Below are 90,336 nucleotides of genomic sequence, written 5' to 3'. Positions count from 1 at the left end.
GGCCAGCCCGCCCGAGCGTGCATCGGTGAGCAGCACCACACGTTCGCCGCGCGCCAGCAGCTCCGCCGCCAGCGCCTCGGCGGGGAAGAAATGCCCGCCCGTGCCGCCAGCGGCGATCACCACTGGTTTTGGCGCCCCGGCCCTCATCCGCCCTCTCCGGCATGGCGCTTTCGCGTGAGCGCCAGCAAAAACCCCATCTGAATCGCCACCGCCATCGCCGAACTGCCGCCATAAGAGAGAAACGGCAGCGTCATGCCCTTGGTCGGGATCAGCGATAGCGACGACGCCATGTTGACGAAGGCCTGCAACCCAAACCCCACGATCAGCCCGCCCCCGGCCAGCACCACGAACAAATTGCTCTCCGCCAGCAGCCGGAATAGCGCGCGCACCACGATGGCGGCGAACACCAGGATGATGAAGGCGCAGAAAAACAGCCCGAACTCCTCCCCCGCCACGGCGAATACGAAATCGGCGCGGGCATCTGGCAGGAAGTGCTTCACCTGCCCCTCGCCCGGCCCCAGCCCCCACATGCCGCCATTGCCAAAGGCCATCAGCGCCGTCTGCGCCTGGCTGCCCTTGGGCGGGTCGATGAACATCATCACGCGCGTATGCACGTGGGTGATGAAGAAGAACGCATAGACCAGCGCCAGCACCACCAGCACGGCGGCAATGCCCAGCCATTTCATATCCATGCCATCGAGATAAAACTGTGCCAGCACGACCATGGTGAAAAGGAAGGTCATGCCGATATCAGGCTGCATCTTCAGCACCAGCGCGGTGAGCAGATACACCCCCGCCGCCGCCCGCTTGCCCGGAAACCCCGGCGTGCGCCGCGATTCCGCGATCAGCCAGCCGGTGATGATGATGAAGGCCGGGCGCAGAAATTCGCTAGGCTGCACGGTGAATCCGGGCAGATCCAGCCAACGGTTGGCGCCATCCACCTCGGTGCCATGCACCAGGGTGAAGCCAGTGAGCAGAAAGAACACGATGCCCATGCCCAGCGCCGCCAGCTTCACCTGGCGCAGCCCGAGCATCGACATCCCCAGCATCGTCAGGCCGCTCACCATCAGAAAGAAGATCTGCTTGATCATCGCGATCGTGTGCGGGTCGCTGAGATGGGCCGAGGCGTTGGGCATCGCCGCCAGCGCCAGCACGTAGCCGATGCCGAGAAGGATCGCGAGGCCAAGCAGAGTCAGCCGGTCCACGCTCCACCACCAGCGGCCCAGCAGCGAGGTATCGGCGCGCGAGATCGGGCCCATCATGCCACTTCCTCCCGCGCCAGCCTGGCGAACACATCGCCGCGCACCTCGAAATTGGGGAACTGGTCGAAGCTCGCCGCCGCGGGCGAAAACAGCACAACCCCCGCCCCTTGCCTGGCCGCGGCAAAAGCCCGTGGCACCGCCGCCTCCAGCGTGCCGACATACTCCGCCGCCACCCCCGCCTGGCGCAGCCGCGCGGCGAAAGCCTCGCCATCCTGGCCGATCAGATAGGCTGCCTCGATGCGTGAATACAGCGGCTCCAGATCCTCGATCCCGCCCGCCTTGGCCACGCCGCCCGCGATCCACACGAAGCGCTCATGGCAGGCCATGGCCCGGCTGGCGGCGTCGGCGTTGGTCGCCTTGCTGTCGTTGATGAAGCGCACGCCGTGGCCCGCCGCCACCTCCTGCGCCCGGTGCGCGAGGCCCGGGAAGCTGGCGATGCCCTCGGCGATCGCCGCCTCGCCCACGCCCAGCGCCCGTGCCAGCGCGGCGGCGGCCAACGCGTTTTGCGCGTTATGCTCGCCCGCGAGCGCCTTCGCACCCGTTTCCTGGCCCCGGCCCGAGATGCGCACCACCGTCGCGGGCTGCGTATCCAGCCACGCCGCCATGACGCGCGAGGGCTCGTCATCCACCCCGATCACCGCCGTGCAGCGCGCATCCTGACGCGCGAAAATCGTCCGCTTGGCGGCCGCGTAGCCTTCCATGTCGCCGTGGCGGTCCAGATGGTCGGGGGAGAGGTTCAACATCACCGCGGCATCAAACCGGAGTGTCACGATTCGTTCCAACATGTAGCTGGACATCTCCAGCACATACACGCCCGCATCGGGCAAAATCGGCAGCGATAGCGCCGCCGGGCCCAGATTCGCCCCGGCCGCGTTCGGCACCCCGGCGACATTGAGGATATGCGCCAGCAGCGCCGTGGTGGTGGATTTGCCATTGGTGCCGGTGATGCCCGCGAACCGCGCCTTGGAGCCGCTGCCCCGCACCGCGCGGTAGAGCAGCTCGGCATCGGTGAGCACCGGCACGCCATGCGCCAGCGCCCAGGCCGCCTCCGGGTGCGGCTTGGGCAGCCGGTGCGGAATGCCGGGCGAAAGCACCAGCCCGTCCAGCCGCCCCGGCACGCCGGAGGGCGGGCACACCGCAAACCCCGCAGCGGCTTCCCGCGAGGCGGCGTTATCATCCCACACGAACACCTCGGCACCGAGCTCGCGCAGGCGCTGCGCCGCCGGCAGCCCGGCCCGCCCCAGCCCCAGCACCGCGTAACGCTGCCCGGAAAACACGCTCATCGGATTTTCAGGGTCGCGAGCCCAACCAGCCCCAGGATCATCGAGATGATCCAGAAGCGGATCACGATGGTCGGCTCCGCCCAGCCTTTCTTTTCGAAATGATGATGCAGCGGCGCCATCAGGAACACGCGCCGCCCGGTCCGCTTGAACCAGAACACCTGCACGATGACCGAGATGGTCTCCACCACGAACAGCCCGCCGACGATGGCGAGCACGATCTCGTTCTTGGTCGCCACCGCCACGGCGCCCAGCGCCCCGCCCAGCGAGAGCGAGCCGGTATCGCCCATGAACACCGCCGCCGGTGGCGCGTTGAACCACAAAAACCCCATCCCCGCGCCGATCAGCGCCGAGAGGAACACGGTCAGCTCGCCCACGCCGGGGATGAAGTTGATCTCCAGATACCCGGCGAAAATATGGTTGCCCGCGAGATAGGCGATCAGCCCGAACACCGCGGCGGCGATCATCGTCGGCACCGTCGCCAGCCCGTCCAGCCCGTCGGTGAAGTTCACCGCGTTGGCCGCGCCCATCATCACGAACAACGCCACGAACGGGAACAGCAATCCAAACGGAATCAGCAGGTTCTTGAACACCGGAACAGCCAGCCCGGTGGCGATGGCGGGCGGCATCAGGTGAATCATCCAGGCCGCCACGGCCAACCCAATCACGCTCTCGCCCAGCAGCCGCACCCGGCCGGACACGCCCTTGGTGTTACGCTTGGTCAGCTTGAGGAAATCATCAGCGAAGCCGATCGCGCCATAGCCGAACGTGACCGCCAGCGTCGCCCACACATAGCCGTTGCGTAAATCCGCCCAGAGCAGGGTGGACAGCCCCATCGCCAGCAGGATCAGCACGCCGCCCATGGTCGGCGTGCCTTTTTTCTCGACGAGATGCCGCTCCGGCCCATCGGTGCGGATCGGCTGGCCGTGCCGCTGCATCGCCTTGAGCTGGCGGATGACCTTGGGGCCGAGCCAGAAGCTGATGACCAGCGCCGTCAGGCACGCCCCGCCCGCCCGGAACGTGATGTAGCGGAACAGGTTAAACACATGCACATGCCCCGCGAGCGGGAAGAGTAAAGCGTATAGCATCAGCCGGGGCTTTCCAGATGCGAGATGACGTCACGCATGCGGCTGCCATAACTTCCCTTAACCAATACGGTGTCCCCCGCCCGGAGCGCGGCTTTCACCAGCGGTGCCAGGCTGGCCGCGTCAGGCGCATGCGCGCCCTGTTTGGCCGGGGGAAGCGAGTCGAACAAGGCTCTGCTGTGCGTGCCGCAGGCAAAAACAAGATCCGCCCCGCGAGTCAATTCCGGCAGCAGCGCCAGATGCTCCTCCCGCGCATGCTTGCCGAGTTCCAGCATATCGCCCAGCACCGCCACATGCCGCCCCGGCTGCAAGGCCAATACCGCAAAGGCCGCGCGCATCGAGGCGCCGGAGGCGTTGTAGCTCTCATCCAGCAGCAGCGCGGTGCCGCCGCTGGTTAGGCGCAGTTCGCGCCGCGTGCCGCGCCCGGCGAAGGGGGTGAACCCGTCCAACGCCGCCGCCGCCTCCAGCCCCAGCGCCACCCCGGCCGCCAGCGCGGCGAGGGCATTTCGGGCCATGTGCAGCCCCGGCGCGGCGAGCCTTAGGCGCACCACGGTGCTACAAATATCGGCTTCAATTTCAGAGCTTTCCGGCCCGCTCTTCACGTCGAGCAACCGCGCCTCGGCGCCGCACACCAGCTGGCGGCACCCCGCCGGCACAGCCGCGCGCAACAAATCGAGGAACGGCGTGTCGCCCGGCAGCACCGCTGCCCCGCCCGGCTCCAGCCCGCTATAGATCGAGGCCTTCTCCCGCGCGATCGCCTCCTCCGAGCCCATCAGCCCGAGATGCGCCTTGTCCACGCAGGTGACGATGGCGACATGCGGGCGCACCAGCGCCACCAGCGGCGCGATCTCACCCGGGTGGTTCATGCCAATCTCAAACACGCCGAATTTCGCGCCGCGCGGCATCCGCGCCAGGGTCAGGGGCACGCCGATATGGTTGTTGAAGCTGGCCTCGGCCGCATGCACGGCACCAAATCCGCCCAGCATCCGGCGCAGCATCTCCTTGGTCGTGGTCTTGCCCACGCTGCCGGTTACCGCCACGATCTTCGCCGCCGAACGCGCCCGCGCCGCCGCGCCCAGCCGCTCCAGCGCCCGCAGCGTGTCCTCCACCAAAATGGTGTTGCCTTCCATCGGCCGCGAGACCAGCGCCGCCGCCGCCCCCCTGGAGAAGGCCGCGGCCACGAAATCATGCCCGTCCCGCTCGCCTTGCAGCGCCACGAAAAGATCGCCCGGCTGTAGCGTGCGCGTATCGATGCTAATGCCGCTCACCGCATAGCCGCGCGCCACGCCCAGCGCCGCGGCCAGTTCCTGCGCGTCCCACAGCGCGATCATGCCGCACCGCCCAGCTCACGGATCACCGCGGCGTCGTCGAACGGGATCACCTCGCCCTTTACGATCTGCCCCTGCTCATGCCCCTTCCCGGCCACCACCAGCACATCGCCCGCGCGCAACCCCTCCAGCGCCGCCGCGATGGCCGCGCGCCGATCGCCAATCTCACGCGCCCCCGGGCATGCGGCCATAATCGCGGCGCGGATCGTCGCCGGGTCCTCGGAGCGCGGATTATCATCGGTCACAAACATCACATCCGCCCCCGCGGCGGCGGCCTCGCCCATCAGCGGGCGCTTGCCCGCATCGCGGTCGCCCCCGGCGCCGAACACGATATGCAGCCGCCCCGCCGCATGCGGGCGCAGCGCGCTCAGCACCCGGGCGATGGCGTCCGGGGTATGGGCGTAATCGACATAGGCCGCCGCGCCATTGGGCAGCACCAAGGCGCGCTCCAGCCTTCCGCGCACCCCGCGCAGTTGCGGCACGAGCTCAAACGCCTCCGCCACCCCCACGGCCTCGGCCAAGCTCGCCGCCAGCATCGCGTTATCGGCCTGGAACCGGCCCGGCAAATGCAGCTCCACGCGCCGCCCGGCGCAGACCACTTCCTGCCCGTCCGGCCGCGGCCGCACCTGTTCCACCGCCACCGTTTCAAACTCCAGCCCCTTCTCGGCGGCGATGGCGCGCAGCCGCGCCAGCACACCGGGCTCAAGATCGGCCATCGCCCGCGCCGCCGCGCCGCGCTTGAGCAGCGTGGTGAACAGGCGCAGCTTGGCCTCGGCATAGGCCGCCATGGTGCCGTGATAATCCAGATGGTCGCGGGTGAGATTGGTGAATCCGGCGGCGCAGAAGCGCAGGCCATCCAGGCGGCTCTGCTCCAGCCCGTGGCTGGAGGCCTCCATCGCCACATCGGTCACGCCGTCGCGCGCCAGCTCGGCCAAGGTGTTGGCCAGTGTCACCGGGTCGGGCGTGGTGAGGCTCTCGCTCACCGGGCGGCCCGGCGCGATCACCCCCAGCGTGCCCAGCGACGCCGCCTTGCGCCCAGCCAGCGCGAAAATCTGCCGCAGGAAATCCACGGTGCTGGTCTTGCCGTTGGTGCCGGTCACCGCCACCAACCGCTCGGGCATTCTGCCCGCCAGCTCCACCGCCAGCTCGGCCAGCCTCGCGCGCGGCGCGGCGGCGGTGATCAGCCGGCGCGGCGGCACGCCGGGCGGCCATTGCGTGCCCTCGGGCGCCAGCACCGCGATCGCGCCCCGCGCCACCGCCTCGGCGATGAAGCGCCGGCCATCCGCCTTCGCCCCCGGCAGGGCGGCAAACACATAACCGGGCCGCACCGCCCGGCTATCGGCTGTAATGCCGGTCACCCCCTGCAACTCAGGCCTGCCCATCGTTCCCGCCATCCCGCGCCGTCATATGGCTGCCCATCATTGGTGAGACCGGCGCCATGATCCCGTCATGGCGCACATGCGTGCTGCGCGACGCCGAAGGCTCGGGCGCCAGATTGTCATTGGCCTGCGCGTGCGGCATCGCCGGCGGCTGCGGCGGCTTCTCGCCCAGCAGCTCATAGGCGAAGGCATTGGCCCCCGGCGGCAGTGGGTTGCCCGGCCCCAGCGCCCGCGCCCCCGGCGGCGCCGTGGGGTTGAGCGGCACGGTGAGCTGCTGCTGCAACTGCGCCAGTTGGTCGCCCGTGTCGGGTAGAATGCCCAGCATCGGCCCGATGCGCGCGATGATCCGCGACACCGCCGGCGCGGCGATATAGCCGCCAGTGGTGAAGCCGTAGGTTGTGGCGTCCGGCTTGGGTTGCAGCACCAGCACATAGACCACGTATTGCGGGTCCTCCATGGGGAAGGCCGCCATGAACGAGGCGTTATTGGTGTGCTTCAGATACCCGCCATTCGGCCCCACCACCTGGGCGGTGCCGGTCTTGCCGCCGACGATATAGCCCGGCACCTGCGCGTTCTTGCCGGTGCCGAACAGCACCACATTGGTCATCATCTTGCGCATCAGGTCCGAGGTGCTCTGCTGCATGACCCTTACGCCCTGCGGCGGGTTGTTCGGGTCAATCTTCAGCAGCGTCGCCGGATAGCGCACGCCTCCATTCACGATCGGCAGCGTCGCCGTCACCAGTTGCAGCGGGCTGATCGCAATGCCGGCGCCGAATGAAACGGTAAGTGTGGTCGCCAGCCCCCAATGGTTGAGCGGATGAAATTGCGGCATCGGCGGGCCGGGGAGCTGCACGTCGGAGGGGCGCAAGAGCCCCTGCTTGGCGTACCAAGCCTGCTCGATCTGCGGCCCCAATATGGCGGCGATACGTGAGGCGCCAATGTTGGAGGAGACATTCAGGATCTCCGGTATCGCCATCCAGGTTTTTGCCGGCTCGAAATCAGTGATGTAGAAATGCCCGATCCGCAGCGGGTGTGTGGTGTCGAAATAATCCCAGTAATGCACAGCCCCGGCATCCAGCGCCATCGCCACGGTTTGCAGCTTGAATACCGAGCCGGGCTCGTAGGTGCCGGTCACGCAGCGGTTGAACTGGCTGTCACGGCTGGCATTGCCATAACCGTTCACGTCGTAATCCGGCAGGCTGGACATCGCCAGGATCTCGCCGGTATGCGCGTTCATAACGATGGCGCAGCCGCCCGGCGACTGAAATTCCTTCACCGCCGCGGCCAGTTCGTCATGCACGATGCTCTGGATGCCCGCATCGATCGACAAGACCAGCGGCTGCGGGTTGGAGGTCAGGCGCTGGTTGAAATATTGCTCGACCCCGGCCAGCCCGGTGCCGTCCACCCTCACCCCGCCCAAAATATGCGAGGCCAGATCGCCATCGGGGTAGTGCCGCTCCTCTTTATTCTCGAAATACACACCCGGAATGCCGAGCGAGTTCACCGCCAGCTCCTCTTGCGGGGTAAGCTTGCGGTTGAGATAGACAAATTCCTTGCGCTTGCTCACCGGCACCCCGGCGCCCAGCTTCAGCGCCGTGTCGGCCACGTTGATACCCGGCATCGCATTGGCCAGAAGCTGCGCCGCGGCCTCGGGGTCGGGCACTTGCTGCGGGTCGGCATACAGCTCCGCCCCTGGCAGCGACACGGCGAGGATGGTGCCATTGCGGTCGGTGATGTCGGCGCGCGAGGGCGGCGGCGGGGTCATGTCGAGCTGCGGTTGCATCGCCGCGATCTGCGCGGCGCTGGGCAGCAGCGGATGCACCACCGTGGACCAAGTGAGTTTGGCCGCGAGCACGCCATATAGGCCGAGAAACAGCAGCGCCGCGATCACCATGCGCCCGCGCGCCTTGTCCAGCACCCGGCGCTGATCGAGGTCCGAGCCCGTGACGCGCACATTCTCCATCAGCGGCACGGCGCCGCCGCGTTCCGGCGCGCCCTTACGCCGCGCCGGCGGCGGCTCCCCCGGCCGGAGCGTTAATGTCAATTGCCGCCCCCTTGGGCCATGCCGAGCACGGAGCCGCCGTCATCGATCGGCATCGGCGCCGGGGCGGGCGCCGCACTCGCCACCGCGCGCACCGACATCACCTGCGCCCCGATCGGCTCGGTGCGTGGCATGGGCATGGGGGCTGGGGTGGCGGCGGCATAAAGAGCCGAGCCGGTCTGCTCATGCGGCACACGCACGTTGTGGCGCACCACGTGCCGTATCTCCGCCCCGGCGCTGGCCAGGCGCTCGGGCGCCGGGGCGCGCTTCACCGCCGGCTTGGGCGCGGCAGGCGCGGGCGCGGGCGCCGTGGCGGCGGCGAGTTGCACCGGCGCGGCGGGCTTGGCCGCCGGGGCGGCGGCTGCGGGTTGCGCCTGCGCCACCTGTGCGGGCGCCGGCGCGGCCGGTTGCGTGGCCGCCGGGGAGGGCGCGGCGGGCGCCGCCTGGGCAAGCTGCGGCATGGCGGGCACCGGATCAGCCGGATTAACCCCCGGCACCGGGCTGCCCGGCGCTGGTAGCGCGCCGCCCAGGCTGGCCAGCGTCGTCAGCTGCCCCGGCTTCATCGGCTGCAACCCGGTGAATTGCGCCGCCAGCGCTGCCAGCCGCGACGGGTCCGCCTCCAGCGCCCACTGCGCCTGCAGCACGCGGATGCTCTGCTCGTCCTGGCGCGTCGCCTCCGTCACCGCCGAAAGCTGGTCGTCCAGCATCTCGCTATGGTGTTTGACCATGAACAGATACGCGCCGGAAAACGCGAACATCATGCCGCTGATCAGGGTGAGAGGACGTACGATCATGCCGCGAGCCTTTCCATGACGCGCAGCTTGGCGCTGCGGGCGCGGGGGTTGGCGTTGAGTTCGGCCGCGCCGGGGGTGACGGGCGATTTCGTCACCAGCGTGAAGCGCGGCTTGGCCTGGGCCATCAGCCCGGCCGGGTCGTGGCGCGAGGCGCCGGGCAGCCGCCCCGCCTGCGCCGCGAAGAATTGTTTGACGATCCGGTCCTCCAGCGAATGGAAGCTGACCACCACCAGCCGTCCGCCGGGGTTGAGCAGCTCGGCCGCCTGCTCCAGCGCCGCCGCCACATCCCCAAGCTCATCGTTGACCGCGATGCGCAGCGCCTGAAAGCTTCTCGTCGCCGGGTCCAGCCCCGATTTATCCGGTCTCACGACACTCCGTATCACGCCGGCCAGATCGGCCGTCGTCGTAAATTTCTGCACTCTTCGCCGCTCGACGATCGCCTTCGCCACTCGCCGCGCGGCCTTCTCCTCTCCGAATTCGTAGAAGATATCCGCCAGTTCGGATTCGGGGCAAAAGTTCACCAGCGCCGCCGCGGTTTTTTCGCCATCGCCCATGCGCATGTCCAAAGGCCCGTCATGGCGGAACGAGAAACCGCGCGCCGGATCGTCAATCTGGTAGGAGGACACACCAAGATCGAACACCGCGCCATCGAGCGCCAAAACCCCGCGCGCCGCCAGCAGCTCCGCAATCTCGCTGATTCTGCCGTGGCAAATCTCGAAGCGGCCGGGATACGCCGCCATCATCTCGCGCCCGCGCGCCACCGCCGCCGGGTCGCGGTCGATGGCGATCAGCCGGCAATCCGCCACCTCCAAAATCGCGCGCGCATAGCCGCCGCCGCCAAAGGTGCCATCGAGGTAAACGCCGCCATCGCGCGGCCGCAACATGCTCACAGCCTCACCGCGTAAGACCGGAATATGTGAAAATTCTGTCATGGCGCTGGCGCTCCGAAGGCGATCTTTGGCGCCGCCGCGCAGGACGCCGCGAGGAAGGCGCGCCCCGCCTCCGGCGCCCAGATATGGAAATGATCGCCCCGGCCCAGGAAATACACCGCATCAACCAGCTGCGCCCGGGCCGCCAGATGCGCCGGGATCATGATCCGCCCCTGCGCGTCCAGCTCCACCTCCGCCGCTTGGCTGTAAACCACGCTAGCCAGGGCGTAATGCTCGGGGTCGGTCTCGGCCAGCGCGTCCACCTTCGCCTGAAACTTCGCGTAATCGGGCAGCGGCCAGGCCTCCACACAGCCATCCAGCAGCGAGGGGCGCAGCACCAGCGTCATCTCCGGCGTCGCCTTCCAGACATTGCGGAACGCCGCCGGGACGGAAACCCGCCCCTTCGCGTCCAGCTTGTTTTCATGCGCGCCAAAAAGTCGCTTCATCTCGCGTCCAACGTGGGGCCTTCCACCACTTTATGGGAAATCATGGGTTCCTTCCCCACTAGCATGCCGCAACCGCCCCCGTCAAAGAGATTTGCCGGAGTCCAGCCGCGAATCACCGCGAATCTCGCTGGCGGAATCAGCGGATTTCCCAATCCATGTTCTCTCTTTGTTCACAACCCGAGATGCGCCACTGCGGCAGATCAATTCCGCCTCCGGCACGACCACGCTGCCCAGAACAAAGCAGAAAAATCCAGACGGTCTGTAAGCCGGGTTCTGTCCACGCCCGAAGGCGCTGGACGGCCATTCATCTGGGACGGACGTTACCGCCCGCCTCGCGCAACCAACCCGGGCGGCGAACCGGAAACCGTTCCGCGCCCATGGTTGCCCACGGCGCCGGCCGCCCCTATTCGGTCTTGCTCCCGGTGGGGTTTACCCTGCCCTCTCTGTTACCAGCGAGGCGGTGCGCTCTTACCGCACCATTTCACCCTTACCCGGGGCAAGCCCGCGGGCGGTATGTTTCTGTGGCACTATCCCTGGGGTCGCCCCCGCCGGCCGTTAGCCGGCACCGTATTTCCGTGGAGCCCGGACTTTCCTCCCGTGGTTTCCCACCGGCGGCCGTCCAACCGTCTGGAAGGCCCGCTCTACCCTCACCGCTCAGTCGCGGTCAACCAGGGCGCGCAGCGCGGCGGCGCGGGCGGCGGTTTGGCCCGTCATCCCCTGGCCCAGCGCCTCGGGCAGAAAATGCCGCTGAAAGGCGCGGATCACGTCATCTTCCGGCAAGCTCAGATCGTAACCAATCGCCGCCAAATCCGCCCGCCAATCACCGGGCGGCGCGAAATCATCGGTCCACACGCCGATCCCCGCCCGCGCCAGCCCCTGCCAGTCAAACAGCTCGCCGGGGTCCTGCTTGCGGTTGGGGGCGATGTCGGAATGCGCGACGACATTGCGCGGCGGGATCGGGTGGCGCGCGAGAATACCCAGGCACAGCTCGCGCACCGCCGCCATCTGCGCCCCCGGAAACGGCCTGTAGCCCCATTCATGGCCGGGGTTGACGATCTCGATGCCGACCGATGCGCCATTGAGCAGGCGCTGCCCGCGCCAATACGAGATGCCCGCATGCCAGGCGCGCTTCTCCTCCGGCACCAGGCCATATACCGCGCCATCCTCATCCACCACGTAATGGCTGGAGACCTTGGAAGCGGGCGAGCATAGCAGCTCGATCGCCGATTGCGCCGTCGGCATGCCGGTATAGTGCAGCACCAGCACGCTCACCGTCTCGCCGCGCTCGTCGAAATTGGGGGAAGGACGCAGGATCATGCGGAAAGCCTCCGGGTCAGCAGCAGGTCGAGCCCTAGCGCCACCATCAGCCCGCCCGCCCCCTGGCGCACACGGGTGATCGCCGCCGCGCGCCCGGCCAGCGAGCCGCGCACCGCCCCCGCCGCCAGCGCCACGGCGAGGTCCGCGCTGGTGTTCAGCGCCACCGAGACCAGCCCCAGCGCCGCGAATTGCAGCGCCACATGCCCGCGCGTCAGATCGACGAATTGCGGCAGGAAGGCGAGGAAGAACGCCGCCGTCTTCGGGTTCAGCGCCTCCACCAATATGCCATCCACCACCGCCCGGCGCGGATCAGCCGGGCGCGGCGCCACCGCCTGCAATATCTGCCCGTCGCGCCGGGCGCCGCGGATCATGCCGATGCCCATCCACACCAGATACGCCGCCCCGGCCAGCTTGAGCAGCGCGAACAGCTTGGCGCTGGCCAGCACCAGCGCCGACACCCCGGCCGCCCCGGCCACCACATGCACCATGCCGCCAATGCCGGTGCCCGCGCCCGAGGCCAGCCCCTCCAGCCGCCCCGCCGCGAGGCTGCGCGTGCTCACATAGAAAATACTCGGCCCCGGCAGCACCGCCAGCACCAGCGCCGCCGCCAGAAACACTTCAAAATGCGGAAACATCGCTACAGCCGCCGCTCGCGCTTGATGGCGTCGTAGGCGGCGTTGATCCGCGCCACCTTCTCCGAGGCCAGCTTGATCCGGCTGGCCGAGGCGCCCTGCGAGGCCAGCACATCAGGGTGATGCTCACGCACCAACTGCTTCCAGCGGGCGCGGATCTCCTCGGCGCTGGCGTTGCGGCGCAGGCCGAGCACGGCATAGGCGTCCTCGGTGGGCTGCGCCGCCGCCGCCCCGCCCGCGGCCCGGCGTATCGCCGCCTCATCCAGCCGGAAGGCTTGGCCCACCCGCGCCAGAAACGCCGCCTCCGCCCCGTTCACCGCGTCATCGGCGCGGGCGACCTGATACAGCCCGGCCAGCACCTGCTCCAAAATCCCCCGGCTGTCGGAGAACGCCTGCCCCAATTGCAGGGCGTAGCGCTCAAACCCCTCGGCGCTGTCGCGCGCGCTGTCGAACAGCCTGCCCACCTCGGCGGCGTTTTCAGGCGGGATCGCGAAACTGGTCTTGAACCCAGCGATCTCGGCGCGGTTCACCGGGCCGTCGCATTTCGCCAGCTTGGCGGCGAGCACGGTCACGCTCACGGCGAAAACCTGGTCCCGCCCGCCGAGCATGGCGGTTGTCCGCGCATCGTCGAACGGCATCACCCGGTCGCCGAAAAACGAAAACGCCTGAAACTTCCCCTCATCCGCCGCGTGGCCCAGCGCCGCGCCAAACAGCGCCCCTACCGGCCCACCCATGGCGAACCCGGCCAGCCCGCCGATGAACTTGCCCCAATAACTCATGCGCGCAGTCTAGCACGCCCTTGAACCCGGCCCAACAATCGGACATCAACCAAGGCGGCATTGTTGGGCAAGGGCATGGGCTGGCAGTTCTGGATCGATCGCGGCGGCACGTTCACCGACATCGTGGCGCGCACCCCCGCGGGCACGCTGGAAACAAAGAAGCTGCTCTCAGAAAACCCCGGCCGGTACCGCGACGCCGCGGTGCAGGGCATCCGCGATTTCCTCGGCCTGCCTCCCGGCGCGCCGATCCCCGCGGGTGTCATCGACGGCGTGAAGATGGGCACCACCGTGGCCACCAACGCGCTGCTGGAGCGCAAGGGCGCGCGCACGCTGCTGCTCATCAACTGCGGCTTTGGCGATCTGCTGCGCATCGGCAACCAGGCCCGGCCGAAACTATTCGACCTCGATATCCGCCTGCCCTCGATGCTGTATGAGCGTGTCGCGGAAATCACCGGCCGCGTCTCGGTGCGGGGCGAGGAGATCGAGCCGCTCGACGAAGCGTCCGCCCTGGCCGCGCTACGTGCCGCCCGCGCGGCGGGGATCGAGGCGGTGGCCATCGCCCTCATCCACGCCTGGAAATACCCGGACATGGAGCAGCGCCTCGGCGCGCTGGCGGCGCAGGCGGGGTTCTCGCAAATCTCGCTCTCACACATCGCCAGCCCCCTGCTGCGCCTGGTTCCGCGCGCCGACACCACGGTGGCCGACGCTTATCTCTCCCCGGTGCTGCTGCGCTACATCGCCCAGGTTGCCGAAGGCTTAAACGGAGCGCGGCTCTATTTCATGCAATCGCATGGCGGGCTGGCGCGGGCCGACGCCTTCACCGGCAAGGACGCCATCCTCTCCGGCCCGGCGGGCGGCATTGTCGGCGCCGTGCGCACCGCCGCCGCGGCGGGCTTCAACGCCGTCATCGGCTTCGACATGGGCGGCACCAGCACCGATGTCGCGCTCTATGACGGCGCCTTCCAGCGCAGCCTGGAAACCGAGATCGCCGGAGTGCGGCTGCGCGCGCCCATGCTCGCCATCAACACCGTGGCGGCGGGTGGCGGCTCCATCCTGTCTTTCGACGGTGCGCGCCTGCGCGCCGGACCCGAGAGCGCCGGCGCCCATCCTGGCCCCGCCGCCTACCGCAAGGGCGGGCCGCTCACGGTTACCGACGCCAATGTGCTGCTCGGCAAGATCCTGCCCGCGCATTTCCCCGCCATTTTTGGCCCCGAGGGCAACCAGCCGCTCGACGCCCAAACCGTGCGCGACAAATTCACCGCCCTGGCGGCGCAGGTGGGCGGCTACACGCCCGAGCGGCTGGCCGCGGGCTTTATCCAGATCGCGGTGGCCAACATGGCCCAGGCGATCCGCCAGATTTCTGTGCAGAAGGGCCTCGACCCGGCCGATTTCACCCTGGTCTGCTTCGGCGGCGCGGGCGGGCAGCATGCTTGTCTGGTGGCCGATGAGCTGGGCATGGACCGCGTCTTCATCCACCCCTTCGCCGGAGTGCTCTCGGCCTATGGCATCGGCCTGTCCGATTTCGCGCTGCTGCGCGAGCAGGCGGTGGAACTACCCTTCACCCCCGAGGCCCTGCCCGCCTTGGCGGCAACCGCCGCGCGCTTGGCGGGCGAGGCCGAAGCCGCGCTCAGCGCCCAAAACCCCGGCGCCACGGTGGGCCATAGCGTGACCGTGCTGCTGCGCTACGCGGGCACCGACACCGCTTTGCCAATAAAATTCAATATCTTCAATGAGATGGAATCAGAATTTACCGCCGCGCATCAGCGCCTGTTTGGCTTCACCACGCCCGAAAAACCGCTGGTGGCGGAAACAATCCTGGTCGAGGCCAGCGCCCCGGGCGAGGCGTTGCATGAACCCGATCTTCCCCCCGCCCCGCTGCCCGCGCCGCTGGAAACCACCACCATCTTCACCGGCGGTGAAACCCGCCGCGCCCCGGTTTATGACCGTGCCGCGCTCGGCGCCGGCGCGCTCATCTCCGGCCCGGCGATCCTGCGCGAGGCCATCGCCACCACCATCGTCGAGCCGGGCTGGACCGCCGAGATCACGGCGCGCAACCACTGCATCCTGCGCCGCACCGCCCCGCGCGCGGGCGAAACCATCGCCGACGCCTCCCGCCCCGACCCAGTGCGGCTGGAGCTCTTCGTCAATCTGTTCATGTCCATCGCCGAGCAGGCGGGGGCCGTGCTGCGCAACACCGCGCAGAGCGTGAACATCAAGGAACGCCTCGACTTCTCCTGCGCGATCTTTGATTGTGAAGGAAATCTCGTCGCCAACGCGCCGCATGTGCCGGTGCATCTCGGGGCCATGGGGGCCTCGGTGCGCCATGTCATCGCCCGGCGCGGGGCCACGCTGCGCCCTGGCGACGCCGTGGCCCTCAACAACCCCTATGCCGGCGGCACGCATCTGCCGGACATCACGCTCATCACCCCGGTCTTCGACGAGGCGGGCGCGCAGATCCGCTTCTTCACCGCCTGCCGCGGCCATCATGCCGATATTGGCGGCCTCACCCCCGGCTCCACCCCGCCCTTCTCGACCACGCTGGAGGAAGAAGGCGTGGTCATCGACAATTTCCTGCTGCTCGCGGGCGGGGTATTCCAGGAAGCCGCGTTCCGCGTCCTGCTGGCCAGGGCCAAATACCCGGCCCGCAACCCGGACCAGAACGTGGCCGACATCAAGGCCCAAATCGCCGCCAACGCCACCGCCGCGGCGGCGCTGGCGCGGGTAATCGCGCGCTATGGCTGGCCCGTGGTGCGCGCCTATATGGGCCATGTCATGGACAATGCCGAGGCCGCCACCCGCGCCGCCATCCGCAAGCTCCAGAACGCCGATTTCACCTACAGCATGGATGACGGCACGCCCTTGCGCGTCGCCCTGCGCATCGACCGCGCCAACGCCGCCGCGACCATCGACTTCACCGGCACCGGCGCGGCGGGGGCGAATAATTTCAACGCCCCCGAGGCCGTAACCACGGCGGCGGTGCTCTATGCCTTCCGCTGCCTCACCGGCACCGAACTGCCGCTCAACGAGGGCTGCCTGAAGCCGCTCACCATCATCATCCCCGAGGGCAGCTTCCTCAGCCCGCCACCCGGTTCCGCCGTGGTCGCGGGCAATACCGAGGTCTCGCAGGCGGTGACGGTGGCGCTGCTGGGCGCGATGGGAGCTTGCGCCTCGGCCCAGGCGACCATGAACAACTTCCTGTTCGGCAATGCCCGCCACCAATATTACGAGACGATCTGCGGCGGCGCCGGGGCCGGGCCGGGGTTTAACGGCTGCTCGGCGGTGCATACGCACATGACCAACACCCGCATCACCGACCCCGAAGTGCTCGAACTGCGCTTCCCCGTGCGGGTGGAGGAATTTTCCATCCGCAAAAACTCCGGCGGCGGCGGAAAATTCACCGGCGGGGATGGCGTTACGCGCAAAATCCGGTTTTTAGAACCCATGACCGCCACCATCACCGCCTCGCGCCGCACCATCGCGCCCTTCGGCCTTAACGGCGGCGCGCCCGGCACTTGCGGCGCGCAATATGTCGAGCGCGCCGACGGCGCCGCCGAACCCCTGCCCGGCTGCGCGGCGGCGGAGCTGGCGGCGGGCGATGCCTTCGTCATCGAAACCCCCGGCGGTGGCGGGTACGGCGCGCCTTGAGCAAAAAAAACGCCCTCTGGCTGCTCCCGCTCGGGCTGCTTCTGGCCCTGCTCGGCGCGCTGCTGGCGCTGCCCGGCTTCGTCGGCTCGCAGGCGCACCGCCCGGCCATTGAGGCCTTCGCCTCCTCGCTGATCGGGCGGCAGGTGCATATTGGCGGGCGGCTCAAGCTCGCCCTGCTGCCCCGGCCCGAGATCGCCGCCACCAATGTCACCATCTCCGGGCCCGACAACGAGGTGATCACCGCCCAGGCCTTGGTCATGGACATCTCGTTGCCGGCCCTGCTGCGCGGACAACTCGCGGTGCAGACGCTCAATCTCGACCAGCCGAGCGCCGACTTCCCCTGGCCGCTGCCCGCCGGGCCGCAATCCGTCGCCCCGCCGCCCTGGCTGGCGGCGCTGCACGCACATATTAACAACGGTACCATACGCTTCGGCGGCATCGGCTTCACCGAGGTCAACGCCGATTTGTTCACCGGCCAAGGCGGCGCGGTCAGCGTCTCGGGCAATGGCGCGCTGTTCGGCCAGGGCGTCACGCTCAGCCTGGCGCTGGGGCCAGTGGCGCTCGACCAATCCGCGCCGCTCTCCATCCAGGCCGGGCTTCTCGGGGCGAGCCTCGATGTCTCTGGCACGCTGAACGGGGATAGCAGCCTCACCGGGCAGCTCACCGCCAAGCTGCCGCAGGGCATCGCCGCCAGCGCCACGCTGGCGGTGGATGGCAACGGCATCACCGCCAGCCAGCTCAGCCTCACCCAGGGCCAGGCCAGCCTCTCGGGCAATGCCGGCTTCAGCTTCGCCCACCCCGGCCTGAGCGCCACGCTCAGCGGCCAAAACCTCGACCTCGACGCCCTGCGCGCCGCCGCCGCCAACCTGCCGCCGGTGTGGACATCGCTGCCACCGCTCGCCCTCACCCTGCAAGCCAGCAACGTGACCCTGGCCGGGCAGAGCTTCCCGGCGCTGCAAACCAGCCTCGCCACCGGGCCGGGCGGGCTGGCGGTTAACAGCCTCGCCCTCACCCTGCCCGGCGGCGGCACGCTCGGCGCCAGCGGCAGCCTCAGCCCCGCCGGAGCTGCCAATTTCCAGACCAGCCTGAGCGTGCCCGACACCGCCGCCCTGGCCGCCGCCTATCACGCCACCGCCCCCGCCAACTGGCCGAGCGCGCATCTCACCGCCACCCTCACCGGCACCCTGGCCAGCCCGGCGCTGCAAAACCTCTCCGGCACGCTGGGCGCGGACCATGTCTCCGGCAATCTCGCGCTCACCGCCGGGCGGGCCGATGGCAGCCTGAGTTTCGACCATCTGGCGCTGGCACCGCTGATTACCTGGGTCGGGCAGACCCAGGGCAAGGGCGTGGTGTTCGATGGCGAGATCGCCGCCGCGCACGCCGATGCCGGGCCGGTGAAGCTGCAAAACCTCGCGGTGGACGCGGCGCTGGACGGCACGCTCAACATCCGCCGCGCCACCGCCAATCTTTATGGCGGGCTGGCCGCGGGCAGCTTCACGCTCGATGCCTCGGGCCGGGTCACCTCGGCGCACGGGTTTTTGCAGATCCCCTCCGCCGCGCCGCTCGCCGCGTTGCTGCCCGCGGCCTGGACGCCGCCCGCCGCACTCACCCAGCCGCGCCTCTCGCTGCTGGTCGCGGCGCGCGGCCCGGCCGATGCGCTCGCCACCAGCGCCGTCGCCACGCTGGGTGATTTCACGGTTACCGCCGCCCCGGTCATCGATCTCACCCACATGACCGCCACGGGCGCCTTCTCGCTGCGCCACCCGGATGCGATCGCCGCGCTGCAACTGCTGGGGCTGGAGCATGACGTGGCCTTCCCCGGCCCTGGCTCGATCTCGCTGCGCGCGCGCGTCAGCGCCTCGGCCGACACTTACGGGCTCAATGATTTCGTGCTCAGCCTCGGCGCGCTTTCCGCCACCGGGCAGGTGATGGTGCAAAAGGGCGCCATCTCCGGGCAGATCGACGCTGACACCCTGGCCCTGCCGCCGCTGCCCGCCAGCCTGCCCCTGCCGGGCAGCCTGCCCGTGCAGGGCAAGATCGGCCTTAGCGCCAACCGCGTGCTCTATGCCGGCACCCCGATTCTCGGCGCCGCCAGCGCCAGCCTCACCCTGGGGGCGAACAGCGCCAAGCTCGCCCTCACCCGCGCGCAGCTGGGCGGCGGCACCGTCTCCGGCAGCCTTGCCGCCACGCTCAGCCCCACCGCCGCGCCAGAGTTCAACCTCAATCTGCTGGCGCAAAACGTCAACGCGCCCGCCCTGGCGTTGCCGGTGCGCTTTCCCTACAGCCTGCCGAGCGGCACGGTGAACGCCACCGCCAGCCTCACCGCCAGCGGCTACAGCCCCAAGAACTGGCTGGCCACGCTGGGGGGCACCGCCACGCTCACCGCCACGCATGGGCGGCTCGGCGGCATCAGCCTTGGCAATTTCGCCGCCGCGCTGGGCAAGCCGGACGCCGCGCCCAAGCTGCGCGCCGCCCTCGCCGCCGGCAGCACGGCCTACACCACGCTCAGCCTCGCCGGCACGCTGGCGCAGGGCAATTGCACCCTCACTCAACTCAGCCTCACCGGGCCGCAAGGCAGCATCACCGGCGCCGATGGCAGCGGTATCGACCTGTTCGACCAATCCCTCGCCCTGCGCCTCAGCCTGCACCCGGCGGTGAAACCGCCGCTCAGCACCACGCTGCTTGTGCTCGGCCCCTGGCGCGCGCCGCGCCACAGCGCCCAGTTGAAAGCGGCGCTGGGCTGGCAAGCCCCGGCGCCAAAGCCATAAAAAAACCCGGCCTCTCGGCCGGGTTTCTTGTTAGCGCGCGGGCTGGTTACCGCTCGTCGTCATTGCCTTCTGGCTGCACGTCGATATCGGCGTCGATCACGCCGGTATCGTCGTCGAGGTCATCCGCATCCTCCAGAATGTCCTCGTCATCGCCGTCATCGGGCACTTCCACATCCACGTCGTCCCCGTCGAGCATCGGCTTCGCCACCTTCTTCTGCTCTTCGGGCTGCGGTGCGGCGCGTTTCAGCCGCGGCTGCTCAGCCGGCTGCTCGGTGCCGCATTTCGGGCACATCGCCGGTTCCTTGCCGAGGTCGAAAAACCGCGCGCCGCAAGACACGCAGGTATGTTTTTCTCCAAGCTCTGGTTTCGCCATGTCCAACCTCAGGTCAAATCTGCATCTCGTGGTCCAAGGGCGGCGCGATGCCATGCCCGGCGGCCTATGTCAAACCGGCTTAGCCGTGCTAATCGGCCCGGCATGAACTTGTCCACGCCCCGCCCGCACCGCTCCGCCCGTCCCGCAGCGCCGCTCTCCGGCCAGATCGCCGTGCCCGGCGACAAATCCATCAGCCACCGCGCCCTCATGTTCGGCGCGCTAGCGGTGGGGCAGACCCGCATCACCGGCCTGCTGGAGGGCGAGGACGTGCTGCGCACCGCCGCCGCCATGCGCGCCTTGGGGGCCGAGATCACCCGCGATGGCGCCGATTGGCTGGTCGCCGGGCGCGGCATTGGCGGCCTCACCGAACCGGCGGACGTGCTGGACATGGGCAATTCCGGCACCGCCGCGCGGCTGCTCGCGGGCATCCTGGCCAGCCACGACCTGTATGCGGTGATGACCGGCGACGCCAGCCTGCGCAAACGCCCGATGGCCCGTGTGATCGAGCCGCTGAAGGGCACGGGCGCGCAATTCTTCGCCCGCGCGGGCAACCGCCTGCCGCTCACCATCGTCGGCACGCGCGAGGCGATGCCGCTCACCTACCGTCTGCCCGTGGCCTCGGCGCAGGTGAAATCCGCCATCCTGCTCGCCGGGCTCAACGCGCGCGGCGTCACCGAGGTCGAGGAACCGGAGCCGACCCGCGACCATTCCGAGAACATGCTGCGCCATTTCGGCGCCGAGGTTTCCGTGGCTCGGGCGGGCAAGGGCCGCGTCATCCGCCTCACCGGCCAGCCGGAGCTGCGCGCCGCCGATGTGGTGGTGCCGGGCGACCCGTCCTCCGCCGCCTTCCCCATCGCCGCCGCGCTGCTGGTGCCCGGCTCGCGCGTGATCATCGCCAATGTCGGGCTCAACCCGCTGCGCACCGGCCTGTTCGAGACGCTGCGCGAGATGGGCGCGGACCTCGCCATCGAGAATGCCCGTGTCGAAGGCGGCGAGCCGGTGGGCGACATCGTGGCCGCGCATGCCGCACTGCGCGCCGTCGATGTTCCCGCCGAGCGCGCGCCGAGCATGATCGACGAATACCCGGTGCTCGCCGTGCTCTGCGCCGCCGCCAGCGGCACCTCGCGCTTGCGCGGGCTGTCCGAGCTGCGGGTGAAGGAATCCGACCGCCTCTCCGCCACCGCCGCGCTGCTGCGGGTGAACGGCGTGCGTGTCGAGATCGAAGGCGACGACCTGATCATCCACGGCACCGGCGCCATCCCCGGCGGCGGGCTGGTGGAGACGCATATGGACCACCGGCTCGCCATGTCCGCCCTGGTGCTGGGCCAGGCCAGCCGCGAGCCGGTGCGCATCGACGATGCGAGCTTCATCGACACCTCCTTCCCCGGCTTCCTGAAACTCATGCGCGGCCTCGGCGCCGACATGGCGGCGGCGTGATCATCGCGATCGACGGCCCCGCCGCCGCGGGCAAGGGCACGCTTGCCAAGCGCATCGCCGCCGCGCTCGGCCTGCCATATCTCGACACCGGCATCCTCTACCGCGCCACCGCCAAGCGCGTGCTGGAGGCCGGAGCCGACCCCGCCGACACCAAAGCCGCCCTGGCCGCCGCGCAAAGCCTGGGCAAGGCCGACCTCGCCCGCACCGATCTGCGCGACGCCGCCACCTCGCGCGCCGCCAGCCAGGTCGCCTCCATCCCCGAAGTGCGCCAAGCGCTGCTCGACTTCCAGCGCCATTTCGGCAATTCCCACGGCGCGGTGCTGGATGGGCGCGATATCGGCACCATCATCTTCCCGCATGCCGATGTGAAACTATTCGTCACCGCCAGCGTCGAGGCCCGGGCCGAGCGGCGCTATAAGGAATGCCTCGCCCGCGGCGAGCCGGTGGCGCTGGTCGAAGTGATCGCCGATGTGCAGGCGCGCGACGAGGCCGACCGCACCCGCGCCGCCGCGCCGCTGATGAAGGCGCCGGACGCGGAGCTGATCGACACCACGCATATGAATGCCGACGAGGCCTTCGCCTATGCGCTGGCCCGGATTCGCGCCCTCACCACGCACGCGGCGGGCTGAACGGGCCGCTTGTAAATCCGGTCCAACGGGCCATTATCGCTCCCAACCATAACGAACCGGGAGCGAACCATGCCGGCCCATGATTATCAGCTGCTGATCAAAAACCTGCTGAAGACGCCGCTCGCCCAGGCCAGCCGCAAGCAGATCGTCTATCGCGGCACGCAGCGCTTCACCTACCCGGAGCTGGCGGCGCGCATCCACCGCCTGGGTGGGGCGCTGGGCGCGCTGGGCGCGCTGCGCGGCACCCGCGTGGCGGTGATGGACTGGGACTCGCACCGTTATCTTGAAGCCTATTTCGCCGTGCCGATGCTCGGCTGCACGCTGATGATGGTGAATATCCGCCTCAGCCCGGAGCAGATCGCCTACACCATCGACCATGCCGAGGCGGAAATCCTGCTCATCAACAAGGATTTCTACCCGGTCTTCGCGCAGATCCGCGACAAGCTGCCACGGCTGCGCCATATCGTCTGCCTCAGCGATGATGGCACAGCCGAGCCCATCGGTGGCGCGCTTTACGCGGGGGAGTACGAGGCGCTGCTCGCCGCCGCCACGCCGGTCGCGGAATTCCCGGATTTCAGCGAATACACCATTGCCACCACCTTCTACACCACCGGCACCACCGGCCTGCCCAAGGGCGTGTACTTCACCCACCGCCAGCTCGTGCTGCACACGCTCACGCTGATGTCCACGGTGCTGATGGGCGGGATGAACGGGCGCGTCTCGCGCGAGGATGTGTATCTCCCCCTCACCCCGATGTTCCATGTGCATGCCTGGGGCTTCCCCTATGTGGCGACGCTGATGGGGATGCAGCAGGTCTATGCCGGGCGGTTCCTGCCCGCCACCGTGCTTCGGCTGCTGGCCAGCGAGGGCGTGACCATCTCGCATTGCGTGCCGACCATCCTGCACATGATCCTCACCGCCCCCGAGGCCAGGGAGATCGACCTCGATGGCTGGCGGGTAATCATCGGCGGCTCGGCCATGCCGCAGGCGCTCTGCCGCGCCGCTCTGGCGCGCGGGATCGACGTGTTCACCGGCTATGGCATGTCAGAGACCTGCCCGATCCTCTCCCTCGCCCAGCTCAAGCGTGATTCCGAGCCCGGCGCCCCCGGCGCGGAGAAGGATGTGGCGATCCGCTGCTCCACCGGCCTGCCCGCCGCGCTGGCCGAGATCGCCATCGTCGATGAGGACATGAACCCCCTGCCGCATGACGGCAAGAGCATGGGCGAGATCGTCGCCCGCGCCCCCAGCCTCACCGCCGGCTACACCAAAAACCCCGAAGCCTCCGAGGCGCTCTGGCGCGGCGGCTGGCTGCATACCGGCGATATCGGCACCATCGACGCGGAGGGCTATCTGCACATCGCCGACCGCAGCAAGGACGTGATCAAAACCGGCGGGGAATGGATCTCCTCGCTGGCGTTGGAGGACATCCTGCTGCGCCACCCGGCGGTGAATGAATGCGCGGTGATCGGCATCGAGAACGCCCGCTGGGGCGAACGTCCGGTCGCCATCGTCGTGCTCAAACCCGATGCCGAGACGACCGAGGAGGAGCTGAAGGACGAGGTGCGCAAGCGCGTCGATGCCGGGGAGCTGTCGCGCTACGCCATCCCCGACCATGTGGTGTTCGCCCTGGAGCTGGAGAAAACCTCCGTCGGCAAGCTCGACAAAAAGCGCATGCGCGCGATTTACGGCGTGCTCGCCAGCCAGCCGTGACAAAAAAGGCGGCATCCGCGCGGATGCCGCCTCGTTGCCTCAGCCGGGCGCGGCTTAGGCGCTCGCCTGGGTGACGAACTTGGTCACCAGATAGGGCTCTAGCCCTTCGGCGCCGCCCTCGGAGCCATAGCCTGAATCCTTGACGCCGCCGAACGGCGTCTCCGGCAGGGCCAGGCCGTGGTGGTTGATGCCGACCATGCCCGCCTCGATGCGCGCGCCCAGCGCCGTGGCGGTGGCGGTGTTGCGCGTGTAGGCGTAGGCGGCGAGGCCGTATTCCAGCCGGTTAGCCTCGGAGATGGCGTCATCCAGGGTCTTGAACGGCAGGAACAGCGCCAGCGGGCCAAACGGCTCCTCGTTCAGCACGCGGGAATCGGGGGCGAGATCCGTGAGCACGGTCGGCTCGAAGAAATAACCCTTATTGCCGATGCGCTTGCCACCGGTGCGCACCTTGCCGCCCTTCTGCACCGCATCCGCGATCAGCCCTTCCATGGCCGCCACGCGACGGTCATTGGCAAGCGGCCCCATGGTGGTGCCAGCCTCCAGCCCGTTGCCCACCTTGAGCGCCTCACACTTGGCCACGAACTTCTCCAGGAACGGCTCATACACGCCCTCCTGCACGATGAAGCGCGTCGGCGCCACGCAGACCTGCCCGGCATTGCGGAACTTGTTGGCGGCCAGGATGGTGGCGGCCTGGTCGAGATCGGCGTCGTTGAACACGATGCTCGGCGCGTGCCCTCCCAGTTCCATGGTCGCGCGCTTCATGTGCTTGCCCGCCAGCGCGGCGAGGTGCTTGCCCACCACGGTGGAGCCGGTGAAGGAGATCTTGCGGATCACCGGATGCGGGATCAGATACTCCGAAATCTCGGCCGGGACGCCGAACACCAGCTGCACCACGCCCTGCGGCACGCCGGCATCCACATAGGCGCGCACCAGCTCGGCGCAGGAGGCCGGGGTCTCCTCGGGCCCCTTCAGGATGAACGAGCAGCCCGCCGCCAGCGCCGCGGAGATCTTGCGCACCGCCTGCGACATCGGGAAGTTCCACGGGGTGAAGCCCGCGACCACGCCCACCGGCTCGCGCAGCGAAAGCTGGTACACGCCCGGCACACGGTTGGGGATGACGCGGCCATAGGCGCGGCGGCCTTCCTCGGCGAACCAGTCGATCACATCGGCCGAACCCATGATCTCGATCTTGGCCTCGCCCACCGGCTTGCCCTGCTCCATGGTCATCAGCCGGGCGATGGCGTCGGCGCGCTCGCGGATGAGATCCGCGGCCTTGCGCATGATCTTGGAGCGGTCATAGGCGGTCATCGCCTTCCAGGTGGCGAAGCCCTTGGCGGCATGGTCCAGCGCCTCGTCGAGATCATCGGTGCCCGCATGCGCGAGCTTGCCCAGCACCTCCTCGGTGGCCGGGTTGATCACGTCGAGGGTGCGGCCGCCGCGCGCCGCGCGCCACTCGCCGCCAATATGCAGCAATACGTCCTGGTACATTTCTCGATTCCTCTCAGCGTTCCTGAATCAGTTCACGGATAATATCGTTCATCTGTCCGATCTGTTCCACCTTGGCGGCGTTCACCTTTGGCACACTCCTTCAGATGCCCAGTAGTTTACAATTCTAAACAGGGTTGAACAGAGCCACTTTGCGCCAGAAGGCTGGTACGCCTGATCCCGCCCGCCGCTTGTTTAGGAAGTTTAACAACCTCCTGGCGCGGCCCAGACCCGCAAATTCCATTTGGCATTCGTAAAGATATAGCCGGTATATCTCTTTCCGATTAGTCAGGATGGTGACGCGCATGGATGGATTTTGTGACAACGCCGCCGTTCCACCGTGGAGCGGCGTAGGCGCAAGCCTATGACCGTCACGCACGGGCTGGCCACGCCGGAGGAAGCGGCGGCGCTGATCCGCGCCGGGCGGGTGCTGGTGCTGGCCGGAACGGCGGCTGATCTCGCCACCCTGCCGCACGGGCAATGGATCGGCGGCACCGCCGCCAGTTTCCTCACCCAAGCGGGCGGGCGCGAGGCGAATGGGCGGTTATTCTACTCCGACCTCAGCGCCGTCGCGCGGTTGGTGCGGCTGCGCCATCTCAGCCTGCCGGAACTGCGCCAGATCGGCCGCTTGCACCCCGCCAACGGCTTCACCCTGCTCATCGTACCCGGCTTCAGCCAGCTTCTCGCCGGGCTCTGCGCCGGGATCATGGATTATGAGGGCATCTATAACGCGCCGCTCTTTGGCTGGGTCAGCGCCGTCGCGCCCTATAATCTGAGCAAATATCGCCCGCAAAGCTTCGCCGGAGGGCCGGCAGGGGCCAGCGAGCTGGCGGCGGTGATGAGTGTCACCCTGCCCGACGAGTTGTTCGCCGAAATCCATATCGCCAATCTATTCAACCCAGGCGTGGGGCCGGAGATCCGCTTTCCCAAACCCGGCTTCGTGGCCGAGGGCGCCTGCCAGATCGGCGGCGAGACCGGGCATCTCGCGCAATACATGGAAGCCAAGGGCATCGACCAGCGCCTGCCGCTGGTCGCGGACCATGATGGCGCGCTCATCAACCTCTCCATTCTGGCCAGCGACCCGCATGGGGGCACCACCACCTTTCTCGCCCCGGTTGACCCAGGGCTGACCTACCGCTTCGCGGAGCCGGTGCTGGATTACCCCGAGGAACTCGACCGCGCCTTGGTGCAATTGCCGCGCGACGCCAGCGGCCTCTCCTCGGTCTGCCTGCAAAACTACCTGCACGGGCGGCTGCGCCAAGCCATCGGCCTGCCGTGCCAGGGGCCGGTGAGCTTCGGGCAGATCGCCTATAACGTGCTTAACCAGACCCTGGCCTGCCTGCGCATCGGCGCGGTGGCGGAAGACGAGACATAGCGCCCGCAAGCCGCTAAAACGCGCTCATGCCGCCCACCGACACCATCGCCTATAAAATCCTGACCGCTGAACAATTCGCCGCGCTGTGCGAAGACCGCTTCCCCGGCGCGCCGGTCGATATCGCGGATGGCTACATCCACCTCTCCACCACCGCGCAGCTCGACGAGACTTTGCGCAAGCATTTCGCCGGGCAGGCGGGGCTCGTCATCGCCGCGATCGATCTCACCGCCCTGGGCGGCGCGCTGCGCTGGGAAGTCTCGCGTGGCGGACAGCTCTTCCCGCATGTTTACGGGGCGCTGCGCTGGTCGCATGTGCGGGCGCACATGCCGTTGGCCTGGGAGAATGGCCGGGCCAGATTGCCAGTCTAGCCGCAGGCCTGCACCACCAGCGGGGCCATGGCGCGGTATTCGGCGCTGCGCGGGCTACCGGGGCGCCAGGCCATGGAGAGCGTGCGCCAGCCGCCCGCGCCCTCCAGGCGGCGCAGCTCGACCCCCGTGCCCGCGGCCAAGCCCGCCGTGAGCGCGAGTTGCGGCACCAGTGTCACGCCCAGCCCGCCCGCCACCATCTGGATGAGCGTATGCAGCGACGTCGCCGCGAATTTCTGCTCGCGCCCCATGCCGGCGCTGCACACCGCGAGCACCTGGTCGCGCAGGCAATGCCCATCCTCCAGCAGCAGAAAATTCTCGGCCCCCAGCGCGGTGATGGAAATGCTTTCGCGCACCGCCAGCGGATGGCCGGGCGGCAGCGCGGCCAGGAAATCGTCGCGCACCAGCGGAAAGGTCTCGGCCCCGCCGCAGGCGCAGGGCTCGGCCAGAATCAGCAGGTCGAGCATTCCGTCCTCAAGCTGCTCCAGCAGCCGCTCGGTCTGGTCCTCGCGCAGATACAGCTTTAGCGCCGGGAAGCCCTCGCGCAAGGCGGGCATCAGCCGGGGCAGCAGAAACGGCCCGATGGTCGGGATCACCCCCAGCCGCAACGGGCCGGACATCGGGGCGCGCGCGGCGTCGGCGGCCTCGGCCACGGCGGCGATGGCCGCCAGCGCCGACCGCGCCTTGCTCACCAGCTCCAGCCCCAGCGGGGTGAACACGGCGTGCTTGGGCGCGGCGCGGTCGAGGATCTGCGCATCCAACCCCCGCTCCAGCGCCAGAATCCCGGCCGAGAGCGTGGATTGCGACACCGCGCAGGCCGAGGCGGCGCGGCCGAAATGTCCGGTTTCGGCCAGCATCACCAGGTAGCGGAGCTGCTGCGGTGTCGGCAGGTAGGTCATGGCCGGTCAGGCCGCCGCGGCGGTCGCCGGGGCCAGACGGATCAGATAGTCGAAGGCGGAGAGCGCGGCCTTGGCCCCCTCGCCCGCGGCGATGATGATCTGCTTATACGGCACGGTGGTCGCATCCCCAGCCGCGAACAGCCCCGGCACCGAGGTCTCGCCACGGGCGTCGATCTCGATCTCCCCGCGCGGGCTCAGCGCCACGGCGCCCTTCAGCCACTCGGTATTCGGCACCAGCCCGATCTGCACGAAGATACCCTCCAGGTTCAGCCGGTGCAGCTCACCGGTGCTCCGGTCCTCGTAGGAGAGGCCAACCACCTTGTCGCCATCGCCATGCACCTCGGTGGTGCGGGCGGAGACGATGATCGTGGTGTTGGGCAGGCTCTTCAGCTTCTCCTGCAACACGGCGTCGGCGCGCAGCTTGGAATCGAACTCGATGAGCGTGACATGCGAGACGATGCCGGCAAGGTCGATCGCCGCCTCGACGCCGGAATTGCCGCCGCCGATCACCGCCACGCGCTTGCCCTTGAACAGCGGGCCGTCGCAATGCGGGCAATAGGCCACGCCCTTGTTGCGGTACTCCTGCTCACCCGGCACGTTCATGTTGCGCCAGCGCGCGCCGGTAGAGAGCACCACCGATTTCGCCGCCAGCTGCGCCCCGCCCGCCACATGCACGGCGAACAGCCCGCCCGGCTGGCCCGGCGGCACGATCTTCTCGACCGTGTGGCCCTTCATGATGTCCACGCCGTAATCGCGCGTATGGGCTTCCAGCGCCGCGCCCAGCTGCGGACCCTCGGTGTGCTGCACCGAGATGAAATTCTCGATCGCCATGGTGTCCATCACCTGGCCGCCGAAGCGCTCGGCCACGACGCCGGTATGAATCCCCTTGCGCGCGGCATAGATGGCCGCCGCCGCCCCGGCCGGGCCGCCGCCCACCACCAGCACGTCGAACACGCTCTTGGCCCGCAGCTTCTCGGCGTCACGCGCTGCGGCGTTCACATCCACCTTGGCCAGGATCTGTTGCAGGCTCATCGCCCCGGCGCCGAACTCGCCGCCATTGAGGAACACGGTGGGCACGGCCATCACCTTCTTCTCGGCCACCTCGGCCTGGAAGGCCGCGCCGTCGATCGCGGTGTGGCGGATATTCGGGTTCATGATCGCCATCAGGTTCAGCGCCTGCACCACATCCGGGCAGACCTGGCAGGATTGCGAAAAGAACGTCTCGAAATGATATTCGCCGGGCAGCGCCTTGATCTGTTCGATCACATCGGCCTCGACCTTGGGCGGGTGGCCGCCGGTTTGCAGCAGCGCCAGCACCAGCGAGGTGAATTCATGCCCCATCGGCAGCCCGGCGAAGCGCACGCCATGGTCGGCTCCGGCACGGCGAATCTCGAAGGAGGGCTTACGGGCATCGGCGCCGTCGAAGCGCACGGCGATCTTGTCGCTCAGGCCAGCAATGTCGGTGAGCAGCCCGCGCATTTCGGCGGCCAGCGCCGAGTCGTCGAGGCTCGCCACCAGCTCCAGCGGCGTGGAAACACGGGTGAGGTAGGCCTGCAACTGGCCCTTCAGGCTGTTGTCCAACATATCGGCTCCAGATTTTTTGAGACAGAAACGCGCGGCGAGGCCGACGCGAGGCGGCGTTGGCCGCTGGGGTCTCCCGCCGGTCGCCCGGCGGGAGGATGAGCGGAAAACGGCTTAGATCTTGCCGACCAGGTCGAGCGACGGGGCCAGGGTCTTGTCGCCCTCCTGCCAATGGGCCGGGCAAACCTCGCCGGGGTGCGCGGCCACATACTGGGCGGCCTTGATCTTGCGCAGCAGCTCCTTGGCGTCGCGGCCGACGCCGCCGGCGCTGACCTCAACGAGCTGGATCACGCCATGCGGGTCCACCACGAAGGTGCCGCGGTCAGCGAGGCCGGCGGCCTCGATCAGCACGTCGAAATTGCGGGAGATGGCGTGGGTGGGGTCGGCCACCATGAAGTAGGTGATCTTCTTCACAGCCTCGGAGGTGTCGTGCCAGGCCTTGTGGCAGAAATGCGTGTCGGTAGACACGGAGTAGATCTCGACACCCAGCTTCTGGAACTCGGCATAGTTCTCGGCCAGGTCTTCCAGCTCGGTCGGGCAGACGAAGGTGAAGTCAGCCGGGTAGAAGAACACCACCGACCACTTGCCCTTCAGGTCGGCCTCGGTGACGGTGACGAACTTGCCTTCCTTGTAGGCCTGGGCGGTGAATGGCTTAACTTCCGTGTTGATCAGCGACATAAAATAACTCCTCCGAGTTTGGTTGGGTCTCAACGAGGAGAGCTTCTAGCCGGTTTTACGCAATCCAGGAAATTGATTTTTTTTGTTCGTATGATCGATTAATCCGATTGCGAGCTGCCGCGCCAGCCAGCCGCGCGGGTCTTAACCACAAACTGGTTAATCCTGAAATTCTTACCTGAATCAGAAACTTAACAAAAAAAGCCCGGCAAGTGCCGGGCTTTTTCGGGGAGCAGAGTGAAACTCAGCCTTGGCGTTCGAGCATGAGCTGCTTGATCTTGCCGATCGCCTTGGCCGGGTTGAGGCCCTTGGGGCAGGTCTGGGTGCAGTTCATGATCGTGTGGCAGCGATACAGCTTGAACGGGTCCTCCAGCGCGTCGAGGCGCTTGCCGGTGGCCTCGTCGCGCGAATCCGCGATCCAGCGATAAGCCTGCAGCAGCACGGCCGGGCCGAGATAGCGGTCGCCATTCCACCAATAGCTCGGGCAGGAGGTGGAGCAGCAGAAGCACAGCACGCACTCCCACAGGCCATCGATCTCGGCGCGCTCCTCCTTCGACTGGCGGCGCTCGGCGTCGGGCGGCGGGGCGGTGTCGGCCTGCAGCCAGGGCTCGATGGAGCGCAGCTGCGCGTAAGGCTGGGACAGATCCGGCACCAGATCCTTCACCACCGGCATATGCGGCAGCGGCGTGATCTTCACATCGCCCTTCACATCGTCGATCGGCTTCAGGCAGGCCAGCGTGTTGGTCCCGTCGATGTTCATCGCGCAGGATCCGCACACACCCTCGCGGCAGGAACGCCGGAAGGTCAGCGTAGCGTCGATCTCGTTCTTGATCTTGATGATCGCGTCGAGCACCATCGGCCCGCATTTGTCGAGATCGATCTCGTAGGTGTCCATGACGGGATTCTTCCCGTCATCGGGGTTCCAGCGATAGACCTTGAACGCCTTGACGCGCTTGGCGCCGGGCTCGGCCTTGTAGGTCTTGCCCTCGCCGATCTTGGAGTTCGCGGGCAGGGTAAATTCAGCCATCTTTCTTCGCCCTTTCCTTAGTACACGCGCTTCTTCGGCGGGAACACAGACACTTCGTTGGTCAGCGTCTGCATCTTCACCGGGCGGTAGCTGAGCGCCACCTCGCCCTTCTCCGACACCTGAGCGACGGTATGCTTCATCCAGTTCGCATCGTCGCGCTCGGGGAAATCGTCATGCGCCTGGGCGCCGCGGCTCTCCTTGCGGGCTTCCGCGCCGACCATGGTGGCGATGGCGTTGCCCATCAGGTTCTGCAGCTCCAGCGCCTCGACGAGGTCGGAGTTCCAGATCAGCGAGCGGTCGGCGACCTTCATATCGCCCATGCCGCCCCAGAGCTTGTGCATCTTGTCTACGCCCTCGGTGAGCGACTTGGCGTTGCGGAACACCGCCGCATGGCCCTGCATGGTGCGCTGCAGGCTGTCGCGCAGCTCGGCCACCGAGGTGGAGCCTTTGGCGTGACGGGTGTTGTCCAGGCGGTCGAGCGAGGCCTCGCCAGCGCCCGCCGGCAGCGGGGCCTGGGTGGCGCCGGGCTTGAGGATCTCGGCGGCGCGGTGCGCGGCGGCACGGCCGAACACCACGAGGTCGAGCAGCGAGTTGGTGCCCAGGCGGTTGGCGCCATGCACCGAGACGCAAGCCGCCTCACCCACCGCCATCAGGCCCGGCACCACGGCGTCCGGGTTCTCCGGCGTCGGGCGCAGCACTTCGGCCTTATAGTTCGTCGGGATGCCGCCCATGTTGTAATGCACGGTCGGCAGCACGGGGATCGGCTCCTTGGTCACGTCCACGCCGGCGAAGACGCGGGCGGTCTCGGAAATGCCCGGCAGGCGCTCATGCAGGATGTCCGCGCCCAGATGCTCCAGATGCAGCAGGATATGATCCTTGTTCGGGCCGACGCCGCGGCCCTCGTTGATCTCGATGGTCATCGAGCGGGAGACCACGTCGCGCGAGGCGAGGTCCTTCGCCGTCGGCGCATAACGCTCCATGAAGCGCTCGCCCTCGGAGTTGGTGAGGTAGCCACCCTCGCCGCGGGCGCCCTCGGTGATCAGGCAGCCCGCCGGGAAGATGCCGGTCGGGTGGAACTGCACGAACTCCATGTCCTGCACCGGCAGGCCGGCGCGGATCACCATGCCGCCGCCGTCACCCGTGCAGGTATGGGCGGAGGTGCAGGAGAGCCAGGCGCGGCCATAGCCGCCGGTGGCGAGCACCACGGTCTGCGCGCGGAAGCGGTGGATGGAGCCATCCTCCAGGCACCAGGCCATCACGCCGCGGCAGGCGCCTTCCTCGTCCATGATCAGGTCGAGCGCGAAATACTCAACGAAGAACTCCACCTCATGCTTCAGGCTCTGCTGATAGAGCGTGTGCAGCATGGCGTGGCCGGTGCGGTCGGCGGCGGCGCAGGCGCGCATCGCCGGCTCCTTGCCGTAATCCTTCATGTGGCCGCCGAAGGGGCGCTGGTAGATCTTGCCATCCTCGGTGCGCGAGAAGGGCATGCCGAAATGCTCCAGCTCATAAATCGCCGGCACGGCCTCGCGGCACATATATTCGATGGCGTCCTGGTCGCCCAGCCAGTCCGACCCCTTCACGGTGTCGTACATGTGCCAGCGCCAATCATCCTCGCCCATGTTGCCGAGCGAGGCGGAGATGCCGCCCTGCGCCGCCACGGTGTGCGAGCGGGTGGGGAAGACCTTGGTAATACAGGCGGTTTTCAGCCCCGCCGCGCCCATGCCGAGCGTGGTGCGCAGGCCGGAGCCGCCGGCGCCGACGACCACCACGTCATAGGTGTGGTCGATCACGTTATAGGCGCTGTGGGAAGGCTTGGAGATCGCGTTCATGTTCGCAGGATTCCGTTACGAGAAAGCGAGTTTGAGGACGGAGACGGCAGCGGCCAGGGCCAGGACCCAGATCCCGCCTTTGACCACCAGCAGCGTCACGAGACGCTTGGCGTCATCACGTACATAGTCCTCGATGACGACCTGCAAACCCATCGACACATGGTAAAACATCGTGGCGATCAGCAGCAGGAACAGCACGGCGTTCCAGGGCTCGGCCATGTAGGCGGCCATGGCGGCGTGGTCGGCGCCCTTCAGCAGCAGCACGGAGACCACGAAATACAGCGACAGCGGCAGCAGCGCGACCGAGGTGGCGCGCTCGGCCCACCAATGCGCGGCACCGTGCTTGGCGGCGCCCAGGCCGCGCGCGCGGCCCAGCGGGCTGCGCATGATATGGACGGAGGGGTTGTTTTCCTTGCTCATGTGATCACCCGACAACGAAGGCGATGACCCAGAAGGCCACGGTGAGAATGATGGTGCCGGCGGCGACCAGCTTGGCGGAGCGGTGCATGTCCGGCAGTTCGAAGCCTTTGCCGGCGTCCCAGGCCAGATGGCGGATGCCGTTGCAGAAATGGTAAAACAGGGCGACCGTGAAGCCGAACAGGACTAGCAGCCCGATGCCCGAGGCCAGGAAGGCCTGGATCACGGAGAAGGCAGAGTCGCCCGACGCGGCGCAGACCAGCCACAGCACCAGCAAAATAGTTCCGGCGCTCAGGGCCACACCGGTAATGCGGTGGAAGATCGAGGTCGCGGAGGAAACTTGCGGCTTGTAGACTTGCAAATGCGGGGAGAGTGGCCGGCGGACCAGCTTGCCCTCCGAGTTGCGCCCCACCATCAGGGCTTCGCGGACATCTTTCATCGGAAACCTTTCAATCCGGTCGTTTGAGCAATTTTGTGCAGGTGCTTAGTCCTCGGCCGGGGCCGGGTCAACGCTTGTATACCGAGCGCCCGTTCAGCCTGGCGGCAGCCGGAAAAGCGTCACCTTCCGAGACACCGAGTCCTCCAGCTCCAGGCTGGTCGGCACCTCGATTTCGGCCAAAACCGCGCCGCGGGCCGCAGGGAGGTACTTCCGGCCCGGGTCCGCGATGATCACCGGCACCTGCCGGGCGCAGGCCGAGAGCCAGGGCAGGATGTGCTGGGTCATCGGCGCTTCATAGCAGATATCGCCACAGAGAATGACATCCCAGCGGCAAGGGGCGCCAACGATGTCCCCCAGGAACACCTCGATCGGCAGGGCGTTGGCGGCGGCATTGAGGCGGATGGCGGCGGCGGCGAGCGGATCGATCTCCGCCGCCTCAACCCAGGCCGCGCCGGCGCGCGCGCAGGCCAGCGCCGCCAAGCCGCAGCCGGAGGCGAAGTCCAGCACGCGCTTGCCGCGCACGAGATCGGGATGGCGGGTGATGTGAAGAGCCAGCGCCTCGGAGCCCGGCCAGGCAAAGGCCCAGAACGGCGGCGCCATGTCGTGCTGTTGCAGGAAGGATTCGGTGGCCTGCCAGAGCGGCGTCAGCTCGCTCGCGAGGTGCAGCCTGATCTCGGGCACCAGGGCGGAACGGGCGAGGCTGGTATGCGCCAGAATGAAGGACGCCGCGTCCTCAGCCGGACGCGGCGCAGTCCCGGAGACGGGTGAAATCAGGCGAGCTGGCCGACTTTGGCTGCGCCGGCATAGGCCGCGCCAGAAGCGTAAGCGCTCCCCACGCCATGCACATCGGAAAGCTCATCCAACAGCGCCTCGATGCCCTGACGTTCCTGCAACTGGAAGGCCCAGCGGCTAGCCACCGGCCACAAAACCAGCGTCGCCTGCATCAGCAGCGCAATAACGCCGGACGCGACGCGGCCATTCGCGAAGAACACCGCGCAAGGCAGAAACTTGGTCAAATTGAAGGACTTCATGAGAAACTCCTCAAGTACCCGGTGATCTTTGTCGGCAGTTCCACCTTTCGTCAAGGAATTTATCACCCGGAAATCTCGTGCAAACCCGCAGAAAACCTGGCGAAACGAGTTGAAAATTAACATTATTGTGAGCGCCGCCGGCAAGGTTGCCGCGGCCCGTTTCCGGGCCTGAAACTTATCAACATACCAATCGAAGAAGCTGATTTTACGGCAATGTATCGTGTTAATGAGCTGTTAGTAATTTTTCCCCTTGGGCATTATTTCTGTCGCGCCCTCTAAAATTTGACGCGAAATACGGGAATTCTTCTCGTTTTTTAAACGATCTATCAGGCGACCTTCTCGCCCTTAAGGTCCACGCTGGCCACAAAACGCTTTTCGCATGGCTGACCTGCGTAATTCACAGAGATCTCGTCCAGCAGCGCCTGCACGCGCGCCGCGCACGATAATTTGCGCGCACAGCACACAGCCACCGGCCACAGTACCAAGCTGAGCTGCATCATCACCATCGAGATGCCCAGGAAAATCCGGCCGGCTCGAAATGCACCTGCCCAGGGGCAGACGAAGACATTGCTCATCGGTAATTCCCCCTTTTGCACGGTCAGGTTGTCTGCCGCGCTCGGGGAACATCACGCGATTCCCCGGTCATCTCAAATCAAGTTCATGAGAAAAAGATTAACTAATGTTAACTTTTTAAGATTATCCAGATAATGCCGCGAGTCGTGCCTGCGCCGTTCAGCCGCGGATATCCTCGGGGGAATAACGCTCGGGCCGGCCCGACTCCAGCGCAGCCACGCGGTGCTCCAGCGCCTCGACCTCCGACTTCGCGCGGCGCGCGAGTTCGGCCATCGCCTCGAAATCCTCGCGCTTGACCAGATCGAGCCGGCGCACCGCCTCATCGACGCGCGCGCGCACCAGCGCCGTGAGCTCCTCGCGCAGCCCGGCCAGGGCGGAAATCGCACCACCGGCGACACCGGCCAGGTCGTCGAAAATTTTCGGGCGTTCAGTCATGAGGGAGGCCTTCTATGTTGTCTCGGTTCTCCATATAACCCCCCGCATGATATTGGTCACGGGTGGCGCAGGCTTTATCGGCTCCAATCTGCACGCGGCGCTGGCGGCGTCGGGGCAGGAGGTCATCATCTCCGACTGGCTCGGGCATGAGGGCAGCAAATGGCGGAATCTCTACCATCACCCGCCCGCCACCATGCTGCGGCCTGAGGAGCTGGATGCGTTTCTCGAACACGATATGCGCCTGACCACGATCGTGCATCTCGGCGCGATCTCGGAAACCACCGCGACGGATGCCGATCTTGTCTGGCACACCAATTTCACCCTCAGCCAGAAGCTGTGGAACTGGTGCGCGGCGCGGCGGGTGCGGTTCATCTACGCCTCCTCCGCCGCCACCTATGGCGATGGCTCGGCCGGGTTCGACGATGACCTCTCGCTCGATTATCTACGCAAGCTGCGCCCGCTCAACCTGTATGGCTGGAGCAAGCACGCCTTCGATCTCTGGGTGGCCCAGCAGAACCACGAGCACGCCCACATGCCGCCCAACTGGGCGGGGGTGAAGTTCTTCAACGTCTATGGCCCCAACGAGTATCACAAGGGCAAGATGATCTCGGTGGTGAAGGTCAAGCACGACGAAGTGCGCGCGGGCGGCCCGGCCAAGCTGTTCAAATCCGACCGGCCGGACATCGCCGATGGCGAGCAGAAGCGCGACTTCATTTATATCGACGACGTGGTGGCGTCGCTGCGCTTCCTCATCACCGTGCCGCAGCTGTCGGGGCTGTATAATCTCGGCACTGGCACCGCGCGCTCTTATGCCGATCTCGCCCGCGCGGTCTGCGCCGCCAACGGGGGGGAGGAGCGGATCGAGTTCATCGACATGCCGCAAAACCTGCGCGGGCAATACCAGTCCTTCACCGCGGCGAAGATGGACCGGCTGCGCGGCCTCGGCTTCAACCACGAATTCCACACGCTGGAGCAGGGCATCACGGCCTATATCCAGAACCATCTGCTACAGGCGGACCCATATAAATGATCGTCCTGAACTGGCCTGATTTCTCGCCCGTGCTGTTCAGCATCGGGCCGTTCGCCGTGCATTATTACGCGCTGGCCTACATCACCGGGCTGCTGCTCGGCTGGTGGCTGGCGCGTCGGCTGGTGGCGCTGCCCCCGGTGGCGGCAACCACGCTGCAAGTGGATGATTTCCTCACCTGGGCGGTGCTGGGCGTGATTTTGGGCGGGCGGCTCGGCTATGTGCTGTTCTACCAGATCCATCAAGAGAGCCTGTGGCACATGCTCACCCATCCCATCGACATCATCGCCGTCTGGCGCGGCGGGATGAGTTCGCATGGCGGGTTCATCGGCGTCTCCGTCGCCATTATCTGGTTCTGCCGTAAGCACGGGCTGAACATGTTCCGCTTCGCCGACCGCGTCTCGGTCGTCGTGCCGATCGGGCTGTTTCTCGGCCGCTGCGCCAATTTCATCAATGGCGAGTTGTGGGGCCGGGTGGCGGAAGGCCATTGGTTCCCGCTGCTCATGGTCTACCCGCAATCGGGCACGCTGGCGCCGCGTTACCCCTCGGAGCTGATCGAGGCCTCGACCGAGGGTGTGGCGCTGTTCATCATCATGATCCTGGCCGTGCGCTCGGAGCGGCTGCGCGCCAAAGCCGGGGCGCTGACCGGGCTATTTTTGATCGCCTACGCCATTGCGCGCATCGTCAGCGAGTGCTTCCGCGAGCCCGATGCCTTCCTGGGCTTCCTGCCCTTCGACACCACCATGGGCCAGGTGCTCTCGGTGCCGATGATCTTCATCGGCGCGGGTATCCTGATTTACGCGCTGCGCAAACGTGAGGCCTGAACGCTTCGACCATTTCATGGCCCGCGCCAACGCGGCGTATTACGCGCGCGGGGCCTTCACCGCCGATTTCGTCACCGCGCCGGAGCTGACGCAGGTTTTTGGCGAGCTGCTGGGCGCCTGGGCCAAGGTGGTGTGGCAAATGCTGGGCGCCCCCGCGGATGTGCGGCTGGTGGAGGCCGGGCCGGGACGCGGGGTATTGATGGCCGACGCGCTGCGGGTGTGGAACGCGCCGGACGTGCATTTCATCGAGGCCTCGCCCGCCCTGCGCGCCGAGCAGGCCAAGCGCGTGCCCCGCGCCACCTGGCATGACAGCCTGGAGAGCATCCCGCCCGGCCCGATGATCCTGCTGGCCAACGAGTTCCTCGACGCGCTGCCGGTGCGCCAGTTCATCCGCCGCGAGGCCGGGTGGATGGAGCGCTACGTGGCCGATGGCGCCTATGTGGAGCTGCCCGCCGAGTACCCCTTGCCCGATGACCCGGTGGGGAGCCTGCGCGAGGTGAACGAGGCGGCGCTGGCCTTCTGCCGCAAGCTGGCGGCGCGCGGCGCGGTCGGGCTGTTCATCGATTACGGGCCGATGCGCAGCGCGCCGGGCGAGAGCGTGCAAGCCATCCGCCACGGCGAATACGCCGACCCGCTGCAACATCCCGGCGAGGCGGACATCACCGCGCATGTCGATTTCGGGGCGATCAAGGCGGCGGTGCATGCGCAGGGGCCGGTGAAACAGAACGCCTTCCTCACCGCGCTGGGCCTGTATCAGCGCAGCGATGTGCTGGCCCGGCGCCACCCCGAGAAGGCCGAGGCGCTGCGGCTCTCGGTGCAGCGCCTCACCGCGCCCGAGGCCATGGGCAGCCTGTTCAAGGTGATTGCGGTTTGCCCTGAGGGCCTTCCCGGTCTACCGGGATTCGCATGACCGAGATCTTCACCGGCGCGCTGGCCGCGCAGCATGGCTTTTTCTCCCGCAATGGCGGCGTCTCCACCGGGCCGTATGCCAGCCTGAATTGCAGCTTCTCCTCGGACGACCCCGCCCATGTGCGCGAGAACCGCGCCCGCGTGGCCGCCGCCATGGGGGTGGAGCCGGGGCATCTGCTGGGGCTGAAGCAGGTGCATGGCGATGGTGTGATCAGCGTGCGCGCCCCCTGGGCCGAGGGCGCGGGCCCGGCGGCGGATGCGATGGTGACCGACAAGCCCGGATTGGCGCTGGGGATCATCACCGCCGATTGCGCGCCTGTGCTGTTCAGCGCCGAGGGCGTGGTGGGCGCGGCCCATGCGGGCTGGCGCGGCGCGCTGGCCGGGGTGCTGGAGGCGACGGTGATGGCGATGCGCGCGCTCGGGGCGCGAGAGATCCATGCCGTGATCGGCCCCTGCATCGCGCAGGCGAGCTACGAGGTGGGGGCGGATCTGCACGGCGCGGTGCTGGCCCGGCAGGCCAATGATGCGCGCTTCTTCACCCCTGCCCGCCCCGGACATTGGCGCTTCGACCTGCCCGGCTACTGCGCCGCGCGGCTGCGGGCCGCCGGGGTGAAGACCGAGGCGCTGGGGCTGGACACCTATGCGCAGGAGCAGGAATTCTTCTCCTACCGGCGCAAGACCCTGCGCGGCGAGGCGGCGACCGGGCATCAGATTTCGGTGATCCGGCTGTGATGAAACGCGCGCCCCTGCTGCTGCCGCTGCTGCTGGCGGCCTGCGGTACCTTGCCGGAGCCGTTTTATGGCAATCCCGGCCCCGAAGGGGCGCGGCTATCCATTCCCCCCGCCCCGGTGCTGATGGTGCCCGCGCCGAAAGCGGCGCTGCTCGACAGCAAGGCCGCCGCTGCCTTTGCCGGGGATCTCGCGGGCGCACTGGTGAATTACGACGTGCCGAGCGTGGCCGCGCCGGCGGGCAAGCGGGATTGGCGGCTGCAGATCACCGCCCAGCAGAGCGGCGGCAGCGTCACGCCCGCCTATGTCATCACCGGGCCGGACGGCAAGCGCTATGGCCAGCAGAGCGGCGCGCCCGAACCCGCCCAGAGCTGGACCAGCGGCAACGCCGCCACGCTCAGCGCCGCTGCGGCGGCCGATGCGCCAGCGCTCTCCAAGCTGCTGGCCAACATCAACGCGCAGGTGCAGCAGAGCAACCCGGACTCGCTGGAGAACCGGCCGCCGCGCATTTTTGTGGGCGCGGTGACGGGCGCCCCCGGCGATGGCGACACCGCCTTGCCGATGAACCTGAAACGCGCCCTGCCCGGCCCCGATGACATGCTGGCCGATGACGCCAAGGACGCCGATTTCACCGTGACCTGCGCGGTGAAGAGCAAGCCGGATACGGGCGGGCAGATGCAGGTGGAGCTGGATTGGGTGGTGCGCGACGGCAATAACCGCGTGGCCGGACAGGTGACGCAGATCCACGATCTCAACCCCGGCGACATCACGCCCTATTGGGGCGATGTTGCGGCGGCGGCGGCGCGGGAGGCGGCGGGCGGCATCCAGCAGGTGGTGAGCAACGCCGTGCTGAAGAAAGCCGCGAAACCAGCGTCTTAAAGAGCACTTTTGGGACGCTTTTTGAAAAAATCGCCCCAAACCCCGCAAAAACTTTGGTCCGTTTATCCCAGCAGGTTGCGGGCGGCGTCCCACCATCCGGTGGCGATCTCACCTGCCGGGCGGGCTGGCGCCAGCCGCGCCGCCTGCCCCGCCCAGGCCTGTAGGCGCGTGATGTCGTTGCCGCGCACCGCCGCCTCGCGCATCTTCTGCGTCAACCCGCGCTGCACCGGATGCGGCGCTGGTTCCGGCGCGCCCGGCGCGGCGGCGGCACGGACATAGTCATTCGCCAGCCCGCGCCCGGTCCGGCCCGAAAAGGCGCGGGTGAGCATGGTGTCCTCAGGCTGGGCCGAGGCCAGGGCATCGGCCCAGGCGGGTGCGATGCCGGACTCCACGGCGCGCAGAAACCCGGTGCCCACCTGCACCGCCGAGGCGCCCAGCAGCAGCGCCGCGGCGATGGTGCGGGCATCCGCGATGCCGCCCGCCGCGATCACCGGCAGGTCCACGGCGTCGCACAGCGCCGGCACCAGGGCGAACAGCCCCACCGCCGCGCGCTCGGCATCCTGCGCCGCGAAAGCGCCGCGATGCCCACCCGCCTCGGCCCCCTGGGCGATCAGCGCGTCAGCCCCGGCGGCGGCGGCGGCACGGCCCTCGGCCACGGTGGTCACCGTCGCCAGCCAGAGAATACCCGCCGCCTTCAGCCGGGCCATGTAATCGGGCGGGAACACGCCCATCATCGAGGAGACCGCGACCGGGCGGGCGGCGAGTACGGCCTCGCATTGCGCGGCGAAATCGGGCGGGGTGAAATCGCCCGCCTCGGGCGGCACCTCCGGCCCCCATTGGCCGAGAAAAGCGCGCATCCGCGCCTCGGCCTCGGCATCGCGCCGCGGCGGCGGGTCGGGCACCCAGAGATTGATCTGGAACCCGCCAGGGCTGGCCGCGCGGAACTGCGCCGCCCAATCGGCAATGGTCGGAGGCGGCATCTGCAACGCGCCGCACGCCCCCAGCCCGCCCGCATTGGCCACGGCGGCGGAGAGCGCGGGCGGACAGGCCCCGGCCATCGGCGCGAGCAGCACCGGCAGGCGCAGGCCGAGGCGCTCGCAGAACCGCTCCGCCCGGCGCAGCGCCGCGCTCACTCGCGCCTCAACAGCTTGGCGTTGATGAATTCGGCCACTTTACCCTCCTTGAACGCGTTGCGCAGCGCGGCCTCGTCGTAATCCTCCCGCACCCAGTCGAGAAACGGCTTCCTGCCCTCGCCCGTGCGGCGGTAGAGCTCGAAGAAGGCGTCGAGAATGCCGGTCTTGGATTGTTTGATGTGCCCGAAGCGCAGCGAGAGCTGCTTCATCGCCTGCGCCACCGTGCCGCCGTTGATGAGCACGAACAGCCCGGCGGCCAGCCCCGCGCGGTCGGCGCCAGATTTGCAGTGGATCAGCGCCGGGGCGCGCATCTGGCGCAGGATCTCGGCGTAACGCAGAATCCGCTCCTTATGCGGCGCGCCACGGGATTCGAAGGCCATGTCGTGGAATTCAAGCCCCAGGCGCCGGGCCATCTCGTGCGAGAGCGCATCCGACCCGCTATGCGTGCGCCCCCGCAGGTTGATGAGCGTTTTCAGCCCGAATTTGCGGGTGAAGGCGGCGAGGTTGCCGGGCGTGGGATGGTTGGAGCGGTACAGCACCCCCGGCTCCACGGCGGCGAAATTCGTCCAGATCAGACGGAAAATGGCGTGGTCGACGAACAAGGCGTCGATCCAAGCGTTTCGCCGGCCGCGCTTGGAGACGAGGTCCCCCTTATAAATGCTGTCCATGCCGCCGGCATAGCGCATTTCTCGGCGGCCCAAAACTGTGCTTAACCACGCGGGCATGACCGACCAAACCTCCACCGCCGCGCTACTGCACCGCCTGTGGCGCGAGCATATCCGCTTCTTCAAGGGCCGCATCGCGCTCATCGTCGTCACCACGCTGATCATGTCCGGCGCCACGGCGCTGTATCCGGCGCTGATCGACTGGGCCTTCACCATGTTCACACACAAGGACCCGCGCATCCTCTACCAGGTGCCGCTGCTGGTGCTGGCCGTGACCGGGGTGAAGGGGGCCTCCATGTATCTGCAAGCCGTGCTGACGCAGGACATGGTGCTGCTCGTCATCCGCCGCCTGCAGAACGGGATGTTCGCGCACCTCACCAACGCCGCGCTGGCGCGGGTGGAGCGCGAGACCCCGGCGCAGCTCGCCGCGCGCTTCACCGCCGACGCCACGATGATCAGCGAGGCGCTGACCCGGTCGGTCAACGCGGTGTCGGACGCGGCGACCGTGGTGGGGCTGATCGGCACGATGATCACCATCGACTGGAAGCTGAGCATCATCGCCGCTCTGCTCTATCCGCTGGCCGGGATACCGATCCAGAAGATCGGCAAGCGCATGCGCCGCGCCTCTGGCGGCATGCAGCAAATGGTCGGCGTGGCCGCCTCCATGCTCAATGAAAGCTTCGCCCAGGCCCGCACCGTGCGCGCCTATGGGCTGGAGGGGCATGAGATCAGCCGTGCCGAGAAAACATTCAACGATTTGTATACGGTACTGATCCGCATGACCCGCGTGCGCGCGCGGCTCGACCCGATGCTGGAGGTGCTGGGCGGGCTGGCGGTGGCGCTGGTCATCGGCTTCGAGGGCTGGCGCAACGCCGTGGGCGATAATGGCATCGGCAATTTCATGGGCTTCATCTCGGCACTGCTGATCGCCTCGCGCCCGCTGCGCGCGCTGGGCACGATGAACTCCGCCGTTCAGACCGGCATGGCCGGGCTGGTGCGGGTGTTCGCCGTGATCGACGAGCCGCCCGCCATCGCCGACGCGCCGGGGGCGCAGCCCCTGCCCGCCGGGCCGGGCGAGGTGGTGTTTGAGCATGTCGCCTTCACCTATCCCGACGGACGGCCGGGGCTGCGTGATCTCTCCTTCACCGCCGCGCCGGGCAAGATGCTGGCGCTGGTCGGCGCCTCGGGGGCGGGCAAATCCACCGCGCTGGCCCTGCTGCCGCGGCTATATACGCCAAGTGCCGGACGCATCCTGATCGATGGCGAGGACATCTCTCATGTCACCCTCGCCAGCCTGCGCGGGGCGATCGCCTATGTCGGGCAAGAGGCACTGCTGTTCGACGACACGATCGGCGCCAATATCCGGCTCGGACGGCCGGACGCGGCTCCGGACGAGGTGTGGGCCGCCGCCGAGGCCGCCGCCTGCGGCTTCGTGAAGGACATGCCGGAGAAGCTCGGCACCCGTGTGGGGGTGAACGGGCAGCGCCTCTCGGGCGGGCAGCGCCAGCGCGTGGCCATCGCCCGCGCCATTCTGCGCAACCCGCGCATCCTGCTGCTCGACGAAGCCACCAGCGCGCTGGACACCGAGAGCGAGGCGCTGGTGCAGGCGGCGCTGGCGCGGCTGCGCCAGGGGCGCACCACCATCGTGGTGGCGCACCGGCTCTCCACCGTGCGCGACGCCGATCTCATCGTGGTGATGGCTGACGGGCAAGTGGCCGAATTCGGCACGCATGAGGAGCTGATCGCGCTGGATGGGGCCTTCGCCCGGCTGGTGAAGGCCCAGGCCCTGGCAGCATAACCCCATGCCCTACCGTCTGCTGCTCGCCACCGCGTCTTCGTTTTTCTCGGCTGGCTCGTTCTGGATGTTCCTGCCGCTGCTCTCCGTGTCGCTGCGCGCCAAGGGGATCAGCGATGGCTGGGTCGGGCTGATCTCCGGCCTGCCCTGGGTGGGGCTGCTCGCGGTGTCGGGCTATGTGCCGCGGCTGATGCACCGGCTCGGGCTACAGCGCATGGTGCTGCTGGGCATGGGGCTGTCAGTGCTGGTGTTCCTGAGCTTCGCCGCCACCAGCGCGGTGGCCGTGTGGGGCGCGCTGTGCCTAATGCTGGGCGTGTCGCTCGGGCTCCGCTGGGCGGGCATGGATACCTGGATCAATGGCAGCGTGCCGGAGCATCTGCGCGGGCGGCTGATCGGGGCTTATGAGCTGGTGCTGAGCGGCTCAATGGCCGCCGGGCCGGGACTGCTGGCGCTGATCGGCCATGCCGGGCCCGAGCCGGTCTTGGCCGCCGCCGGGGTGGTGATGGTCTCAATGCTGCTGCTCGGCTTGGCCGGGCGGGAGCAAAGCGTGATGGATGAGCACCCGGGCAGCGTGAAAGCCGCCACGGTGCTGCGCGGCGAGGTGGCGGCGTTTGTTGGCATCGGGCTGGTGGGGCTGACGGAGGCGAGCAATCTCTCGCTGCTGCCGGTGATGGGGCTGGGGCTTGGCACCGGGCTGCACCGCGCGGCGCTGCTGGTGGTGGCGTGCCAAACCGGGGTGGCGCTGGGCGCGCTACTCTGCGGCGCGCTGGCCGACAAGCTGGACCGGCGTAAGCTGAAACTGGCCACTGCCGGGCTGATGGTGCTGCTGCCCCCGACCCTGCCATTGGCGCTGGCGCATGGGGCGGTGTGGCCGGTGCTGGCGCTGTGGGGGCTGGCGCAGGGCGGGCTGTTCACCGTGGGCATGGTGAAGCTGGGCACGCGCTATTCCGGCGCGGCGCTGGCCAGGGCGATGTCTCTGGCCATGGTGATCTATACGCTGGGTGGAATTTTCGCGCCGCCGGCCATGGGCGGGGTGATGGCGCTGCTGGGGCCGACCGGGCTGGTCTATGGGCTGGCGGTGATCGCGGTGGCGGGGGTGGCGGCGATCGCGGCGGCGTGAGGCCGTTTAGCGGGGTTTATTGATACCGCTGAGAAGCTGTTGCCATTTTCCGTCGTCACCGCTCCAAACGATGGGATCGGGATTGCCCATCCGCACCATCGTGATCTTGTCGTCGGCAAAATCGGGCACCGTGCAATCGAGTGGCTGGATGACCAGCAGATGCAGCGAAATCGCCGGATAGGCTTGCGCGATAACGCTCCATAGCCGCCGCGCGGCGTCGAGGCTGATCGGCGGTAAATGGTCGTAATCCTTCTGCCCACGGACGAACAGGATGGACGCCTGGTGGCGCATCAAATCCTGCCATCTGGCGACGCGGCGGCTGTATTTTTCCCGGATCTCCATGATTTCTCCAGAGAAATTCTCTAGATTTTTGAAGTCGTGCAGGTATTTGATGCCGGTCTCGCGGTCCAGAACATAGTTGTGTTCGTGGACCAAATTTTCAGGGGCAAGAAATCCGTCGAAGCCGGTCTGGATCAGAGTTTGCACGGCGTTCAGCGGCGTCAGCAGCCAGTCGAACGGATAACTCTCGGTCTGATGCAGGATGCGCCGGATCTGATGGGCGACATCACACGCGTAGCCGAGGCTGACGACCTTGTGGAACCGCCTGGGTTGCAGCTTGGCGTACAACCCGGCCGCAAATCTTTTCAGCTTCTGCTCACTCATGTTCTGCCTTTCCGGCGTCGCGGCGGCGCTCACAGCCCTTGCTACCGCCGCGTTAGAATTTATGAAAACCCTATAACGCCCTTCGCCCGATATCGCGGCGGCAGAAGCCGTCTTCCCAGTCGATCGCGTCCACCGCCGCATAGGCGCGGGTGAGCGCCTCGCGCAGGTCGGCGCCCACGGCGTTCACCGCCAATACGCGCCCGCCATTGGCGAGAACGCCCTCCTGCTCGGCCATGGTGCCGGCGTGGAAGATGTGCGCGCCGGGCAGTTTGGCGGCTTCGTCCAGCCCGTAGATTTCACTGCCCGTGGCATAGGCGCCGGGATAGCCCTTGGCGCACATTACCACCGTGGCGGAGCCGCCATGGTTGAACTCCACCTTCGCCTGTTTCAGCGTGCCATTGGTGGCGGCGAGCAGCGCGGGCAGCAGGTCGGATTTCAGCATCGGCAGCACGGTCTCGCATTCCGGGTCGCCGAAGCGGACGTTGAACTCGATCAGCTTCGGCCCATCATGCTCCACCATCAGCCCGGCGAACAGAAAGCCGCGGAAGGGCGTGCCGCGCCGCGCCATCTCTTTCAGCGCCGGGCGGATGATCTGGTTCATGCTGGCCTCGATCACCTCGGGCGTGGCCCAGGGCGGGGCGAAAATCGCGCCCATGCCGCCAGTGTTGGGGCCGGTATCGCCCTCGCCCACGCGCTTATGGTCGGCGGCAGTGCCGAAATACAGCGCGTCCTCGCCATCGCAGAGCGCGAAGACCGAAATCTCCTCACCGACCAGGCATTGCTCGATCACCACCAGCGCTCCGGCGGCGCCGTGCACCTTGTCCTCCATGATGGCGGTGATGGCGTCATGCGCTTCCTCGGGCGTGGCGGCGACGACGACCCCCTTGCCCGCGGCCAGGCCATCGGCCTTGATCACGATGGGCGCGCCCACGGCGTCAATATATTCATGCGCCTCCAGCGCGTGAGTGAAGCTGGCCCAGCGCGCGGTGGGGATGTTGGCGGCCTCGGCGACCTCCTTGGTGAATTTCTTACTGCCCTCAAGCTGCGCGGCAGCGGCCGAGGGGCCGCAGCAGGCGACGCCCGCCTTGGCCAGGGCGTCGGCGATGCCGGCCACCAGCGGGGCTTCGGGGCCAGGCACCACGAGGTCAATCTGGTTGGCCACGGCGAAGGCGACGATGCCCGCGATGTCGGTGGCGCGCAGAGGCACGTTTTCGCCAAGCTGGGCGGTGCCGGGGTTGCCGGGGGCGATGTAGAGCTTGTTCAGCATCGGGCTCTTGGCGATCGCCCAGGCCAAGGCGTGCTCGCGCCCGCCGGAACCAATAATCAAAACGCGCATGTGCCGCCCCCTTTGTTGTCCGGCCGGGCTGTATCATAGTCTGGCCGTATGAGTGAAATGGGACAGAATACGCCGGAATTTTCGGTCTCCGAACTGGCCGGGGCGGTGAAACGCACGCTGGAGGGCGCGTTTGGGCGCGTGCGGGTGCGCGGCGAGATCACGGAATTCAAGGCCTATGCCTCGGGGCATCAATATTTCGCGCTCAAGGATGAAGGGGCGAAGATCCGCGCCATCATCTGGAAGGGCGTGGCGGCGCGAGTCGGGCTGAAGCCGGAGAACGGGGTGGAGGTGATCGCCACCGGGCGGCTGACCTCCTACCCCGAGCGCTCGGAATACCAGCTCATCGTGGACAAGCTGGAATATGCCGGGGCCGGGGCGCTGCTGGCGCGGATCGAGGCGCTGCGGGTGAAATTGCAGGCGGAGGGGCTGTTTGAGCGCCGCCGCGCCCTGCCGTTGCTGCCACGCGTGGTGGGGGTGGTGACTTCGCCCCAGGGCGCGGTGTTGCAGGATATCAAGACGACCATCGCACGGCGCTTCCCGCGCCCGATCCTGCTCTGGCCGGTGCCGGTGCAGGGCGAGGGCGCGGCCGAGAAGATCGCCGCCGCCATCGCCGGGTTCAACGCCCTGCCGCCGGAGCTGCCGCAGCCTGACGTGCTGATCGTGGCGCGCGGCGGCGGCAGCCTGGAAGACCTGATGGCGTTCAACGACGAGGCGGTGGTGCGCGCCGCGGCGGCGAGCCGGATTCCGCTGATCTCGGCCGTCGGGCATGAGACGGATACGACGCTGATCGACTTCGCCGCCGACCGCCGCGCCCCCACCCCTACCGCCGCCGCCGAGATGGCCGTGCCCGCGCGGGCGGAATTGCTGGCGGACCTCGCGCAAAAGGCGGCGCGGCTGGAAGGGGCGATGGGACGCGGGCTGGACCTCGCCCGCGCGCGGGCCGAGCGCGCCGGGGCCAAGCTGCCCGATCTGCCCGCCATGCTGGGCACCGCCCGCCAGCGGCTGGACGACCGCGGCGACCGGCTGGCGATGGCGCTGCCGAACTTCCTGGCGGCCAAGCGGGCGCGGGTGGAGCGCATGCAACTGCGGCATCCGCGCGATGTGCTGCTGCGGCTGCGGGGCAATGTGCAATTGCTGGAGCGCCGCTTGCGCGACGGCCTGCCCAACCTGCTGCGGCTGGGCCAGAAGCGGCTGGATGCGGCGGGGTATCGCCTCACCCATCCGGGCGCCGAAATCGCGCTGCGGCGCGGCGGCCTGGGCCTGCTGGCGCAGCGGCTGGAGGCCCCCCTGCCCGGCCAGTTGCGCGAGGCGCGGCTGCGGCTGGAGAATGTCGCCGCGCGGCTGGAGGCGGTGAGCTATGAGCGCGTGCTGGCGCGCGGCTTCGCGCTGGTGACAACAGCCAAGGGCGCGGCGGTGACGAGCGCGACGGAAGTAGCGCCGGGAGCGGCGCTGAATCTGCGCTTCGCCGACGGCACTGCGAAGGTGCGCGCCGAGAAGCACAGCCCGCAACTGGATTTGGGATTGTAGGAGGAGTTACCCATGAAAACGCTGATCGTGCAGATCAAATGCCAGCTTGGCGAGGCGTATAACGTCGCCGCCTATATCATCGACAAGGTGATCCCCTGCCATATTTACTCGATCTCGGGGCATTACGATCTACTGGCGATCATCAATCTCGATGACGAGATCGACCCCGGCGTGTTTGTGAACACCCAGCTGCATAAGGTGCCGGGGATCGCGGAGACCAGCACGATGATCGCGTTCAACGCCTTCACGCCGGGAAGTTAACCCTCCAGCTCGGAATCCCAATACAGGAAGTCCCGCCAGCTTTCGTGCAGGTAATTGGGCGGGAAGTGGCGCCCCTTGTCCTGCAGCTCGTAGCTGGTCGGGCGGCGGGGCTCCTGGCGGGGGATCATGCCGCATTCGCGCGGCATCTTGCTGCCCTTGCGCAAATTGCACGGGCCGCAGGCGGTGACCACGTTTTCCCAGCTCGTGCGCCCGCCTTTGGCGCGCGGGATCACATGGTCGAAGGTCAGCTCCTGGGTCGCGCGCTTGCCGCTGCAATATTGGCAGGAGAAGGCATCGCGCAGAAACACGTTGAAGCGGGTGAAAGCCGGGGTGCGGGCCGAGGGGATGAAGTCGCGCAGGGCGATGACGCTGGGCAGGCGCATGGAGAAGGAGGGCGAGCGCACCTCCTGCTCATATTCCGAGAGCACGGATACGCGGTCGAGGAACACCGCTTTCACGGCATCCTGCCAGTTCCAGGTCGATAACGGAAAATACGACAGCGGACGGAAATCCGCATTGAGGACAAGGGCGGGGAAATGGAACCCGCCGTCAGGCATTACTGAACCTGTCCCAGAACGGGACCAAATTTTGGGGAGTAGCCACGAAACGCTCCCACATGTGGTAGTGCCTTCGAGTCATGCGCAATATATGACAAACCCGGCGCGGCGCCGCAAGGCGCGCGTGCGGTTGTAAGACATTTGTCATCTCCCCTGCCCCGCCTCGCCAAGCCCGCGGCGGCGCGTATAGATTAAGCCGGCATGAGCATCGTCAGCCGTTTCGCCCCCAGCCCCACCGGATATCTGCATCTCGGCCATGCCTATTCGGCCTGGATGGCGTGGCGGCGGGCGGATGTGTTCCGGTTGCGGCTGGAGGATATCGACACCACGCGCTGCCGCCCGGAATACGCCGCCGCGATCCTGGAGGATCTGCGCTGGCTGGGGCTGGACTGGGATGGCGAGGTACGGGTGCAGTCGGCACATTTCCCCGACTACGCGGCGGCGCTGGAGCGGCTGCGCGGGCTGCTCTATCCGTGTTTCTGCACCCGCGCCGAGATCGCGCGCGCGCAATCGGCCCCGCACGGGGTAGAGGGCGTGTATCCCGGCACTTGCCGCGCGCTGGCGCCCGAATTCCGCGCCGCGCGCATCGCCGCCGGCGCGCCCTATGCGCTGCGCCTAGATGTGGCGGCGGCGCGGCGATGCGTGGGCGCGTTGCGGTTTTGCGAGGAGGCCACCGGCTGGGTGGAGGCCGAGCCGGAACGCTTGGGCGATGTCGTGCTGGCGCGCAAAGATACGCCGACGAGCTATCATCTCTGCGTGGTGCATGACGACGCGCTGCAAGGCATCACCCATGTGATCCGCGGCGAGGATCTGCGCGAGGCCACGCATATCCATGTGCTGTTGCAGGCGCTGCTCGGCCTGCCCACGCCCATTTACGCGCATCACAAGCTACTCACCGACGCCAGCGGCAAGCGCCTGGCCAAGCGCGACAAGGCCGCGACATTGCGCGAGATGCGCGCTGCCGGTACGACTCCCGAAGCGATCCTGCACCAATTCGAGACCGCGACATGAAACGAGTTTTCGCCGCGCTGGGCTGGCTGATCCTGTTTATCGCGGCGGGGGCGGCGGGGGCTGATCTCGCCGCCACCCATGCCGTGGCGCATCATCCGCTGCCGGAAAAGGCGCTGGCGATGGTTGGCGGCCTGGGGGCGGAAGCCGCCGTAAACCTGTGGGGGCTGGCGCTGTGTTTCGGGCGGCTGCCGGGGGCGCGGGCAAAGGGCCGGGTGGCGCTCGGCTTGGCGCAGGGGCTGTGGGGCATGGCGGGGTTCGCCCTTACCCTGGCGATGGGCGGGGCGCTATTCGTCAATATCCGCGTCGCCGCCGCCTTCCGCATGTTGCTGCTGCATCCGGGCGCGCATCCGCATCTGGCCGACTCGCTGACGCTGACCGGCTCGGTCGTGAGCGGGGAGCTGATGGCCGCGCTGTTTCTCGCCCGGCTGCTGCGCCGCCTGGGCCGTGCCGCAACCGATGCCAGCCCGCAAGGCGTTGCCTGGCGTGCCGCCCCGACCGCGGCCTATGCGCAGGCGGTGTTGCTGGCGCTGGCGCTGGCGGGGGTGGTGGCGGGGCTGTTCCGGCTGGTGCCGCCCGATCTGCACGGACTGCAAGACCTGCCTGCGGCGCGGCTGTTCGAGGGGCCGCCCGCCAGCATGGCGCTGATGCTCGGCGTGGTGCTGCTGCTCGGCCCGGCGCTGGAGGAGATCGCCTTTCGCGGCATCGGCTTCGCCGGGGTGGCGGCGCGGCTGGGGCCGAGGGCGGCCACGATAATCACGACGCTGCTGTTTTTGGCCGCGCACGCGCCGGAAAAACTGCATTACCCGCCGGGGTTCATCGATGTCGGGCTGCTGGCGCTGGCGGCGTGTTACCTGCGCCTGCGCCATGGCTCGATCCGGCCGGGCATTCTGCTGCATGTGCTGTATAATGGCCTCGGCCTCGCCGCCGCGGCGGGGCTACATTAAGCAACAGAATGGGGATTTGGCATCCCCGGGCAATCCGCGTAAACAGAACCGAATTATCTGGGTGGAGAGAGCGACTATGGGTGGATTGAGCATCTGGCATTGGCTGATCGTGCTGGCCGTGGTGCTGCTGCTGTTCGGCACCGGCAAGGTGAGCAACCTGATGGGCGAATTCGGCAAGGGCATCAAATCCTTTAAGCAAAACATCGCGGAGGATGAGAATAAGCCGAAGGATGCCTCGATGGCCGATACCGGCGCGCTGAACGCGCCGCAGCCGGACGCGCAAAACAACAAGACGACCGTCAACCAGGGCTGAACCATGGTCCCGATGGCATTGGCGCAGGCGCTGGCCGAGGCCGGGCGGCGGATGGACTCACGCGGCTGGGTGCCCGGATCGGCCGGGAACCTCTCCGCGCGAATCGATGACGGGCGGATCGCGATCACCCGCAGCGGCGTGCACAAGGGGCGGCTCGACACCGCCGACATCATCGCTGTGGATTACGACGGCCAGGCGCTGGTGGACGGGCAGAAGCCGAGCGCGGAGACGCTGCTGCATTGCCAGCTCTACCGCCTGTTCCCGCCCGTGGGGGCGGTGCTGCACGGGCATTCGGTGGCGGCCACCGTGCTCTCCATGCGCGGTGCAATCAGCTTCGCCAATTACGAGATCCTGAAGGCTTTCGGCTACGCGACCCATGACGTGACGGTGGCGCTGCCGGTCTATGACAACGACCAGGACATTGCGCGGCTGGCGGCGGAGATCGAGCCGCGGCTCAAGGCCGAGCCGCCGATCGGCTATGTCATCGCGGGGCATGGCGTATATGCCTGGGGCACCAGCGTGGAGCATGCCTATTGGCGGCTGGAGGCGCTGGAATTCCTGCTGCAATGCGAGTTGGACCGGAGCAAGCTGAAATGAGCCGCCTGATCGTTTACAAAGACGACGCGCCGGGTGTGGCACTGTTCGACTCGCAAGACCCCGCCGCCGTGGCCACGGCGCTGAAGGAGATCGATGTCGGGTTCGAGCGGTGGGATTCGCCGGTGCATCTGGCCGCCGACGCCCCGGCCGAGGCGATCCTGGACGCCTACCGCCCCTATTTGGATGCGCTGATGGGCGCGACCGGGGCGGGCTCGGCGGATGTGGTAAAGCTCGCCCCCGAGCATCCGCAGGCGGCGGCGCTGCGCGAGAAATTCCTGGCCGAGCATACGCATAGCGAGCCGGAAATCCGCTTCTTTGTGGCTGGCTCCGGGCATTTCGTGCTGCACGCCCATGGCAAGGTGTACGACGCCTTCTGTGAGCAGGGCGACCTGATCCACGTCCCCGCCGGGATCAAGCATTGGTTTGATGCCGGGGTGCGCCCCGATTTCACCGCGCTGCGCGTGTTCACCGACACTTCGGGCTGGGTGGCGCATTTCACCGGCGACGATATTTCCAGCCGCTTCCCCACCGCATGAAACCCGCCGCGATTCTCACCGATATCGAGGGTACCACCACCCCGATCGCCTTTGTGCACAGGGTGCTGTTTCCGTATGCGCGGGCGCGTATGGCGGCATTCGTCGCCTCGGGCCATGCGGCACTGGCCGAAGTGCCGGAGCCGAAACTGGAGACGCTGCTCGGCTGGATGGACCGCGACGAGAAGATCACGGCGCTGAAGACCATCCAGGGCATCATCTGGGAAGAAGGCTACCGCACCGGCGAGATCACCGCCGAACTGTATGACGACGTGCCCCCCGCCCTGCGCCGCTGGGCGCGCGCTGGGCTGCGCCTGTTCGTGTATTCCTCAGGCTCGGTGCCGGCGCAGAAGCTGCTGTTCGGCCACACCAAGGCGGGCGACCTGACCGGGCTGTTCCAGGCTTATTTCGACACCCGCGTGGGGCCAAAGCGCGAGGCCGCCAGCTATGCCGCCATCGCGCGCGGGGTGAATGTGCCGCCGGAGGAACTGCTCTTCCTCTCCGACATGGAAGCCGAGCTGGACGCCGCCCGCGCCGCCGGGCTGCAAACCTGCCAGCTCGTACGCGCCGAGGACGGCACCGCCGCCAGCGCGCGCCATGCAACGGCGGCGGATTTTGATGAATTGGCAAGGAAGTTTGGATTGCCGCATGGCTAGAAAACCGCGTGAGATGATCCGGGCGCTGCACGCCCGGCTGCAAAGAGCCCCGCTGATGCGGGCTTTTTTATGGGGGCTGGCGGCGGCGCTGGCCCTGCCGCCGGTGTATTTCCTGCCCGCGCTGCTGCTCTCGCTGCCCGCCTTCTTGCGCCTGCTCGCGGCGGAGACGAGCCTCAAGCGCACGATCTATTTGGCTTGGTGCTACGGCTTCGGTATGGCCATCGCCGGGCTGTATTGGGTAACCGAGCCGATCCTGACCGAAGCGCAGACGTTCTGGTGGCTGGTGCCCTTTGCCGCCCCGGCGCTCTCGGCGGCGGTGGCGTGTTACACCATCATCCCCGCCCTGGCCGCACGCTGGGTCAGGCCCGGCTTCGGGCGGCTGCTGGTGTTCGCCGGGGCGTGGGAGCTGGCCAATATCGCGCAGCAATTCTGGTTCTCGGGCTTTCCCTGGAATTACTGGGGCACGGATTGGACGATTCCGGGCCGCCTCGGCGATGTCTTCCTGCAACCCGCCGCCTGGGTGAGCGTGCATGGCCTTACCCTGGCCACGGTGATCCTGGCCGGGCTGCCGCTGTTTGGGCGGCGCGGGCTGGCGGCGCTGGTTGTGGCGGTGGCGCTCTGGGCGGGGGCCGGATGGATGCGGCTGCAAACCCAGGTGGCGCCCACGGGGCTGAACATCGCCATGCTGCAACCCGGTTTTCCCGAGCCGCCGGATTATTCGCGCCCGGCCCTGGAGGCGAATTGGCGGCGCCTGCTGGCGATGAGCAATGCCGCGGTCCAGGCCGGTGCCAATGCCGTGATCTGGCCCGAGGCGGCCAGCCCCTGGCTGCTGGCCTCCGATGTGAACGCGCGCCAGCAGCTTGCCGACATCACGGGCACCACGCCAGTGCTGGCGGGCTCACTGCGGGTGGTGAGCAAGACAGATTTTCGCAACTCACTGGTCGCGCTGGCCGGGCCTGTGCCGCCGCTGGCGGTGTATGATAAATGGAAGCTGGTGCCGTTTGGCGAGTACATGCCGAAATGGATCCCGATCAAGATCATCCCCGACATGCTGGGCGGCGGCTTTACCCCCGGCCCCGGCCCGGAGACGATCAGCATCGACGGCCTGCCGCCCTTCGCCCCGCTGATCTGTTATGAAGACGTGTTCCCCGGCCAGATGATCGACGAGGCGCACCGGCCCGGTTGGATCGTGGTGATCACCGATGACGCCTGGTTCGGCGACTCGGCGGGTCCGCGCCAGCACTTCATCAACGCCCGGCTGCGCGCGGTGGAGGAAGGCCTGCCGCTCGCCCGTGCCGGCAATAACGGCATCAGCGCGATGTTCAACCCGTTCGGCCATCTGGTGGCCGAATTGCCGCTGGATGCGCAGGGCGTGCTCGTCGCGCCGCTACCAGGCGCGCTGCCGCCCACGCTTTTTGCTAGGCTTGGGCTGATTTTGCCTGCTATACTGGGAGTTGTGGTGATTATTGCTGGAATATTAATTTCCCGTAGGGTCTAATGTAATATTTTCGATATCCATGGAAGATTGTCTATTTAATAAGCCAATCTGTAATTTTTTGCGGTTTGATATTGCATTGTCCTACGGTAATTTGTCATACCTACAACAGATATGAGGTATAGTGCCTCATTGGGACGATGAGTTCTTCTGGTTGCAACTTCCAAGCCGCCGCGACCAGACGGGCAGGTTAACGTGGTGCCCCGGCACCGCCAGTTGGAGAAGACGAGTTTTATGGCCGAAGATACCGCCGAGCGCCCGGAACGTGAGAGCCGCCCGAGCCCGATCGACGTTCATGTGGGGTCGCGCATTCGTCTGCGCCGCACCCTGCTCGGGATGTCGCAGGAACGCCTGGGCGACGCGCTGGGCCTGACCTTCCAGCAGGTGCAGAAATACGAGCGCGGGGTGAACCGCGTCGGCGCCTCGCGCCTGTTCGACATCTCCCGCGTGCTGGATGTGCCGATCTCCTATTTCTTCGACGACATGCCGGAAGGCATGTCCGAGGGTCCGGTCTCCGGCCCGCGCGGGCGCATGTACGGCTTCGCCGAACAGCAGGAGCCGTTTAACGCCGGGGTAGATGACCAGCTCACCAAGCGCGAGACGCTGGAACTGGTGCGCGCCTATTACCGCATCCCCGACCCGGCGATGCGCAAGCGCATGTTCGACCTGATGAAGTCGCTGGCGCCGCCGGAAGCTGCCTTCGACGCGGGCTAAATCGAAACGGGCTGAGCCTTCGCGGTTCAGCCCGTTTTATTTTGCCGCCCTGGCGGGCGTCAGAACGCGGCTTCGGCCATGTCCATCAGCGGTGCCTTGCCGGCCTTGATGGTGAACAGCAGCGCCCCCGCCTGCGGCAGAATGCGCTCAACGTAAAACCGCGCGGTGTTGAGCTTGGCGGTGTAGAATTCCGCATCCGGGCCGCCCTGCGGCGCCTTCTCCGCCGCGATCAGCGCCATGCGCACCCACATGAAACCCATCGCCACCAGCCCGAACAGGCGCAGATAATCGGTGGCGGCGGCGCCGGCCTCCTCGGGGTCGGTCATGCCCTTTTCGGCGACAAAGCTGGTGGCAAGTTGCAGCGCCCCAAAAGCGCGGGCGAATCCCTGCACCAGCTTGCCGATGCGCGCATCGGCCTGATGCGCCTCGATGAATTCCGCCACCGGATGGAAGAACCGGCGCAGGCTGCGACCGAAATTGGCGGGCAGCTTGCGCCCGATCAGGTCCAGCGCCTGGATGCCGTTGGTGCCCTCATAGATCATGGCGATGCGGGCATCGCGCACGAACTGCTCCATGCCGTGATCGCGGATGTAACCGTGGCCGCCATAGCATTGCACGCCGAGATTTGTACTCTCGAAGCCGAGATCGGTGAACAGCGCCTTCACGATGGGCGTCATCAAAGCCACGAAATCGGCTGCTGCCTCGTCGCCGCGCTCAGCGGCATCGAGAGCCTGGGCGACCCACACGCCCATGGCGCGGCACCCCTCGTTATAGGCGCGCATGGTCAACAGCATGCGCCGCACATCGGGATGCACGATGATCGGGTCGGCGGGTTTATCCTGCGCCTTCGCCCCCGCCAGCGAGCGGCCCTGCACGCGCTCGCGCGCATAGGCCACGGCGCCCTGATAGGCGGCCTCGCCCAGGCCCAGCCCTTGCGTGCCCACCGACAGACGCTCGGAGTTCATCATCACGAACATCGCCTGCATGCCCTTATGCGGCGTGCCGACCAGCCAGCCCGTCGCGTCGTCGAAATTCATCTGGCAGGTGGCCGAGGCCTTGATGCCCATTTTATGCTCGATGGCGGCGCAAGAGACGCCGTTGCGCGCGCCGGGCTTGCCCTCAGCATCGGGCAGGAATTTGGGCACCAGGAACAGTGAGATGCCCTTGATGCCGGGCGGGGCGTCGGGCAGCCGGGCCAACACCAAATGCACGATGTTGTCGGTGAAATCATGCTCGCCGGCGGAGATGAAAATCTTGGAGCCAGTAAGCTTGTAGCTGCCGTCTTCCTGCGGCACCGCCTTGGTGCGCAACATGCCGAGATCGGTGCCGCAATGCGGCTCGGTCAGGCACATCGTGCCCGCCCATTCGCCGGAGACCAGCTTGGGCAGGTAGAAATCCTTCAGCGCCTCAGCGCCGTGGCTCTTCAGCGCCAGATAGGCGCCGTGCGACAGGCCTGGATAGAGGCCGAAGGAAAGATTGCAGGCGCAGATCATTTCCTCGACCAGCTTGGCCACCGATTCCGGCAGCCCCTGCCCGCCATATTGCGGATCGGCGTTGAGCGCGCCCCAGCCCGCCTCGCTGAAGGCTTTATAGGCGTCCTTAAACCCGGCCGGGGTGCGGACCACGCCATTTTCGAAATGGCAGCCTTCCTCGTCGCCGCTGGCGTTGAGCGGCAGCAGCACCTCGGTGCAGAATTTGGCCGCTTCCTCCAGAATGGAATCCAACAATTCGGGCGGGAATTCGGCATTGTCGGCGGTGGCGCCGTGCAGCTCGTGCAGCACGAAACGCATGTCGCGCAGGGGCGCGGTATAGGTTTGCATTGCCGTGTACTCCTAGTTGCGCAGGGGCTTGCCGGTGGCGAGCATGTGCTCGATCCGCGCCAGCGTGCCCTCGTTCTTGATCAGCCGCATGAAAGCGGCGCGTTCCAGGGTGAGGATGTCCTCCTCGGTGATCTCATCCACGAGATCAGCCGGGCCACCCGAGAGCACATTGGCCAGTTCGGCGGCGACCACCATGTCGTAATCGGTGGCCACGCCACGCTGGCGGAAGCTCTGCGCCGCCAGCTCCATCGCCGCGCGCGCGCCCTCGCCGCCGAGGCGGTAGGTGGGCGGCGTGGGCGGGGTGTAGCCCTCGGCCAGTTGCAGGGCGCGGGCTTTGGCGTCGGCCAGCAGGCGGTCGCGGTTCATGGTGATGCCGTCGGTCTCGCGCAGGAACAAAAGCTCCTTGGCATTGGCGGCGGATTTGCTGACCGTGGCGGTGCTGACCGTCTCGAACACCTTGGCGGCGGCGGGCATCGGGCCGCGCGGCATGCCGGGCCTCGCGGCCCAGCGGGCCAGCATCTCCGAGCAGCCGCCCCAGCCGGGCACCAGCCCCACGCCGCATTCGACGAGGCCGATATACGCCTCGGCATGGGCCTGCACGGCATCGGCATGCAGCAGGATCTCGCAGCCGCCGCCCAGCGCCATGCCGGAAGGCGCGGCCACCACCGGGAACGGCGCGTATTTCAGCGCCTTGTAAACCTTCTGCCCGGCGGCGATGAGTTTATCGATCTCGCCCCAGGCGGCGATGTTGGCGGCGAAGATGGCGAGGCCAAGATTGGCCCCGGCGGAGAAATGATGCCCCTCGTTATAGACGACCAGCGCCTTGGGCTTGCGCTCAATGGTCTTGCCCAGCAGCTCGATGGTGTTGGGGTCGAGCGCGTTGCTCTTCGAGGTGAACTCGAAGCACAGCACGCCATCGCCAATATCCCACACTGCGGCGGAGCCATTCTTCAGCACCGGCTTGGCGGCGAGCTTGAGATCGGCGAGCAGCTGCACGCCCGCGGGCCGGGTGAGCGGGTAATAGGCGCCATCCAGGCCGAGATACTCGCGCCGCCCCTCCACCACACGGTAGAAGCTGTTGTTTTTGGCGGTGGCGAGCAGGGCTGGCACGGCGGCGCCATCGGCGGCGAGCGCCTCGGCCAGCCAAGCGGCGCCGAGCTTGTCGATTAGCTCGAACGGCCCCCATTTCCAATTATAGCCCAGGCGCATCGCCTCATCGATGGCGGTGATATCCGCCGCGGCCTCGGGCACCAGCGTGGCGGCGTAGGCCAGGGTCTGCCCCAGCACGCGCCGCGCGTAGCGCGCCGCCGGGCTGGCGCCGGAGAGCAGCGCGCGCACATCACGCAGCTTGGCCTCGGGCAGCTCGGGTTTCTGCACCGGGCGGTAGGCGCCGGTAGCGAGGTCGATGGCCTCGCGCCCCGCTTGGCCCTTGCGGTAGAACCCGCCCTTGCCCTTGCGGCCGATATAGCCCTCCGCGATCATCTTCTTGATCAATGGCAGGTCGCGGTTGGTGGCGTGGAAGGCGTCGCCCGGCGGCAGGGTGGCCGCGAGCGAGGCGTTGATATGCGGCATCAGATCCAGCCCGACGAGATCGATCAGCCCGAACACGCCGGTCTTGGGGATGCCGAAGGGGCGGCCCATGATCGCATCCGCCGCCTCCACGGTGAGACCCGCGTCGATCGCCTCGATCACGCCGGTTTGCAGCCAGAACACGCCGAGGCGGTTGGCGATGAAACCGGGGCTGTCCTTGGCCGGCACCACGGTCTTGCCCAGCATGACATCGGCAAAGGCGCTGATGCGCGCGGCAAGGGCGGGGTCGGTGGCGGGGCCGGTGACGAGTTCCAGCAGGCGCATATAACGCGGCGGGTTGAAGAAATGCGTGATCAGGAAATCGCGCGCGAAGCTCTCGGGCAGCCCCTCGACCAGCCGCGCCAGCGGAATGGTGGAGGTGTTGGAGGACACCGCCGCGCCAGGGCGGCGCACCGCGTCGATCTTGCGGTAGAGCGCCTGCTTGATGTCCAGCCGCTCGATCACCGCCTCCACGATCCAGTCGCATTCAGCGAGCTTGGGCAGATCGTCCTCGATATTGCCTGGCGTGACGAGCTTGACAGCGGCGGCGGACATGAAGGGCGCCGGGTCGGTCCTGAGCATCTTGGCGATGGCGCCCTCGGCCAGCGCGTTGCGGCGGGGCGCGCCCTGGGGCACGATGTCGAGCAGCAGCACGGGCACGCCGGCATTGGCGAATTGCGCGGCGATCGCCGTCCCCATGGTGCCCGCGCCGATCACGGCGGCTTTGCGGATGCTCTGCATCACACGCGCTCCAGAATGGTGGCGATGCCCTGGCCGCCGCCAATGCATTGCGTGGCCAGCGCATAGCGCCCGCCAGTGCGGGCCAGCAGCGATGCCGCCTTGCCGGTGATGCGCGCACCGGTGGCGCCGAGCGGATGGCCGAGCGCGATGGCGCCGCCATCGAGATTCACTTTCTCGAGATCCAGCCCCAACTCGCGGATGCAGGCGAGGGATTGCGAGGCGAAGGCCTCGTTCAGCTCCACCAGATCCATGGCGGAAATATCCAGCCCGGCGCGGGCCAGGGCCTTGCGCGTGGCGGCCACCGGGCCGATGCCCATGATCTCGGGCGCGCAGCCGGAGACGGCGCTGGCCTTGATGCGCGCGAGCTTGGTCAGGCCGTGCTTGTCGGCGTAAGCCTCGGAACAAACCAGCACGGCGGCGGCGCCATCGGTGAGCGGCGAGGAGGTGCCGGCGGTGACGGTGCCATTGGCGTCGAAGGCCAGTTTCAGCCCAGCCAGGGCCTCGGCGGTGGTGTCGGGGCGCGGGCAGCCATCTGCCTCGACGACGCCGGATTTGGCCGTGATCGGCACGATCTCGTCCTTCAGGCGCCCTTCCTTGATCGCGGCGGCGGTACGGGCCTGGCTGCGGAGGGCGAATTCCTCCTGCGCGGCGCGGGAGATGTCCCATTTGCGCGCGACATTCTCGGCCGTCTCGCCCATGCCGATATAGGCGGCGGGCACTTTCTCGATCAGCGCCTTGTTCGGCAGGGTGTTATAGCCGCCCATCGGCACGCGGCTCATGCTCTCCACCCCGGCGGCGATGAACACCTCGCCCATGCCCGCCGCGATATGCCCGGCGGCGATGTGGATCGCCTGCATCGAGGAGCCGCAGAAATGATTCACCGTGTAGCCCGCCACGCTCTGCGGCAGCCCGGCGAAGAGCCCGACCAGCCGCGCCACGTTAAGCCCCTGCTCGCCCTCGGGAAAGGCGCACCCCATGATCAGGGCTTCGACATCCCCGGCGGTGACGCCGGTGCGCGCCACCAGCGCGGCCACGGTCTGCGCCGCGAGGTCGTCGGGGCGCACGCGGGCGAGCTTGCCCTTGGGCGCCGGGGTGAAGGGAGAGCGGGCATAACCCGCGATGACGGCTTGGTTCACGGTGATCTCCGTTATTCGCTTGCTTCAGGCTGGTTCAGTGGGTTTTGTCGGCGGCCGCTCGGCGGCCGGTTTGCCGTGGAGGGCTTGCAGCGCCTCCTCGGCTTGGCGCTGGATGTCGCGCAGCTCGGTCAGGGTCTGCTCCAGCGCGTGGCGTTGCTCCTCCAGCTTGTGGATGCGGCTCTGCACCGCTTTCAGCAGCGCCTTGGTCTGCTGCGCCTGGGTCGGATCGATATCGTAAAGCTCCAGGTAATCCTTGATCTCGCGGATCGAGAAGCCGAGCCGCTTGCCGCGCAGGATCAGGATCATGCGCGCCCGGTCGCGCTGGGTGTAAACACGCGTCGTCCCCGCGCGCTGCGGCGAGAGCAGCCCCTGAGCCTCGTAAAAATGCAGGGTGCGCACCGTGATCCCCAGCTCGGCGGCGAGCTGGGTCACGGTGTAAAGCGGGTTGTCGTGCGGCATTGATGTCCTCCTCGTCGTTGCCGGCGGGAACTCAATACGCCCGGCCTTCCGCCGCCATGTTACATGGTTTGGCAACAAGTCGTTAGAACCTAACGTTGACCCCAGCGGTCACGCTATTGTCAGAATCGGTATAATTGCCGGTGATCGTACCAGCCGTGGCGCCAGCCGAGTTGTTGATATGACCATGTGGGATGAACACGTGCAGATAAGCGAGTTCCAGCCGGACGTTCGGCAGCAACTGGTACTGCGCGCCAACGCCAAGATCATAATGGTCGCCATCCGGGACGCGGGTGGTGCGGTTGCTGTCGGTCACCGGCGATTGGTCGTATGCGACACCCCCCTGCAGCATCAGCTTGTCGGTGAGCTGATAATTGGCGCCGACGCCGACATACCAGGTGTTGCGCCAGTTCTCGCGGATGATGGTGGTGGCAGAGCCGTTTCGCGGCGTAATATTGAGCGTGTTGAACAGCGACCAATCCGTCCACTCGACACTGCCGAGCAGGGCCAGCTGCGGCGTGAGCTGCTTGTAAACGCCAATGCTCAGGCTGTCCGGCAGGGTGATGGTGGTGGTGGCGGCGGTGTACATCGTCGGCACGCCATAGGCCGCGGGGAAGCTCACGCGCTCGGCGCCGTAAATATCGTGCCGGATGCGCGAGCGGTAATCCGCGCCGAAGCGCAGCGTATCGTCAACCTGATAGAGAACGCCAAGATTATAGCCAACGCCAAGGCTGTTGCCGTGCACATCGCCGACCGGATCACCCGCCAGCGCGTTAACCCCGGTGAATTCCGCCTGGGTCAGCCGGGCGCTGAAATAATCGAAATTCGGACCGAAGCCGATGGCAAGGTGGTCATTGACCTTATAGGACAGGGCGATACCGAGATTAACATCGGTGATGTTCGACACCAGGCTTTGATAGCGACCAACGAAATCGGCGGGGTAGGCCACGCGCTCGCCAAACGGCGCGGTGACCGAGAAGCCCAGCCGCCAGGCCGGCGCCAGCGTGAACACGCCGAACGTGGCGCCCGTGGCGGCGGGGGCGATGCTGTTACCGCCATTCACACCGGGAACGGGCGCGGTGGTCGGGGCCGCCGCGGTGCCGGAGAAGCTTGTGTAAGGCCCGATATAGCTGACCGCCGCATCGAGCTCGTCATTGTCGAGCAGCGCCATGCCAGCCGGGTTGGACCATACGGTGCTAGCGTCATAAGCCTTGGCCGGGGCGCCGGCGAAGGCATTGCCCAGCCAGTCGGCCGAACCCTCGCGCAGGCCGAAGCCAGAGGCGAAAACCGGCCCCGCCGCGCCCAGCGCGCTCAGCAGCGCCAGCGCCGAAACCTGAGACAGCCGGTTGATGTGCAGTCGTGCAATACGCATGTCTGACTCCTCTCCTGGATCTTTCCGTTTTTGTTGTTCCCGCGGTCTTGTTGGCCGCCTATTGCTTACAACATTTACCTAACGTATTGTGTAGGTAAGATAAGTATAGGGGATGAAAATGCAAGTGGTATTTAACCCGCGCCGAAAAAAAATTACGTCTTTTCTTGCTTTTCTGCTGGCGGCCGCATGGTTTGGGGCGGCCGGGCCGGCGCGGGCGGATGGTCCGCAAGGCTGGTGGCTGGACCAGACCGGCCGCGCGGGTATCGAGATCGCACCTTGCGGGGCGGCGCTGTGCGGATGGATTGAATGGCTGCGCGTGCCGCTGGACAAGGCGGGCAAGCCGAAAACGGACATCCATAACCCCAATACCGCGCTGCGCAGCCGCCCCCTGTGCCGCCTGCAGATTCTCGGCGGTTTCACCCCCAACGGAAATGGCGGCTGGCGCGGCGGCTGGATCTATGATCCCTCGAGCGGCAACACTTATAAGTCGGTCATGCATGTCTCCGCCGATGGCCGGCTACATGTGCGTGGCTATATCGGCATCACGCTGATCGGGCGCTCGGCGGTATGGACCAAGCCCGCGGCGGCGCTGACGCCCTGCACCTGAACACGCCCCCTGCCCCTCGGCGCGGAATCGCTCTATGACCCGCGCCGGGGACGATGATGACTGATTTTGATGAAACCTGGCTGAGCGCGCTGAAGACCCTGGAGGATGCGGGCCGCAAACGCCGGCTGCGCGTGGCGGACCGCCTGCCCGATGGCCGCGTGCGCATGGATGGCGGCGCGGCGCTGCGCGATTTCTCGTCCAATGATTATCTCGGCCTGTCGCATCACCCAGAACTGATCCGCCGCGCCTGCGACTATGCCGCGCGCTGGGGCGCGGGGGCCGGAGCGTCGCGGCTGGTGGCGGGGAATCTGCCGCCCTTCCCCGTCATCGAGGCCAAGCTGGCCGCCGCCAAGGGCACCGAGGCGGCATTGCTGTTTGTCTCAGGCGTGCAGGCCAACCTCACCGTGCTGCCCGCCCTGCTCGATGCGCGCTATCTCGGCGCGGAACCGCTGGTTTATGCCGACCGCCTCAACCATGCCAGCCTGATCCAGGGCTGCGTGGCCGCCGGGGCGCGGCAGATCCGCTTCCGCCATAACGATCTCGGGCATCTGGAGGAGTTGCTGGCGCGCGACAAGGGGTCGTCGCGCCCCCGCTTCATCGTCACCGAGAGCGTGTTCAGCATGGATGGCGATTGCGCCGACGTGCCCGCCCTGCGCGCCTTGAGCGAGCGTTACGGGGCGTTTCTCTATCTCGACGAAGCCCACGCCACCGGGGTGCTGGGTGAAACAGGCTTCGGGCTCGCGCATGGGCTGCGCCAGGGGTTGGCGATGGGCACGTTCAGCAAGGGGCTTGGCGGGTTCGGGGCGTATGTCGCGGGCTCGGCGGCGCTGCGCGAGTATCTGGTGAATCGCTGCGGCGGGGTGATCTTCGCCACCGCGCTGCCGCCCGCCGTGCTGGGCGCGATGGAGGCGGCGGTGGATCTGGTGCCCGCGCTCGGCGCGGAGCGCGCGCATCTCGCCGCCATGGCGGCTCGGTTGCGCGGGACGCTCGACGCCGCAGGGCTGGATACGGGGCTGTCCACCACGCAGATCGTGCCGCTGATCCTGGGCGCGGAGGCGCGGGCGCTGGAGGTGGCGCGGGCGCTGGAGGCGGAGGGTTTCCTAGGTGTGGCGATCCGCCCGCCCACCGTGCCCGCGGGCAGCAGCCGCATCCGTTTCGCCGTCTCCGCCCGGCATGGCGAGGCCGATATCGACGCGCTGAGCGAGGCCGCCATCAGGTTGGCGCGGGGCGCATGACGCCGCTGCTGCTGTTGGTGCATGGCTGGGGGTTCGATGCCGGGTTTTGGGCGCCGCTGCGCACGCGCTTCGCACCCGAGGACACGCTGGCCTGGGATCTCGGCTTTTTCGGCGCGCCCGCGCGGCCCGCGCCGACGCCAGGGCGCGAGGTGGTGGCGGTGGGGCATTCCTTCGGCCTGCTCTGGCTGCTGCATGAGCGCCCCCTGCCCTGGCGCGGTCTCGTCGGCATTAACGGCTTCACCCGCTTCGCCCAGGGCGTCGATTTCCCCGCCGGCATCGCGCCGCGCGTGCTGGCGCGGATGCAGGCGCGGCTGGCGGCGGATCCGGCGGCGGTGGTGCGCGAGTTCCGCGCCCGGCTGGGCGATACCGCGCCGCCGCCCGGCATGCCCGATGCCGCCGCCCTGACCGCCGGGCTGGAAGCGCTGGCCGGGTGGGACGAGCGCGGCGCCCGCGTGGATGCCGCGCTATGCGGCGAGGCCGATGGGCTGGTTAACCCGGCAATGAGCGCGGCCTGCTTCACGGCGGCGGCAAGCCAGTGGCACGCGGGCGGGCATTTGCTGCCGCAAGAGGCCCCGGATTGGTGCGCCGCGCAGTTGCGGGATGTGGTGGAGCGCCTGCCATGATACCGGAGAAATCCCGCATCGCCGCCGCGTTTGAGCGGCAGGCGGCGGCGTATGACAGCGTGGCCGCCATCCAGCGCCAAGCGGCGCGGCATCTGGCGCGGCGGATCGTGGCGCGGCTGCCCGCCCCGCCCCGGCGCATCCTCGAAATCGGCTGCGGCACCGGGCTGCTCAGCGCGGAACTCGCCGCCGCCTACCCGCAAGCGACGTTGCTGCTCACGGACATCTCGCCCGCCATGCTGGACCAGGCCCGCGCCCGGCTGGGCGAGAAGGCCGAATACCGGCTTATGGACGGCGAGCACCCCGAGGGGCTGACGGGCGGGTTCGACCTGATCGCCAGCTCCCTGGCCATGCAATGGTTCTCCGATCTGCCCGGCGCGCTGGCGCGGCTGGGCCGGCTGTTGGCGCCGGGCGGCTGGTTGTGCTTCGCCACGCTGGGGGCGGGCAGTTTCGCCGAATGGCGGGCGGCGCATGAAGCGCTCGGTCTGCCTTGCGGACTGCATGACTATCCGCGCGCCGAAGCCTTCCCCTGGCCGCCGGAAATACCGGGGCGCATCGAGGCGGAAACCCTGGTGGAGCACCACGCTTCAGGGCGGGCCTTTGCGCGGGCGCTGAAAACCCTCGGCGCGGGCGCGCCCGCCTTTGGCCACCGGCCGCTGCCCGCCGGGGCGTTCAGGCGCGTGCTGGCGGCGCTGGAGGGGGAGTTCCATGCGACCTATCATGTGTTGTATGGCGAATCATGCCGGTGCGGGCCTATGTGAGCGGGGCCGTGCGGCTGGCGGCCAGGATCTCGATCGCCGCGTGAATCGTTAACTATGATTCACGATTAACCACCGCCCGACATTTTCGTGAACCGAGCAGAAAAAGATTATTCCTCAGGCGGGTTCTGTTTATTTGGACAAAGCCGCGCGGAATCACACACAAATCACTCAAATGTGAGTGGAATTCCACGGCCCGATGGCGTTTAAGCCGGGTTAACAGACTCTTGAATTTTGGATTTCTCGGTCTTTTTTTAGATCAAGCGTTGCTTTAAGTTAAGGATGTCGCTGTGTCAGGTTCTACCTTCGCCACAACTTACTTGCTGACCGCCGTCGATACCTACGGCGACACACTGACCGCAACCCTGACCACCACGAGCGGCCTGACCAGCAGCACGATCACCGGCGCCACGGGGGCGTTCAACGGAACGAGCATCACGGGTGTCACGCTGCCGTCTGTGGACGCAAACGCCGTGATCGAGGATAATATCCTCTACCCGACTGAGGCCGCCAAAAAGACGACGGTCGGCAAAAAGAGCTACGGCCCGTATCAATCTTACGTCGACCACTCCGGGCTTTTCGTTGATCTTTCCAACGGCTACGGCGTCAACCTCTACGCCACGGGCAGCGGCCAGTACTCGATGTTTACCGTGGATAGCTACGGGAATGTCGGGCCTGTCGCCACGGTCACCACCCTCAACCTCACCCCGGTCATCTCCGCCGGGCAGACGGCCTCCCTCACCGCGGCCGCCACATTCACGGGTGTGGATAATTTCGGCACGCTGGTGCTGAGCGCGCCGCTGACCGGCCCTGTCAACATGGAGGGCAATGGCGCCCAGAGCGTTGTTGATTTCACCAGCACCAGCGGCACGGCGACACTGACCAATTTCGGCGCGTCTGACGGTATTATCCTCGGCAGTGCGGTGCTGCCCACCCTGCCCGCGGGCGACAGCATCGCGCTGAACTACAGCGGCAGCGTGCTCACTGTGGGCGAGGTGAATGCCACCGGCACCACGGTCTCCAGCGCCAAGGTTACTGTCTCGGGTGTTGCGGGCACTTCGCTGTCTTCCGCCTCGTTCATCGCGTTGCAGGGCACAGCGGGGGAGAATATCGAATTGGTTTCCGGCCTCTCCGGCCAGACCTTCACCTTCACCGGAGCGCAGAACAACAGCTTCGAGAATCCGGCCAATTTCACGGGCGGCATCGCGCCGGGCGATAGCTTGGTCGCGGGCGAGACCGTGACCATCGCGACGGGCACAGCCTCGGTCAGCGGCAGTGGCCTGGTCGATAACGGCACCATCAATGTCGGCACCAGCTTCGTTGACACGGGCAGCGTGACCGGCAGCGGCACGCTGAACGTGAACAGCGGCGCCAACGCCACGCTCACCGGCAATACCACGCTGGGCAGCATCACCGATGCCGGCACGCTGGTGCTGGGCGGTAATGACGCCGCGTCCATCACCCTGGCCTCCGGCGCGCAAGCCACCATCGCCGCCAATTTCAGCGACAGCAAGGCGATCAGCGGGGCTGGAACGCTCACCGTGAACAGCGGCGTCACCGCCACGCTCGCGGGCGGCTCCAGCGTTGCCAGCATCCTGGATAACGGGACGCTCGATCTCGCGGGCAGCCTCGGCGGCACCATCAACATGAGCGGCAACAACGCGGGCAGCGTCGCCGATTTCACCGGCACCGATGTCACCAACCATGTGCTGAACACGACGATTACGAATTTCGGCACGGGCGACTCGATCATCGTCGGCCCTGCGAATTTCAGCCTGAGCGGCACCAACGACAAGCTGACCGAGAGCTACAGCAACGGCACGCTGGTGGTGACCGACGCCACCGACGGCGCCTCGGTGACCATCGACGTCAGCTTGGCCAGCGGCGATTCGGCCAACTGGCTGACGTTGAACGAATCCACAGGCACGCTTACCCTTACGCTCTGCTTCTACCCCGGCACCCGCCTCGCCACCGCTGACGGCGAGATTGAGGTGGAGGCACTGCGCGCAGGCGATGTGGTGATGACGGTAGATGGCGCGAAGCAGGTGCGCTGGATCGGCCAGAGCCATGTGCATACCCGCTTCGCCGACCCGCTGCGCTCTCTGCCCATTTGCATCAAGGCCGGAGCGCTGGGCGATGGCCTGCCGCGGCGCGACCTGCGGCTCTCGCCCGACCATGCCGTGTTCATCGACGGCATCCTGGTGCAGGCCGCGGCGCTGGTGAATGGTGAGAGCATCGTGCGTGATTACGACGTGCCCGAGCAGTTCACTTATTATCACGTTGAGCTGGCCAGCCATGAGCTGCTGCTGGCCGAGGGCGTCCCGGCGGAGAGCTTCGTGGATAATGTCGACCGCATGCACTTCCATAACTGGGAGGAGCGCGAGGCCCCGGCCGAGGCGATCGAGGAAATGGCGTATCCGCGCGCGAAATCGGCGCGCCAAGTGCCGATGGCGATCCGCCGCCGCCTGAGCGGGATTTCGGCCCAGGTGGCCTGAACCACCCAAACGGCGAGATGAGACACGGGGCGGGCCTTGGCCTGCCCCGTTCGCGTTTCAGAGGGGCAGCATTGTGGTGCGCTTCACCGTGCGCAGGGTCATGGTGGATTGCACGCGGCGGATGCCTGGCAGGCGGGTGAGCACCTCGGAATGCAGGCGCTCAAGGTCTTCTGAGTCGTTATAGACAACGCGCAGCAGATAATCGGCCTGCCCAGCCAGGAGATAACATTCCTGCACCTGCGGGATGAGCTGGATGCGCGCCTCGAAGGCGTCGAGCTGCTTGCGGTCCTGACCCTCCAGCGTGATGAACACATAGGCCGTGCCGGGGAAGCCCGCCTGTTTCTGGTCCAGCACCAGGTGCGTGCCCGCCACCAGATCAGTGCCCAGCAGCAGATGTAGCCGACGCAAGCAGGCCGAGGGCGAGAGATTCACCCGCTCGGCCAGCTCGGCATTGGTCAGCCGCCCGTCGGCCTGCAGGGCGTTGAGGATCTTGCGGTCGGTGAGGTCGAGATTCATGCCTTGCAATATAATTCGAATCAAACCAATGAAAAACAAATAATTTTACGGATGAATGGCTGAATCTGCCATTCTTTCGTGAAAAATATAGCACGATCTCTCTTAATCTTCGAATTATCGTTCAAGCAAGGGAGTGAGACATGCGTATCGGTGTACCCAAGGAGATCAAGGATCACGAGGACCGCGTGGGCATGGTGCCCGCCGCCGTGCATGAGCTGGTGGCGCATGGCCATGAGGTGCTGGTCGAGCATAATGCCGGCCATAATATCGGCTTCTCGGATGAGGATTACGCCGCCGCTGGCGCCAAGATCGCGGCGGACGCCGATGCCGTGTGGGGCAAGGCCGAGATGATCGTGAAGGTAAAGGAGCCGCTGGCGGTGGAGCGCAAGAAGCTGCGCGCCGACCAGCTGCTGTTCACCTATCTGCACCTCGCCCCGGACCCGGCCCAGGCGCAGGACCTGATCGCCTCCGGCGCCGCCTGCATCGCCTATGAGACCGTGACCAGCCCCGCGGGCACGCTGCCGCTGCTCACCCCGATGTCCGAGGTCGCGGGGCGCATGTCCGTGCAGGTGGGCGCGCATAATCTGGAGAACGCGCAAGGCGGGCCGGGCATGCTGCTCGGCGGCGTGGCCGGGGTGATGCCGGCGAATGTGGTGATTTTGGGCGGCGGTGTCTCGGGCACCAATGCCACGCTGATGGCGACCGGCATGGGCGCGGATGTGACCGTGGTGGACCGCTCGCCGGACGTGCTGCGCCGGCTGATCGCAACCTTCGGCACCCGCATCAAGACCGCCTATTCGACCAAGGACACCGTGGCCAAGCTGGTGGCGCAGGCCGATCTGGTGATCGGCACTGTGCTAATCCCCGGCGCGGCGGCGCCGAAGCTGGTGACGCGCGAGATGCTGAAGACCATGCGCAAGGGTTCGGTGATCGTGGACGTGGCGATCGACCAGGGCGGCTGCACCGAGACCTCGAAGGCGACCACCCATTCCGCCCCGACCTATGTGGTGGACGGCGTGACGCATTACTGCGTGGCCAACATGCCCGGCGGTGTGGCGCGCACCTCCACCTTCGCGCTCAACAACGCCACCCTGCCCTATATCGTGGCGCTGGCGAACAAGGGCTGGAGGCAGGCTCTGGCGGATGACAAATATCTGCGCGACGGGCTGAACGTGCAGGGCGGGGCCATTACCCATCCGGCCGTGGCCGCCGCCCTTGGGCTGGCGCTGCGCCCGATGGAGCAGGCGCTCGCCGCCTGAGGCTGACTAACACCGCGCGGCTCCACGCCGCGCGGTGTTACATGATGTTGAAGCGCGTCGGCACCTCTATGAGGATCTTGGCCGCCGGGGCATAGGGCCCGACGCCGATGCCAACCCCGACATTAATACTGGTGAGCGGAGTGAGGGCATAACCCAGCCCGAAATTGAACGTGCCAAAATCATAGCTCGAGCCCGGAATCGCATGGCCGTCACTGGACGAGCCGAACACATGTTCCTCTTGATAGCTGAAGGTCATCGAAGCTTTGTCGTTAAGCGCGAAGCCGATGCCAAATGTGCCCGCCACCGCGGGGCCGGGTTCCAGCTTGGTGTGAAGCGTAGGCCCGCCGCCCGTGGTGGGAATATTGAAGCTGCTGCCAAAATTCTGGATATATTGCAGATTGCCAAACAAAACGCCCGGCGCGGTCGCGTAAAATACGGTGACGCTGGGCTCCAGCGCGTAAAACCCGGTGCCGGTCGGCAGCCGTTTGGGCACCACGCCATAGCCCACCTGGCCGCTGGCGTCCTGCACGTTATAGACAGGCACTTCATAAGGGTTTTGCCCCGTGGCCGTCTTGAATTCCAAATTGCCCACAAAGACCGGCCAGCCATTCTCGCCGCTGTTGAACTGGTAGGATGCGCCGAATTGCAGATCACCGATATCGACATTGCTGGCGCTGGCGTTCAACGGCTTGGCGGTGCTTCCAGCCGCCTGTGCCGTGGTGGACCCAAACCCGCCGACGAAGGGGAGCTTCAGGTTGATCTCCAGCCGATCGGTAATGCCATAACGCGCCGTTAGCGCGGCGGTGATGAAGCGCTGGTCCATCCTCGAAATGAAGATATTGCCGAAGGTTATGCCGGGGATGATGGTGAACCCGTTCAGCTGAAGCTGGTTCTGCGTCCAGTAATCATATTCGAGCGAGGGGTCGATCAGCAATTGCCCTTTGGGCGTGAGCACCCCGCCCGTGCCGGAGAGCACGGTGGAGGATTGCAGGATCACCTTGGTCTGCTGGTCCTGATTTTCCTGCTGCGCCTGTTGCTGCTCGGCGCCCACGGGCTGCGTAGGCGCGGCGGGCTGCGGTGCTGGGGCGGAGGCGCTGGCATCTTGGGGCTGGGGGGTGCCGGTGGTGCCCGCGCCACGCAGAGTGGCCATCTCGCTATCAAGCAATTGCTGCTGCCGGCTAAGCTCAAGCGATTGCTGCTCAAGCTGCAGTTCTTCCTGCTGCAGCTTCGCCTGCTGCGCCTGAATGCGCGCCTCAAGCGCGGACACGTCACCCGACGTTGTCTGCGCCCGCGCCGCACCGGCATAAAGGAGCAAGAGAGCTGCTGAGAGGGGGAGGATGGCCAGGGCCGGTATGTCCGGCACTTGCATATCTGGGGCCGCGATGGCGAGCGCCGGACAGCGGCGTGACGAGGATCTTGGCGGCACTGGCATGGTCACCTCCAATTTTTTTCCATTATGAAACAACGGACCTCGGATTGTAAACATTCTTCTTCGAGGGCGAAGCCGTGGCAACTGTATATGTTTTACAGCTGTTACAGTATCAGGCGACAGATTTTACATTGTCACCGCTTCGCGAATGGCTTCAGAGGGACGCTAAGATCAACGTCGAACGCCCTGATATGCAGCATTTTTTGCGCCACACGCGGCGGAACCGCCAGTTTTGGCACGGCTGTTGCTCATTGCCTCATGCGCCGCCGTGATCGATTGCATCAGCACCCGGCACGCGAGGCCAAAGAGACTAATCACCAAAACTTCATGCGAGGAGGACTATCATGCGTAAACTTCTTCTGACGAGTTCGGCGCTGTTTCTACTGGCGGGCGGCGTGGCCATGGCTCACGGAGACGGCGGCTCGTATGTCCCCATCAAGAACGCAAGCGCCATGAATGGCAGCAATTCCGCCACGACCGGCGGCACGGCAGGCAGCCAAAATGGTAATTCATTGACCAATGTGGGCAATTCGTCCTCCACCTCAACGTCGAGTGAATCAGTGGCCCTGACGAAGACTTTGAGCAATGTGGGCAACGAGACCATGTCGAGTGTCACGACCAACACGAGCGTGAACATGACGCTTGGCACGGCGAGCAATAGCGGCGAAGTTGAGCATATCATGTATCTCTCCGGTGGCGGTGGCGGCCATGAAGGCGATTGGGGTGGCGGCAGCGGCGGCTTGAAGGTCCGGAGCGGCGACGCGAATATGAGCTACGCCAATAACGCGAGCATCGGCATCAGCAGCGTGCAGCAGAATACCGGCAACGCCTCGCTGCAACAGAGCTCCGTGGCGCTCGGCTCTTATGTCGGCGCTGGCGTGGGCGGCAATAACGGCTTCTAACGCGTTCCTGCGCGGATAATTTGTGGCTCCGCATGGCGCATGTCAAAGTGCCGTGCGGAGTCCCTGTGTTGACCAGCCGGCAACACCAAAATTTAATGCAGAGTTCAGGAGCGCTCCATGACGTATCTGTTCAAGGCGGTTCGTCCGCTATTAACGGTCGGCCTCTTGTGTTCCGCGATAAGCCCTGCCCTCGCCGCGGGGCCTGACAGTACAGCTTCGGTGCTGTCCGTGCTTGGCAACGCCCAAGTTCCGAGCGACCAGTTAGCGAAATTGCGGGGCGGAACGCTGGTGGCGCCGTCAATCAATATCGGCATTGACAGCGGAAACAGCGCCAATAATTCTACAACAGGATCGATCAGCAACAGCCAGTCGGTGAACAATAACACCGGACTGACGACGATATTACAAAATACGGGAAACAACGCCCTGCTGCAAAGTAGTATGAGTGTGAACATCACCGTCCACTAGGACGAAGATCGGGAGCGGCGGATATGTCGTTGCGCGCAACGTTTCTGGCCGGTGTCTTAGCCTTGGCGCTGCCAGGCGCGCATGCCGCGCGGGCCGGACAGATCAGCCTCAACGGAATGACGATTGGCGCGGGCAACGCTACCCTGGCGGTGCCAAGCTTCCAGGAGCGCAAATTCAGCACTACATTCAAGCAGCAATACGATTTTTCCTGCGGCTCGGCCGCGTTGGCGACGCTGCTGCTCTTCACCTATCATCAGCCAGCAACGGAAAGCTCTGTATTCATCAATATGTTCGTCAATGGCGATCAGCCGGTGATTGAGCAATCGGGCTTCTCGCTACTGGACATGAAAAACTACCTGACCCGCCACGGGATCCCCTCGGGCGGGTTCCGCGCGCCGCTGGCGAAGCTTGCTGAAATCCGGGTTCCCGCGATCGTTTTGATCAACGAAAACGGCTACAAGCATTTTGTCGTGCTACGCGGCGTCCAGGATGGCAACGTGCTGCTCGCCGACCCCGCGCTCGGCCTGCGGATGGAGAGCGTCTCCGCCTTTCAGAAGCAATGGTCTGGGATTTTCCTTATCATACTCTCCGACCTTAAAGACGCCAGAGCCGGTTTTAACGACAGCGAGGATTGGGACGCCGAACCGCTGGCCCCGGTCACGCTCAGCCGGTTCATGATCAATCTGGCAACGCTGCAACAGGTGTCGGTGCCCGACGCCTCACGGTTTTAGCGCTTGCATCACGGAGTATCGTGTAATGCCATATCACCGGTTACAGATCATCGCGCCACTCGTGGGATTCTTTGCCGGCATACCAATGGCCCAGGCCGCACCGCCCTCCGGGGGCGCGGCAACGATTGCGGCTCTTAATCTGACTGGCGCGGAGCTCAGCCCGGCGCAGCTTGCCCAATTACGTGGCGGCTTTGATATCAGCCCTGGCGTTTCGATTGATTTTTCCTTTCAGCAGATCGACAGCATCGCGGGAACAATCGTACAGAGCATTATCGTGCCAACCGTCACCCTCACCTCCACCTCCGGCCCCGCGCCGGTGGTTGTAAGCAACGGCAATGGTGACACCACGATCATCCCACCAGGCACGGCGAATGTTACCCTTGGCGCAAGCGGAAATCAGGGATTGACCAACATCGTCACCACGCTCGGCGCCAGCGGGATCGCCAATCTCGTCACCAACCAGGCCAACAACACCTCTGTCAGCGTGGCCACCACGATGAGTATTGGTATTAACGGCATGAGCCAGTGGATGACCGCGCAGCAGGTTACCAGCGGCATTCTGAATGGGCTGAATTATGGCAATGCGCTCAAATAAATACAGTGGATTTCGGTGGCTGGCGGCGCTCGCTATCGCGGCAGCGCCGGTCCCGGCGTTCGCACAAAGTGCGCCAGCCGCGAATTTGCTGCAACAAGTCGCTGATGTCACCTTGCTGGCGTTGCCAAATAGCGCGATTTCAACGGTGCGCGGAACCGGGCTTCAAGGACCGCAGGTAAGCCGCTCGACAGCGCCCCTCGGCACCATTACCTTATGGGACGAATTGAAACCCCTGGCGCAGCAACAGAACTTGGTCTCTGGCAGCCAGATCGTCACCATCAACGGTGTCGCACAATAAATCTTGTGAAATCTTATGCCTCGATACCGCGCATCGCCTCTTGCAGCGAACCCGGATTGCGCTTGGCCATCCGGTAGAATGTCACGCGCGAAACGCCCATCTCCGCCGCCGCCTTCGTGACATTGTTATGATTTCGTTGCAACGCGCGCAATATCGCCGTGCGCTCTTCTTCCGAACCAGGCCGAAAACGCCGGAACTCGCGGGGAGTGGCGTTTGCCTCGCGCGGCCCGCGCGGGCGGGATTGGATACCCAGATCTTCCGGCCGGATTTGCGGCTGCGTGCTCATCACCACCGCACGCCGGATCGCGGCGATCATTTCGCGCACGTTGCCGGGCCAGGGATGAGCCTCGATGGCCTGTTTGGCCTCAGGTGAAAACACCATAGGCCCGGCACCAATCTCTCCGGCGATGCGGCGAAGAAAATACGTCGCCAGCAACAACACGTCTCCATCGCGCTCGCGCAGCGAGGGCATGCGTAGCGGCAGCACGTTGAGGCGGTAGAATAAATCGTCACGGAACTGCCCAGCCGCCATCGCCGCTTCGAGATCGATATGGCTGGCTGAAATTACGCGGGCATTGACGCGGATCGGCGTGTGGCCACCCAGGCGCGTGATCGTGTGCTCCTGCAAAAAGCGCAGCATATGAGCCTGTAATTCCTGTGGCAGATCGCCAATCTCATCGAGAAACAGCGTGCCGTCATTCGCCTGTTCAATCAGCCCGAATTTGCGTGCTGTGGCGCCGGTGAATGCGCCTTTCTCATACCCAAATAATTCGGAGGCGATCAGCGTCGCCGGCAGCGCGGCGCAATTAATGGCGACGAACGGCCCCCTGCAACGATCGGAACGCTGATGAATGGCTTGCGCCGCCAACTCCTTGCCGGTTCCGGTCTCGCCGGAGATCAGCACTGGCGCGTCATATTTTGCGAAACGGCGGATGCGGTCAAAGACATTGCGCATCGCCGGGCAATCGCCGACGATGAACTCTTGCTGTTCCGCCCCCGTATCGGGAAGCGCCGGCACGTGATCCGGAAAACCCTCGTCGCGGACCGGCTGATGGACGACCATCGTTTCCCTTCCTCTCCGCATGTTCCAGGCGCAGTTTGACGGCTGCACCACTTATATTCTTGCCGCCCCGCATTGTAACTTTTACGCAAAATCTTAACGTAACAAGTATACACTAACGGGTGCCACGCACGGATTATTTTATTGTCATTAACATCGCCAAAGCTCTGCAACCGGCAGCATTTGGCGCTGATTTCATAGCCTGGCGCAGGGGGCGCCGGCAAGAATCGCGCACCTCACACTTTCGGCCAATAACCTAAACGGCGAGGCGGCACGGGGAACTTACGGGGTATTGCCAAGGTGCTGGGTACCCATCGTGCAACCAGACCTTGCAGCCAACCAATGCATGACATGACCGCGGCACCACCCGCACGCGGCGATGGCCGGGCGTGGGCTACCGGCTGGCGGAGGAGGCTCTACCCCGCCATGGCGGCATGGGCGCGGGTGGAGCCACGCACCACACAGCGCCCGCCCAGCACCACCTTGCGCACCGGGGCGTCCGGCGCATCCAGCCGCTCCAGCAGCAGGCGCATGGCGGTGCGGCCGATCTCGGTCACGGGCTGCTCGATCACTGTGAGCCCCGGCCCGGCGAGCTCGGTCCAGCTTTCATTATCGAACCCGGCGACGGCGAGATCCTCGGGGATGCGCTTGTGCAACGCGCGCAAGCCGCGCACCACGCCCATCAGCAGCAGGCCGTTGCTGGCGATCACCGCCTCGGGCGGCTGGCCCTGGCGGAACAGGCTCACCGTCTCGGCCTCGGCGGCCTCGATGCTCGGCGCCACGAAGCGCGATTCGGGGGCCAGCCCCAGGCGCTGCATGGCGGCGGCGAAACCGGCATGACGCTCAATGCCGGTGGTGCTGGCATTGCCGAACAGCGCGGTGATGCGCCGATAGCCTTGCGCGTAGAGATGCTCGACCAGCATGGCGGCGGCGGCGGCGTTGTCGAGCACCACCGCATCCTGTCCGCCGGCCATGTCGGCGCGGTCGATCAGCACAATGGGGAAATTCGGCTTGCGCCGGGCCATGCGGTCCACGGTGGCGCGGGTGGGGGCGAAGATCACGCCGGTCACCCGCTCCTCCTCCATCAACTGCAGATACATCGCCTCTTTTTGCGGGTTCTCGTCGGTATTGCAGAGGATCACCCGCAGCCCGGCCTTGTAGGCCTCATCCTCCACCGCGCGGGCGACGGCGGTGAAGAACGGGTTGGAGATATCCGCCACGATCAGCCCGATGGTTTGTGAATCCTGCGAGCGCAGCCGCCGCGCGGAGAGGTTGGGCCGGTAGCCGGTGCGGCGCACCGCATCCTCGACCTGGGCGCGCAGCTCGGGGCTGACCTTGCCGCCCCCCAAAGCCCGCGAGACCGTGGCCGGAGACACACCCGCCGCCCGCGCGACATCCTTGATGCTGACCGTCATGTTTGCGCCGCCATGTGTTCGCCGGTTTCCAGAAATCGTTCTCAGACAATTCAGCATATCAGACCCAGGTTTTGCAAGGGTTTGGCAGGATGATGCAGGAAAATTTCGCGGGTTTGCAGGATAGTTCTTGACATAAGATCGTGAAAACGTTTTCTTACGCACAAGAGGTCGAGGAAACTGCCAATGTCATCTACCGTGCAAGACGCGCTGCTCGGGCGCGAACTGGTCCGTCTCAATGCCGCCCCCGCCAGCAAGGAGGCCGCCATCGGCGAGGCCTGCCAGTTGCTGATCGCGGCTGGCTGCGTGCCGCCTGAATTCGCCGCCAGCATGTTGCGCCGCGAGGCGGTGGCGAACACCTATCTCGGCCATGGCGTGGCCATTCCGCACGGGATGGGCGAAGACAAGGATCTGGTCCGGCGCGACGGCATCGCCGTGTTGCAGGTGCCCGGCGGGATCGCCTGGAATCCGGGGCAGACGGCGAAGCTGATCGTCGCCATCGCCGCGCGGGGCGACCAGCACATCACCATCCTGCGCCGCCTCACCCGGCTGATCCAGGACGAGCCCCGGCTGCAGGCGCTCTGCGCCACGCAGGACGCCAACCAGATTATCGCCGCGCTGACGCTTGACGGCCCCGCCCCCGCTGCCGCCCCGGCCGCAGCAGATCTCGCGGAGTCTTTCGACTGGGTGGTGGATTACCCGGCCGGCCTGCATGCCCGCCCAGCCTCGGCCTGGGTGGAGACCGTGCGCGCCACCGGGCTGCGGGTGAAGGTGCGCCATGGCAACGAGGTTGCCGATGCCCGCAATCTGGTGGGGCTGCTGCAACTCGGGCTGCGCCAGGGCGACAAGATCACCGTCTCCGCCGAGGGCGAGGATGCCGCCGCCGGGCTGGCGCGGGTGCAAGCACGCATCACCGGGCTGAGCGCGCAAGAGCAGGCCGACGCCGCCAAGGCCGCCGCCCGCGCCGCCGCGCAGCCGCAGCGCGGCTGGCAGCCGCCGCGCAAGTTGCCGTTTCTGCAAGGCCTACCCGCCAGCCCCGGCCTCGCCATTGGTCGTCTGCATGTGCTCTCCACCCATGCGCCGGAGGTGGCGGATGCGCCGGCCTCGCTGATCGATGGCGGCAACGCGCTGAACGAGGCGCTGACCGCGACCCGCCAGCAGATGGTGGCGCTGATCGACGACACCGCGCGCCGCCTCGGCCCGCAGGATGCCGCCATCTTCAAGGCGCAGGCGGAGCTGCTGAATGATTCCGACCTCATCACCCTCACCTGCCAGCTGATGGTGGAGGGCCATGGCGTGGCCTGGGCTTGGGCCGAGGCGGTGAACCGCCTGGCCGCGCGGCTGAGCGCGCTGGGCAACCCGGTGCTGGCGGCGCGGGCGGCGGATCTGCGAGATGTCGGGCGGCGTGTGCTGGCGAAGCTGGACCCGGCGGCGGTCGGGGCCTCGCTCAGCGACCTGCCGGACGAGCCCTGCATCATCGCCGCCACCGAATTATCGCCCTCCGACACCGCGTCGCTGGACATGAACCGCGTGCTTGGTCTGGCCATGAGCCAGGGCGGACCGACCTCGCACACCGCGATTTTGGCGCGCACGCTGGGTCTGCCCGCCGTGGTCGCCGGGGGTGCCGCGCTGGAGGAGACGGCCAGCGGCACGATGGCGATCATCGACGGGCTGAACGGGCGGATTTACCTTGCCCCCGAGGCGGCGGATATCGCCTCGGCCCAGGCCTGGGCCGCGGATTTGCAGGCACAGCGCGAGGCCGAGGCCGCCAAGCGCGCCGAGCCCGCCACCACCACCGATGGCGCGCGCTATGAGATCGCCGCCAACATCAACCGCCCGGACCAGGTGAAGCTGGCGCTGGAGGAAGGCGCCGAGGGCGTCGGGCTAATGCGCACGGAATTCCTGTTCCTGGAAGCCAGCGCCAGCCCGACCGAGGATGAGCAATGCGCCACCTACCGCGCCATGGCCGAGGCGCTGGAGGGGCGCCCGCTGATCATCCGCGCGCTGGATATTGGCGGCGACAAGCAGGTGGCGCATCTGCATCTACCGCGCGAGGAAAACCCGTTTCTGGGCGTGCGCGGGGCGCGGCTGCTGCTGCGCCGGGCAGATCTGCTGTTGCCGCAGCTGCGCGCCATCTACCGCGCCGCCGCGCATGGCGGGGAGATCTCGATCATGTTCCCGATGGTGACCTCGGCCAGCGAGATCATCCGCCTGCGCGAAATCTGCGAGGAGATCCGCGCCCAGTTGAACGCGCCGCGCCTGCCCGTGGGCATCATGATCGAGGTGCCCGCCGCCGCCATCCAGGCCGATGCGCTGGCCGCGCATTGCGATTTCTTCTCGATCGGCACCAACGACCTGACTCAATACACGCTGGCGATGGACCGCCAGAACCCCGAGCTGGCGCCCGAGGCGGACAGCCTGCATCCGGCGGTGCTGCGGCTGATCGCGCAGACCGTGGCAGGGGCCGAGCGCCATGGCCGCTGGGTGGGCGTTTGCGGCGGGCTGGCCGGCGATCCGTTCGGCGCGGTGCTGCTGGCCGGGCTCGGGGTGAAGGAGTTGTCGATGACGCCGCGTGACATTCCGGCGGTGAAGGCGCGGCTGCGCGCCGCCGCGCTGGGCGAGCTGAAGAGCCTGGCCGCGCGCGCCCTGGGCTGCGCTAGCGCCGCCGAGGTCCGCGCCCTGGAGGGAGCCGCGCCATGATCGCCTCGGCTCTCACCGTCACGCTGAATCCGGCGATCGACGAAACCATCCTGCTCGACCGGCTGCGCCCCGGCCATGTGCACCGCGCGCAGGCGGTGCGCTTCAACCCCGGCGGCAAGGGCGTGAACGTGGCGAGCTGCCTGGCCGATTGGGGCGGCGGCGAGGTCATCGCCACCGGGTTACTCGGGCACAACAACACCTCGCATTTCGAGGCGCTGTTCACCACCAAGCGCATCATCGACGCCTTCATCCGCATCCCCGGCGACACGCGCACCAATATCAAGCTCAGCCATGACGGCGAGACCACGGATATCAACCTGCCCGGCCTGGTGCCCAGCGCCGCCGAGTTGCAGGCGCTGCTGGCGCGCAGCGCGGGGCTGGCCACCACCGGCACGCTGGCGCTGCTCGCGGGCAGCCTGCCCAGCGGCGTCGCCGACGACACTTATGCGACGCTGGCCGAAACCCTGATCAGGCGCGGCGCACGGGCGGTGCTGGACACATCCGGCACCGCACTGAAGGCGGCGCTGGCGGGTAAGGCGCAGCCCTTCTGCGTGAAGCCAAACCGCGCCGAGCTGGAATATTTCGCCGGGCACAGCCTGACCGGCGATGACGCGGTGATCGAGGCCGCGCGCGGGCTGACGGCGCGGGGTGTGCAACTCGTCGTCGTTTCGCTCGGCGCCGAAGGCGCGCTGTTCATCACCGAAAGCCAGATTCTGCGCGCCGCCCTGCCCGCCTTGCGCGTGACCAGCACGGTCGGCGCCGGCGATGCCATGGTTGCCGGCATCATGGCGGCGCTGCGCGAGGAGGCGGGGCTGGAACGTCTGGCCCGCCTCGCCACCGCCTTTGCCGCGGGCAAGCTCGGCCTCGCCGGCCCCAACCTGCCGCCACGGAGCCAGATCGAGGCGCTCGGCGGCGCCGTCACCATCCAAATCATCCAATAAAACACTTAGGGAGTTCAAAGAATGACAGACATCATCGCGTCGGTATCGGCAGGAGGCGCGACCGTGAACGCGGTGCTCGCGGCGGAGGCGCTGCGCAAGGCCGCCAGCGCCCAGGGCAAGAGCATCGAGGTTGAGGTGCGCACCGCCGAGGGCGTGCTAAACCGCCTGGGCGCGGCGCAGGCGCAGGGCGCGGCAACGGCTGTGCTGGTGGGTGACGGCGCGGCGCTGCCCGAGGGCGCGGCGCCGGGCCAGACCATCCGCACCACGCTGGACCAGGTGCTGGCCGATGCCAGTGCCGTGCTCCAGGGCAGCAAGCCGGCGGGCAAGCGCATCGTCGCCATCACCTCCTGCCCCACCGGCATCGCCCACACCTTCATGGCCGCTGAGGGGCTGCAACAGGCGGCCGCCGCGCTGGGGCACGAGATCCGCGTGGAGACGCAGGGCTCGGTCGGCGCGCAGACGCCGCTGACGGCGGAGGAAATCGCCGCCGCCGATCTCGTCATCATCGCCGCCGACAAACAAGTGGAACTCTCTCGTTTCGCGGGCAAGCCGGTTTACGAGACCGGCACCAAGGGCGCGATCAATGACGGGCAGAATCTTGTCCGCCGCGCCTTTGCCGAAGCCAAGGTGCAGGGCGGCGGCGCGGCCAGCGGCACCGTGATGAAAGCCGCGGGCAGTAAGGCCGGGCCGTATAAGCACCTGATGTCCGGCGTGTCGTTCATGATCCCCTTCGTCACCGCGGGCGGGTTGCTAATCGCGCTGGCCTTCGCCTTTGGCGGTATTTATGCCACCGAGCCCTCGGCCGCGCATACCTTCGCCGGGGCGCTGTTCCAGATCGGCGCGAAATCCGCCTTTACCCTGTTCGTGCCGATCCTGGGCGGATTCATCGCCTATTCCATCGCCGACCGCCCAGGCCTGGCGCCGGGCATGATTGGCGGGCTGCTCTCCTCGCTGCTGGGCGCGGGCTTCCTTGGGGCTATCGTCGCCGGGTTCCTGGCGGGGTATGTCACGCAATTCCTCAGCCAGGCGATCAAGCTGCCGCGCGCGATGCAGGGGCTGATGCCGGTGCTGATCCTGCCGTTGCTCGGCTCGCTCATCACCGGGCTGGCGATGATCTACGTGATCGGCACGCCGATCGCCGATGTGCTTGGCTTCCTCACCAACTTTCTGAAATCCATGCAGGGCTCCTCGGCCGTGGTGCTCGGGCTGCTGCTGGGCGCGATGATGGCCTTCGACATGGGCGGCCCGGTCAACAAGGCGGCTTATACCTTCGCGGTCGGGCTGCTCTCGGCCCAAGTGTATACGCCGATGGCCGCGGTAATGGCCGCGGGCATGACCCCGCCGATGGCGATCGCCCTGGCGACCTGGCTGTTCCCCAACCGCTTCACCGAGGAAGAGCGCGAGGCCGGTATCTCCGCGGGCGCGCTGGGCCTGTCCTTCATCACCGAGGGCGCCATTCCCTTCGCCGCCAAGGACCCGTTCCGCGTGATCCCCGCCAACATGATTGGCTCCGCCATCGCCGGCGCGATCTCGATGGTCTCAGGCGTGGAGCTGAAGGTTCCGCATGGCGGGGTGTTCGTGCTGCCGATCCCCGACGCGGTCACGCATCTTGGCCTCTATGTCGTCGCCATCCTGGCCGGCACCGCCGCCACCGCGCTCATCCTTGGCGCCGTCAAGCCCAAGCTCACCGTGCAAACCCTCACCGCCTAACCAAAACACACACAACAAAGGTCAACAGGAACATGTTCAAGTCTCTGCTTTGCGGCGCCAGCCTTCTGGCGCTCGCCACCGCCGCGCACGCCCAGACCGTGGCGCAGCCCGAAACCCTCGGCCAGAAGTTGTACAACGATGGCGTCTCGATCTCGCTGAACTACACTGGCGAGGCGGCGGGCAATCCCTCGGGCGGCATCCGCCAGGGCGCGCAATATGCCGGGCAGCTTTTCCTCGGCGGCGATTTTGATCTCGGCAAGATCGCCGGGCTGAACGGCACCATCGTGCATGTCGCCGTGACCCAGCGGCATGGCCGCAATCTGGCGGCGGATGATATCGGCAACAATACCTCGGTGCAGGAAATCTACGGCACGCAGAACCTGCATCTGGCTTATTTCAGCGTCGAGCAGAAGCTGTTCAACAACCGGCTCGACATCAATATCGGCCGGGTCGAGGCGAATATCGCCTTCCTCACCTCGCCGCTTTATTGCCAGTTCCAGACCAATTCGGCCTGCGGCAACCCGACCTTCATCTTCAAGGACTCCAACTTCACCTATTTCCCGGCCTCCAGCTGGGGTGGTGACGCGAAATTCCTGTTCACGCCGGATAGCTACATCCATGCCGGCGTGTATGAGGTGAGCCCGGTGGACAAGACCTTCCTCGACCATGGCTTCAACTGGTCCGGCAAGGGCGATACCGGCGTGGTGGTGCCCGCCGAGCTTGGCTACACCCCGCCAGGCGGGCTGTACGCGATTGGCGGCTGGTACGACACCGGCGCCTATTCCGACCCGCTGAACGACGCCACCGGCGCGCCGGCGCTGCTGAGCGGCAATCCTTACGCCCAGCATCACGACCGCTCCGGTCTGTTCCTGCGCTTCAACCAGCAGGTCACGGCGCAAGGGCTCTCGGTGTTCGGCGTGTTCATGACCAAGCTGAGCGGGCATGTGAACGAGAACCAGTATTACGAGCTGGGCGCCGTGCAGCAGGGCACGTATTGGAACCGCCCGCAGGATACGGTCGGCTTCGTCGTCAACGATCAGGAATTCTCCAGCGACTTCGTCAACAACATCACTGCGGGCCGGGAATCGGTGGGCGGCTCGGGCTGGGGGATTCCGCACCGCGAGATCATGATGGAGCTGGACTACAACGCCAAGATCGGCAACGCTTTCACCGTGATGCCGAACATCCAGTATGTCATCAATCCAGACCAGTCGGCGGAGCCGTTCCGAAAAACCAACATTCCCAACGCCTTTGTGCTGGGTGTGAAGTTCACGGTTAATCTGGCGGCGCTCGGCGGTTTCGCCGCGCCGCAATAGGCCGAAACCAGGGCGGAGCCGCCGACTCCGGCGCTCCGCCCGCCGAGTTGCAAGCATTGGGTATTATTAGCGCTTTACGCGGTCTCACGGATCGATTATTTTGAGTATCAAAATAATTTAGCGCGTTGTGGAGGAGTGCAGATGACCAGCCGTGTGATCCCTGTCGAGCCTTTTGTGCTGGTGGTGTTCGGCGCCACGGGCGACCTTGCCAAGCGCAAGCTGATCCCGGCGCTGTTCCAGCGTGATCTGGCTGGGCAGTTGCCCGAAGAGGCCAGCATCGTCGGCGCGGCGCGGGCGCATCTGCACGAGGATGAGTTCGCCGCCCTGGCGCGCGGCGCGATCGAGGAGCATGTGCCCGCAACCGAGCGCGACGAGGCGGCCATCAGGCGGTTTCTGGCCCGGCTGCGCTACGCGGCGGTGGACGCGACGGGCGAGGAAGGCTGGACCGATCTCGCCGCCATCCTGACCCCGATGCAGGGGCGGATCAGCGTGTTCTATCTCGCCACCGCGCCGGCGCTGTTCGGGCCGATCTGTGAGCGCCTGGGCCGCCTGGGCTTGGCCGGGGGCCAGGCACGGGTGGTGGTGGAGAAACCGGTGGGGCGCGACCTCGCCTCGGCTAAAGAGGTGAACGAGGCCGTCGGCAAGGTGTTCCCCGAGGAGCGGATCTACCGCATCGACCATTATCTGGGAAAGGAGACGGTGCAGAACCTGATGGCGCTGCGCTTCGCCAACGGGTTGTTCGAGCCGCTCTGGAACGCCGCACATATCGACCATGTGCAGATCACCGTAGCGGAATCGCTCGGCGTGGAAGGCCGCGCCGGGTATTACGACACTGCCGGCGCGCTGCGCGACATGGTGCAAAACCACATCCTGCAACTGCTCTGCCTCGTCGCCATGGAGCCCCCCGCGCAGCTCGACGCCGACGCCGTGCGCGACGAAAAGCTGAAGGTGCTGCGCGCGCTCAAGCCGCTCGCGCCGTCGGGCTGGGTGCGCGGCCAATACCGCGCCGGGGCCAGCCAGGGCGGGCCGGTGCCGGGTTATCTGGAGGAGCTGGGCCAGCCGGAGAGCCAGACCGAGACCTTCGTGGCGCTGCGCGCCGAGGTGGAGAATTGGCGCTGGGCCAGGGTGCCGTTTTACCTGCGCACCGGCAAGCGGCTGGCCGAGCGCGTCTCCGAGATCGTGATCGCCTTCCGCCCGATCCCGCATTCGGTGTTCGAGCCCTCGGCCGGGCCGATCATGGCCAACCGGCTGGTCATCCGGTTGCAGCCCGATGAAGGCGTACAGCTGCAGCTGATGATCAAGGACCCCGGCCCGGGCGGCATGCGTCTGCGCCAGGTGCCGCTGGATATGAGCTTCTCCACGGCTTTCGGCGTGCGCAACCCGGACGCCTATGAGCGCCTGGTGCTGGATGTGGTGCGCGGCAACCAGACGCTGTTCATGCGCCGCGACGAGGTGGAAGCCGCATGGCGCTGGATCGACCCGATCCTGGAGGCCTGGGCCGCCAGCGCGGAGCCGCCAAAGCCCTACACGGCGGGAACCTGGGGCCCGAGCGCCGCCATCGCGCTGATCGAGCGTGACGGCCGCACCTGGGCCGATGGCGGGTCGTGATGCGCGCCTTCCCCACCCCCGAGGCCCTGGCCGAAGCCCTGGCGGCGAGTGTGGCCGACACGCTGCGCGGCGAACTCACCCGGCGCGGCGCGGCCACCCTGGCGGTCTCGGGCGGGAGCACGCCGGTGCGGTTCCTCGAGGCACTCGCCCGCCAGCGCATGGACTGGGCGCATGTCACCATCACCCTGGTGGATGAGCGCTGGGTGGATGAAACCTCGCCACGCTCCAACGCCGCGCTGGTGCGCGCGCATCTGCTGCGCGATCAGGCGGCTGCCGCGCGCTTCCTGCCGCTCTACACCGGCGCCCCCGCGCCCGAGGACGCTGCCCCACCGCCCCTGCCCCTGCCGCTTACCGTGGCGGTGCTGGGCATGGGGGCGGACGGGCATACCGCCTCGTTCTTCCCCGGCGGCGACCATCTGGACGCCGCGCTCGACCCCGCCGGCACCACGACGCTGCTGCCGATGCGCGCCCCCGGTGCCGGCGAGCCGCGCATGACCCTCACTTTGCCCGTGCTGGCCGGAGCGGGACGGCTCATCCTGCATATCGAGGGAGCCGCCAAACGCGCGCTGCTGGAGCGCGCGCACGGCCTGCCGATCAACGCGGTACTCACCGCCCGGCCCGATATCGAGATCTTCTGGAGTCCAACGCCATGACCGATCCCCGCATCCTGCGCGTCACCGACCGCATCATCGAACGCAGCCGCCCCACCCGCGCCGCTTATCTGGCGCGTATCCGCGCCGCCGCCTCGCACACGCCCCGGCGCCGGGCGCTGGGCTGCGCCAACCAGGCGCATGGCTTCGCCGCCTGCGCGGCGAGCGACAAGGCCGCGCTGAGCGCCGGGGGCGGGCCGAGCCTCGCCATCGTCACCGCCTATAACGACATGCTCTCGGCGCATCAGCCCTATGAGCACTACCCGGAGCTGATCCGCGACGCGGCGCGCGAGGCGGGCGGTGTCGCCATGGTCGCGGGCGGCGTGCCCGCGATGTGCGATGGCATCACCCAGGGCGAGGCGGGCATGGAACTCTCGCTATTCTCGCGTGATGTCATCGCCCTCGCCACCGCCGTCGCGCTCTCACACAACACCTTCGACGCCGCCGTGTTCCTGGGCATCTGCGACAAGATCGTGCCGGGGCTGGTGATCGGAGCGCTCAGTTTCGGGCATCTGCCGGCGGTGTTCATCCCCGGCGGGCCGATGACCTCGGGCCTGCCCAATGCCGAGAAGGCGAAGATCCGCCAACTCTATGCCGAGGGCAAAGCCAGCCGCGCCGAGCTGCTGCAAGCCGAATCCCAGGCCTATCATGGCCCCGGCACCTGCACCTTCTACGGCACCGCCAACACCAACCAAATGCTGATGGAGATCATGGGCCTGCATCTGCCGGGCGCCGCCTTCGTCAACCCGGGCACGCCCCTGCGCGAGGCGCTCACCCGCGACGCCGTGCGCCGCGCCCTGGCGCTCACCGCGCTCGGCGGCGATTATACGCCGGTGGGCGAGATCCTCGACGAGCGCGCCTTCGTCAATGCCGTGGTTGGGCTGCACGCCACGGGCGGCTCCACCAACCACACGCTGCATCTGGTCGCCATGGCGGCGGCGGCGGGCATCGTGCTCACCTGGGACGATTTCGCCGAACTCGCCGCGGCGGTGCCGCTGCTCTGCCGCATCTACCCGAACGGCACGGCGGATGTGAACCATTTCGCCGCCGCCGGGGGCACCGGGTTCCTGATCCGTGAGCTGCTCGGCGCGGGGCTGCTGCATGCGGATGTGCGTACCATTCTCGGCCAGGGGCTCGCCGCCTACGCCGCCGAGGCGTGGCTGGATGAGGGGGCGCTGCGCTGGCGCGACCCCCCCGCCGTCAGCGCCGATACCGCCGTGCTGCGCGGGGTCGCCAACCCATTCCAGCCCACGGGTGGACTCACGCTGCTCACCGGCAATCTCGGCCGCGCCGTGATCAAGACCTCCGCCGTGCAGCCCGAGCGCCATGTCATCGAGGCCCCTTGCCGCATCTTCCGCGAGCAGGAGGAGGTACAGGCGGCCTTCCGGGCGGGCGAACTGAACCGCGACGTGGTGGTGGTGCTGCGCGGCCAGGGCCCGAAGGCCAACGGCATGCCCGAACTGCACAAGCTGATGCCGCCGCTCGGCGTGTTGCAGGACCGTGGCTTCCGCGTGGCGCTGGTCACCGATGGGCGGCTCTCCGGCGCCTCGGGCAAGGTGCCCGCGGCCATCCATGTCACCCCCGAGGCCGCTGAAGGCGGGCCGATCGCCCGGCTGCGCGATGGCGATGTGGTGCGCGTGGACGCCGTGCGCGGCGAACTGACTGCGCTCACCGACCTGACCGGGCGCGCCGCCGAGACGCCGGACCTCGCTGCCCACCATAGCGGCACGGGGCGTGAGCTGTTCGCCGGGTTCCGCCAGCTGGTCGGCACCGCCGATGCGGGCGCTTCGATTTTTCCCAATGGAGGCCTGTGATGCTGCAAGACGGTCTGGAAAACATCCTGCGCGCGGCGCCGGTGGTGCCGGTGGTGATCATCGATGACGCCGCCGACGCCGTGAAGCTCGCGCGCGCTTTGGTGGCCGGCGGCCTGCCCGCCATCGAGGTGACCCTGCGCACCGCCGCTGGGATCGAGGCGATCCGCGCCATCGCGCAGGAGGTCGAGGGCGCCATTCCCGGCGTTGGCACCGTGCTGGAACCGGCGCATTACCACGCCGCCGCCAAGGCCGGGGCATGCTTTGCCGTCTCACCCGGCGCTACGCCACGCCTGCTCGACGCCGCCGCCGAGTGCGGCATTCCCCCGCTGCCCGGCATCGCCACCGTCTCCGAAGCCATGGCCCTGATCGAGCGCGGCTACCGCTTCGCCAAATTCTTTCCCGCCGAAGCTTCCGGCGGCGCCGCCTTCCTCTCCGCCATCGCCTCGCCCGTGCCGCAACTGCAATTCTGCCCCACTGGCGGCATCACGCCTGAAAACGCGCCGCGCTACCTGAAGCTGCCAAATGTCATCTGCGTCGGCGGCTCCTGGATGGTCAGCCGCGCGGCGATCAAGGCGGGAGACTGGGCCGGAATCACCGAAGCCGCCCGCGCCGCCACCCGGCTTGCCGCCTGAGCCCCCAAAAGGAGAGCGAGATGTTTCCGAAGCTTGAGGATATTCCTGAGCATTTCCGCCTGCCCGCGCCCGTGCATCAGGATGTCACGCTGATCGGCGGCGAATATGCCGCCTTCGGCGGCACGGTTCCGGTCCACTCGCCGATTTGCGCTAGAGACGCCGCCGGCACGCTGGCGCCGCTCGCCATTGGCAGCCATCCCGCTGGCGGCGTGGACGAAGCCAATGCCGCGCTTGACGCCGCCGTGAAGGCCTATGACGACGGGCGGGGCGAATGGCCGACCATGTCTGTTGCCGCGCGGATCGCCTGCATGGAGCGCTTCACGCATGCCATGGTCGGCGCCCGTGCCGAAATCGTGCGCCTGCTGATGTGGGAAATCGGGAAAACCTATGGCGATTCCGAGAAGGAATTCGACCGCACGGTCACCTATATACGCGCCACCATCGCCGCGCTGAAGGACCTCGACAACGCGCATTCACGCTTCCAGATCGTGGACGGCGTGATCGGCCAGATCCGGCGCACACCGCTCGGCGTGGTGCTGTGCATGGGGCCATATAATTATCCGCTGAATGAAACCTTCGCGCTGCTGATTCCAGCCTTGCTGATGGGCAATACCGTGGTGTTCAAGCCGCCGCGGTTCGGCGTGCTGCTGTTCCAGCCGCTGCTGGAGGCCTTCCGCGCCGCCTTCCCGCCTGGGGTGATCAATTTCGTCTATGGCCGTGGTGAAATCGTGGTGCCGTTACTGCTCGAATCCGGGCGGGTGAATACGCTGGCTCTGATCGGTTCAAGCCGCGTGGCGGATCATTTGAAAAAACTGCACCCAAAGACCAACCGCCTGCGCGCCGTGCTGGGGCTGGATGCCAAAAACGCCGCCATCGTGCTGCCCGATGCCGATCTCGACCTCGCAGCGAGTGAGTGCGTATCTGGTGCATTGTCTTTCAACGGGCAGCGCTGCACGGCGCTGAAGATGCTGCTCGTGCATCGCAGCATCGCAACCGTGTTTCTTAAAAAGCTGATCACCAAGGTCGAGGCTCTCGAAGCTGGCATGCCCTGGGAAAAAGGAATTGGCATCACGCCACTGCCCGATCTCGCCAAGGTCCAGCAGATGCACGCTTATCTTGACGACGCCATCGCGCATGGCGGCGCCGTGCTTAATCGCGGCGGAGGCGTGAGTTCAGGCACGCTGTTTCATCCGGCCGTGGTTTACCCGGTAACGCCAGAGATGCGACTCTACCGCGACGAGCAGTTTGGGCCGATCGTACCTGTCGCGCCATTCGATGACCTCGCTGAGGCGCTCGATTACGTCCGCACCTCTGAACATGGGCAGCAGGTCAGCGTTTTCGGAAATGATGCCGCCACCATCGGGCATCTTGTCGATCCGCTGGTGAACCAGGTGTGCCGTGTGAATATCAACAGCCAGTGCCAGCGCGGGCCGGATGTGTTTCCGTTCACCGGACGGAAGGATTCGGCGGAGGGCACGCTGTCGGTCACAGATGCGCTGCGCGCTTTTTCGATCCGCTCGATGATCGCGACGAAGGAGACGGGCGCGAACAAGTTGCTGCTGGAAAATATCGTGGCGCAGCGCACCTCGAATTTCATCAACACCGGCTTCATCTTCTAGGTCTGACACTTCAAGATGACGCCAGAAAATAAATGAGTGAAAGCGGAATGTCCAAGCTTGATTACCTATGGGCGGAACTCGCGGCGCTCCCGCCTCCCCCGCCGATAACACAACTCTTCGCCTCTGACCCTGCTCGCTTTGGCAAATTCTCGGCGCGGTTTGGCGAGATGCTGCTGGATTTCTCCAAGACCAGCCTGACGGAGGCGTCGCTGGCG

The 90,336-nt window shown here is 66.9% G+C and carries 84 protein-coding genes and 1 other RNA gene; 44 read left to right on the top strand and 41 right to left on the bottom strand.

Features of this window, described 5'->3' with window-relative positions; translation table 11 throughout:
• The 14 genes from LI953_RS10195 to LI953_RS10130 form a co-directional block, all read right to left on the bottom strand.
• Window positions 1-147: glycosyltransferase (locus tag LI953_RS10195; protein WP_227075973.1), on the bottom strand; the 147-nt coding region annotated here is incomplete at its 3' end.
• Window positions 144-1,262, bottom strand: a complete 1,119-nt coding sequence (locus LI953_RS10190; protein ID WP_227075967.1) for an FtsW/RodA/SpoVE family cell cycle protein — start codon at window positions 1,260-1,262, stop codon at window positions 144-146. The genes LI953_RS10190 and LI953_RS10195, both read right to left, overlap by 4 nt.
• A complete protein-coding gene (gene murD / locus LI953_RS10185) occupies window positions 1,259-2,545 on the bottom strand; it encodes a UDP-N-acetylmuramoyl-L-alanine--D-glutamate ligase (protein ID WP_227075966.1) in 1,287 nt (428 codons plus the stop codon). The genes LI953_RS10190 and murD overlap by 4 nt, the downstream gene beginning before the upstream one ends.
• Window positions 2,542-3,630: a phospho-N-acetylmuramoyl-pentapeptide-transferase gene (mraY, locus tag LI953_RS10180; protein WP_227075965.1), complete on the bottom strand. Its 1,089-nt coding sequence runs from the start codon at window positions 3,628-3,630 to the stop codon at window positions 2,542-2,544. Before mraY ends, murD begins: the two co-directional genes overlap by 4 nt.
• Window positions 3,630-4,958 (bottom strand): UDP-N-acetylmuramoyl-tripeptide--D-alanyl-D-alanine ligase, encoded by a 1,329-nt coding sequence (gene murF, locus LI953_RS10175; protein ID WP_227075964.1) that lies wholly within the window; start codon window positions 4,956-4,958, stop codon window positions 3,630-3,632. Before murF ends, mraY begins: the two co-directional genes overlap by 1 nt.
• Entirely contained in the window at window positions 4,955-6,337 is a 1,383-nt protein-coding gene (locus LI953_RS10170; RefSeq protein WP_227075963.1) for a UDP-N-acetylmuramoyl-L-alanyl-D-glutamate--2,6-diaminopimelate ligase, read from the bottom strand. Before LI953_RS10170 ends, murF begins: the two co-directional genes overlap by 4 nt.
• Complete coding sequence (locus LI953_RS10165) at window positions 6,324-8,378, bottom strand: penicillin-binding protein 2 (RefSeq protein ID WP_227075962.1); 2,055 nt, start codon at window positions 8,376-8,378, stop codon at window positions 6,324-6,326. The genes LI953_RS10170 and LI953_RS10165 overlap by 14 nt, the downstream gene beginning before the upstream one ends.
• Window positions 8,375-9,169, bottom strand: coding sequence for a hypothetical protein (locus tag LI953_RS10160; RefSeq protein WP_227075961.1), 795 nt, complete (start codon window positions 9,167-9,169; stop codon window positions 8,375-8,377). Before LI953_RS10160 ends, LI953_RS10165 begins: the two co-directional genes overlap by 4 nt.
• Entirely contained in the window at window positions 9,166-10,101 is a 936-nt protein-coding gene (gene rsmH, locus LI953_RS10155; protein WP_227075960.1) for a 16S rRNA (cytosine(1402)-N(4))-methyltransferase RsmH, read from the bottom strand. Before rsmH ends, LI953_RS10160 begins: the two co-directional genes overlap by 4 nt.
• Complete coding sequence (locus tag LI953_RS10150) at window positions 10,098-10,544, bottom strand: division/cell wall cluster transcriptional repressor MraZ (protein ID WP_227075959.1); 447 nt, start codon at window positions 10,542-10,544, stop codon at window positions 10,098-10,100. Before LI953_RS10150 ends, rsmH begins: the two co-directional genes overlap by 4 nt.
• Before the next feature lie 246 nt (window positions 10,545-10,790).
• Window positions 10,791-11,175, bottom strand: an RNA gene (gene rnpB, locus LI953_RS10145) — RNase P RNA component class A.
• Between the two features lie 23 nt (window positions 11,176-11,198).
• Window positions 11,199-11,861, bottom strand: coding sequence for an N-acetylmuramoyl-L-alanine amidase (locus LI953_RS10140; RefSeq protein WP_227075958.1), 663 nt, complete (start codon window positions 11,859-11,861; stop codon window positions 11,199-11,201).
• On the bottom strand, window positions 11,858-12,496 hold the full coding sequence (locus tag LI953_RS10135; protein WP_227075957.1) for a LysE family translocator: 639 nt from the start codon (window positions 12,494-12,496) through the stop codon (window positions 11,858-11,860). Before LI953_RS10135 ends, LI953_RS10140 begins: the two co-directional genes overlap by 4 nt.
• A gap of 2 nt (window positions 12,497-12,498) precedes the next feature.
• Window positions 12,499-13,272, bottom strand: coding sequence for a TerB family tellurite resistance protein (locus tag LI953_RS10130; protein WP_227075956.1), 774 nt, complete (start codon window positions 13,270-13,272; stop codon window positions 12,499-12,501).
• A 75-nt stretch (window positions 13,273-13,347) separates the two neighbouring features.
• Between LI953_RS10130 and LI953_RS10125 the strand changes: the two genes are divergently transcribed.
• Both LI953_RS10125 and LI953_RS10120 read left to right on the top strand, forming a co-directional pair.
• A complete protein-coding gene (locus LI953_RS10125) occupies window positions 13,348-16,917 on the top strand; it encodes a hydantoinase B/oxoprolinase family protein (protein ID WP_227075972.1) in 3,570 nt (1,189 codons plus the stop codon).
• Window positions 16,914-19,685: an AsmA family protein gene (locus LI953_RS10120; RefSeq protein WP_227075955.1), complete on the top strand. Its 2,772-nt coding sequence runs from the start codon at window positions 16,914-16,916 to the stop codon at window positions 19,683-19,685. Before LI953_RS10125 ends, LI953_RS10120 begins: the two co-directional genes overlap by 4 nt.
• A gap of 46 nt (window positions 19,686-19,731) precedes the next feature.
• Here LI953_RS10120 and LI953_RS10115 read toward each other — a convergent pair whose 3' ends face one another.
• Entirely contained in the window at window positions 19,732-20,058 is a 327-nt protein-coding gene (locus tag LI953_RS10115) for an FYDLN acid domain-containing protein (RefSeq protein ID WP_227075954.1), read from the bottom strand.
• A 102-nt stretch (window positions 20,059-20,160) separates the two neighbouring features.
• Here LI953_RS10115 and aroA point away from each other — a divergent pair, with 102 nt between their 5' ends.
• The 3 genes from aroA to LI953_RS10100 all read left to right on the top strand — a co-directional run bounded on the left by aroA (window position 20,161) and on the right by LI953_RS10100 (window position 23,834).
• On the top strand, window positions 20,161-21,495 hold the full coding sequence (aroA, locus tag LI953_RS10110; RefSeq protein WP_227075953.1) for a 3-phosphoshikimate 1-carboxyvinyltransferase: 1,335 nt from the start codon (window positions 20,161-20,163) through the stop codon (window positions 21,493-21,495).
• On the top strand, window positions 21,492-22,124 hold the full coding sequence (gene cmk, locus LI953_RS10105) for a (d)CMP kinase (protein WP_227075952.1): 633 nt from the start codon (window positions 21,492-21,494) through the stop codon (window positions 22,122-22,124). Before aroA ends, cmk begins: the two co-directional genes overlap by 4 nt.
• Before the next feature lie 69 nt (window positions 22,125-22,193).
• On the top strand, window positions 22,194-23,834 hold the full coding sequence (locus LI953_RS10100; protein ID WP_227075951.1) for a fatty acid--CoA ligase: 1,641 nt from the start codon (window positions 22,194-22,196) through the stop codon (window positions 23,832-23,834).
• 54 nt (window positions 23,835-23,888) lie between these two features.
• On the opposite strand, the gene LI953_RS10095 is transcribed toward LI953_RS10100, so the two are convergent.
• Entirely contained in the window at window positions 23,889-25,322 is a 1,434-nt protein-coding gene (locus LI953_RS10095) for an NAD-dependent succinate-semialdehyde dehydrogenase (protein ID WP_227075950.1), read from the bottom strand.
• A gap of 361 nt (window positions 25,323-25,683) precedes the next feature.
• Here LI953_RS10095 and LI953_RS10090 point away from each other — a divergent pair, with 361 nt between their 5' ends.
• Window positions 25,684-26,694 carry a DUF6976 family protein gene (locus tag LI953_RS10090; RefSeq protein ID WP_227075949.1) on the top strand — a complete coding sequence of 337 codons (1,011 nt, stop codon included), beginning with the start codon at window positions 25,684-25,686 and terminating at the stop codon, window positions 26,692-26,694.
• A 26-nt stretch (window positions 26,695-26,720) separates the two neighbouring features.
• Complete coding sequence (locus LI953_RS10085) at window positions 26,721-27,062, top strand: DUF952 domain-containing protein (protein WP_227075948.1); 342 nt, start codon at window positions 26,721-26,723, stop codon at window positions 27,060-27,062.
• Here LI953_RS10085 and LI953_RS10080 read toward each other — a convergent pair.
• The 11 genes from LI953_RS10080 to LI953_RS10030 form a co-directional block, all read right to left on the bottom strand.
• Window positions 27,059-27,958, bottom strand: coding sequence for a hydrogen peroxide-inducible genes activator (locus LI953_RS10080; RefSeq protein WP_227075947.1), 900 nt, complete (start codon window positions 27,956-27,958; stop codon window positions 27,059-27,061). The genes LI953_RS10085 and LI953_RS10080 overlap by 4 nt on opposite strands.
• Before the next feature lie 6 nt (window positions 27,959-27,964).
• A complete protein-coding gene (gene ahpF, locus LI953_RS10075; RefSeq protein WP_227075946.1) occupies window positions 27,965-29,542 on the bottom strand; it encodes an alkyl hydroperoxide reductase subunit F in 1,578 nt (525 codons plus the stop codon).
• 111 nt (window positions 29,543-29,653) lie between these two features.
• On the bottom strand, window positions 29,654-30,217 hold the full coding sequence (gene ahpC, locus LI953_RS10070; RefSeq protein ID WP_227075945.1) for an alkyl hydroperoxide reductase subunit C: 564 nt from the start codon (window positions 30,215-30,217) through the stop codon (window positions 29,654-29,656).
• 241 nt (window positions 30,218-30,458) lie between these two features.
• Window positions 30,459-31,241: a succinate dehydrogenase iron-sulfur subunit gene (locus tag LI953_RS10065; RefSeq protein ID WP_227075944.1), complete on the bottom strand. Its 783-nt coding sequence runs from the start codon at window positions 31,239-31,241 to the stop codon at window positions 30,459-30,461.
• Between the two features lie 17 nt (window positions 31,242-31,258).
• On the bottom strand, window positions 31,259-33,070 hold the full coding sequence (sdhA, locus tag LI953_RS10060) for a succinate dehydrogenase flavoprotein subunit (protein WP_227075943.1): 1,812 nt from the start codon (window positions 33,068-33,070) through the stop codon (window positions 31,259-31,261).
• Between the two features lie 15 nt (window positions 33,071-33,085).
• Complete coding sequence (gene sdhD / locus LI953_RS10055; protein ID WP_227075942.1) at window positions 33,086-33,490, bottom strand: succinate dehydrogenase, hydrophobic membrane anchor protein; 405 nt, start codon at window positions 33,488-33,490, stop codon at window positions 33,086-33,088.
• 4 nt (window positions 33,491-33,494) lie between these two features.
• Complete coding sequence (sdhC, locus tag LI953_RS10050; protein ID WP_227075941.1) at window positions 33,495-33,926, bottom strand: succinate dehydrogenase, cytochrome b556 subunit; 432 nt, start codon at window positions 33,924-33,926, stop codon at window positions 33,495-33,497.
• Window positions 33,927-34,019: 93 nt separating this feature from the next.
• A complete protein-coding gene (locus tag LI953_RS10045; RefSeq protein WP_370635785.1) occupies window positions 34,020-34,607 on the bottom strand; it encodes a methyltransferase in 588 nt (195 codons plus the stop codon).
• A gap of 89 nt (window positions 34,608-34,696) precedes the next feature.
• Window positions 34,697-35,080, bottom strand: coding sequence for a hypothetical protein (locus LI953_RS10040; protein ID WP_227075940.1), 384 nt, complete (start codon window positions 35,078-35,080; stop codon window positions 34,697-34,699).
• A gap of 203 nt (window positions 35,081-35,283) precedes the next feature.
• Window positions 35,284-35,532 (bottom strand): hypothetical protein, encoded by a 249-nt coding sequence (locus LI953_RS10035; RefSeq protein WP_227075939.1) that lies wholly within the window; start codon window positions 35,530-35,532, stop codon window positions 35,284-35,286.
• 157 nt (window positions 35,533-35,689) lie between these two features.
• Window positions 35,690-35,965, bottom strand: a complete 276-nt coding sequence (locus LI953_RS10030; RefSeq protein WP_227075938.1) for an accessory factor UbiK family protein — start codon at window positions 35,963-35,965, stop codon at window positions 35,690-35,692.
• A 46-nt stretch (window positions 35,966-36,011) separates the two neighbouring features.
• On the opposite strand from LI953_RS10030, the gene rfaD reads away from it, so the two are divergent.
• The 5 genes from rfaD to LI953_RS10005 are packed head-to-tail and all read left to right on the top strand — an operon-like array spanning window position 36,012 to window position 40,332.
• The gene (gene rfaD, locus LI953_RS10025; protein WP_227075937.1) at window positions 36,012-36,995 is read left to right on the top strand and encodes an ADP-glyceromanno-heptose 6-epimerase; all 984 of its coding nucleotides are present in this window, start codon (window positions 36,012-36,014) and stop codon (window positions 36,993-36,995) included.
• Entirely contained in the window at window positions 36,992-37,816 is an 825-nt protein-coding gene (gene lgt, locus LI953_RS10020) for a prolipoprotein diacylglyceryl transferase (RefSeq protein WP_227075936.1), read from the top strand. Before rfaD ends, lgt begins: the two co-directional genes overlap by 4 nt.
• A 16-nt stretch (window positions 37,817-37,832) precedes the next feature.
• Window positions 37,833-38,726: a class I SAM-dependent methyltransferase gene (locus LI953_RS10015; protein ID WP_227075970.1), complete on the top strand. Its 894-nt coding sequence runs from the start codon at window positions 37,833-37,835 to the stop codon at window positions 38,724-38,726.
• Entirely contained in the window at window positions 38,723-39,457 is a 735-nt protein-coding gene (gene pgeF, locus LI953_RS10010) for a peptidoglycan editing factor PgeF (protein WP_227075935.1), read from the top strand. The genes LI953_RS10015 and pgeF overlap by 4 nt, the downstream gene beginning before the upstream one ends.
• Window positions 39,457-40,332: a hypothetical protein gene (locus LI953_RS10005; RefSeq protein WP_227075934.1), complete on the top strand. Its 876-nt coding sequence runs from the start codon at window positions 39,457-39,459 to the stop codon at window positions 40,330-40,332. The genes pgeF and LI953_RS10005 overlap by 1 nt, the downstream gene beginning before the upstream one ends.
• Window positions 40,333-40,394: 62 nt before the next feature.
• Here the strand turns inward: LI953_RS10005 and LI953_RS10000 are convergent, their stop codons facing one another.
• Entirely contained in the window at window positions 40,395-41,465 is a 1,071-nt protein-coding gene (locus LI953_RS10000; RefSeq protein ID WP_227075933.1) for a nitronate monooxygenase, read from the bottom strand.
• Window positions 41,462-42,124, bottom strand: a complete 663-nt coding sequence (locus LI953_RS09995) for a tyrosine-protein phosphatase (RefSeq protein WP_227075969.1) — start codon at window positions 42,122-42,124, stop codon at window positions 41,462-41,464. Before LI953_RS09995 ends, LI953_RS10000 begins: the two co-directional genes overlap by 4 nt.
• Before the next feature lie 64 nt (window positions 42,125-42,188).
• Between LI953_RS09995 and LI953_RS09990 the strand changes: the two genes are divergently transcribed.
• Window positions 42,189-43,928: an ABC transporter ATP-binding protein gene (locus LI953_RS09990; RefSeq protein ID WP_227075932.1), complete on the top strand. Its 1,740-nt coding sequence runs from the start codon at window positions 42,189-42,191 to the stop codon at window positions 43,926-43,928.
• 4 nt (window positions 43,929-43,932) lie between these two features.
• Entirely contained in the window at window positions 43,933-45,045 is a 1,113-nt protein-coding gene (locus tag LI953_RS09985; protein ID WP_227075931.1) for an MFS transporter, read from the top strand.
• A gap of 6 nt (window positions 45,046-45,051) precedes the next feature.
• On the opposite strand, the gene LI953_RS09980 is transcribed toward LI953_RS09985, so the two are convergent.
• Together LI953_RS09980 and purD are read right to left on the bottom strand one after the other, a co-directional pair.
• Entirely contained in the window at window positions 45,052-45,741 is a 690-nt protein-coding gene (locus LI953_RS09980; RefSeq protein ID WP_227075930.1) for a DUF1796 family putative cysteine peptidase, read from the bottom strand.
• Window positions 45,742-45,778: 37 nt separating this feature from the next.
• Entirely contained in the window at window positions 45,779-47,044 is a 1,266-nt protein-coding gene (gene purD / locus LI953_RS09975) for a phosphoribosylamine--glycine ligase (RefSeq protein ID WP_227075929.1), read from the bottom strand.
• A gap of 48 nt (window positions 47,045-47,092) precedes the next feature.
• On the opposite strand from purD, the gene xseA reads away from it, so the two are divergent.
• On the top strand, window positions 47,093-48,571 hold the full coding sequence (gene xseA, locus LI953_RS09970; RefSeq protein ID WP_370635784.1) for an exodeoxyribonuclease VII large subunit: 1,479 nt from the start codon (window positions 47,093-47,095) through the stop codon (window positions 48,569-48,571).
• A 12-nt stretch (window positions 48,572-48,583) separates the two neighbouring features.
• Entirely contained in the window at window positions 48,584-48,832 is a 249-nt protein-coding gene (locus LI953_RS09965; RefSeq protein ID WP_227075928.1) for an Lrp/AsnC ligand binding domain-containing protein, read from the top strand.
• Here LI953_RS09965 and LI953_RS09960 read toward each other — a convergent pair.
• Window positions 48,829-49,389 carry an HNH endonuclease gene (locus LI953_RS09960; RefSeq protein ID WP_227075927.1) on the bottom strand — a complete coding sequence of 187 codons (561 nt, stop codon included), beginning with the start codon at window positions 49,387-49,389 and terminating at the stop codon, window positions 48,829-48,831. The two genes, LI953_RS09965 and LI953_RS09960, sit on opposite strands and share 4 nt — an antisense overlap.
• Before the next feature lie 201 nt (window positions 49,390-49,590).
• Between LI953_RS09960 and gluQRS the strand changes: the two genes are divergently transcribed.
• From gluQRS to LI953_RS09920, 8 genes are all read left to right on the top strand, one after another.
• Window positions 49,591-50,400: a tRNA glutamyl-Q(34) synthetase GluQRS gene (gene gluQRS, locus LI953_RS09955; protein ID WP_227075926.1), complete on the top strand. Its 810-nt coding sequence runs from the start codon at window positions 49,591-49,593 to the stop codon at window positions 50,398-50,400.
• Complete coding sequence (locus tag LI953_RS09950; RefSeq protein ID WP_227075925.1) at window positions 50,397-51,344, top strand: CPBP family intramembrane glutamic endopeptidase; 948 nt, start codon at window positions 50,397-50,399, stop codon at window positions 51,342-51,344. The genes gluQRS and LI953_RS09950 overlap by 4 nt, the downstream gene beginning before the upstream one ends.
• Window positions 51,345-51,420: 76 nt before the next feature.
• Window positions 51,421-51,657, top strand: a complete 237-nt coding sequence (locus tag LI953_RS09945) for a twin-arginine translocase TatA/TatE family subunit (protein WP_227075924.1) — start codon at window positions 51,421-51,423, stop codon at window positions 51,655-51,657.
• A gap of 3 nt (window positions 51,658-51,660) precedes the next feature.
• Window positions 51,661-52,254 carry a methylthioribulose 1-phosphate dehydratase gene (locus LI953_RS09940; protein ID WP_227075923.1) on the top strand — a complete coding sequence of 198 codons (594 nt, stop codon included), beginning with the start codon at window positions 51,661-51,663 and terminating at the stop codon, window positions 52,252-52,254.
• On the top strand, window positions 52,251-52,790 hold the full coding sequence (locus tag LI953_RS09935; RefSeq protein ID WP_227075922.1) for an acireductone dioxygenase: 540 nt from the start codon (window positions 52,251-52,253) through the stop codon (window positions 52,788-52,790). Before LI953_RS09940 ends, LI953_RS09935 begins: the two co-directional genes overlap by 4 nt.
• Window positions 52,787-53,443 (top strand): acireductone synthase, encoded by a 657-nt coding sequence (mtnC, locus tag LI953_RS09930; protein ID WP_227075921.1) that lies wholly within the window; start codon window positions 52,787-52,789, stop codon window positions 53,441-53,443. Before LI953_RS09935 ends, mtnC begins: the two co-directional genes overlap by 4 nt.
• Window positions 53,436-54,941, top strand: coding sequence for an apolipoprotein N-acyltransferase (gene lnt / locus LI953_RS09925; RefSeq protein ID WP_227075920.1), 1,506 nt, complete (start codon window positions 53,436-53,438; stop codon window positions 54,939-54,941). The genes mtnC and lnt overlap by 8 nt, the downstream gene beginning before the upstream one ends.
• 231 nt (window positions 54,942-55,172) lie before the next feature.
• Window positions 55,173-55,652 (top strand): helix-turn-helix domain-containing protein, encoded by a 480-nt coding sequence (locus tag LI953_RS09920; protein ID WP_227075919.1) that lies wholly within the window; start codon window positions 55,173-55,175, stop codon window positions 55,650-55,652.
• A gap of 59 nt (window positions 55,653-55,711) precedes the next feature.
• On the opposite strand, the gene LI953_RS09915 is transcribed toward LI953_RS09920, so the two are convergent.
• The 5 genes from LI953_RS09915 to LI953_RS09895 form a co-directional block, all read right to left on the bottom strand.
• The gene (locus LI953_RS09915) at window positions 55,712-57,472 is read right to left on the bottom strand and encodes an acyl-CoA dehydrogenase C-terminal domain-containing protein (protein WP_227075918.1); all 1,761 of its coding nucleotides are present in this window, start codon (window positions 57,470-57,472) and stop codon (window positions 55,712-55,714) included.
• A 12-nt stretch (window positions 57,473-57,484) separates the two neighbouring features.
• Entirely contained in the window at window positions 57,485-59,782 is a 2,298-nt protein-coding gene (locus LI953_RS09910) for a 3-hydroxyacyl-CoA dehydrogenase/enoyl-CoA hydratase family protein (protein ID WP_227075917.1), read from the bottom strand.
• Window positions 59,782-60,918, bottom strand: coding sequence for a thiolase family protein (locus LI953_RS09905; protein WP_227075916.1), 1,137 nt, complete (start codon window positions 60,916-60,918; stop codon window positions 59,782-59,784). Before LI953_RS09905 ends, LI953_RS09910 begins: the two co-directional genes overlap by 1 nt.
• A 24-nt stretch (window positions 60,919-60,942) precedes the next feature.
• The gene (locus LI953_RS09900; protein WP_227075915.1) at window positions 60,943-61,377 is read right to left on the bottom strand and encodes a MerR family DNA-binding transcriptional regulator; all 435 of its coding nucleotides are present in this window, start codon (window positions 61,375-61,377) and stop codon (window positions 60,943-60,945) included.
• Window positions 61,378-61,459: 82 nt separating this feature from the next.
• A complete protein-coding gene (locus LI953_RS09895; protein WP_227075914.1) occupies window positions 61,460-62,746 on the bottom strand; it encodes an OmpP1/FadL family transporter in 1,287 nt (428 codons plus the stop codon).
• 118 nt (window positions 62,747-62,864) lie between these two features.
• On the opposite strand from LI953_RS09895, the gene LI953_RS09890 reads away from it, so the two are divergent.
• The 5 genes from LI953_RS09890 to LI953_RS15600 all read left to right on the top strand — a co-directional run bounded on the left by LI953_RS09890 (window position 62,865) and on the right by LI953_RS15600 (window position 68,461).
• Window positions 62,865-63,353: a DUF2147 domain-containing protein gene (locus tag LI953_RS09890; protein ID WP_227075913.1), complete on the top strand. Its 489-nt coding sequence runs from the start codon at window positions 62,865-62,867 to the stop codon at window positions 63,351-63,353.
• Between the two features lie 56 nt (window positions 63,354-63,409).
• The gene (locus LI953_RS09885) at window positions 63,410-64,588 is read left to right on the top strand and encodes an aminotransferase class I/II-fold pyridoxal phosphate-dependent enzyme (RefSeq protein WP_227075912.1); all 1,179 of its coding nucleotides are present in this window, start codon (window positions 63,410-63,412) and stop codon (window positions 64,586-64,588) included.
• Window positions 64,585-65,211, top strand: a complete 627-nt coding sequence (locus tag LI953_RS09880) for an alpha/beta hydrolase (RefSeq protein ID WP_227075911.1) — start codon at window positions 64,585-64,587, stop codon at window positions 65,209-65,211. The genes LI953_RS09885 and LI953_RS09880 overlap by 4 nt, the downstream gene beginning before the upstream one ends.
• Window positions 65,208-65,969 carry a methyltransferase gene (locus tag LI953_RS09875; RefSeq protein ID WP_227075910.1) on the top strand — a complete coding sequence of 254 codons (762 nt, stop codon included), beginning with the start codon at window positions 65,208-65,210 and terminating at the stop codon, window positions 65,967-65,969. Before LI953_RS09880 ends, LI953_RS09875 begins: the two co-directional genes overlap by 4 nt.
• Window positions 65,970-66,256: 287 nt before the next feature.
• Window positions 66,257-68,461, top strand: a complete 2,205-nt coding sequence (locus LI953_RS15600; RefSeq protein WP_227075909.1) for a Hint domain-containing protein — start codon at window positions 66,257-66,259, stop codon at window positions 68,459-68,461.
• A gap of 57 nt (window positions 68,462-68,518) precedes the next feature.
• On the opposite strand, the gene LI953_RS09865 is transcribed toward LI953_RS15600, so the two are convergent.
• Window positions 68,519-68,977, bottom strand: coding sequence for an Lrp/AsnC family transcriptional regulator (locus LI953_RS09865; protein ID WP_227075908.1), 459 nt, complete (start codon window positions 68,975-68,977; stop codon window positions 68,519-68,521).
• A 140-nt stretch (window positions 68,978-69,117) separates the two neighbouring features.
• Here LI953_RS09865 and ald point away from each other — a divergent pair, with 140 nt between their 5' ends.
• The gene (gene ald, locus LI953_RS09860) at window positions 69,118-70,236 is read left to right on the top strand and encodes an alanine dehydrogenase (protein ID WP_227075907.1); all 1,119 of its coding nucleotides are present in this window, start codon (window positions 69,118-69,120) and stop codon (window positions 70,234-70,236) included.
• A gap of 37 nt (window positions 70,237-70,273) precedes the next feature.
• On the opposite strand, the gene LI953_RS09855 is transcribed toward ald, so the two are convergent.
• Window positions 70,274-71,503, bottom strand: a complete 1,230-nt coding sequence (locus tag LI953_RS09855; RefSeq protein ID WP_227075906.1) for a transporter — start codon at window positions 71,501-71,503, stop codon at window positions 70,274-70,276.
• Between the two features lie 506 nt (window positions 71,504-72,009).
• Between LI953_RS09855 and LI953_RS09850 the strand changes: the two genes are divergently transcribed.
• The 5 genes from LI953_RS09850 (at window position 72,010) to LI953_RS09830 (ending at window position 74,659) form a co-directional block, all read left to right on the top strand.
• Window positions 72,010-72,567, top strand: a complete 558-nt coding sequence (locus LI953_RS09850; protein WP_227075905.1) for a hypothetical protein — start codon at window positions 72,010-72,012, stop codon at window positions 72,565-72,567.
• A 117-nt stretch (window positions 72,568-72,684) separates the two neighbouring features.
• Entirely contained in the window at window positions 72,685-73,035 is a 351-nt protein-coding gene (locus tag LI953_RS09845; protein WP_227075904.1) for a hypothetical protein, read from the top strand.
• A 23-nt stretch (window positions 73,036-73,058) separates the two neighbouring features.
• Window positions 73,059-73,766, top strand: coding sequence for a C39 family peptidase (locus LI953_RS09840; RefSeq protein WP_227075903.1), 708 nt, complete (start codon window positions 73,059-73,061; stop codon window positions 73,764-73,766).
• 25 nt (window positions 73,767-73,791) lie between these two features.
• Window positions 73,792-74,361, top strand: coding sequence for a hypothetical protein (locus LI953_RS09835; protein WP_227075902.1), 570 nt, complete (start codon window positions 73,792-73,794; stop codon window positions 74,359-74,361).
• Complete coding sequence (locus LI953_RS09830) at window positions 74,342-74,659, top strand: hypothetical protein (protein WP_227075901.1); 318 nt, start codon at window positions 74,342-74,344, stop codon at window positions 74,657-74,659. Before LI953_RS09835 ends, LI953_RS09830 begins: the two co-directional genes overlap by 20 nt.
• Before the next feature lie 13 nt (window positions 74,660-74,672).
• Here the strand turns inward: LI953_RS09830 and LI953_RS09825 are convergent, their stop codons facing one another.
• Together LI953_RS09825 and LI953_RS09820 are read right to left on the bottom strand one after the other, a co-directional pair.
• Entirely contained in the window at window positions 74,673-75,722 is a 1,050-nt protein-coding gene (locus tag LI953_RS09825; RefSeq protein WP_227075900.1) for a sigma-54-dependent Fis family transcriptional regulator, read from the bottom strand.
• Between the two features lie 413 nt (window positions 75,723-76,135).
• Entirely contained in the window at window positions 76,136-77,134 is a 999-nt protein-coding gene (locus LI953_RS09820) for a LacI family DNA-binding transcriptional regulator (RefSeq protein WP_227075899.1), read from the bottom strand.
• A 183-nt stretch (window positions 77,135-77,317) separates the two neighbouring features.
• Here LI953_RS09820 and ptsP point away from each other — a divergent pair, with 183 nt between their 5' ends.
• From ptsP to LI953_RS09775, 9 genes are all read left to right on the top strand, one after another.
• Window positions 77,318-79,831 (top strand): phosphoenolpyruvate--protein phosphotransferase, encoded by a 2,514-nt coding sequence (gene ptsP, locus LI953_RS09815; RefSeq protein WP_227075898.1) that lies wholly within the window; start codon window positions 77,318-77,320, stop codon window positions 79,829-79,831.
• Window positions 79,828-80,772 carry a 1-phosphofructokinase gene (pfkB, locus tag LI953_RS09810; protein WP_227075897.1) on the top strand — a complete coding sequence of 315 codons (945 nt, stop codon included), beginning with the start codon at window positions 79,828-79,830 and terminating at the stop codon, window positions 80,770-80,772. The genes ptsP and pfkB overlap by 4 nt, the downstream gene beginning before the upstream one ends.
• 21 nt (window positions 80,773-80,793) lie before the next feature.
• Complete coding sequence (locus LI953_RS09805) at window positions 80,794-82,482, top strand: PTS fructose transporter subunit IIC (RefSeq protein WP_227075896.1); 1,689 nt, start codon at window positions 80,794-80,796, stop codon at window positions 82,480-82,482.
• 32 nt (window positions 82,483-82,514) lie between these two features.
• Window positions 82,515-83,798, top strand: a complete 1,284-nt coding sequence (locus LI953_RS09800) for a carbohydrate porin (RefSeq protein ID WP_227075895.1) — start codon at window positions 82,515-82,517, stop codon at window positions 83,796-83,798.
• Window positions 83,799-83,939: 141 nt separating this feature from the next.
• Complete coding sequence (zwf, locus tag LI953_RS09795) at window positions 83,940-85,406, top strand: glucose-6-phosphate dehydrogenase (RefSeq protein WP_227075894.1); 1,467 nt, start codon at window positions 83,940-83,942, stop codon at window positions 85,404-85,406.
• Window positions 85,406-86,059, top strand: a complete 654-nt coding sequence (gene pgl, locus LI953_RS09790; RefSeq protein ID WP_227075893.1) for a 6-phosphogluconolactonase — start codon at window positions 85,406-85,408, stop codon at window positions 86,057-86,059. The genes zwf and pgl overlap by 1 nt, the downstream gene beginning before the upstream one ends.
• Window positions 86,056-87,870 (top strand): phosphogluconate dehydratase, encoded by a 1,815-nt coding sequence (gene edd / locus LI953_RS09785; RefSeq protein WP_227075892.1) that lies wholly within the window; start codon window positions 86,056-86,058, stop codon window positions 87,868-87,870. Before pgl ends, edd begins: the two co-directional genes overlap by 4 nt.
• Entirely contained in the window at window positions 87,870-88,502 is a 633-nt protein-coding gene (gene eda, locus LI953_RS09780) for a bifunctional 4-hydroxy-2-oxoglutarate aldolase/2-dehydro-3-deoxy-phosphogluconate aldolase (protein ID WP_227075891.1), read from the top strand. Before edd ends, eda begins: the two co-directional genes overlap by 1 nt.
• A 20-nt stretch (window positions 88,503-88,522) precedes the next feature.
• A complete protein-coding gene (locus LI953_RS09775; protein ID WP_227075890.1) occupies window positions 88,523-90,121 on the top strand; it encodes an NADP-dependent glyceraldehyde-3-phosphate dehydrogenase in 1,599 nt (532 codons plus the stop codon).
• Window positions 90,122-90,336 lie beyond the last annotated feature (215 nt).

The organism is Acidocella sp. KAb 2-4, from assembly GCF_020567705.1.
Taxonomy (GTDB): domain Bacteria; phylum Pseudomonadota; class Alphaproteobacteria; order Acetobacterales; family Acetobacteraceae; genus Acidocella.
Note: the sequence above shows the minus strand (reverse complement) of the source record. Positions and strands in the feature narration are given on the sequence as shown.

What these genes read in the sequence shown, in the direction of transcription:
- LI953_RS10190 (WP_227075967.1), bottom strand. Translation starts at nt 1,262, where the DNA reads ATGATGGGCCCGATCTCGCGCGCCGATACCTCGCTGCTGGGCCGCTGG.
- murD (WP_227075966.1), bottom strand. Translation starts at nt 2,545, where the DNA reads ATGAGCGTGTTTTCCGGGCAGCGTTACGCGGTGCTGGGGCTGGGGCGG.
- mraY (WP_227075965.1), bottom strand. Translation starts at nt 3,630, where the DNA reads ATGCTATACGCTTTACTCTTCCCGCTCGCGGGGCATGTGCATGTGTTT.
- murF (WP_227075964.1), bottom strand. Translation starts at nt 4,958, where the DNA reads ATGATCGCGCTGTGGGACGCGCAGGAACTGGCCGCGGCGCTGGGCGTG.
- LI953_RS10170 (WP_227075963.1), bottom strand. Translation starts at nt 6,337, where the DNA reads ATGGGCAGGCCTGAGTTGCAGGGGGTGACCGGCATTACAGCCGATAGC.
- LI953_RS10160 (WP_227075961.1), bottom strand. Translation starts at nt 9,169, where the DNA reads ATGATCGTACGTCCTCTCACCCTGATCAGCGGCATGATGTTCGCGTTT.
- rsmH (WP_227075960.1), bottom strand. Translation starts at nt 10,101, where the DNA reads ATGACAGAATTTTCACATATTCCGGTCTTACGCGGTGAGGCTGTGAGC.
- LI953_RS10150 (WP_227075959.1), bottom strand. Translation starts at nt 10,544, where the DNA reads ATGAAGCGACTTTTTGGCGCGCATGAAAACAAGCTGGACGCGAAGGGG.
- LI953_RS10140 (WP_227075958.1), bottom strand. Translation starts at nt 11,861, where the DNA reads ATGATCCTGCGTCCTTCCCCCAATTTCGACGAGCGCGGCGAGACGGTG.
- LI953_RS10135 (WP_227075957.1), bottom strand. Translation starts at nt 12,496, where the DNA reads ATGTTTCCGCATTTTGAAGTGTTTCTGGCGGCGGCGCTGGTGCTGGCG.
- LI953_RS10130 (WP_227075956.1), bottom strand. Translation starts at nt 13,272, where the DNA reads ATGAGTTATTGGGGCAAGTTCATCGGCGGGCTGGCCGGGTTCGCCATG.
- LI953_RS10125 (WP_227075972.1), top strand. Translation starts at nt 13,348, where the DNA reads ATGGGCTGGCAGTTCTGGATCGATCGCGGCGGCACGTTCACCGACATC.
- LI953_RS10115 (WP_227075954.1), bottom strand. Translation starts at nt 20,058, where the DNA reads ATGGCGAAACCAGAGCTTGGAGAAAAACATACCTGCGTGTCTTGCGGC.
- aroA (WP_227075953.1), top strand. Translation starts at nt 20,161, where the DNA reads ATGAACTTGTCCACGCCCCGCCCGCACCGCTCCGCCCGTCCCGCAGCG.
- LI953_RS10100 (WP_227075951.1), top strand. Translation starts at nt 22,194, where the DNA reads ATGCCGGCCCATGATTATCAGCTGCTGATCAAAAACCTGCTGAAGACG.
- LI953_RS10095 (WP_227075950.1), bottom strand. Translation starts at nt 25,322, where the DNA reads ATGTACCAGGACGTATTGCTGCATATTGGCGGCGAGTGGCGCGCGGCG.
- LI953_RS10090 (WP_227075949.1), top strand. Translation starts at nt 25,684, where the DNA reads ATGACCGTCACGCACGGGCTGGCCACGCCGGAGGAAGCGGCGGCGCTG.
- LI953_RS10085 (WP_227075948.1), top strand. Translation starts at nt 26,721, where the DNA reads ATGCCGCCCACCGACACCATCGCCTATAAAATCCTGACCGCTGAACAA.
- LI953_RS10080 (WP_227075947.1), bottom strand. Translation starts at nt 27,958, where the DNA reads ATGACCTACCTGCCGACACCGCAGCAGCTCCGCTACCTGGTGATGCTG.
- ahpF (WP_227075946.1), bottom strand. Translation starts at nt 29,542, where the DNA reads ATGTTGGACAACAGCCTGAAGGGCCAGTTGCAGGCCTACCTCACCCGT.
- ahpC (WP_227075945.1), bottom strand. Translation starts at nt 30,217, where the DNA reads ATGTCGCTGATCAACACGGAAGTTAAGCCATTCACCGCCCAGGCCTAC.
- LI953_RS10065 (WP_227075944.1), bottom strand. Translation starts at nt 31,241, where the DNA reads ATGGCTGAATTTACCCTGCCCGCGAACTCCAAGATCGGCGAGGGCAAG.
- sdhA (WP_227075943.1), bottom strand. Translation starts at nt 33,070, where the DNA reads ATGAACGCGATCTCCAAGCCTTCCCACAGCGCCTATAACGTGATCGAC.
- sdhD (WP_227075942.1), bottom strand. Translation starts at nt 33,490, where the DNA reads ATGAGCAAGGAAAACAACCCCTCCGTCCATATCATGCGCAGCCCGCTG.
- sdhC (WP_227075941.1), bottom strand. Translation starts at nt 33,926, where the DNA reads ATGAAAGATGTCCGCGAAGCCCTGATGGTGGGGCGCAACTCGGAGGGC.
- LI953_RS10040 (WP_227075940.1), bottom strand. Translation starts at nt 35,080, where the DNA reads ATGTTAATTTTCAACTCGTTTCGCCAGGTTTTCTGCGGGTTTGCACGA.
- LI953_RS10035 (WP_227075939.1), bottom strand. Translation starts at nt 35,532, where the DNA reads ATGAGCAATGTCTTCGTCTGCCCCTGGGCAGGTGCATTTCGAGCCGGC.
- LI953_RS10030 (WP_227075938.1), bottom strand. Translation starts at nt 35,965, where the DNA reads ATGACTGAACGCCCGAAAATTTTCGACGACCTGGCCGGTGTCGCCGGT.
- rfaD (WP_227075937.1), top strand. Translation starts at nt 36,012, where the DNA reads ATGATATTGGTCACGGGTGGCGCAGGCTTTATCGGCTCCAATCTGCAC.
- lgt (WP_227075936.1), top strand. Translation starts at nt 36,992, where the DNA reads ATGATCGTCCTGAACTGGCCTGATTTCTCGCCCGTGCTGTTCAGCATC.
- LI953_RS10015 (WP_227075970.1), top strand. Translation starts at nt 37,833, where the DNA reads ATGGCCCGCGCCAACGCGGCGTATTACGCGCGCGGGGCCTTCACCGCC.
- pgeF (WP_227075935.1), top strand. Translation starts at nt 38,723, where the DNA reads ATGACCGAGATCTTCACCGGCGCGCTGGCCGCGCAGCATGGCTTTTTC.
- LI953_RS10005 (WP_227075934.1), top strand. Translation starts at nt 39,457, where the DNA reads ATGAAACGCGCGCCCCTGCTGCTGCCGCTGCTGCTGGCGGCCTGCGGT.
- LI953_RS09990 (WP_227075932.1), top strand. Translation starts at nt 42,189, where the DNA reads ATGACCGACCAAACCTCCACCGCCGCGCTACTGCACCGCCTGTGGCGC.
- LI953_RS09985 (WP_227075931.1), top strand. Translation starts at nt 43,933, where the DNA reads ATGCCCTACCGTCTGCTGCTCGCCACCGCGTCTTCGTTTTTCTCGGCT.
- purD (WP_227075929.1), bottom strand. Translation starts at nt 47,044, where the DNA reads ATGCGCGTTTTGATTATTGGTTCCGGCGGGCGCGAGCACGCCTTGGCC.
- xseA (WP_370635784.1), top strand. Translation starts at nt 47,093, where the DNA reads ATGAGTGAAATGGGACAGAATACGCCGGAATTTTCGGTCTCCGAACTG.
- LI953_RS09965 (WP_227075928.1), top strand. Translation starts at nt 48,584, where the DNA reads ATGAAAACGCTGATCGTGCAGATCAAATGCCAGCTTGGCGAGGCGTAT.
- LI953_RS09960 (WP_227075927.1), bottom strand. Translation starts at nt 49,389, where the DNA reads ATGCCTGACGGCGGGTTCCATTTCCCCGCCCTTGTCCTCAATGCGGAT.
- gluQRS (WP_227075926.1), top strand. Translation starts at nt 49,591, where the DNA reads ATGAGCATCGTCAGCCGTTTCGCCCCCAGCCCCACCGGATATCTGCAT.
- LI953_RS09950 (WP_227075925.1), top strand. Translation starts at nt 50,397, where the DNA reads ATGAAACGAGTTTTCGCCGCGCTGGGCTGGCTGATCCTGTTTATCGCG.
- LI953_RS09945 (WP_227075924.1), top strand. Translation starts at nt 51,421, where the DNA reads ATGGGTGGATTGAGCATCTGGCATTGGCTGATCGTGCTGGCCGTGGTG.
- LI953_RS09940 (WP_227075923.1), top strand. Translation starts at nt 51,661, where the DNA reads ATGGTCCCGATGGCATTGGCGCAGGCGCTGGCCGAGGCCGGGCGGCGG.
- LI953_RS09935 (WP_227075922.1), top strand. Translation starts at nt 52,251, where the DNA reads ATGAGCCGCCTGATCGTTTACAAAGACGACGCGCCGGGTGTGGCACTG.
- mtnC (WP_227075921.1), top strand. Translation starts at nt 52,787, where the DNA reads ATGAAACCCGCCGCGATTCTCACCGATATCGAGGGTACCACCACCCCG.
- lnt (WP_227075920.1), top strand. Translation starts at nt 53,436, where the DNA reads ATGGCTAGAAAACCGCGTGAGATGATCCGGGCGCTGCACGCCCGGCTG.
- LI953_RS09920 (WP_227075919.1), top strand. Translation starts at nt 55,173, where the DNA reads ATGGCCGAAGATACCGCCGAGCGCCCGGAACGTGAGAGCCGCCCGAGC.
- LI953_RS09915 (WP_227075918.1), bottom strand. Translation starts at nt 57,472, where the DNA reads ATGCAAACCTATACCGCGCCCCTGCGCGACATGCGTTTCGTGCTGCAC.
- LI953_RS09910 (WP_227075917.1), bottom strand. Translation starts at nt 59,782, where the DNA reads ATGCAGAGCATCCGCAAAGCCGCCGTGATCGGCGCGGGCACCATGGGG.
- LI953_RS09900 (WP_227075915.1), bottom strand. Translation starts at nt 61,377, where the DNA reads ATGCCGCACGACAACCCGCTTTACACCGTGACCCAGCTCGCCGCCGAG.
- LI953_RS09895 (WP_227075914.1), bottom strand. Translation starts at nt 62,746, where the DNA reads ATGCGTATTGCACGACTGCACATCAACCGGCTGTCTCAGGTTTCGGCG.
- LI953_RS09890 (WP_227075913.1), top strand. Translation starts at nt 62,865, where the DNA reads ATGCAAGTGGTATTTAACCCGCGCCGAAAAAAAATTACGTCTTTTCTT.
- LI953_RS09885 (WP_227075912.1), top strand. Translation starts at nt 63,410, where the DNA reads ATGACTGATTTTGATGAAACCTGGCTGAGCGCGCTGAAGACCCTGGAG.
- LI953_RS09880 (WP_227075911.1), top strand. Translation starts at nt 64,585, where the DNA reads ATGACGCCGCTGCTGCTGTTGGTGCATGGCTGGGGGTTCGATGCCGGG.
- LI953_RS09875 (WP_227075910.1), top strand. Translation starts at nt 65,208, where the DNA reads ATGATACCGGAGAAATCCCGCATCGCCGCCGCGTTTGAGCGGCAGGCG.
- LI953_RS09865 (WP_227075908.1), bottom strand. Translation starts at nt 68,977, where the DNA reads ATGAATCTCGACCTCACCGACCGCAAGATCCTCAACGCCCTGCAGGCC.
- ald (WP_227075907.1), top strand. Translation starts at nt 69,118, where the DNA reads ATGCGTATCGGTGTACCCAAGGAGATCAAGGATCACGAGGACCGCGTG.
- LI953_RS09850 (WP_227075905.1), top strand. Translation starts at nt 72,010, where the DNA reads ATGCGTAAACTTCTTCTGACGAGTTCGGCGCTGTTTCTACTGGCGGGC.
- LI953_RS09845 (WP_227075904.1), top strand. Translation starts at nt 72,685, where the DNA reads ATGACGTATCTGTTCAAGGCGGTTCGTCCGCTATTAACGGTCGGCCTC.
- LI953_RS09840 (WP_227075903.1), top strand. Translation starts at nt 73,059, where the DNA reads ATGTCGTTGCGCGCAACGTTTCTGGCCGGTGTCTTAGCCTTGGCGCTG.
- LI953_RS09835 (WP_227075902.1), top strand. Translation starts at nt 73,792, where the DNA reads ATGCCATATCACCGGTTACAGATCATCGCGCCACTCGTGGGATTCTTT.
- LI953_RS09830 (WP_227075901.1), top strand. Translation starts at nt 74,342, where the DNA reads ATGGCAATGCGCTCAAATAAATACAGTGGATTTCGGTGGCTGGCGGCG.
- LI953_RS09825 (WP_227075900.1), bottom strand. Translation starts at nt 75,722, where the DNA reads ATGGTCGTCCATCAGCCGGTCCGCGACGAGGGTTTTCCGGATCACGTG.
- LI953_RS09820 (WP_227075899.1), bottom strand. Translation starts at nt 77,134, where the DNA reads ATGACGGTCAGCATCAAGGATGTCGCGCGGGCGGCGGGTGTGTCTCCG.
- ptsP (WP_227075898.1), top strand. Translation starts at nt 77,318, where the DNA reads ATGTCATCTACCGTGCAAGACGCGCTGCTCGGGCGCGAACTGGTCCGT.
- pfkB (WP_227075897.1), top strand. Translation starts at nt 79,828, where the DNA reads ATGATCGCCTCGGCTCTCACCGTCACGCTGAATCCGGCGATCGACGAA.
- LI953_RS09805 (WP_227075896.1), top strand. Translation starts at nt 80,794, where the DNA reads ATGACAGACATCATCGCGTCGGTATCGGCAGGAGGCGCGACCGTGAAC.
- LI953_RS09800 (WP_227075895.1), top strand. Translation starts at nt 82,515, where the DNA reads ATGTTCAAGTCTCTGCTTTGCGGCGCCAGCCTTCTGGCGCTCGCCACC.
- zwf (WP_227075894.1), top strand. Translation starts at nt 83,940, where the DNA reads ATGACCAGCCGTGTGATCCCTGTCGAGCCTTTTGTGCTGGTGGTGTTC.
- pgl (WP_227075893.1), top strand. Translation starts at nt 85,406, where the DNA reads ATGCGCGCCTTCCCCACCCCCGAGGCCCTGGCCGAAGCCCTGGCGGCG.
- edd (WP_227075892.1), top strand. Translation starts at nt 86,056, where the DNA reads ATGACCGATCCCCGCATCCTGCGCGTCACCGACCGCATCATCGAACGC.
- eda (WP_227075891.1), top strand. Translation starts at nt 87,870, where the DNA reads ATGCTGCAAGACGGTCTGGAAAACATCCTGCGCGCGGCGCCGGTGGTG.
- LI953_RS09775 (WP_227075890.1), top strand. Translation starts at nt 88,523, where the DNA reads ATGTTTCCGAAGCTTGAGGATATTCCTGAGCATTTCCGCCTGCCCGCG.